106 protein-coding genes and 1 CRISPR repeat array (1 of these 107 running past the window's edge) are annotated in these 115,343 nt (G+C 56.1%); of the genes, 3 read left to right on the plus strand and 103 right to left on the minus strand.

Annotation, left to right across the window (positions count from 1 at the left end; all coding sequences use genetic code 11):
- Positions 1-216: 216 nt before the first annotated feature.
- The gene (locus Q8Q08_05250) at positions 217-852 is read right to left on the minus strand and encodes a glycosyltransferase family 9 protein (GenBank protein MDP2653421.1); all 636 of its coding nucleotides are present in this window, start codon (positions 850-852) and stop codon (positions 217-219) included.
- Here Q8Q08_05250 and Q8Q08_05255 point away from each other — a divergent pair.
- A complete protein-coding gene (locus Q8Q08_05255; protein MDP2653422.1) occupies positions 805-1,269 on the plus strand; it encodes a hypothetical protein in 465 nt (154 codons plus the stop codon). The genes Q8Q08_05250 and Q8Q08_05255 overlap by 48 nt on opposite strands.
- Positions 1,270-1,280: 11 nt before the next feature.
- On the opposite strand, the gene Q8Q08_05260 is transcribed toward Q8Q08_05255, so the two are convergent.
- From Q8Q08_05260 to Q8Q08_05330, 15 genes are all read right to left on the minus strand, one after another.
- Entirely contained in the window at positions 1,281-2,390 is a 1,110-nt protein-coding gene (locus tag Q8Q08_05260; protein ID MDP2653423.1) for a polysaccharide pyruvyl transferase family protein, read from the minus strand.
- Positions 2,391-2,615: 225 nt separating this feature from the next.
- Entirely contained in the window at positions 2,616-3,440 is an 825-nt protein-coding gene (locus Q8Q08_05265; GenBank protein ID MDP2653424.1) for a HEAT repeat domain-containing protein, read from the minus strand.
- Positions 3,441-3,493: 53 nt separating this feature from the next.
- The gene (locus Q8Q08_05270; GenBank protein ID MDP2653425.1) at positions 3,494-3,940 is read right to left on the minus strand and encodes a hypothetical protein; all 447 of its coding nucleotides are present in this window, start codon (positions 3,938-3,940) and stop codon (positions 3,494-3,496) included.
- Positions 3,941-3,965: 25 nt separating this feature from the next.
- Positions 3,966-4,484 (minus strand): hypothetical protein, encoded by a 519-nt coding sequence (locus tag Q8Q08_05275; GenBank protein MDP2653426.1) that lies wholly within the window; start codon positions 4,482-4,484, stop codon positions 3,966-3,968.
- 16 nt (positions 4,485-4,500) lie between these two features.
- Complete coding sequence (locus Q8Q08_05280; protein ID MDP2653427.1) at positions 4,501-5,487, minus strand: hypothetical protein; 987 nt, start codon at positions 5,485-5,487, stop codon at positions 4,501-4,503.
- A gap of 401 nt (positions 5,488-5,888) precedes the next feature.
- Complete coding sequence (locus Q8Q08_05285; protein ID MDP2653428.1) at positions 5,889-6,359, minus strand: hypothetical protein; 471 nt, start codon at positions 6,357-6,359, stop codon at positions 5,889-5,891.
- Between the two features lie 303 nt (positions 6,360-6,662).
- Positions 6,663-8,798, minus strand: a complete 2,136-nt coding sequence (locus tag Q8Q08_05290) for a fused MFS/spermidine synthase (protein ID MDP2653429.1) — start codon at positions 8,796-8,798, stop codon at positions 6,663-6,665.
- Between the two features lie 45 nt (positions 8,799-8,843).
- Positions 8,844-12,446 (minus strand): UvrD-helicase domain-containing protein, encoded by a 3,603-nt coding sequence (locus tag Q8Q08_05295; protein ID MDP2653430.1) that lies wholly within the window; start codon positions 12,444-12,446, stop codon positions 8,844-8,846.
- A 358-nt stretch (positions 12,447-12,804) separates the two neighbouring features.
- Positions 12,805-13,131 (minus strand): DUF559 domain-containing protein, encoded by a 327-nt coding sequence (locus Q8Q08_05300; GenBank protein ID MDP2653431.1) that lies wholly within the window; start codon positions 13,129-13,131, stop codon positions 12,805-12,807.
- Positions 13,132-13,497: 366 nt separating this feature from the next.
- Positions 13,498-15,066 carry a hypothetical protein gene (locus tag Q8Q08_05305; GenBank protein MDP2653432.1) on the minus strand — a complete coding sequence of 523 codons (1,569 nt, stop codon included), beginning with the start codon at positions 15,064-15,066 and terminating at the stop codon, positions 13,498-13,500.
- Position 15,067: 1 nt separating this feature from the next.
- Positions 15,068-15,616: a hypothetical protein gene (locus Q8Q08_05310; GenBank protein ID MDP2653433.1), complete on the minus strand. Its 549-nt coding sequence runs from the start codon at positions 15,614-15,616 to the stop codon at positions 15,068-15,070.
- Positions 15,617-15,623: 7 nt separating this feature from the next.
- Positions 15,624-16,835 (minus strand): M48 family metalloprotease, encoded by a 1,212-nt coding sequence (locus tag Q8Q08_05315; GenBank protein ID MDP2653434.1) that lies wholly within the window; start codon positions 16,833-16,835, stop codon positions 15,624-15,626.
- On the minus strand, positions 16,799-17,524 hold the full coding sequence (locus Q8Q08_05320; protein ID MDP2653435.1) for a hypothetical protein: 726 nt from the start codon (positions 17,522-17,524) through the stop codon (positions 16,799-16,801). The genes Q8Q08_05315 and Q8Q08_05320 overlap by 37 nt, the downstream gene beginning before the upstream one ends.
- Before the next feature lie 13 nt (positions 17,525-17,537).
- Positions 17,538-18,239: a hypothetical protein gene (locus tag Q8Q08_05325; protein MDP2653436.1), complete on the minus strand. Its 702-nt coding sequence runs from the start codon at positions 18,237-18,239 to the stop codon at positions 17,538-17,540.
- Positions 18,240-18,249: 10 nt separating this feature from the next.
- Positions 18,250-18,489, minus strand: a complete 240-nt coding sequence (locus Q8Q08_05330) for a hypothetical protein (protein ID MDP2653437.1) — start codon at positions 18,487-18,489, stop codon at positions 18,250-18,252.
- A 195-nt stretch (positions 18,490-18,684) separates the two neighbouring features.
- Between Q8Q08_05330 and Q8Q08_05335 the strand changes: the two genes are divergently transcribed.
- Positions 18,685-19,278: a hypothetical protein gene (locus tag Q8Q08_05335; protein MDP2653438.1), complete on the plus strand. Its 594-nt coding sequence runs from the start codon at positions 18,685-18,687 to the stop codon at positions 19,276-19,278.
- A 333-nt stretch (positions 19,279-19,611) separates the two neighbouring features.
- Here Q8Q08_05335 and Q8Q08_05340 read toward each other — a convergent pair whose 3' ends face one another.
- The 18 genes from Q8Q08_05340 to Q8Q08_05425 form a co-directional block, all read right to left on the minus strand.
- Positions 19,612-20,511: an archaemetzincin gene (locus tag Q8Q08_05340; protein ID MDP2653439.1), complete on the minus strand. Its 900-nt coding sequence runs from the start codon at positions 20,509-20,511 to the stop codon at positions 19,612-19,614.
- Positions 20,508-22,106, minus strand: a complete 1,599-nt coding sequence (locus Q8Q08_05345) for a glycosyltransferase family 39 protein (protein ID MDP2653440.1) — start codon at positions 22,104-22,106, stop codon at positions 20,508-20,510. Before Q8Q08_05345 ends, Q8Q08_05340 begins: the two co-directional genes overlap by 4 nt.
- On the minus strand, positions 22,099-23,598 hold the full coding sequence (locus tag Q8Q08_05350) for a glycosyltransferase family 87 protein (protein ID MDP2653441.1): 1,500 nt from the start codon (positions 23,596-23,598) through the stop codon (positions 22,099-22,101). Before Q8Q08_05350 ends, Q8Q08_05345 begins: the two co-directional genes overlap by 8 nt.
- Positions 23,599-23,649: 51 nt before the next feature.
- Positions 23,650-24,912, minus strand: coding sequence for a tetratricopeptide repeat protein (locus tag Q8Q08_05355; GenBank protein ID MDP2653442.1), 1,263 nt, complete (start codon positions 24,910-24,912; stop codon positions 23,650-23,652).
- Between the two features lie 275 nt (positions 24,913-25,187).
- Positions 25,188-25,685: a response regulator gene (locus tag Q8Q08_05360; protein MDP2653443.1), complete on the minus strand. Its 498-nt coding sequence runs from the start codon at positions 25,683-25,685 to the stop codon at positions 25,188-25,190.
- A 96-nt stretch (positions 25,686-25,781) separates the two neighbouring features.
- Positions 25,782-27,239, minus strand: a complete 1,458-nt coding sequence (locus Q8Q08_05365; GenBank protein MDP2653444.1) for a mercuric reductase — start codon at positions 27,237-27,239, stop codon at positions 25,782-25,784.
- Between the two features lie 6 nt (positions 27,240-27,245).
- A complete protein-coding gene (locus tag Q8Q08_05370; GenBank protein MDP2653445.1) occupies positions 27,246-28,010 on the minus strand; it encodes a DapH/DapD/GlmU-related protein in 765 nt (254 codons plus the stop codon).
- A gap of 168 nt (positions 28,011-28,178) precedes the next feature.
- On the minus strand, positions 28,179-30,158 hold the full coding sequence (locus tag Q8Q08_05375; protein ID MDP2653446.1) for an aminotransferase class V-fold PLP-dependent enzyme: 1,980 nt from the start codon (positions 30,156-30,158) through the stop codon (positions 28,179-28,181).
- On the minus strand, positions 30,158-30,778 hold the full coding sequence (locus Q8Q08_05380; protein MDP2653447.1) for a hypothetical protein: 621 nt from the start codon (positions 30,776-30,778) through the stop codon (positions 30,158-30,160). Before Q8Q08_05380 ends, Q8Q08_05375 begins: the two co-directional genes overlap by 1 nt.
- A gap of 90 nt (positions 30,779-30,868) precedes the next feature.
- On the minus strand, positions 30,869-31,672 hold the full coding sequence (locus Q8Q08_05385) for a class I SAM-dependent methyltransferase family protein (protein ID MDP2653448.1): 804 nt from the start codon (positions 31,670-31,672) through the stop codon (positions 30,869-30,871).
- 15 nt (positions 31,673-31,687) lie between these two features.
- Positions 31,688-32,416 carry a lysophospholipid acyltransferase family protein gene (locus Q8Q08_05390; protein ID MDP2653449.1) on the minus strand — a complete coding sequence of 243 codons (729 nt, stop codon included), beginning with the start codon at positions 32,414-32,416 and terminating at the stop codon, positions 31,688-31,690.
- Entirely contained in the window at positions 32,413-33,363 is a 951-nt protein-coding gene (locus tag Q8Q08_05395) for a phosphatidate cytidylyltransferase (GenBank protein MDP2653450.1), read from the minus strand. Before Q8Q08_05395 ends, Q8Q08_05390 begins: the two co-directional genes overlap by 4 nt.
- A gap of 15 nt (positions 33,364-33,378) precedes the next feature.
- Positions 33,379-34,143, minus strand: coding sequence for an alpha/beta hydrolase (locus tag Q8Q08_05400; GenBank protein MDP2653451.1), 765 nt, complete (start codon positions 34,141-34,143; stop codon positions 33,379-33,381).
- A 12-nt stretch (positions 34,144-34,155) separates the two neighbouring features.
- Entirely contained in the window at positions 34,156-34,680 is a 525-nt protein-coding gene (locus Q8Q08_05405; GenBank protein ID MDP2653452.1) for a GDYXXLXY domain-containing protein, read from the minus strand.
- An 8-nt stretch (positions 34,681-34,688) separates the two neighbouring features.
- Positions 34,689-35,897, minus strand: coding sequence for a DUF2157 domain-containing protein (locus tag Q8Q08_05410; protein MDP2653453.1), 1,209 nt, complete (start codon positions 35,895-35,897; stop codon positions 34,689-34,691).
- An 18-nt stretch (positions 35,898-35,915) separates the two neighbouring features.
- The gene (locus Q8Q08_05415; GenBank protein MDP2653454.1) at positions 35,916-39,308 is read right to left on the minus strand and encodes an acyl-[ACP]--phospholipid O-acyltransferase; all 3,393 of its coding nucleotides are present in this window, start codon (positions 39,306-39,308) and stop codon (positions 35,916-35,918) included.
- A gap of 81 nt (positions 39,309-39,389) precedes the next feature.
- On the minus strand, positions 39,390-39,878 hold the full coding sequence (locus Q8Q08_05420) for a MarR family transcriptional regulator (GenBank protein ID MDP2653455.1): 489 nt from the start codon (positions 39,876-39,878) through the stop codon (positions 39,390-39,392).
- Between the two features lie 71 nt (positions 39,879-39,949).
- Positions 39,950-40,474, minus strand: a complete 525-nt coding sequence (locus Q8Q08_05425; protein MDP2653456.1) for an RNA methyltransferase — start codon at positions 40,472-40,474, stop codon at positions 39,950-39,952.
- 99 nt (positions 40,475-40,573) lie between these two features.
- On the opposite strand from Q8Q08_05425, the gene Q8Q08_05430 reads away from it, so the two are divergent.
- A complete protein-coding gene (locus Q8Q08_05430) occupies positions 40,574-42,271 on the plus strand; it encodes a tetratricopeptide repeat protein (protein MDP2653457.1) in 1,698 nt (565 codons plus the stop codon).
- Positions 42,272-42,349: 78 nt separating this feature from the next.
- Here Q8Q08_05430 and gap read toward each other — a convergent pair whose 3' ends face one another.
- The 69 genes from gap to Q8Q08_05775 all read right to left on the minus strand — a co-directional run.
- Positions 42,350-43,351 (minus strand): type I glyceraldehyde-3-phosphate dehydrogenase, encoded by a 1,002-nt coding sequence (gap, locus tag Q8Q08_05435; protein ID MDP2653458.1) that lies wholly within the window; start codon positions 43,349-43,351, stop codon positions 42,350-42,352.
- A gap of 113 nt (positions 43,352-43,464) precedes the next feature.
- A complete protein-coding gene (gene fmt, locus Q8Q08_05440; protein MDP2653459.1) occupies positions 43,465-44,394 on the minus strand; it encodes a methionyl-tRNA formyltransferase in 930 nt (309 codons plus the stop codon).
- Positions 44,395-44,411: 17 nt separating this feature from the next.
- Positions 44,412-46,259 carry a primosomal protein N' gene (gene priA, locus Q8Q08_05445; GenBank protein MDP2653460.1) on the minus strand — a complete coding sequence of 616 codons (1,848 nt, stop codon included), beginning with the start codon at positions 46,257-46,259 and terminating at the stop codon, positions 44,412-44,414.
- A gap of 143 nt (positions 46,260-46,402) precedes the next feature.
- Positions 46,403-47,503 (minus strand): glycosyltransferase, encoded by a 1,101-nt coding sequence (locus Q8Q08_05450; GenBank protein ID MDP2653461.1) that lies wholly within the window; start codon positions 47,501-47,503, stop codon positions 46,403-46,405.
- Positions 47,504-47,526: 23 nt separating this feature from the next.
- Positions 47,527-48,117: an HAD-IIIA family hydrolase gene (locus tag Q8Q08_05455; GenBank protein ID MDP2653462.1), complete on the minus strand. Its 591-nt coding sequence runs from the start codon at positions 48,115-48,117 to the stop codon at positions 47,527-47,529.
- Positions 48,114-48,896, minus strand: coding sequence for a glycosyltransferase family 2 protein (locus tag Q8Q08_05460; protein MDP2653463.1), 783 nt, complete (start codon positions 48,894-48,896; stop codon positions 48,114-48,116). Before Q8Q08_05460 ends, Q8Q08_05455 begins: the two co-directional genes overlap by 4 nt.
- A gap of 339 nt (positions 48,897-49,235) precedes the next feature.
- Complete coding sequence (locus tag Q8Q08_05465) at positions 49,236-50,348, minus strand: DegT/DnrJ/EryC1/StrS family aminotransferase (protein MDP2653464.1); 1,113 nt, start codon at positions 50,346-50,348, stop codon at positions 49,236-49,238.
- A 115-nt stretch (positions 50,349-50,463) separates the two neighbouring features.
- The gene (gene waaF / locus Q8Q08_05470; GenBank protein ID MDP2653465.1) at positions 50,464-51,552 is read right to left on the minus strand and encodes a lipopolysaccharide heptosyltransferase II; all 1,089 of its coding nucleotides are present in this window, start codon (positions 51,550-51,552) and stop codon (positions 50,464-50,466) included.
- Between the two features lie 9 nt (positions 51,553-51,561).
- Entirely contained in the window at positions 51,562-52,632 is a 1,071-nt protein-coding gene (locus Q8Q08_05475; protein ID MDP2653466.1) for a mannose-1-phosphate guanylyltransferase, read from the minus strand.
- Between the two features lie 83 nt (positions 52,633-52,715).
- Positions 52,716-53,003: a hypothetical protein gene (locus tag Q8Q08_05480; GenBank protein MDP2653467.1), complete on the minus strand. Its 288-nt coding sequence runs from the start codon at positions 53,001-53,003 to the stop codon at positions 52,716-52,718.
- Positions 52,990-54,153, minus strand: coding sequence for a hypothetical protein (locus tag Q8Q08_05485; GenBank protein MDP2653468.1), 1,164 nt, complete (start codon positions 54,151-54,153; stop codon positions 52,990-52,992). The genes Q8Q08_05480 and Q8Q08_05485 overlap by 14 nt, the downstream gene beginning before the upstream one ends.
- Before the next feature lie 126 nt (positions 54,154-54,279).
- Entirely contained in the window at positions 54,280-54,486 is a 207-nt protein-coding gene (locus Q8Q08_05490; protein ID MDP2653469.1) for a hypothetical protein, read from the minus strand.
- 72 nt (positions 54,487-54,558) lie between these two features.
- Complete coding sequence (locus Q8Q08_05495; GenBank protein ID MDP2653470.1) at positions 54,559-54,753, minus strand: hypothetical protein; 195 nt, start codon at positions 54,751-54,753, stop codon at positions 54,559-54,561.
- Positions 54,754-54,830: 77 nt separating this feature from the next.
- Positions 54,831-55,118, minus strand: coding sequence for a hypothetical protein (locus Q8Q08_05500; protein ID MDP2653471.1), 288 nt, complete (start codon positions 55,116-55,118; stop codon positions 54,831-54,833).
- Between the two features lie 19 nt (positions 55,119-55,137).
- Positions 55,138-55,989 carry a hypothetical protein gene (locus Q8Q08_05505; protein MDP2653472.1) on the minus strand — a complete coding sequence of 284 codons (852 nt, stop codon included), beginning with the start codon at positions 55,987-55,989 and terminating at the stop codon, positions 55,138-55,140.
- Complete coding sequence (locus tag Q8Q08_05510) at positions 55,986-56,375, minus strand: multidrug resistance protein (GenBank protein ID MDP2653473.1); 390 nt, start codon at positions 56,373-56,375, stop codon at positions 55,986-55,988. The genes Q8Q08_05505 and Q8Q08_05510 overlap by 4 nt, the downstream gene beginning before the upstream one ends.
- 62 nt (positions 56,376-56,437) lie before the next feature.
- The gene (locus Q8Q08_05515) at positions 56,438-57,232 is read right to left on the minus strand and encodes a glycosyltransferase (GenBank protein ID MDP2653474.1); all 795 of its coding nucleotides are present in this window, start codon (positions 57,230-57,232) and stop codon (positions 56,438-56,440) included.
- Positions 57,229-57,846 carry a methyltransferase domain-containing protein gene (locus Q8Q08_05520; GenBank protein MDP2653475.1) on the minus strand — a complete coding sequence of 206 codons (618 nt, stop codon included), beginning with the start codon at positions 57,844-57,846 and terminating at the stop codon, positions 57,229-57,231. The genes Q8Q08_05515 and Q8Q08_05520 overlap by 4 nt, the downstream gene beginning before the upstream one ends.
- Positions 57,833-58,708, minus strand: coding sequence for a DUF2334 domain-containing protein (locus Q8Q08_05525; protein ID MDP2653476.1), 876 nt, complete (start codon positions 58,706-58,708; stop codon positions 57,833-57,835). The genes Q8Q08_05520 and Q8Q08_05525 overlap by 14 nt, the downstream gene beginning before the upstream one ends.
- Complete coding sequence (locus tag Q8Q08_05530; GenBank protein MDP2653477.1) at positions 58,671-58,910, minus strand: hypothetical protein; 240 nt, start codon at positions 58,908-58,910, stop codon at positions 58,671-58,673. The genes Q8Q08_05525 and Q8Q08_05530 overlap by 38 nt, the downstream gene beginning before the upstream one ends.
- Positions 58,911-58,937: 27 nt before the next feature.
- On the minus strand, positions 58,938-59,768 hold the full coding sequence (locus Q8Q08_05535) for a hypothetical protein (GenBank protein ID MDP2653478.1): 831 nt from the start codon (positions 59,766-59,768) through the stop codon (positions 58,938-58,940).
- Entirely contained in the window at positions 59,768-61,150 is a 1,383-nt protein-coding gene (locus Q8Q08_05540) for a hypothetical protein (protein ID MDP2653479.1), read from the minus strand. The genes Q8Q08_05535 and Q8Q08_05540 overlap by 1 nt, the downstream gene beginning before the upstream one ends.
- Positions 61,147-62,025: an ABC transporter ATP-binding protein gene (locus tag Q8Q08_05545; protein ID MDP2653480.1), complete on the minus strand. Its 879-nt coding sequence runs from the start codon at positions 62,023-62,025 to the stop codon at positions 61,147-61,149. The genes Q8Q08_05540 and Q8Q08_05545 overlap by 4 nt, the downstream gene beginning before the upstream one ends.
- Complete coding sequence (locus Q8Q08_05550) at positions 62,018-62,422, minus strand: GntR family transcriptional regulator (protein MDP2653481.1); 405 nt, start codon at positions 62,420-62,422, stop codon at positions 62,018-62,020. The genes Q8Q08_05545 and Q8Q08_05550 overlap by 8 nt, the downstream gene beginning before the upstream one ends.
- Positions 62,423-62,563: 141 nt before the next feature.
- On the minus strand, positions 62,564-63,061 hold the full coding sequence (locus Q8Q08_05555; GenBank protein MDP2653482.1) for a peptidylprolyl isomerase: 498 nt from the start codon (positions 63,059-63,061) through the stop codon (positions 62,564-62,566).
- 281 nt (positions 63,062-63,342) lie between these two features.
- Positions 63,343-65,169, minus strand: coding sequence for a glycoside hydrolase family 15 protein (locus Q8Q08_05560; protein ID MDP2653483.1), 1,827 nt, complete (start codon positions 65,167-65,169; stop codon positions 63,343-63,345).
- Complete coding sequence (gene otsB, locus Q8Q08_05565; protein ID MDP2653484.1) at positions 65,166-65,945, minus strand: trehalose-phosphatase; 780 nt, start codon at positions 65,943-65,945, stop codon at positions 65,166-65,168. The genes Q8Q08_05560 and otsB overlap by 4 nt, the downstream gene beginning before the upstream one ends.
- A 211-nt stretch (positions 65,946-66,156) precedes the next feature.
- Positions 66,157-67,635, minus strand: a complete 1,479-nt coding sequence (locus tag Q8Q08_05570) for a trehalose-6-phosphate synthase (GenBank protein MDP2653485.1) — start codon at positions 67,633-67,635, stop codon at positions 66,157-66,159.
- 289 nt (positions 67,636-67,924) lie between these two features.
- A CRISPR array of direct repeats spans positions 67,925-69,152; the repeat unit is 36 nt; unit sequence CCGCCTCAAGCTGTTGGAAATCGCTGCGGAGTGAAT.
- A 269-nt stretch (positions 69,153-69,421) separates the two neighbouring features.
- Entirely contained in the window at positions 69,422-69,712 is a 291-nt protein-coding gene (gene cas2, locus Q8Q08_05575; protein ID MDP2653486.1) for a CRISPR-associated endonuclease Cas2, read from the minus strand.
- 3 nt (positions 69,713-69,715) lie between these two features.
- Positions 69,716-71,413 carry a CRISPR-associated endonuclease Cas1 gene (gene cas1, locus Q8Q08_05580; GenBank protein ID MDP2653487.1) on the minus strand — a complete coding sequence of 566 codons (1,698 nt, stop codon included), beginning with the start codon at positions 71,411-71,413 and terminating at the stop codon, positions 69,716-69,718.
- 9 nt (positions 71,414-71,422) lie between these two features.
- Positions 71,423-76,198: a type V CRISPR-associated protein Cas12b gene (gene cas12b / locus Q8Q08_05585; GenBank protein MDP2653488.1), complete on the minus strand. Its 4,776-nt coding sequence runs from the start codon at positions 76,196-76,198 to the stop codon at positions 71,423-71,425.
- Positions 76,182-76,367, minus strand: a complete 186-nt coding sequence (locus Q8Q08_05590; GenBank protein ID MDP2653489.1) for a hypothetical protein — start codon at positions 76,365-76,367, stop codon at positions 76,182-76,184. Before Q8Q08_05590 ends, cas12b begins: the two co-directional genes overlap by 17 nt.
- Complete coding sequence (locus Q8Q08_05595; protein ID MDP2653490.1) at positions 76,364-76,711, minus strand: hypothetical protein; 348 nt, start codon at positions 76,709-76,711, stop codon at positions 76,364-76,366. The genes Q8Q08_05590 and Q8Q08_05595 overlap by 4 nt, the downstream gene beginning before the upstream one ends.
- A gap of 163 nt (positions 76,712-76,874) precedes the next feature.
- Entirely contained in the window at positions 76,875-78,032 is a 1,158-nt protein-coding gene (locus Q8Q08_05600) for an AAA family ATPase (GenBank protein ID MDP2653491.1), read from the minus strand.
- Between the two features lie 99 nt (positions 78,033-78,131).
- Positions 78,132-79,733: an AAA family ATPase gene (locus Q8Q08_05605; protein MDP2653492.1), complete on the minus strand. Its 1,602-nt coding sequence runs from the start codon at positions 79,731-79,733 to the stop codon at positions 78,132-78,134.
- 220 nt (positions 79,734-79,953) lie between these two features.
- Positions 79,954-80,763 carry a nucleotidyl transferase AbiEii/AbiGii toxin family protein gene (locus Q8Q08_05610; protein MDP2653493.1) on the minus strand — a complete coding sequence of 270 codons (810 nt, stop codon included), beginning with the start codon at positions 80,761-80,763 and terminating at the stop codon, positions 79,954-79,956.
- Positions 80,760-81,398 carry a hypothetical protein gene (locus Q8Q08_05615; GenBank protein ID MDP2653494.1) on the minus strand — a complete coding sequence of 213 codons (639 nt, stop codon included), beginning with the start codon at positions 81,396-81,398 and terminating at the stop codon, positions 80,760-80,762. Before Q8Q08_05615 ends, Q8Q08_05610 begins: the two co-directional genes overlap by 4 nt.
- 105 nt (positions 81,399-81,503) lie before the next feature.
- Complete coding sequence (locus tag Q8Q08_05620) at positions 81,504-82,553, minus strand: DUF1016 N-terminal domain-containing protein (GenBank protein ID MDP2653495.1); 1,050 nt, start codon at positions 82,551-82,553, stop codon at positions 81,504-81,506.
- A 494-nt stretch (positions 82,554-83,047) separates the two neighbouring features.
- Positions 83,048-83,341 (minus strand): type II toxin-antitoxin system RelE/ParE family toxin, encoded by a 294-nt coding sequence (locus tag Q8Q08_05625; GenBank protein MDP2653496.1) that lies wholly within the window; start codon positions 83,339-83,341, stop codon positions 83,048-83,050.
- A 7-nt stretch (positions 83,342-83,348) separates the two neighbouring features.
- Positions 83,349-83,630 (minus strand): type II toxin-antitoxin system Phd/YefM family antitoxin, encoded by a 282-nt coding sequence (locus tag Q8Q08_05630; protein ID MDP2653497.1) that lies wholly within the window; start codon positions 83,628-83,630, stop codon positions 83,349-83,351.
- Between the two features lie 109 nt (positions 83,631-83,739).
- Positions 83,740-84,582, minus strand: coding sequence for a glycosyltransferase (locus Q8Q08_05635; GenBank protein MDP2653498.1), 843 nt, complete (start codon positions 84,580-84,582; stop codon positions 83,740-83,742).
- Positions 84,579-85,694: a glycosyltransferase family 1 protein gene (locus Q8Q08_05640; protein MDP2653499.1), complete on the minus strand. Its 1,116-nt coding sequence runs from the start codon at positions 85,692-85,694 to the stop codon at positions 84,579-84,581. The genes Q8Q08_05635 and Q8Q08_05640 overlap by 4 nt, the downstream gene beginning before the upstream one ends.
- Before the next feature lie 157 nt (positions 85,695-85,851).
- Positions 85,852-87,015, minus strand: coding sequence for a DegT/DnrJ/EryC1/StrS family aminotransferase (locus tag Q8Q08_05645; GenBank protein MDP2653500.1), 1,164 nt, complete (start codon positions 87,013-87,015; stop codon positions 85,852-85,854).
- Positions 87,012-87,770, minus strand: coding sequence for a nucleotidyltransferase family protein (locus Q8Q08_05650; GenBank protein MDP2653501.1), 759 nt, complete (start codon positions 87,768-87,770; stop codon positions 87,012-87,014). The genes Q8Q08_05645 and Q8Q08_05650 overlap by 4 nt, the downstream gene beginning before the upstream one ends.
- 114 nt (positions 87,771-87,884) lie before the next feature.
- Positions 87,885-88,880, minus strand: a complete 996-nt coding sequence (locus Q8Q08_05655; GenBank protein ID MDP2653502.1) for a kinase — start codon at positions 88,878-88,880, stop codon at positions 87,885-87,887.
- Positions 88,877-90,388 (minus strand): cobalamin-dependent protein, encoded by a 1,512-nt coding sequence (locus Q8Q08_05660; GenBank protein ID MDP2653503.1) that lies wholly within the window; start codon positions 90,386-90,388, stop codon positions 88,877-88,879. The genes Q8Q08_05655 and Q8Q08_05660 overlap by 4 nt, the downstream gene beginning before the upstream one ends.
- A gap of 89 nt (positions 90,389-90,477) precedes the next feature.
- Positions 90,478-91,410, minus strand: a complete 933-nt coding sequence (locus Q8Q08_05665; GenBank protein MDP2653504.1) for an NAD(P)-dependent oxidoreductase — start codon at positions 91,408-91,410, stop codon at positions 90,478-90,480.
- A 50-nt stretch (positions 91,411-91,460) separates the two neighbouring features.
- A complete protein-coding gene (locus Q8Q08_05670) occupies positions 91,461-92,405 on the minus strand; it encodes a GDP-L-fucose synthase (GenBank protein ID MDP2653505.1) in 945 nt (314 codons plus the stop codon).
- 93 nt (positions 92,406-92,498) lie between these two features.
- On the minus strand, positions 92,499-93,035 hold the full coding sequence (locus Q8Q08_05675; protein ID MDP2653506.1) for a hypothetical protein: 537 nt from the start codon (positions 93,033-93,035) through the stop codon (positions 92,499-92,501).
- 172 nt (positions 93,036-93,207) lie between these two features.
- A complete protein-coding gene (locus tag Q8Q08_05680) occupies positions 93,208-93,840 on the minus strand; it encodes a thiamine pyrophosphate-dependent enzyme (protein MDP2653507.1) in 633 nt (210 codons plus the stop codon).
- Between the two features lie 40 nt (positions 93,841-93,880).
- Positions 93,881-94,855 (minus strand): SDR family oxidoreductase, encoded by a 975-nt coding sequence (locus tag Q8Q08_05685; protein ID MDP2653508.1) that lies wholly within the window; start codon positions 94,853-94,855, stop codon positions 93,881-93,883.
- A 26-nt stretch (positions 94,856-94,881) separates the two neighbouring features.
- Positions 94,882-96,183, minus strand: coding sequence for a nucleotide sugar dehydrogenase (locus Q8Q08_05690; GenBank protein ID MDP2653509.1), 1,302 nt, complete (start codon positions 96,181-96,183; stop codon positions 94,882-94,884).
- Between the two features lie 172 nt (positions 96,184-96,355).
- Positions 96,356-97,669 carry a UDP-glucose/GDP-mannose dehydrogenase family protein gene (locus Q8Q08_05695; protein ID MDP2653510.1) on the minus strand — a complete coding sequence of 438 codons (1,314 nt, stop codon included), beginning with the start codon at positions 97,667-97,669 and terminating at the stop codon, positions 96,356-96,358.
- 33 nt (positions 97,670-97,702) lie between these two features.
- Positions 97,703-99,814 carry an LPS assembly protein LptD gene (lptD, locus tag Q8Q08_05700; protein MDP2653511.1) on the minus strand — a complete coding sequence of 704 codons (2,112 nt, stop codon included), beginning with the start codon at positions 99,812-99,814 and terminating at the stop codon, positions 97,703-97,705.
- An 81-nt stretch (positions 99,815-99,895) separates the two neighbouring features.
- Positions 99,896-100,825, minus strand: a complete 930-nt coding sequence (locus Q8Q08_05705) for an ROK family protein (GenBank protein ID MDP2653512.1) — start codon at positions 100,823-100,825, stop codon at positions 99,896-99,898.
- A gap of 260 nt (positions 100,826-101,085) precedes the next feature.
- Positions 101,086-102,117: a GGDEF domain-containing protein gene (locus tag Q8Q08_05710; GenBank protein ID MDP2653513.1), complete on the minus strand. Its 1,032-nt coding sequence runs from the start codon at positions 102,115-102,117 to the stop codon at positions 101,086-101,088.
- 32 nt (positions 102,118-102,149) lie between these two features.
- Positions 102,150-103,445: a sensor domain-containing diguanylate cyclase gene (locus tag Q8Q08_05715; protein ID MDP2653514.1), complete on the minus strand. Its 1,296-nt coding sequence runs from the start codon at positions 103,443-103,445 to the stop codon at positions 102,150-102,152.
- Positions 103,414-104,517, minus strand: a complete 1,104-nt coding sequence (gene ugpC / locus Q8Q08_05720; protein MDP2653515.1) for a sn-glycerol-3-phosphate ABC transporter ATP-binding protein UgpC — start codon at positions 104,515-104,517, stop codon at positions 103,414-103,416. Before ugpC ends, Q8Q08_05715 begins: the two co-directional genes overlap by 32 nt.
- 250 nt (positions 104,518-104,767) lie before the next feature.
- A complete protein-coding gene (gene accD, locus Q8Q08_05725) occupies positions 104,768-105,619 on the minus strand; it encodes an acetyl-CoA carboxylase, carboxyltransferase subunit beta (protein ID MDP2653516.1) in 852 nt (283 codons plus the stop codon).
- A 26-nt stretch (positions 105,620-105,645) separates the two neighbouring features.
- On the minus strand, positions 105,646-106,911 hold the full coding sequence (locus Q8Q08_05730) for a DUF1015 domain-containing protein (GenBank protein MDP2653517.1): 1,266 nt from the start codon (positions 106,909-106,911) through the stop codon (positions 105,646-105,648).
- Between the two features lie 342 nt (positions 106,912-107,253).
- Positions 107,254-107,514, minus strand: coding sequence for a zinc ribbon domain-containing protein (locus Q8Q08_05735; protein MDP2653518.1), 261 nt, complete (start codon positions 107,512-107,514; stop codon positions 107,254-107,256).
- 57 nt (positions 107,515-107,571) lie between these two features.
- A complete protein-coding gene (gene dnaJ / locus Q8Q08_05740) occupies positions 107,572-108,732 on the minus strand; it encodes a molecular chaperone DnaJ (GenBank protein MDP2653519.1) in 1,161 nt (386 codons plus the stop codon).
- Between the two features lie 229 nt (positions 108,733-108,961).
- The gene (gene dnaK, locus Q8Q08_05745; protein MDP2653520.1) at positions 108,962-110,920 is read right to left on the minus strand and encodes a molecular chaperone DnaK; all 1,959 of its coding nucleotides are present in this window, start codon (positions 110,918-110,920) and stop codon (positions 108,962-108,964) included.
- A gap of 40 nt (positions 110,921-110,960) precedes the next feature.
- Complete coding sequence (locus Q8Q08_05750; protein MDP2653521.1) at positions 110,961-111,548, minus strand: nucleotide exchange factor GrpE; 588 nt, start codon at positions 111,546-111,548, stop codon at positions 110,961-110,963.
- A 26-nt stretch (positions 111,549-111,574) separates the two neighbouring features.
- Positions 111,575-112,315 carry a hypothetical protein gene (locus Q8Q08_05755; protein ID MDP2653522.1) on the minus strand — a complete coding sequence of 247 codons (741 nt, stop codon included), beginning with the start codon at positions 112,313-112,315 and terminating at the stop codon, positions 111,575-111,577.
- A 151-nt stretch (positions 112,316-112,466) separates the two neighbouring features.
- A complete protein-coding gene (locus tag Q8Q08_05760) occupies positions 112,467-112,913 on the minus strand; it encodes a hypothetical protein (protein MDP2653523.1) in 447 nt (148 codons plus the stop codon).
- 191 nt (positions 112,914-113,104) lie between these two features.
- Positions 113,105-114,088 (minus strand): aldo/keto reductase, encoded by a 984-nt coding sequence (locus Q8Q08_05765; protein MDP2653524.1) that lies wholly within the window; start codon positions 114,086-114,088, stop codon positions 113,105-113,107.
- Between the two features lie 15 nt (positions 114,089-114,103).
- A complete protein-coding gene (locus Q8Q08_05770; GenBank protein MDP2653525.1) occupies positions 114,104-114,733 on the minus strand; it encodes a DUF502 domain-containing protein in 630 nt (209 codons plus the stop codon).
- Positions 114,730-115,343 carry the 3' portion of a hypothetical protein gene (locus Q8Q08_05775; GenBank protein ID MDP2653526.1) on the minus strand. 82 nt of this gene lie beyond the right edge of the window, so 614 of the gene's 696 nt are visible here — the last part of the coding sequence; its start codon lies off the right edge, out of view; its stop codon occupies positions 114,730-114,732. Before Q8Q08_05775 ends, Q8Q08_05770 begins: the two co-directional genes overlap by 4 nt.

Below are 115,343 nucleotides of genomic sequence, written 5' to 3' on the forward strand. Positions count from 1 at the left end.
CAGTCGGAAGTATTCAAATTCCTGGAAATATTTTATAACAGGCAACGAATCCATCAGTCCTTGAACTATATTACGCCAGAGATGGCTGAGACCACGGCTGTCCTTTAATTAACCCGTCCGTTAAATCGGGGGTATCTCACAGGGCTTGATTATCCAAATGATATCTTGTGTGCCCGAGATTCCAGAAACCGCGCAAATAAAATCCTCAAAGAATCGTCACAAAATTTTTTGCACTTCTTTCAAAACATCCTCACAATCGATATCCTGAATGCACTTTATGCTGGAATAACGGCACCGCCAATTACAGCCATAACAATCCATCTGCTTGTGGACGATCCGGTTTTTTGACAGATCGCCATACGGATAAAAACGCCCAAAATGCCCGCCTCCCATAATACAAACGTTGGGGGTCCCGACTGCCGCGGCAATATGAATCGCCGCGGTATCCGTGGAAACCAACAATTTGGAATGGGCAATGACTTTGGCCAGCACCCTTAGATTCAGGCTGCCGGTCAGGTCAATGACCTGATTTCTTGATCGCAATCGCGCAAAGATGGCATCATTCACTTTCTTGTCACGAGGACCCCCCAATAACACGACCTTCGTCAGAGGATATCCACAAAAAAACCCCTCAAAAAATTTTAACCAATTATCCGTTCCCCAATGTTTGGCACGAAAGCCGGACCCCGGGAACACACAAATATAATTCCCGCGGCTCAATCCATTCTTTTGTAAAATCTTATCGCAATCCGCCTGGTCGGAATTTGTAAACCAGAACTTCGTGGTGAGGCTGCCCGTCCTCAAATGGCCGCCCAAATGGTTAATAAATTCGGCATTTCTGTCTATCTCCATGAGCGGCCGGGGATCGGAAGAGATGATCCGGTTAAAATACTTATTCCTGCCCATCCGCTCAGAAAGAGGATCATTCGCCCCATCCCCGTCAAAAGCAACCTTTTCCTTCGCCCTGACCCAACGCGCGACTGTATCGACAATTTCATTGCGGGAGTAAACCGGGCAGAGCAAAATGTCATAATTGCGAAAAAACAGCATAAGCCGGACCATGATCCGGTGGAAAAAGTATTTTTTCCTCAAGATATTTTTCGCATCGACATACATCTTCCTGTCAATGGCAGGTATCGCCTCGACCATATCTTTCAAACCGGAAAGGCACAAAATATCTATCTTGGCGCAGGGGAATACTCGCCGATACTCATCCAGGACAGCCGTGAAAATGATAAAATCGCCTATGCCGTCGGGACGGGCAATTAAAATCCTTTTTATCATGATCGCAAGCTTTCACGCAATATTGCGCGATAGGAACCAGCCGCTCTTTCTCTGACGGTCCTCATGGCTTCAGAAAAAGGGCCTTGCTCGTTCAATACCGAATCGACAGCCGATTTGGCATCGATTTTCGCAACTTCAGACACAGGGACAGCAGGGATCCCAATTAAGCTGGCCATTTGAATCCTTGTATCATTGCCGACAACAAAGGACTTCCGGCCAAAACTTGCCAGCATCATCGCGCCATGCACACGATTTAGAAATCCACCCGCGCCCTTAGAATACATTTCGATATAATCCCGGTGATCGCGCGAATAAAAAAGCTCCTGACGGGGGATGCCGATATCCCGGGCCTCCCGGATTTCCTGCAAATTATGGCAAATAAATTTAACAGGGTATATCTTCTTGGCAATGCGATACACCTCTAAAACTTTCCGGATCCAGACGTCAGCGTCAAATCCCGGGTCCCACGCGTAATGTCCCGTTAATTTCATGTAGTTGATCAGAAAAAACTCGGGCGGCTTTGGCTCCACAGAGAATAAATCCCTGGCAAAAATTGATGCGCAGGGAAGCAGTTCGTTCTTTAATCCAAGCCCGTCCAGAATTTCTTTAGCGAGGGCATCCCGGACGGTCGTAACGCGGCAAAAACGGTGAATATCCCTGATAAAACTTGTCAATTTCTCGTGTTTCAGAATTGATGATAGCTTTTCCTGCAATGAGAAACATGATCCCGCCGCCAAATTAAGAACGGGCTTTTCCTTATAAAATTGGGCAACCCGATCATGCCAGAACGGCTTAACCCATTCGGCCATGGAGCTGTCATGAGAATTTGAGATCCAATAGACAGGCGCACCGGCCTGGATGACAATATCTGCCTTAAAAATACGATTAAAATATCTCTCCACATGGCCTTTTCTTGAAATCTTCCAAATCCTTCGGAGCCCCCTGAACTTTAAAAGGCCGGGGACAGGTCTTAACGGCTCATGTTTATGAATCAGGATCTGATGAAATTCGCCGACAACGTCTTTTAATAAATAGACAAGCCCCTCCCGGATGAAATCGTCCCCAACGTTATGGTTAACTGTTGTCAAAAAAACTATATTTTTCATATGTTTTGATAATCCCGGGGACACGACTTCATTCGCGCTCTCTCCCCTGTCCCCCCATCTTCCCTCAACGGTCTTGCGCGCCCTGCCCGAATCCCTTCCAAAACTCATTAGAAAGCCACAATTACACCGCGCCGAGAACGCAGGACGGCAAAAGCCCGAGAACAATGCCCCAGAAAATATCGCTTCCCTTTGCTTTCACCCTCAATCCGAACGCCTTTCCCCGGCCTAATCCCAAAATTCAATGGTCGACTGCTCATCTTGTAATTTTAAACGCTCCTCCCGATCAAGACACATGCTGTTCTCGTCCGCGTCCGGCGGCGGGGGGCCGGGACGGAGCTTAATTTTCAGCCATCCTTGCGCGCGGGGGTCGGTTTCTTTCTTTTCATGATTCAGCAAAGCGCCGTATGCTTTTGAGTGCGCATACTGACTCAATGCGGTCATGGCTTGCATGCGCATAGCCGGGATCTCGTCGCCCAGCGCCCCGATGAGCAGATCGATGGCGCGGGGGTCGCAGATCCCGCCCAAAGCGGCCGCGGCCATGAGCCGCATGGAAACTTTCGGATTTTTTAAGGCCTTTTCCAAAAGCTCAAAAACAGCCGGGGAATCACTGAGGCCCAGGATCTCGCCCGCTTCTGCAAAACTCAGACATTCCCCCGGGGGATAAAAAAGCACGGCCCCGTTCTCGGTCAAGGGAACGTCGTTCTGTTCGAATTCGATCTCTTTGATCAAGGGTTCGATCGCCGGCTCGCCGATGTTGACCAACGCCTTAACGGCAGCGTCCGAAACCAGGATGATCCGGCTCCCGGTATAACCGTTCCGGTCGCACAAAAGGTCAATGAGATAGGGGACAGCCGCCCCGGCCTTCTTTTTCCCCAAAGCGCCCGCGGCAACCATCCTGTCCTCAAAATTCTTTGAATACAACTGTTTAATCAGCTCTCTGGTCTCAGGGGCCGGGTCCGGGGGGATGGATTCCATCGGAATGCCGGGCTGGGCCAGGACAGGGCCGCAGGCAAAAACGAGAAAAGCGACAACACAGATCAGTTTATTCATTCAATTCTCCTCTGATATACACGGGTCTGACATTTTCTGAAACCCTGGTCCACTCAATCCGACACGCCCCCCGGCCCGATGTCCGGCGCGGACTGGTCTACCTCCCACCACTGCCCCAGCTCGACGCGCGTCTGGGCAGGAGAATACGGGATCGCCTTGATCGAGACGACAAAGTAATACCTTTTGCCCAGCTCTAACTTTTCCGCGTTGTCCGTAAAAACCAGGAGCTCGGTGTCAGACAGGTCGCTGTAGTTTCTGCGGATGACGTTGTTTTCGGAAATGATGATGTTGGACTCCATGCACGGCTTGCATTGGTCTGGAGGCGGACAGGGCGGGCACTGGTATTGGAACACCACATAACCTTCGGTCGTGTAGGTGCTGCCGGCAGAGGTCCGGGGGATCTCCTGGATGGAATAATACCCCGGCATCGGCAAATCTTCCGCCTGCGCGCTAATCGCCAGCCCCAGGCCCAGAATGCCAAAAAGGATCTTCTTGATCATGGAGCGCCTCCTCCTTGCCCGGCTCTCACTCCTGAAGCCGATACGCTTTGCGGCCGCCGCCCGCGGCCCCTTCCTCCAACGGAAAGACTTTCTTCAACAGCGCCAGATACGGATAATCACCGTCGTAGACCATCCATTCCTGGCCGTAACGGATGTGCTGATATACGCTGGTGCGGTCCAGGAGCCACACGCCGTTTTCCCGGTACAGGAAGACCGGCCCGAGAGTTTTCTGGCCGGGATAATAGATGACGGCGTATTTGCCCTCCTGATACGTCTTGAAAGGCCGGTCAAAGCTTTGCGCGGTTGACTTGTGCGTCTCGCTGAAGGAATTCTTCGCGGCCATCTTCCGCCATGCCGGGTCAAAAATGTCCAGGTCATAACAGTAGGCGCCCTGCTTCATCATGTCGAGCTCCAGCCGGTACGTCTGCTCGGGCGTGCTCTGGGGGTGGTATGTCTTGATGAACTCGTCGCAGGCCGTTTGCGCCGGGGCATTCAGGGGCGTCAACAGCCACAGGACAACGGTGCCGCAAAGAATTTTTTTCATAGCCCGTCCTTCCTAATTAAAACTTGCCCATGGCGCGCTGGCTGTTGAGCCAAGCCTTGGTCTTCATGACGAAATCGCGCTTCCAAACGTCTTCATCCACGGCGTCCTCCAGCAGCTCCAGCTGGCGGAGCGCTTCCGCATATTTCCCGGCAAAATAATCGATCTTGGCCGACCAGTTCAGCGCCCGCACGGATTGCGAATATTCCTTCAGGATCGCGTCCACAATGCCGCGCATTTCTTCGTAAATTTCCGGGCGCTGGTAATAATCCTGCTTTTTCCCGTCCGTGGCCGATTTCCGGCGCGACGCCATTTCATCATGCGCTTCCAGCAAAAGAAAACCGAACGCCGGGTTGCCATCGCCCTTTCGATAAGCGCTCCGGGCGAACTCAAACATCTCCTCGTTGCTTCCGCCCCACTTCTCCATCTTGGATTGAAGCATCACATAGTAACTTCCATAATGGTCCTTATCCAGCTTCACGGCTTCGTTGAAACTTTTTTCCAGGTTCTCATAATCCCCGAGCCCCAAATCAACCGCCATCAGGGCCACCCATGGCTCCGCGGACTGCGGGTTTAAGCCCGCGGCCTCAGAAAGGTCTTTTTTGGCCAGCGCCAGGCGTTCCTTGAAAACAGGCCAGGCCTCCGGCAGGACCTTGTCGGCGAAAGTCGTCCCCCGGTCTGCCCAGGCAAAGTCCTTGTAAAAACGCCCCCGGATGAGAAAAGGAAGATAAAGATGGGAGCTCTGTCCGCACCAAGTGTTCAGCGCGGGCAATGACGCGTCGGGATCCAGGGCCAAATCCTTGCTGATCTCCCTGATCGTCTGGTAAAAAACGTAGTTGCCGTCGGCGTTCTTCAATTTTGAATTTTCCAGCTCAGTCAGCTGACGCTCAGCTTCGAAGAAATTCTTTGACTGGATCAAACTCACGTAAGTCTGGGACGTTTCCGCAGAACCGCTCACCATGAAAAACATCAGAAAAAGAACGCCCTTCATCGCAAGTGAAAACATCCTCGCTCCTCCTTTCGTTGACACCTAATTCGATACACCCCCCGGCCCGATGTCCGGCATGGGCTGGCATTCTTCCCACCACTTGCCTGCCTCGACGCGGATGCCCGGGCCTCCCGACTTCGGGTGGCTCGTGACAGTGAAGTAATATTTTTTGCCAAGCTCGAACTTGTCTGCTTCGTCCGTGTAAACAATGAGCTCGGCGGGAAATCTCCTATATGGTATAAAACCCCGGCATCGGCAGGTCGTCGGCCTGCGCTGTAGACATCAGGCCGAAAATAAACAGACTGAAAAGGAATTTTTTGAGCATCACCTCAAGCCCTCCTTGACCACCATGGCTGTCTCCTTTTGTCCCATGACCCCTGTCACCGAATAGCATTTTTCTGACCGTTATCGGGGGATTGCTATTTGAGATTAAGTTTCTGCTCAATTGCGGTTAGAACCTGATTTTCCACTGCTCCGCTGGATTGGGCAACGACCCAAGACTTTGAAAGGTTGCTTTCATAGGCCTCATAATGCGAATTGATTGTTACAATTGTCGTTCCTGGTTCCCCGTCAATCGCAATAATTTGCATACTCATGCGCAAACCTTCCCAAGTAGCCAGAAATCCGCGCGGAGGATATATATATTGCTCCATGCCACGATTATTGAAGCCAACGGGCATTTGGACCATTTGGGTCGATATGAGGCCGCTATCTTTTTCAATAACTTGGATGGGATAATGCTGCGCAATTTCTGCTACAAGCAAAGGCCAAATCTTATCTTTAGGGGCTGCGATTGTAGCTGATGTCCGTTGAGCGACTATCTTCTCTGCTATCGGGACGGTTACACAACCTATCACTAATGGTAAAAGCATAAGGAATATTTTTTTCATAGCGCCCCTCTTCGTAACCAATCCAGACAAATTCTAAAAATCCTCCGCCCCCACCTAACCTCCTCCACCCCCACCTTGGGATGGAGTTCTTTGAGGATATTCATGTATCCTCTCACCTGCTTCTGGTATTTGCCTTCGGTATCCGGGACACGCACACAATTTCAAGATTCGGCAGTGCCCCCCGGAACTCCGCGGAATAATCCTGTTTTAGCACCCGGTGGCAGAAAAGGCAACCTTTTCGAAACCGCCGGAAGAATACGGGATACCATCCGGTGGACCAGGGACCCGCCGCACGTCCACCGGCTAAAACTTGATATACGGAACAATATTGGAATATCCGTCCATCCAGGGGCGCACGTTCTTCACCCGCCCGGTATCCACATCCTGCCAGCCCAGATCGTTCACCAGAATATGATGTTTCTGCGCGTCCCAGGTCATAGCAAACCAGGATGACTCCATCACAAGGTTAGCGTCGTCCGGCGGATTTTCCTGGTACGCGACAAAGGCCTTGAGCTCCAGCGCGTTACGGCCCAGGACCGGATCCAGCCGCAGATACCGGTTGGTGAAATGAAAAAGAAGCAGTCCGTCCTCTTTGAGACATTGCCGGTATTTGGCAATCGCCTCCGTGGTCAAAAGGTGAATGGGGACGGCATCACCGCCGAAGGCGTCCACAATGAACAGGTCGTATTTTCCTGACGGGATCTGGTCCAGGGACAGGCGGGCATCCCCCCAGTAATATGCGATCTTCCCCCGGCTGTTCTTGAGATACGTGAAATATTTTTGCGCGGTGGCGTAGACGTCCGGGTCCAGCTCCAAAAAATCAAAGGCCATTCCCTCTTTGGCATAGGCCGCCAAAGCGCCCGCCCCCAGCCCGATAATCCCCACGTTGTGAAATTGAAACCGGCCGGACTGCATGACCTGCCCGATCGGGGTGGAATAATGGAAATACGCCAACGGCTCCTGCTGGCGCGCCGGGTCGAGGAATTGCGCCCCATGAACGGTCTGCCCGTGGACGAAATAACGCGCGCGCCTGTCCTCCACGATCTTCATGATGCCGTAATAGTTGCGGTGGCGGTAAATGACGTTGCTCTGCATCAGGTCCACGCGGAACAAGGGAACCAGGTAAAGGGCGGCGAGAAGCACGCAATAAACCACCCGCGGTTTTTCTTTCAACTGCCGCCAAACCGCATACAGGATGACGGCGGTCAGGAGCGCCCCGGCAACCCGGGGGCAATTTTGCACCATAAAAACCCACATCACCGCCAGCAGGCGCAAGTAAAAGTCTCTGTCGCCGGCCAATCTCGGATCAGCCGTCAGAGCCAACGACAAAATGCAAAAGGCCAGCAAAAGCTCGATCAGCCCCGATGACAGCAAAGGGACAACCCAACTGACGGCAATCCCCCCCAGAAAGCTTCCCAGAGAGATGATCGCGTAAAAATAGGTCAGGCCGCGGCTGTCCCTGGGGCGGCTCTGATAAAGCTCATGCTGGCAGTACATGCAGACCACAAACAGGAGTCCGCAATACAGAAGAAGCCCCCACACGGACAGGGACGTGATCGCGCCGGCTTCCGTGAGCAGGTGCAACACAACCCCGAGCCCGACCCACAGCCAAATTTGGTTTTTGATCCACGCGGGGCACAGCGATGGCTCACGGAAAGTCAGGATAAACGCCGCCAGATAAATGGCCAGCGGCACGACCCACAACAACGGGACCGGCGCGATTTCGTTGGTGATGACATTCGTCACCCCCAGGAACATCACGACCCCGGCGGCGCTCAACAACAGCCAGCGGAAAACGACGGACCGGGCTATTGCGGGCCGGGAACGGTCCGCGCTTTGCTTTTGTTCAGGCATCAGCCGCAGGAAGGCCGCAAGCGCAGCCGCCCCCGCGATCAAAATAAAATATCCCCAGCGCCATATCCGGATCTGCTGTGTCAAATCGAAATGCGACTCGAAAAAAAGCGGATACGAAACGAGCGCCCCCAGAGAGCCGAGGTTGGACCACGCGTACAAAAAATAGGGCTGTTCCCTTTGCGGGAGCGAGGACACGGTCACCCATTTTTGCAAAGTCACGCTGACCGTGGACAGGATAAAGAAAACCGGGCCGATGCTGATGAGCAGATGAAAAAAAATATCCAGGACAGGGGGAATGTGCCGGCTGACGGTTACGGCTGGCAGGGGCTGGCCGGGGAATCCCAACAACGGCAGTAAAAAAAGAAGTATATAGACATGCCGGTAGCGCCGAATGCCCGCTTGTTCCAGAATGAAATGGGAGTACAGATATCCCGCCAGGAGCGCCCCCTGGAAGAAAACGACGCACGCCCCCCAAACAAAGTAACTCCCGCCGAAGGAGGGAAGAAATACTTTGGCAATAATCAGCTCAATCTGGAACAAAAGGAAGGCCGCGAGGAAGACGACCCCGCTGAGAACCCAAATCATAAACACCACACCAGTTGATGAGGATACGAAATTTTCCCGCTTCTCCTAAAAGATCGCCTTCTCCCCAACTTCCTCCACTCCCACTTTCTCCATATAAACTAAAAACCCCTTCACCCCCACCTTGGGATGGAGTTCTTTGAGGATATTCATGTATCCTCTCACCTGTTCCTGGTATTTGCCTTCGACGTCCGGGCTTGGTTTGTAGTCCACGACCCAGACCTCCTTCTCTTTTATAATGAGCCGGTCCAGGCGCTTGGTGTGGCCGAGGGCGTTGACGACGTCCACTTCGGTCTGGACCTCGCCGTCTTCGACGCGCATAAAGGACGCAAGCTGGGGAGCGGTGACCAGCTTCTCGACAATGGCCAGATGGTCTTTGAGGTTGTCGAGGCCGGGGTAGAACAAAGCGGCTTCTTTGAGGGCCTGGTCGAGGAACCGTTGGATGCTGCCCCCCTCCCGATCCCTCCCCACCGGGGGGAGGGAAGATGAGGCATGGCTTTCCATGGGAGGAATTGATGGTGATGCCTTGATGCCCCCTCCCTGGCCCTCCCCACGTGGGGGAGGGGTTGATGGAGAAGCTAAATTGCCCACAAAAGAGAGCATGAAGTGGATCACCGACCCCCGGAGTTTCTGCTTGCGGTTTTTCAGGTTGTCAAAAGGGGCAAATTCATCTTTGAGATAGTCGATCCAGTCGTGATGGTCGGACGACGGCAGGCGGAGGATGTTGTCTTCCGGCGTTTCCTTCTTGGGAGGGTATTTGAGTTTGTCGCCAAATTCGTAAAGGATTAGCCCCCCTCCCTGGCCCTCCCCACCAAGGGGAGGGGTTGTTTGAGATGACTTGATGCCCCCTCCCTCGCCCTCCCCACCAGGGGGAGGGAAAGAATTTGCATGACTCTCCCCACCAAGGGAAGAATTGAGAGATCCCTCAGACGAAAACTCCCCTCCCCTTGTGGGAGGGGCTGGGGGAGGGGTTGTTTGTGATGCCTTGATGCCCCCTCCCTGACCCTCCCCACGTGGGGGGAGGGATTGATTGGAAGATTCTGGATGGGGGAACAAGAAACGCGCCGGGTTGTGGTGCTGGCCGACTTTGTTGGACAGGAAAACATAAAGCTCATACTGCGGCCGGGTCAGGGCCACGTAAATATTGTTCAGCTCCGAAAGAAAATTCTTTTTGTATTCGCGGGCGTAGATGGCGTAGAGCTCATCGGAGTAATTGTAATATTTGGACTTGAGCCGCAGGAGACGGACAGAGTCCGCTTCTTTCTGCAGGACGTAGGACTGCTGGTTGTCCCCGGCCCCTTCGCCGACCTGGACGTTCATGCCCAGAAACGGCAGGATCACGACCGGGAACTCGAGCCCTTTGGATTTGTGGACGGTGAGGACCTTGACGGCTTCGGTGTCGGTGACGTGGACAAACAGATCGTCGCCTTCCAGCTCATCGAAATATTCCAGGAACGACGCGATGTCGCTGTGGTCCTCTTCCTCGCGCTTGATCAATTCCAGAAAACGCATGAGGAAGCCCTGGTATTCAGGGAAATTTTTGAGCAGTTGGAAGCGGTTGTAGATGCTGACCGTCATTTCATACATCGGATACAGCCCGACGTTCTTGAAAAATTCCTCGAACAGCCCCTGCCATTGTTCGGGATACTGCTCGCGGAAGGCCATGTAGATATAAAAATCTTTTTCGCCTTTGATGCGGGGGCGGATGGAGAAGAGGAAGTCGTGCATATTCTGGGGACACGTACCCGTCCCTTTGGGGGATGGGAACATGTCCCCATTGGCCTTGCGGAAGCTTTCGCCCAGCAGAAACTGGGCAAAGGACAGGTTGTCGATCGGGGAATTGAGGAATTTCAGCAGAGAAACGATCTCCTGGATGACCGGGTTCTCCCGGACATTGGAGGTGCGCTCGGATTCGACAAAGATGTTCTCCGCAAGAAGCCAGCCGGTGACACGCTCGACTTCCTTATTATTGCGCGTGAGGATGGCGATGTCGGACAGGGTGAAGCGCCGGCTCAGGTCCTTGATGAGCGGGACGATCCGCTCTCGCAGGGCCTCGTCGCGCTCGTCTTTTTTGTCGACGTCCAGGTGCTCGACCTTGACGTAACCGCCGGTGTTCTCGTTCTTGCAGGTCTGGAGGGAATTGCCGAAGGCCTGTTCCACCACAGTCAGGTCTTCTTCGCTGAAAACCACCTGGCCCTTCTTCTTTTTCTCAGCCTCGAACGCTTCTTTGCGGCTGATGAAACCCCGCAGGTTTTCGGCGGAAAAGACCGCGTTGTTGAACTCCACGACCTCCTTCTGACTGCGCCAGTTCTTGGTCAGAGTCTCAAGCTGAACGTTGTAATCCTTTAACCCGGTGCGGATCTCGTCAAACAGCTCGACATCCCCGCCGCGAAAATCGTAGATGGCCTGCTTCTTGTCGCCCACGTAAAAAAGCGACCCGCCGGAAGCCAGGGCTTCGGACGCCATGGGCTCGATGTTTTTCCACTGGAGCCGGCTGGTGTCCTGGAACTCGTCCAGCAGGTAATGGCGGAAGCGCGTGGCCAGCCGGTAATACAACTCGCCCACAGAGATATCGCCTTGCTTGAACAGCTGGCTGGCCTTGCGGTTGAGCTCTTCCAGAAAAAGCACGTCTTCTTTGGTGGCAATCGTTTCAAATGCGGCCAGGGCCTGCTGAAAAATGTGGACATAGGGGTTGAACAGGGAAAACGCCTCGTCTTCGCAGATGCGCTTGAGGTCTTTGCGGATCTTGTCCCAGGCCTTGTGAAGGCGGTCCGGGGCTTTGCCGCCTTTCTTGACCGGCAGGTCTTCTCTCTCAAAATACGAGGACAGGGTATCGATGTCGAAACTCGTGTCATGGGTCTTGACGAAATTGTCCAAACTGTTGATGAACCTTTTGTCAATGTTGTCCCCGTCCAGTTCACTGTGCAGGTTTTTGATGTTTTTCAGCACCGTGTGCCTGAGCTTGATGAGCTCGGCCGAACCCACAGGGCTGTCCCGGTAGTCCAGCCCGTAATGGTTGAACTGGGTGAACAGGGCCTTGAGAATGGCAAGCATGTCCTCTTTGGGGAACCAGCCCGAGCGGTTCTCCAGATAGAGGTAATTGTGCAGAAATTCCTGGAATATCCCCCTCAGGGACTTGTCGGAGCCGGCGTTGTCGATAAGTTCGTCCAGGGCGTGCTCAAGGTATTCCTGGGAATTGGTGCGGATGCGAAAGCCGGCTGTCAGCCCAGTCTTGAAGGCACAGCCCAGCAGGAGTGTTTTGATGAAACTGTCGATGGTCTGGACCTGAAAAAAGTTGAACTGGCGGATGATCTGTTCCATGATCACAAACGATTTGCGGCCGGCTTCCTCGGGGCTGATGCCGATGGGCGCGAGGATATCGTCCAGCTCGCCGGCGGGAAGGTCGCCCAAAGCGATCTTTTTGAGGAAGCTTAAAATGCGGCCCTTCATCTCCATCGCCGCCTTGTTGGTGAAGGTGATGGCGAGGATGGAGCGGATCAGGGGCTGTTGGTCTTTGATGGACGGGCTTAAGAGGAGCTGAACGTAACGTTTGGCGAGGGTGTAGGTTTTGCCGGAGCCGGCCGAGGCCTCAACGACGCGGACTTCAGGGAACTCAAATACTGCGGTTTCAGTGGCTTTTGCGCGAGCCATAAGCCAGTATTATACTCCAATCCAGTTGGAAGGTTGCACCATTTTTTCCCCTCCCCCTACCCCCTCCCACAAGGGGAGGGGGGGGAATGCTAACATTATAATTCCTTCCTAATAATTTCCCCTCCAATCAAGTTTTCCCCATTCAAGTCTTCCCCATTCAGCCATCCCTTTAACCCCTCCCCCCATCAAGTCTTTCCTTTAACCCCTCCCCCTCGCGGGGAGGGGCCAGGGGCGGGGGGCCATCAAGATTATTCAATTTTCCCCTCCCCCTCTGTGGGGAGGGGTTGGGGTGGGGGCCATCAAGATTATTCCTTTCTTCCCTCCCCCGCCGTGGGGAGGGCCAGGGAGGGGGGCATCATCACAAACATTCCTTAATCCTCTGCAACACCCCATCCATATTTTTCAGTACATCATTATTCCAAAACCTTAAAACCTGAAAACCCTGTTGCTTCAGCCACTCGTCACGCAAATGATCACTCTGACTCTGCCGATGTTGTCCACCATCGACTTCAATAACCAATTTCTTCTCAAAGCACGCAAAATCCACGATATAGTGACCAATAACGGCCTGTCTGCGAAATTTGGCATCAGAAATCTTATAACGGAGAAGACGCCAAAGATACTTTTCAGCTTCTGTCGGCTCTTTTCTCAACTTCCTTGCAAACGGTGTTAATGTTTTCTTCATACCCCTCCCCCTACCCCCTCCCACAAGGGGAGGGGGGAATGCTAACATTATGATCCCCTTCTAATAATTCCCTCCCCAATCAAGTCTTCCCCATTCAAGTCTTCCCCATTCAAGTCTTCCCCATTCAAGTCTTCCCCATTCAGCCATCCCTTTAACCCCTCCCCCCATCAAGTCTTTCCTTTAACCCCTCCCCCCATCAAGTCTTTCCTTTAACCCCTCCCCCTCGTGGGGAGGGGCCAGGGGCGGGGGGCCATCAAGATTATTCAATTTTCCCCTCCCCCTCTGTGGGGAGGGGTTGGGGTGGGGGCCATCAAGATTATTCCTTTCTTCCCTCCCTCTCCGTGGGGGAAGGATTGGGAGAGGGTATCATGGCTTACGGACGTAAATCTGGATCGTGCCGGGATAAGAGGTGTAGCGATACTGCGGGTCCAGCTGATAATAGCGGTCCAGGAATTTCTTCAATCGGGGATATCTGGAGATCGGGTGTGCCTGATACCGGAAATCGGCAACCGGGGTCACGTCAATGATCATGGCCGGCCTGCTCTGCTCCAGCTCGGCTATGAACGTGGTCCACCAAACTGCGGGCAGATCCACCTGCCCTGTCGTGAATGCCCCGTTAGCGTCCATTTTATACGTCAGCCCGGTCAGAAAATTGCAGTCCACAAAACGGGTCGCGGGGCGGCGGCCGGAATGCAGATACAATTCAGGGTAATTGCCCCAAACAAAAATGGAATCGTCTTTGGACGTGCGGTCCTTCACATATGCGCTCAGACTCGGCGCGGAAGGGTCCAAGGGACAGACTTCCCGGTAATAACGTAAAAAAGTTCCTGCGACAGACAGGAGCAGGCTGACCAACGCAAAGGAATAAAAAATGGCCCGCAATCCCGGCCATTGACTTTCAACACGCCGCAGGCCGTAAGCCGCCAGCAAAACCGCCGCCGGCAGGGTCTGGAGGAAATAGTGCTCAAACCCCCGGGCGCTCAGCGAAGCCCCGGCCAGGCCGAAAAAGAACCAGAGGCACAACAGAAGACAAAAATCCCGCCGGGGAAGACCGCTGTTTTCCGGCGCGGAACGCAGGCCGCACAGGGCCCAGAGCAGTCCCGCCGTTCCAAAGATGACCAGCAAATACTTGTTTTGATAAAAACCCCAGAGATGCGGTCCGAAAACGCGGGAGCGTTCCCCCCATCCCAGTTCCGGGATATAATGGCGGTTGTTGTAGGTCCAGACATAATATAAATAGTCTTCCCACGCGCCGTTGGCATAAAAATAAAACGACGCCAGAAGAAGAATGGAGAAAAATCCGGCGGACAACAGGAGGACGCAAAAAAATCCGCTCTTCAGGCCTTGCTTCCGCATGACCGTATACAAAAAGACATAGGCCGCCGCCGCGCCGAAATCAAAAACGCCGACCTGTTTCGAAAGGGCGGCAAGCCCGAAGAAAATTCCGCACAGGACCAGGCGGAACGGCCGCTCCTCCCTCCCCCAGACTACCAACCCGATCATGCCCAGGATGGAGAACAAGATCAGGAACCACTCCGTGTGCACGGCCCACATGTCCGTGGGCGGGCCGGCCCACGAAAACACCGCGAAAAAAAACGCGGCCCACAACCCCAGCCGCCTGTCCCCGCCCCAGGCGCCTAAAAGACAGATCAAAATCGTCTGCGCGGCCACGGTCAGGGCGAGCATAACATAGACCGCCGGCATATTGTCACGGCCGAACAGCGCGAAGGCGGCCGCGTAGGCGTAATAGACCAGCGGGGAACGGTTGTTCAGCGCGCCCTGGTAGGGCATTTTTCCGTCGAGGATGTCGTGGGCGATCAGGGCGGAGAACGCCTCGTCCATGTTGTAGGTCCTGTTCTGGATAAAGGGAAGGCGGAGGGCGAAAACGATGACGAGGATGCCGGCCAGCGCGAGAACGGTTTTGTTTTTTAGCATATCAGAGGAGCCGGAAGGACTGGATAAAGCGTTCGAACGCCGGCAGGTCCCGGCCGTAATAGTGCTGGGCCGCGCCCGTGAAACGGATCCGGTAGACCCAGTCTTTGTGGATAAACCCGCAGTGGATGCCCTTGACCTTCAGGCCGGAGACCGTCTCATAGGAAAACGCCAGACGGAAACCGTCCTGCCCGCCGACGGTGACGGGCGCGTTCTCCAGGACCGCGAACTTGCCGATGCCGCCGTTGGACTTGAAATTGTCGATCTCGGCGTCCGCGAGGTCCACCGGGAGCATGTCCTGCCGGAATTTCTTCTTGGTGAATTCGAGGTCGTCCTTGAACTTCATCTTCTGGACCGCGATCTCGTTGAGAACGACCCCGTCGCGCGTCATCAGAAAATCCTGGCCCATGGTGTAGCGCATCCATCCGTCCGGCAGGACGGCCGCGAAACCGCGCGGCTTGTCCTCAAATTCCTTGCCGGTGGTCATCACCCACGGCGCGCATCCGGCCAGCAAAGCCAGCAACGCGGCGATCCCGAAAATCCGTTTTTTCATTGTTCTCTCACGGTTTGTTTAAAATCTGCTCGATATACACCCTGTCCTCGGCCTGGGGCAATGCGTCCAGGTATTTCCTGAAATAAACTTTGGCTTCGTCCTTATTGCCGTCCTGCAAAAGCGTCCTGGCCTTGCCCTTGAGCGCGGGCGCGAAATGCGGGTCCTTGATTAAGGCCTGGTCGAATCCCTCAACGGCTTTGGGGTAATCGTCCGTCTTGTCCCGGAGTTTCTTTCCCTTCGGGGCGTCCTGCCGCTGGCGGAAGGTCTCGCCGCGGTAATGATATCCTTCCGGGGCCTCGGGATAAAGCCTCACGAATTTGTCGGCGTTGCGCTCCGCGGTCTTGAACATCCCGCGCTCCAGGCAGAGGGTGATATCGTCAAGCAAAAGCGCGCGGGTCAGCCGGTTGAACTCGTCTTCCCCGGTCCGCCCTTCGGCGGCGGCCCCGCCGCTTTTCATGATCAGCGACTCAAAATTCCTGATCCGCTCGATGATGCGCGGGTGCGACGAGAAAAAAAACGGCTCCTTGATGTCTTCGGCCTTGATGAAATCCCGCAGGTGCTCAAAAAGTTTGACGGTCTCGCGCACGTTGTAACCGGCGGCCTTGACCCGGTCGAAGCCCATCTCGTCCGCTTCAAACTCCAGGTCCTGCGAATACCCGCTGACCGACGACACCAAGCTCAACTGCGCCACCATCAGCCCCAGGTTGCCGCCGGCGATGGCCAGGGGCGCGGCCATGGCGCTCCAGAACGCCGCGGTATTCGTGACCGACCGGAACTGTTTCAGGGCGTGGCGGCTGATGACGTGCGTCATTTCATGCGCCAGCAGAGTCGCGACCTGCGCCTCGTTATCGGCCGCAGCCAGGATGCCGGTGCAGATGTAAATACCACCGTTAGGCATGGCAAAGGCGTTCAGGGACGGGTCACGGATGAGCTTCACCCGGACCTGAAAATCCGTGTTTTTCAAATCGTCCGGCAAAAGTTCTCCGGCCAGGCCGTTGAGATAGGCGCCCAGTTCCTCATCCGGATACACGTAGCCGCGGTCATCCAGCATTTCAGAGGCCTCGTCCGCGCGCTTCATGAGCCGGCGCTCGTCGTCCTCGACCGCGTAACCCTGCTGTCCGACCGACGGGACGTTCACCGTCGCGCATCCGGACAGCCAGGCCGCGGCCGCGAAGCCGCGCGCTATTTTTTGCCAGCAAGAAAATCTCTTGTAAGCCATTCGATCAGACTGTCCAGGTGTTTTGGTTCGCGGAAACTGTACTGAGCGTCCCCCGGCGTCACTTTGAACCAGAGGACATCCCCGGTTTTCCCGTCCACCAGCCCCAGGCACATGAAACTCGGTGTCTGCATCATGTATCCGGTCAGCAGCACGTTCCAGACCGCCAGGACCTTGCGGCCGGCCGTGGATTCGTAGTCGAACCCGTAAATAAAAACCATCGCGTCGGCCCCGGCGACCCGGGCCAGGTCCTGGATTTCCGGGCCGAGCGTATAATCGAAATTTTTGGCCTTGTGGCTGAAACCGTTGACGTTGGTGTCGCTGGAGAACGCGTGCATCAGCGCGCTCTGGGCCACGGCCTCGTAAAGCGCCCGGTTTTCGGTCCAGAGGGACTTGTGGTCTTTTTTGAGCCCGTCCTCGGGAATAAACTTGATCTCAAACCCGTAACGGGAGCCGAGATGCTTTTTCAAATTCGTTTGGATGTCGGCCTTGGCCTTGTCCGACCATTCGTCCATCTGTTCCTGGACCCCGCCGGCGGTCAGCTTGTAAACTTTCACGTCCGCGGGCATGACGGCGATGGTCTTGACCCCGGCGACGGCCGCGTCGAACTGCGGGGACTTGCGGAGCGTGGAGGCGCATCCGGACAAGGCGCCCCAGGACACAACCAGCAAGAAAAGGATGATTTTTTTCATGGGCTTGGCGGGGCTACCGGGTATACCTCGGGATCTCTCTTCGCAGCGGTGTTGTCGCGAGCGAGACCGATCTCAGTACCTTTTTGAACGTGATCTCATCCCTGGACTGTTCCGTGCCCGCGGCCCTCAGCATGAGGACGAATATATACTCGTCCGACTCCGTCACATAGATCGCGTGCAGATTCTCAAAGTTCAGATAAAAGCTCCCCGTGGCCCAGGTCCGGCCGTTGATCTCGACGTTGCCGGGGTATTCCCGCATCGTGAACTTGGCGTTATTAATGGTCTCATAATTGTAACGGAGCTGAGGCAGGATCCCCTGCTGGAGATAGGACAGAGGCGTTCTCCCGTAAGGGTTGCCCAGCGTGACCTGAAACACGATGACCGAACTTTCCAGGGTCTTTTTGAGCGGCTTTTTGTACGTCACCGTCATGCGGTCAGGGGAGACTTCCGGCTTCCATCCCCTCGGGCCGACAACGGTAAACCCGACCTGCTTGTTGTCGAGCCGCGGGCCCTGGTGCTTGACGATAACGGCGCCGCTGATCAAGACCGCGAAAACCAGAAAAACCCCGATGATGTGCTGGTTGTCCCCGATACGGGGGATCACGAACTCAAGATAACCGACGAATTCCCGCCAGACGCGGCTCTGCAGGAACGCCTGCCCATAGGACTCAAGCTTGTTGAGGACCTTTTGAAAGTCGTCTGGCTTTTCTTCCATCAAGGAGGCCCTATCTTTTCTGCAGAAAGAATTGATAAACCCCGGCCGCGATCACGAACACGACCAGAAAAAGCCCCATCAACCGCGTGTTGCGGATCTCTTTTTCCATGGATATGGGTTCAATTCTCCAGTTGATCAGCTCGTAGAACCGCTTTTGAATGGCAAACACCTGCAAGGGGCGGGAGAAAATAAAGATCCCCAGCAGGAGTGCCGGGACAGCGATCAAGATGAACAGGGCCTCAATCAGCATAAAGGACGCGGGACACAGGGTTCAACCAAAAGACAAAAAGTTTATATATTGTGATATTACAGTGGTTTTGATGCTCTGTCAATTTACGGGACAATATTCCGCTCGGGACATCCGGTTTCGAACGGAACAAACCGCCTGGGCCGGTGTTCAATAGGCCAAGCAGTTCAACAACGAGCCTTTTGAAAGGAGCTTCACATGAAGACAGTCTTGATCCAACTCGTCATCCTCGCCCTCACCGCGGTCCCCGCTCTGGCAGGCCCCGGGGGCAAGGAGTCCCGGCAGGGACAAAAAGAGGAATTCAAAGCCCACCGGGAACAGCAAAGATCCGAGAACCAGGCCTTTCGCCAGAGCATCCAGGACCTCTCCCCCCAGGAAAGAGCCAAAGCCATCGCAGACCACCGCAGCACGCAATACCAGGAAAACAAAACCTTCCGCGGTCAAAAGTACCAGGAACACAAGGCCCGACTTCAGGAAAAACTCGCCGGCAACGAAAAGCTCACCGACGCCCAAAGACAGGACATCCTGAATCATTACGAACAGCAATATCAGGAAAACACGAGTTTCCGCGACCAGCAGCACCAGGAGAACATGAGTTTTCTCAACAGCATCGCCGGCAACTCCGGCCTCACGCCGGAACAGATCAAAGATCAGATGAGGGCCCACTTCCAGGCCCAGAGGCAGGAGAATCAAACATACCGCAAACAACAGCGGGAAGAAAACAAATCACGCCGCGGACAGATGCGCTCGGAATTCAAAAACCGTAACCAGAACAGCGAACCCCAGCTTTAACGGCTGGCTGTATTCAGGCGCCCTCTCGGTATCCCCTCCCCCATGAGGAAACCTCTTCCTCATTCCCCTCCCCCTCGTGGAAAGGGAACGGGAGAGGGGGCACCCTCCCCTAACCCCTCCCATCAAGGGAGGGGAATAAATTATTTCTCCCTCGCGATATATATCCCTTATTCTCCCCCTGGCGGACAGAGTAACTCAACTTCTCCCTTCCCCATGAAGAAACCTCTTCCTCATTCCCCTCCCCCATGAGGAAATCTCTTCCTCATTCCCCTCCCCCTCGTGGGGAGGGAACGGGAGGGGGAAATCTTTTCGTTGATACCGAACTCATACCATTCATTGACCGCGAAGGGCCTCCAGGGACTTCAGAAAAAACGCCCTCTCCTCTTCCAACCCGAACTCCCCGCTGATCTCCGCAAGCTGCTGATACCGCTTCGCCGGATCGAACCCGATCGACCAGGCCAATTTTTTCAGGCAGACCGGGCACAGCCACAACGGGCGCCGGTCGCTCTCTTTCCGGTGGTTGCTCCCGTTCATGTTGCACTCGTGATAAACGCAGTGGTAAAGCCCGAACATGTGGCCGATCTCGTGCGTCCCGGTCTTCAGGGTGCGGCGCAGGCACTGGCGGTAAGCCGCCCGGCCTTTGCGGGGATCGCCGTTGCGGTAAATGGACCAGACCCCCACCCGGCCCTCGAGCGATGCCTGCCCGAACACAAAATTCCAGCCCTCGCCGGGCCAGAGGTCAGACGACGTGAACGCGATGAAACAGAACGCGTCTTTCGGCAGACGGGGCTTGAGCACGTCTTCGATCACGTAGGGGCTCAGGACCTGACGGTCGCCGGTCACCGGATGGATACGCCGGGCCTCGGCGGGAATGGACGACAACGGGACCGGGTCGACGAATTTGACCGGCATCTGAAAATAAGCTTCCATATAGCGGGCGGTCTGCCGGATGATGGCTTCCTGGGTGTCGTTGAAATCTCCCATGAGCGTGACATAGATCGTCCGGCGCGTCTTGTCCGGGCGGGCCGGATTGGACGCCGCATATTCTTCAAACGTCTGTCCCGGTTCGGAATGAACGGCGAGCCAGTCGGAAGAACCGGGTTTTGTCTTGGCGGCGTGGAGGCCGCGCAATTTTTCATAGAGGACCGTGGCCCCGTCCCCATCCGCCGCGAGCGCCCGGGAAGGACCCGTCACCAAAAACAAGAAAACCAAGGCCCGGCAAAGGGTTGTCATGGGAGCGCCCCGGGAACGCGCCTGTAAAGCCGGACAGCGTTCTCGATCGAGTTGTAATAAAACTCCGGGTCCAATTCATACCGCCCTCTGACAAAATCTGCCAGAGGCGGGTATTTGCTCATCGGATATTTTCCGTAACTCCGGAACTGCGCCGGGCTGGTGTCCAGGATGTAAGCCGGCTGGTCCCTTTCCAACTCACGGAGAAATATTTTCCAGGCCCCGGGCATGATCGCGTAGGCGGTGTCTTTGTCCGGCTGGATGTTCGCCCAGGGCATCATCCCTGTCAGAAAGTTGCTGATCGTGAACCGTGTCGCGGGACGCCGGTCGGAAAGGACGTAAATTTCGGGATGAAACCCCCAGACATAAATGGCCTGGGAGGGCAAAGTTTTTTGCTTGATATAATTGGCCACGGACTTCAATTCGCGGTCCCCTTGATGGTAATCCCTCAGATACACGCCCCAGGTCGCGGCCAGAGAATAAACGATCCCCGCGGACACGAGGGCGATCATCAGGGCGGGCCAGGCCAAGGATAGGCGTTTCCCCCGCGATGCGAAAAATGCCCTTCCGCTCTCCATCAATCCGTCCAGCCCCAAGGCGGAAAGAAGCACGGCCTGGGGAAGAAGCTGGATGAAATAATACTGGAATCCGCGGCCGGTGTATCCGGCGGCGACGAACGACCCCAGGAACCAGACGCCGAGCATCACGCCGGAGAGAGGCGCCTCCCTTTTTTTCGCGGCCCGGCCGCCCAACACCGTCCGGAGACCCAACAGCGTTAAAAATCCCAACAGCGGTTTCAGGTAGAAAAATATAAAAGTATGCACAGGCATCCAGAGACACCGCTGCAGGACGGTGAACTCGTTGACATAGAAACGGGCATTGTATTCAAAGGCGCACATCCAAAATTCCTGGAACGCGCCGCGCATCCAGAAATAGGAAAAACATGCAAAAACAGGGACAGCGAACCCCGAACCGAACAGGACGGCGTCACGGCCGCGTTCTTTCCAGCTCCGGCCAACAGGCGGCCCCAGCAATAACAGCGCCCCCAACGCCGCGGCGTCAAACACGGCCACTTGTTTGCACAGGAAGGCCAAACCGAAAGAAATGCCTGAGAAAAAAAACCACCCCGGGCGTTTTTCCCGAGCAGACTTCAACAGCAGCCCCCACCCGGCCATAGAAAATAAAATCAATGACCATTCTGTATGCGCCGCCCACATATCTGTGGGAGTGCCTGCCCAGGAAAAGACGGCAAAAAACAGAGCGGCGAGCAGGCCCACGCGCTCCCGGAAGGCGTACCGGCCCAGGATGTAAATCACCAGACATTCCAGCGCGATCAAAAGGGCCAGGGCCACATGAACGGCCCCCATGTTGTTTTTTCCCGCGAGCAGAAAAATCATGGCATAACCGTAATGGGCCAAAGGCAGCTGCTGGTCGACAACGTCCCGGTACGGGACCCCGCCGTCCACGATGACGTCGGCGATCAAGGCGATCGTGGCCTCGTCCTCATTGAAAAAATCCCTCTGAAGGGCGGTCATGCGCGTGGCCAGGGCAACCACCAAAATACCGCCGAGGATCAGCAAAGATTTTCGACTAAGCATGCCTGGCTCCGAAAGCTGGTGAAGGCGCGCGGGACAGCAGGCTCGACAATATCCCGGCGAGCCCCGCGAACAGCAACAGTTCTCCGGCCACGCACTTTTGATAAAAAAGTGGGAATCCCCGCTCGGCCATCCAGCGGAATCCCGCGTCAGGCACGCCGATCAGGACCAGAGCCGATATCGTCACCCAAAATGAAAACCGCAGGCCGGGGGACATTGTTCCCGGCTCATCATGCAGTTTCAGAAGGATCAAGGCCGCGGGCAGCATCCAGATCAAATTGGCCGACCAGGTCCGCACGCCGCTCACCAGGACCACGACAAAAACGGCGTGCCAGTAAATAAAATCCTGCAACGGCGTCAATGTCCTGCCGCGAGGAGGGATCCAAAACCTTCCCAAAAGCCCGATGATCAGAAAAACCGATAGGAACGCCAGCGCCAGAAAGAACGTCCCCTGCTTGGCCAATCCGACCCTGCCCAGGCCTTGATAAATCCGGTGAGCCCAGTCCAGGGTCCCTAAGGGCCGGACCAGCGTGGCATTGTTGATGGGGTTGTCATAAAACAGCTGATAGACGCGGTACTGTTTCATAGTCATCCCCTGGGGAATCCGGTATTTCCACAGGAACAGCTGTTTGTCCTGAAAAGGAATACGCAATTCTTTCGGGCCGTGTTCTCCGGCGATCCAGGAGATGCGCGGCAGCTGGTTTTTCCAATAATCGATCGTCAACGGCCCATTGATGGTGAAACAAATCAAAAATATCCCCAGGCTCCCGGCCACAAAGCCCCGCAGTGTGGCCCACTTCCCCCGAAGCAGAAGGAATGGGACGATGAAGGCGCCCTGCAGTTTGATGAACATGGCGATCGCGAAATAAAGGCCGGCCAGATAGGGGCGGGGCGATGTCCGCGACATGGCGCGGATCGCCAGGATGTTGAACAACATTGTCAGGATGTTCACCTGCCCCACTTCCAGCTCCATCAAAAAAGGAGCAAACAGCATGACAAACGTCGCCAGCCCCATCCAGCGCAAAGGGGTCATCTTCAGCCCAAGATAACGGACCGAAAGCCACAGGGACAGCGTGACGCAGAGGACAACCACCGGCATCCACATTGTTTTTACGGCGGCGTAAGGCCAAACCGCCAGCAATTGGAAAAAATTGGCGATGATCGGCGGGTAGAGAAAGCGGGAATGCTGGAATTCGGCGAAGCCGTCCCAGACGGGCGGATTGTGCCAGAGGTGTGTTTTGTAAGGCGACAGCCCGTGCCAGAGAGATTCGCCGGCCGTGTAATAGCAGGCGATGTCCATCTGGAGGACGTTCTCCGCGCAATACATCATAAAGCTGACGGTTCTCGCCAGCCCTAAGACAAAAGCCAGGATGAGGACGAACCGGCCGGCCTTCTCAACCCCGGGGCCGCCGGCTTTTCTCATCTGAAGGACGAGCCCTAGGACAAAAAGCCCGATGAGCCCGTGAAGATCGATCTGCATGAAAAAAGTCTGCATGGCAAAGGTGTCCATCGGCCGAACAATCCGGCGATCGCAGGACGCCGCCCGTTACTTGATGAGCATGAGCAGCGTCTCGGCAAGATCGGGATCAAGCTGTTTGAGCACGGCGTACTGCTTGCGCGCGGAGAGAAAATCATTGACGGCCGTATAAACAAAACCGAGCTGGTAGTGCGCCTTGGCGTCGTCTTCGTCCAGCCGGACCGCGTCCTTGAAGGCCCGGATCGCGTCCTTGGGCCGGTTCACCCGGATACAGGCCAGCCCGAGATGAAAATGGAACTCGGCCACGTCGGGGTTGAGCCGGACGGCCTTCCTGAACGCTTCGCAGGCCTCAGGGTATTGCTCGGTTTTCGTGAGATAGATCAGGCCCATCTGATAAAAGGCGTATTCATCATTGGGATTGATGCCCACGGCCTTGGACAGCGTCCGGACCGCCTCGGGATAACGGCCGACGGAATAATAGGCGTTGCCCAGGTAGCGGTACACGTCGGGGTCGTTGTATTTGACCTTGCTCACTTTTTCAAAGGCCTCAATGGCCTCCTGGTGGCTGCCCCCCTGCTGGTAGGCCTGGCCGAGTCTCGTGTAGGCCTCACTATGAAACGGATCGATGCGGATGGTTTCCTTGAAGGCCCGGACCGCCTCCGGGATCCTTTTCTGCTTCAGGTAAATGTTCCCCAGGTGGAAGTGCACATGGGCGTCGTGGGGATTGACGCTCAGGGCCTTTTCCAGGGCCTGGACAGCGTCGGGATAACGCTCCAGGCGGCTGTAGGCCAGCCCGAGATTGTAATAATTCCCCGCGTTGATCTTCGACGGCAGGGGCACGCGGAGCTTGCGCAAAAGCAGTGTCACGATGTCCGGCCGGGGGCCGATCTTGAACTGCTCCCTCACCTCGGGGATCGTCAAAAAACCGATGTAGGTGATGGCCGCGACGAGATTGAAATACAGCTTGAAAAAATAATCGAGGAATTCGTGCTGGCCGTACCGGGACACGACCATGTATCCCAAGACGACGTTATGGATGATGTCGAGCACGATGAAGACCATGCGGGCGGACTTGTTGATCTTCAGAAGGCCGAAGGCGCAGATCCCGATCAGAGACATCCAGGCGAAATGGGCCGGCCAAAGCTGGCTGAAGGTCATGTCAAACAGGTCCCGGGGAAAGACCGAGGCGATGGACAAAAGCGTGACGGCCAGTTCGGGGACCGTCACCTCGAGGGAGGGCAGGGCATAACGCGCCACCAGCAGGAAAAAATTGCTGAAGATCAGCGCCCACGCGATCAGGCGGATGCCCGATATATTTTTCCGTTTATCCATGCCTGCTCCCCGCTTCCCCCGGGCCCCGCCTGCCGAGAACCACAAACGCGCTCCCCATGTCAAACGGCGCGGCTTCCGGACGAAGACCTTTATGATACAGGAAAATCCCGCCGGAATTAACAAGAAAAAAAGATACCTCGATCGCGCGGCCCCGGGGCGGAAGGATTCCGATCATCATGAAATGCGGCAGGGGTATGATACATCCTGAAAGGCCTTCAGGATAAACCCGGCAGGGAGCCCCTTCAGGGCAGGCCGGAGGACAAAAAACAGCGGCCTTAGGCGGATTCTTCCTGCGAGTCCTCGGCCTTGTAGCACTTGGCCATGACGTCGCGGATGACTTGCAGTAGGATATCCTTGGTGAACGGTTTTGAGATGTAGTCAACGACGCCGTAACCCTCAGCCAGGACCTCGGCGCTCTTGCCTTCAGGCAGTTGGCCGCGGTCTTTGGCGAGAGGGTTGTTGGGCTGCCACTTGAACTCTTGCTTCTTCTTGTCGAAGATCATCTCGCCCTTCCCGCTGACCACGATGATGGGGAGTTTTTTGAAGGCATCATCTTTTTTAATGGCGGCGATGATGTCCGTGCCCTTGCGTTTCGGCATGACGATGTCCAAAAGGAGCAGGTGGGGGGAAACCTGGCGGACCAGGTTTTCGGCCTGGAGAGGGTCCGTTGAGGTCGTGACGGCGAACTCGCCCGTCCCCTCCAGGAGCTCTTTGACCATGAAGCACAGATCCGGTTCGTCATCGATGTAGACAATTTTTTTCTGCTCTGCCATCGGAGTCTCCTTGTTGTTGAATGATTTCCGCGGCCCTGCCGCTATCCCATAGTATACCTGTTCCTGCGGGTATTTTGCAAAACCCAAAAAAAATTTTTAATCCTCCCACCCGGAGGCCTTTCCCTGAAGCCCGAAGGCCGCTTTCAGGACCCGTCTGGCCAAGTCGTTGAAAAGTTTCGGCGCCAGCCAGTCCCCGCTTGCGCGTTTGTTGATTTCGGAAAGGGTCGGATAAGCGTGAATGGCCTGGGCCAGGGTGGAAAGCCCCACCCGGCCGTTAAGCGCCGCCACCCATTCGTGGATCAGCTCCCCGGCGCGCGGGCCGACGATCTGGACGCCCAGCACGCGGTCGCCTTTTCCGATGAGGATTTTCATAAAACCTTCTGCCGCTCCCTCGGCCAGGGCGCGGTCGTTGTCCTTGAACTCTTCACGCTGAATCTTGAAATCCAGCCCGGCTTCGCGGGCGCGTTTTTCATTGTGGCCGATGGACGCCACCTCCGGGTCAAGATACGTGCACCACGGGACCTTGGAGTAGTCGGCCTTCACCGGCAGCCGCATGATAGCGTTCACCATCGCGGTCCCGCCCTCGTAACCGGCCACGTGCGTGAACGGATACGACCCGTTCACGTCTCCAATCGCGTAAATGTGTTTCGCGGACGTGCGCAGGCGGCCGTCCACCGGGATCCCTTTCGAATCGCAAACAACACCGGCTTTTCCCAGATCCAGCCCTTCAGTGTTGGGCCTGCGGACGACAGCCACCAGGAGGGCTTCTGAATGAAGGTCCTCCTCCCAGCCGGCGCTTTCAACGGCCAGCAAAACGCCTCCATCCTTTTTCGCCGCGCGGACCGCCCGCGCCTTGGTCAAAATACGGACGCCTTCGCTCTTCAAAATCTTTTCCACCAGCGCGGCAACGTCCTCATCCTCGCGGGGCAGGACCTGGTCCGCGGCTTCGACCACGGTCACCCGCGAGCCCAGACGGGAAAAGGCCTGCGCCATCTCCAGGCCGATCGGCCCGCCCCCGAGCACGGTCATGGACGGCGGAAGACGCTCCAGCGAGAAAATGTCTTTATTTGTGAGATACGGGACGCTGTCCAGCCCCGGGACCGGAGGAACGGACGGGGACGAACCGGTGGCGATGAAAAAATTCCGGGCGGTGATCTTTTCCCCAGCGAGCTCAATTGTATGAGGATCGAAAAACCGGACGGGGCCGAAGCGGGTATCGACGTTGTATTTCCGCTTGAGCCATTCCGGGGAGTCGTGAAGCTGAATGGCGCTGATGATCCCGCGGATCCGTTCCCGGACCCGCGAAAAATCCACCGGCGGCACGGACATCTCCGGCAGGCCGTAACGCGCGGCGTTTCTGATCTCGGAGTAAACGGACGCGGATTTGATGAGGGACTTCGAAGGGACACAGCCGAAGTGCAGGCAGTCGCCGCCGAGCGTTTTTTCTTTTTCGACCAAAAGCACCTTGGCCCCAAGCCGCCCGGCGCCGGTCGAAGCGGTCAGGCCCGCGGCCCCGCCGCCGATCACGATCAGATCATAGTCGAATTTCGCCATGCGATTTTAAGTCCCTGTTGCAACCGGCGGGTCTGAGGGGCCGTCGTCCTTGGGGGGACGCTCATGCCGGCGCATGACCTGGGCCGGGATGCCGAACCAGATCTCCCTGCGGCCGACCTTGGTGTCTTTGAGAAGAACGGCGCTGGCGCCGATGATCGCCCCGTCCTCGATCTCACAGCCCGGCATGATGGTGGAATGCGACCCGATGGTCACGTTGCGCCCGATGCGGACTTTCTTCAGCTTGAGGAGGCCGCGTTCGACAATGTGCCCGAGAATGATCGCGCCGCCGCCGACAACCGTGTTACTGCCGATCTCGATCAGGGTCGCGTCGTAAACATGCCGGGAATTGAACTGGACGTTCTTACCCAGCTTGGCGCCGAGCAGCCGGAACAGCAGATTCGCGAACGGGGTGAGCAGGATGAAATCAATGAACGTGAAATTGATCATCAGGTACAGCGAGCTGACAAACGCCCACTTCATGGCCTCGAACGAGAATATCGGATGATTCCCTTCCTTAAGCCGGATGTTCAGGACGGAGCGAAAAAGCCCGACAAGAATGATCAGGGTGAACCCGAACAGGAAATACCCCATGGCCAAAGACGCGCCGAGGAGAAACAGGCGGGGCAGCATCTCCATGCTTCCGGTCCACGCCCACACCTTGAAAAACAGGGCCAGCCCCGGCACCAGGGCCGCGCCGAAGAAGGCGGAGCCCATGACATACATCGTCAGCGTGAACAGCACTTGCGTGAGAACCGTCAGGAGATATTTCATGTCGCCTCCTCAATGAGTCCCACTTGCTTCGTTTTGCGAAGCAAACAGGACGAGATGAATAAATTTTGACATACCCCCCGGCATGATTTGCGTCAGCAAATCAGAACTGCGGGGCCTGCGGTTCGCACATGAATTTACGTTCGCTTCGCTCCGTAAAATCAGTGCTCATTAACTCCAGGTTTTCAATATTTTTTTCTCAATAAAATCAGGAAAGAGCGCGTTGACCGCCAGTTTAAGCCTCACGCCCAACGGCGCGGCCGTCAAACGGCCGGCGGCCAGGGCTTCCATGGCCCGGCGAGCCACAACGTCCGCAGACACGGTTTTCTCACCCGGGCCGGACATCCGGTAATAGGCCATGGCTTTCCGCCCCAGGCGGTTGTGCGTGGCGGATTCCATGTGCGGCGGAAGAAACGTCGTCACCGTGACGCCCCGGCCTTTCACTTCCCGCCCCAGGGATTCGCTCCACGCCCACAGCGCGCCTTTGCCGGCGGAATAACCGGAGAACAGCGGCAGGGCGCATCTCGCGCCGGAGGTGACGATATTCAGAATAGCACCGTTCCCCCTCTCCAGCATCAACGGGATGATCTTTCTGGTGACGGCGGCCGGAGCGAAAAAATTCACCTCAAAGGCCTGTCGCAACCGCGTGAGATCGCTCTCCGCGAACGCGTCCGCGTCGCCCATGGCGGCGTTGTTGACCAACACATCGCAATCCAAAAGCGCCTGATGTTCATTCAGCCAGCGCTCCACCTGCGGCGGGCTGGCCAAATCCACCGCATTCACGTCCACCGCCACCTGAAAATCCCTGACGAGCCTCTCCCGCAAGGCCTCAAGCCGCTGTTGATCGCGCCCAACGAGGATCAAGGAACAGCCCTGCTTCGCCAGTTCCAGCGCGATGGCCTCTCCCAATCCGCGGCTCGCGCCGGTCACCAGGGCCCGGCGCCATTTGGGCGCCGGCGAACCGGCCTCCTCCCCACCCCGCGGCTGGACGGCCGGGGACGACGTGGCCACTCCTGTTTTACCGCGCAGTTCCCGCAAAACAGATAAAAGGCCACTGATCTCTTCGTTTGATGTGACGGCGTGCGGCGAAATCCGCAGGCGCTGGTTGCGCAGAGTGACATAAATTTTTTTGTTCGTGAATTCCCGGTGCAGGGTTTCCTGTTCCCCGGCGTCCCGGACCTCCACGGTCACGATGCCGGAATTCGCCGGGTTCCTTGATGCCAGCCGTCTAAAATCCAGCGCATCTAATTCCGAACAAAGCCGCGCCTGATGCCCGGCAATCCTCGCATAGATACTTTTCCATCCGGCGGCGGTCAATGTCCTCACACTTTCCGACAATCCCGCGACAGCCGCGATGTCCGGAAGCCCGGGCTCGAAACGCCGCGCGCCGTCTACGAACTCCAACCGCTGGCCGGAAAAATCGCCGGCATCGCGGGAGCTCGCCCACCCCACGAGAGGGACATGCAAACGCGGCAGAAGATCGGTCTTGATATAAAGGAACCCGCTCCCCACCGGCCCCAGCAGCCACTTCTGCCCTCCGCAGGCGAGAAAATCACATCCCCACGCCTTCACGCTGACCGGGACCGCGCCGACCGCCTGGATCGCGTCCACAGCGACCAGGATATTTTTAGCATGACAAAGCCGGACGATCTCTGCGACATCATGGCTCCGTCCGTCCGCGTACGACACCGCGGACAACGCCACCAGACGCACGCCGGAAAGGTCCATGCCTTGCAAGGCCTGCAAAAGGTCTCGTTCCTCCCGGCAAGGGACCGGTTCCGCGCAAACGCCTTTATCCTGAAGATTTTCCCAGACAAAACGGTTGGAGGGAAATTCGTCGGCAGGATAAAGCACCCGGTCGCCCGCCTGCCACGGTACAGACGCCGCAATGATGGACAGCGCGGTGGATGTATTGGGAACAAACGTGATCTCTTCCGGGACGGCAAAGATCAGATCCGCGATCTCCCGACGGGAGGATTCCAGCAAGGCCAGCCAGTCATTGAAATGGCGCGGCATGGGTTCCAGGCCCTGGCGGATGACCGCGGTCATCCGGTCCGCGCTGGGTTGTAACAGCGGCGCCGTGGCCGCGTAGTTTAAAAACGAACACCCGCGCAGGCCGGGCAAATCATTTCGAAGGTCTTCAATGGTCATCAGGCTGAACGGGCCGTTTTCAGGTGCCTTCGCAGACGGAGGAAAACCGTGATCGCCCCGCCGCCGATGCACCAATAGAAAAAGACCGCGATGAAATTGACCTGCCAGCCATTCACCGCGGAAAAATACTGCAACAGGGAAAGCAGGATGAGCGCGGCCAGCCGGTCGGTCTGCCCCACAGGTCCGACACTCTGCCCCGGTTTCTTGGCCGTGAACCCGACCAGGCCCGCGAACGTCGTGAGCCAGGCCAGGGCCAGCGCGAGGGAACGGATCTCCAGCGGAATCTCGGGGTGCGCGAAAACCAGGGCCAGCATATACATCGCGTCGCAAAATTCCGGGGCGATCCTGTTGACGATCTCCCCTTCGGCAGACCCTTTCTTGTAATGCTCGGCCATGAGCCCGTCGAGCGTGCCCAGGTACATCCGCAGAAAAGTCAGCCCGATCCCCGCCCAATACAGCGCCGGCGCGCCCGGCGCCCCGTAATACGCGGCCGCGACCGCCAGTCCCACCGGCAGCATCAGCCAGCTCACCGTGTTGGGCTCCACATTCTTCACCAAAGGCAATACGCCGGAAATCAGTTTCCTGACCGGGTACTTCATGTTGTAAAGACCGATGTCCATAAAGGGGTTCTCCCTTCCATTTATCCCTCCCACCAAGGGAGGGGAATCAAAAACTTGCTCCTGACGTCTATTCAAAAAACATAAATACAATCACTTCTTCCTTGCCTTGATAGCCGTGTAATATCCGTTTTGGTCCGCCAGCAAATGCTCGATGATAAATCCGGTTTCCTCCAGCCACTTGCAGATCAGCGACGGCGGACGCATGGCCATGCGCAACGGATTGTTGTTGAAATCAGTGAAAACTTCCTGCGTGAATTCCAGGTTGGGATGCGCGGCCTGATTGGTCATGACAAAATATCCGCCGGGATCCAGGACGTCGTGCACGATCCGGATGGACTCCTTGACCTTTTCATCCTCGTTGAACCAGTCGTAAAACCCGGAGGACACCATGAGGTTCGGACGCGGCTGGACCGCCTGGAGCGCGGCACGGTCATAGGCGTCACCCTGCTCAAACACGACATTGTTCAAGCCGGCCTGTTTGGCCGCCTCGCGCCCTTCGTCCGCCCACCGGCCGTCGAAATCCCGGCAGCGCGCGGTGATGTCCGCCTCTCCCGCCTGGGCCATGACCGCGAGAACATACGCGCCAGGACCGGAGGCGATGTCCAAAAGAGAAATGGGCCGTTTCTGCTGGCGCAGGTCGTCAACGGACTGCGTCATCAGCTGCTCCAGATGGCGGCGCCGGATCCGGATCGCTTCCCAGCCGACGTGGTTCAGGAACGCGCGGTCCAGCGCCTTGCCGATCCCCCAACGTCCCGACGGCTTGTTCTTGTAAATATAATCCAGCATCTTGCCCGAGGTCAGACCGTACTGGTAACACATCCGGATCCCGTCGCTGGTTTGCCCCACGGTTTTCATAAAGATCCGGGCCAACGGATAAATCAGTTTTAAGGCCATAGGATGACGCCCTCCTTAAGCATTTTTGACGCCGCCCGCCAGATCGCGGACCGCGTTTTCCAGTTGTTGCGCGACGTTCAAAAACCCTTCTTTATCTCTCGCGGCCGCCTTAAAGCTCATAGGCTGCCCGATGATCACCCGCACGCGCCGGGGCCTGGGGAATTTACATCCTTTGGGCCAGGCCCGGAATGCGCCGTCAATGTAGGCCGGTAAAACCAGCCGGTCGGTGCCGGCGGTCAGGATCCCGATTCCGGCCTTAAACGTCTGGATCTCCCCTGTCAATGACCGGGTGCCTTCGGGGAACATGATCAGCACGTTTTCCGCCACGTCCAGAACGTCCGCGCAGAGTTCCAGGCTTTCCCTTTTCTTTTCAAGCCGGTCGAACGGCAGGGCGTTGACAAATATCGCCGAGCAAAAACTCCGGAAGAATGACGAAAAAAAATAATCCCGCGCCGCGACGGAAAACGTCCGGTGGATGCGCGGAAGCGGAACAGCAGCCGCCAGGCACACCGCGTCCAGATGACTGGAGTGGTTGGCCACCAGGACATAGCTGGCGCTCGCAGGAAGATTTTCCCGGCCGACAACAGTGAGCCGAAGATACGTTTTTAAAAACGCTCGGAAACAGCAGGTCCAGGACGTGCGCAGGATCGAATGGGTCATGTCCCGCTCGCGGGGAAAGACCGTCAATTTCTCGGCAATGCTCTGCTGAATGTCGGGAGACGGGTCATAATCCCAGGGTTTCACGGGAGGCCTCCCGGAAATTTCACGTAATGTGTGACCATGTGAAAAAACAGCGGTGAGACGAAGATCAGGCTGTCCACCCGGTCCAGCAGGCCGCCGTGCCCGGGGATCAGCGCGCCCATGTCCTTGATGCCGATATCACGCTTGACAAAACTGATCACCAGATCGCCGATGGTCCCGCCGACCCAGAGGATCACGACGCTCAGCACCAGAAGGAACGGCGTGAAATCCGGCAGCCAATGCCGCACGCCCCAAACATACAGGCAGACCGCGGCCAGCGACCCCAGCGCCCCGCCCACCGTTTTCTTCGGGCTGATGTTCGAGATCAGCGGCGTGCGGCCGAACATTTTGCCGAACGTGTAGGCCGAGGCGTCGTTCCATTCCGTGCCGATCACCAAAAACAGAATATACGCGATCCCGTGCGGATGCCCCTTGAGAAAGGCCAGGTGAGACGGAAACCAGCCGAAGTAAACCAGGGCCATGATGCTCAACCCCACCTTCTGGATCATCCCCTGGTAATCGTTGCGGAGCGCCGGGATCATCATGATCACCGCAACGGAATACACCGGCATGGCCATGAATAACCCGTACCAGCCCACCAGGGCCGAAAAATAAAAACCGGCCACGCCGCCGTACACCGCCGCCATGAAGCCCCAGTCTTTGTAGAGCCCGGTGGCCCGGGCGAATTCCTTGACGCTGACAATGGACAAGAGGCACAGCGCGACAACGAAGATCTCCCGCGCCGCTCCCACCGTCAGAAAAATGACCGGTGCCATGACAAACCACGGGCTGAACGAAACCCACACCTTGCGGCCGGGCTCGCGGGTCCTGGAAAAACAGCGCATGACGGAAAGAACAACTGCGAAGACAAGGAGCAGAGCAACGACGAGTTTGGCGTAAGGCAGGAAATACGGATCGGACCAACCGGGAAAAATCTTGCCCATTGTCATTCTCCGGCAGAAGGGTTATTGCTGGGGAACGTCTTTCAATGTCATTGTAAACCAATTCTCCAACGCGCGCATGATTTCTGCTTTGTTTTTGCGCATCAAATATTCCGCGTGCGGCCCGCCCTGGATCAGAACTAATTCCTTGCGGCTCTTGGTCTGGCGGTGCAATTCTTCCGAATGCCACGGCTTGATGACCCAATCGTTGGTCCCGTGGACATACAGCACCGGGGCCTTGATCTGCGGGACCAGCGCCAGCGGGCTGTCTTTTTTCATCCAGAACGGGCCCGGCCTCACGCCCTTGCCCAGCTTGCCCTCGCCCACCGCGTTATAAAAAATATCGTTCTCCATGTCCAGTTCCCAGAACCGGTAATCAATCTTGCCGAAATCCGTCGGCCCGCTGACCGCCGCCAGGCTGTCCATCAAATCCGTTTTCGCGGCCACGATCAAACTCGTCGCCGCGCCCAGAGAGAAACCGACCACCCCGACTTTGGGATAATGCCCGCGCGCGTATTTCAGAACCGCCTCTAGGTCCATGTATTCCTTCGATGTCCAGTAAAACAATCCCTCGCTCTTCCCGTGCCCCCGGAAGTCCATGATGATCACGTCGTAACTCCGCCCCAGCTCCCGGCCCAGGTCTTTCAAAAGCACCGCGTCCTTGCCGTTGAAAAACCCGTGGGCAATGACGATCACGCCGTCCCCGTGCCCGTAATGATAATGGTCATAATGGATCCGATTCTTGTCTGCCGTCAAAACCGTTCCCGACTCACAACGTTGCTCTGACATGACCAACTCCTCTCAAAACCGGATCGCCTGCCCGTCCACCAGCAGCGCCTTGATCGCGGCGCGGCCGGAGCGGTCAACGGAAGCCACGACATCCAAATTTTTCCCGCGATGTCGTTCAATCTCCCGTCCCTTGCCTTCCGGGACAAAATAACTTTCAATACCGTATTCAACCAAAAGCTGATTGTCGCGCGCGCTCTTGAGGGTCCCCTGGATGAATAATCCTTCCGCGGGCGGCTTAAGGAACAATCCTCCCGCCTTTCCCCGGCCGTTCTCCATGTCCAAAGCCACATAAACCTTTTTCCCGACCGCGTCATTGAGGCTCTCGTAAACAGAACGCACGGAATTCAAATCGATGGCGCTGATCTCATACCGGAGGATCACATAATCCCCCCGGAAGAGGTCCCGAGGATCCACCGGGACGGTCTTCAGCAGGACCTCCTGTCCGGATCGCAATACCGATTCCTTGGACAAAATGAACCCGGCCAGCATCACCGCCCAAAAGACCCCGATCGCAATAAAAATCCTCTGTCTATTCATGGCTCACCTCACTCTGTCTTGGAAAACTTTTGCCCCAGTTCCCGGCGTTTGCGTTCCAGGGAAATCCCGCCGAAGACCAGGATTAGCCCTCCGACCATAAAAAACAGCGACCTCGGCAGCAGGCTCCAGAAGAAATCGAAATACTTCACAAGGATGAAAAATCCGCCCCATCCCATCCCGATGTTGACCAGGGTCATATCTTCCCTGCGGTATCCCACGACCAGGACCGTCAGCGTCAGCCCGGCCATGATGAGGTTGAACAGCAGGGTATAGATGCTCACAGTGGACGGGAAAAAGAAGAACAAAAACGCGATCCCGATCAGCCCCAGCCCGATCCCGTTCTCTAACATGTCGGTGTCGGATTTGACCGGCCGGAAGAACAGGCTCCCGACCGTGCACAGAAGCGACGCGATGGCAAACAGGACAAACCCGGCGGTAAACTGGGTCGAGATCTTCCATCCCTCGGCAGTGCTATGATAATACCCGTAGGATGCCGGCTGGCGGGAGAACCATTCAAATGTCAGCAGGAACAATGACACCATCACGGTCTTGATGGCGATCAGCCGGTAGGTCCGGGCCACCCCCTTCAACTCCTTCCACAAATAGTGGATCCCCCCGACGTTGAACAGCAGGATCCCGATCACAAGATACAGCGCCGGGAAAAGGTTGAAATCGCGGCTTGCAATATAAAAATCCGCGTTGCGGAAGATGTAAAACCCGATCCAGGCCAGAAACAAAAGGGCCGACAGCGCCGCGATGGGGATCGAATAAAATCCATAGACCATCGGCAGGACCCCGGCCAGCCAGATCAAAAGCAAAGAATGGTTATTGGCGTTGATGTTGTAAATCTGCGCGATCAGAAAAACGCTCGCCCCAAAGAGCAGGGCGCCCAGAAAGATGAGCGAATCGCCCACCTTGGGCAGGTTTTTCTTCTCATATTTCAGGACGTATCCCGCGTAATACGCGCCAAAGGTGCTGGCCAGCAACAACAGGACTTTGCCCAGGCTGGAGATCGACTGCCAGTTGGCCGAGATAAAAAGGATCGCGCCGATCCCCAGAAGGAGAGAGCCGATCGTGGAAATCGTCACGATCAGCTTGCTGGACGTCTCCTCCTTGCGGTTCGCCGTCACGTCCTCCGACATCTTCCGGGCCTGGTCCGGACTGATCGTCCCTTCGTCCACCCACTTCTTGATGAGCTTGTCATTGATCTTGTTCATGCCGGTATCCTCCATTCGCTATTTCCCCTGTGTCAATTCCGCCGCCCTTTTCTTGACCGACGACAGATCGGTCTTCCCGCTGCCCAATAACGGAATGGCCTCGATCTTGAAAAACATCTCCTTGCCCGGGACCCACAGCTTCGGCAGATCGGTCTGCTGGAGCGCACCGGCCAGCTGTTCGACATCAATGTCGCCTTTATAAAGGACCACGAGCTTCTCACCCTTTTTCTCGTCCGGCACCGACGTCACGACCGCGACCTGTTCTGTCGCGTTCAGCGCCGCGTGGATGCTCTCCTCCACCTTGATGTGGGGGACCATCTCCCCGCCGATCTTGCTGAACCGGCTCAACCGGTCGGTGATGGTGATGAACCCGTCCTCGTCCATGGTCGCGATGTCGCCGGTGCAATACCAGCCGTCCCGGATGACTTTGGACGTGTCCTCGGGGCGGTTCAAATATCCCTGCATGACGTTGGGGCCTTTGACATGCAAAACGCCCTTCTGCTCCACCCCGACCGGCTGAAGGGTTTCCTGATCGAGGATACGCACCGCGATCCCCGGAAGCGGCAGCCCGATCCGCCCCGGCTTGTGCGCCTTCTGGACCAGATTGACAGCCGGGTCCACAAAGTCCGGCAGGTTGATGGACACGATCGGCGAAAGCTCGGTGCAACCATAACCCTCCATCGGCAGAACGCCGAACTTTTCCTGGAACGCCTGGGCGATTTTTTCCTTGAGCTTCTCCGCGCCCACGACCACCACGCGCAGGGACTTGAACTGCTCCGGCGTACAGCGGAGGATGTACATGTTCAGGAATGTCGGCGTGCTCATCATGATCGTGGCCTTGTGCTGTTCCGCCAGCTTGCCGACGGTCTTGGCGTCCAGCGGGTTGAAATGATACACGGCGCCGATCCCGCAGACCAGCGGGAACCACAGCGTGGCGGTGAACCCGAACGAATGGAAAAACGGCAGGACACCCAGGATCACATCGTCGTCCTTGGTGTGGAAGACCTCATAAAGCCCTTCCAGGTTGGAGGTGATGTTGGCGTGCGTCAACAGCACGCCCTTGGGCGTGCCGGTGCTGCCGCTGGTGAACATGATCGTGGCCAGGCTGTCGATCGTCCAGCCGTTGCGTGGCCCGAAAATCAACCGGCGGGACAGGAATTTCGGGAACGCGAAAAATTTCACAGCCGCGGCCAGTTTTTCAACGGGTTGAACCGATTTGACAATGTCCTCGATCAAGACCGTTTTGCAGGAGAACGACAGGCCGGTTTTCTCCAGGAACGTCTTCGAAGTGATGACCGTCTTCATCCGGCACTGCTCGACGATGGACGCCAGAGCGTCTTTGGATGTGGTGTAGTTCAAGTTGACCGGGACTTTTTTAGCGATAGCCACGGCCAGGTTCGCCAACGCGCCACCCACCGACGGCGGCAGAAGAATTCCGATCTTCTCTTCGCCCGCCTGGTTTTTTTTGATCCGCCGGGCCAGGGCCACAGCTGAGATCATGGTCAACGCGTAATTCATCCTCTGCCCGGCCGAATCCGCGATGCAAAACTGGAACGGATGCCGCCTGGCCTCGCGCCAGAACGCCACCGGCAAAGGGATCCTGTCCGCCAGCCGGTAACGGAACGCTTCGGCGCCCAGCTCCAAAACACGGTTGCGCACTTCAAAAGCATCGGCATCCGACGGCAACGGCGGACCGTACGAAACCGTGACCGGATAGGGAAGGATTTTGGGCATTTTGTGAATGAACTTCCCGCCCTCAAAGCTGAAGATACTTCCCCAGATGCGGTCCAGATGGACGGGAATGATCGGACAGCCCGTCCCTTTGATGATGTGCTCCAGCCCTTTGTTGAATTTCAGGATATTGCCGGTCCGGGTGATCTGCCCTTCGGCAAAAATGCAGACCAATTCCCCGTTTTTGATGATTTCCCGCGCCCGCTGGAGCGAACGGACGATCTCTTTGGGGTTGTCATCGTGCGATATGGGAATCGCCCGGATGAGCTTGTACAACGGATGCAAAGGTTTGGATTCATACACGTGCCGCCCCATCACGAAACGGATCGGCCGCTGGATGGTCACAATGAGCATCAGCCAATCCACCAGGGAAACATGATTGCAGACCAAGAGCGCCCCTCCCTTGTCCGGGACATGCTGCGGGTTGACCGCCTTGATCTTATAAACCGTATGGGCCAGCAGCCAGACGAGGAAACGGACAAAAGCGTAAGGCAATAGGGACGTGATATAAACAACGCCGGCGAGCGTGATCGCCCCGGTCACCACAAAGATCTGCGCCGCGTTCAGCCCGAGGACCTTGCTCAACAGATACAGCAGCGCGGAACCCAGCAAAAGTCCGACGAAGCAAAGGAAATTGTTCGTGCCCAGCACCTGCCCCCGTTGCTGGTGCGGGCTTTTCTGCTGGATCAGGGCGTTCAGAGGGACGATGTAAAAACCGCAAAACGTTCCCAGAAGAAAAAGGCAGACGACCACTGCGGGGAAGGAATGGTAGGCCCCGCCCAAGGAAAAACAAAACACCGACAGCCCCGCCGCGCCTAAGGGAACAAGCCCCAGCTCGATCTTCCGGTCGGACAATTTCCCCGCCGCCACGCTGCCCAAACCGATGCCGATCGCCAGGCAGGCCATCAGCGCGCCTGTTTCAAAGTAACCGGTGCCCATCAGCTGACGGGTATAGACCAGGATATTCAAGTGAAACAGCCCAGCCAGGACGTTGAAATACGCCAGTCCGATCATCGACAGAAAAATCGCGCGGTCCTTGCGGATCCACTTCAGGTTCGCCCAGATCTCTCCCAGAAAATTCCATTTCCACGGCCGCTGAGACCGCACCGGCTCCACCGACGGGATGAACAGGCTCGCCCCCAGACCCAGAACGGCAATGGCCAAAAAACAGTAGGCGGCCAGATGGAAATTCGGGGCGATGAGTTTCATCAAAGGGCCGCCCAGGGCTTCGCCCAGGATGATGGCGACCCAGGTCCAGAGCACGAGCATGCCATTGCCTTCCGACAGCCGGCGCGGCTCCAGGATCTCGGGCAGGATCCCGTATTTCGACGGGCTGAAGACCGCGCTCTGCGCCCCTTTACAGAACAAGACCACGAACATCAACCCGACATCCTGCCGCAAAAACGCGATCAGGGCCATGGTCATGACGACCAGCTCAAAGGCCCGGACAACAACGATGATGGTTTTCTTGCTGAACCGGTCCGCCAGATAACCGGCGTAGGTGGAAAAAAGCAGGAACGGCAGGACGAATACAACGCTGCTGGCGGAAAGGTAGGCGGTGCTGAGGTAATCCACGGCGATGACCGACACCACAAATTTGAAAATGTTGTCGTTGAACGCGCCGAAGAATTGCGTGACGAGCAGGGCGGTGAAGCCCCTCTGGGCCGATCGCTGGTTCATGCCGTTCTCCCTTCCGCGGAGTCCCGCGGGCGTTCAGCCCGGGGGGTTGCCGGGGCCTCTCCCCCGACGAATTGAAATGCCTTAAACATGGCCCGCCCTCTCATCCGCAAGCCGCACGATCCATTCCCGCAGAAGTTTGGCTGTTTGGGATTGCTTGCCGGCCTGCATTTTCGAACCGAGCTCATGCAAAATTTTCAGATAACCCGGCCAAACCTGATCCAACAATTTCTCTCCTTTGGCAGTTGTCCTGACGATCTTCACGCGGCGGTCGCCTTCCAGGGCGGAACGCGTGACCAGAGCCTCGTCTTCCAGTTTATCCAGGAGCTTTGTCATATTGGCGGGAGAAACGATGAGGTGCTTGCTGATGTCCACCTGGCTGATGCCACGGCCGTCCCGCTGATGCTCGACCGTCATCAGGACGTTGAATTTGGCCGCGGACAGGCCGAACGGCCCCAGATACTCTTCGATCCGGGCGTTCAGCAGATTATAGAGAAGGGCGATGCTGTACACAGCTTCCTCGTGGGGCTGGCTTTTTGCGATGTCGATGCCGAAAGATTTGAAGTAATCCATAGTCTGTTCATCCTCACCAGATAGTTTACCTGTTAACTATCAACTTGTCAAGCATCTGATGAAAAAAAACTTTACCCCGCTCTCAGCGCGTTCCGGATGTGATAAGCCACCACCCCGAACGCCACCCCGACATTGAGCGAATTCTTGACCCCCGCCATTTCGATCTCAACCGCGGCATCGCACGGCTTCGCCAATTCCTCGGCAACACCCTCGACCTCGTTGCCCAGAACCAGGCAGACCGGCGGCCTGAAGTCAAACCTCTGATACGGCACGCTTCCCTCCATCTGTTCGAGAAGGACGATCTGATAGTTCCGCTGCCGCAACTCACGGATCACCCCGGCCGCATCCTTCCGGTATTCCCATGGGACCCTGTCCTGGGCGCCCAGGGCGGTTTTCGCGATGTCCGACTGGGGCGGAGCGCCCGTGATCCCGCACAGCCAGATCTTCCCCACCCCCGCGCCGTCCGCGGTGCGAAAAATCGAGCCGACGTTGTAAAGGCTCCGGATATTGTTCAGGAGCACGTCAAACGCCAGCCGCGGCTGGGCAGCCAGGCTGTTTTGGCGGTGCACGATTTCCTTGTGGGTCAATTTACGCACGGTAGGCCTTTGTATAATTTAAGTAATGAATGTTCCCTTTATTCCGGTATTTTGAGAAAATAATAGCATAAGGACGTCTTTTCGCCACTCCTTTTCATCATGACAGACTTGTCCCGCAAAACATTCTCCGCCCGTCTGCGCCTCATGGCCGCCCCGCTTTTGCTCCTGGGGCTGTGCCTCGCCGCCTACGGCAACAGCCTGCACAACGGCTTCATGATGGACGACCAGGGCCTGCTTGTCAACAACCCGGCCATCCACGACCCCGGATTTTTCCAAATGAATTTCCTGTTTCAAGACGCCCGGGTCCCCGGCGGGGAATACGCTTATTTCCGGCCCCTGCCGCATTGGTTATACACGGTCACCTGGTCCGCGTTCGGCAGCGATGTGTTTTATTATCATGCGATCAATCTTCTCCTCTTTTACCTCTGCTGCTGCGCCCTTTATGATTTTGTGCGGATTTTATTCGGCGATGTCCGGCTGGCGCTCCTCACCGCCGTTATCTTCTGCCTTCACCCGGTCAACGGGCTTCTGGTGAATTACATCACCGCCATCGGATTCTCGGCAATGATCCTCGCCATGCTCCTGGGAATGCTGGCCCATTTGAAGGCGCCGCTGTGGGGCATTCCCGTGTCTCTTCTGTGTTTCCTGGCCGCCCTCTTGTGCCATGAGACCGCAGTCATGTTCCCTGTTTACCTGGCCGCTGTCCTGTATTTCTCAAAACAGCACTCTCTCAAGTCCATTTTTCTGCGGCTCATTCCGTCCGGGGTCCTTCTCCTGGCCTATCTGATCTTTCGCATGCAGTATGCCAGCCTGGAGACAAGCGTGCTCGGGAATATTGGCAAATTCGGCATCTCGGTGATGGGGTACGTCACCATGCTGGCCGACCAGATCGCCTTCTACCTGGGGAACATCTTTCTTCTGAAGGACATCGTGCTCATCCGCGCCGCCCCGTTCTCTCCGCATCCCGTTTTTCCCATCGCCGTCCTGCTCATGCTGGCCGCTGTTCTCGCGGGATTGCTGGCCCGGTTCCGCCGGCGCGACCCTAAGGCCTTTGCCGCCGCGTGGATTCTGGCAGGCCTGTGCCCTGTCGCGCTCGCCGTGTTTTCGCGGCCGTCGCTGGGCTTTATCATCCAGCCGCACTGGCTCTTTTTCCCGACGATCGGCCTTTTCATCCTCGCGTCAAACTTCCTGCTGACCGCTCAAGCCCGCCTGGGCCCAAAACCCTGGCTCGCTGCCGTGATCGCCATCGCGGGGATCCTGCTTTTGTCCACGCGCCAATACAACCGGCTCTGGGGCAATGAAAAGGCCTATTGCCAATACATGCTCAAACTGTCCCCGCAGATGGACCTTCCGCATTTCTGGCTCGCGCACGCGTATCTGAACGAAAGAAATTATCCGCAAGCGCGCGAACATTTTCTGCGGTCCCTCCTGGGGACGCCGAGAGACTGGGAGGTTTACGGGAATCTGGGCGTGATCGAATTTGAGCAGCAGAATTATGACCGGGCCATGGCTTATTTCGACAAGGCGGTGGAACTCAACCCGGTTGGCGCGGACAGTTATTACAACATCGGGCTGATTTACAAAATGCGCGGCAACCCGACGGGAGCAGAGACTTTTCTCAAAAAATCGTTGGAATTGAATTACTATCTGTCCGAAGCCAGGATGACCCTGGCCCAAATTTACATAGACTCCGGAAGGGCGGACGAAGCAGCAAACCTGCTATCGGAAAATCTCAAGATCAACCCGGATGACCGGGGCAGCCGCTTGATGCTGCGGTATCTAGGCAACAGTCCTTAAACCTTCTATAAGCGCATAAACAAAAAGGGAGCCATGAAATTCATGGCTCCCTTCTTTATTTTCAAGAATGACCTGTGCTTATTTCACGGTGTCCATGTAAACGATCAGGTCGATCAACTTGCAGGAATAACCCCATTCGTTGTCATACCAGGACACGACCTTGACAAAGTTATCGTTCAAGGCGATGCCGGCGTTGGCGTCGAAGATGGACGTCCGGGAATCCCCGATGAAGTCCGAAGAGACCACGTTGTCTTCGGTGTAACCGAGAATGCCCTTCAATTCGCCTTCTGAAGCCTCTTTCATCGCCTGCTTGATCTCGTCCCACTTGGCCGGTTTGGCCAGGCGGCAGGTCAGGTCCACGACGGAAACGTCGGCCACAGGCACGCGTAACGACATGCCGGTGATCTTCCCGTTCAGGTCCGGGATGACTTTGCCCACGGCCTTGGCCGCGCCCGTCGAGGACGGGATGATGTTCTGGAAGGCCCCGCGGCCGCCGCGCCAGTCCTTTTTGGACGGGCCGTCGACCGTTTTCTGGGTGGCGGTGACAGCGTGGCAGGTCGTCATCAAGCCTTCGATAATGCCCCAGCGGTCATGCAAAACCTTGGTGACCGGAGCCAGACAGTTCGTGGTGCAGGACGCGTTGGAAACGACATCCATGTCTTTCTTATAAGTCTTCTGATTGACGCCCATGACGAACATGGGGGCGTCCTTGGACGGAGCGGAAATGACGACCTTCCTGGCGCCCGCCGTCAAATGGCCTTTGGCCTTCTCGATCTCGGTGAACAGCCCGGTGGATTCGATCACGTAATCCGCCCCGACAGCGCTCCATTTGAGGTTGGCCGGCTCTTTTTCAGCCGTCACGCGAACCGTTTTGCCGTTGACAATCAAATTCCCGTCCTTAACGGCAACCGTGCCCTTGAAGGCCCCCTGGGTGGAATCATACTTGAGCATGTAAGCCAAGTAATCCGGCTCGAAAAGGTCGTTGATGCCCACCACTTCGACGTCTTTGCTGCTCAACGCCGCGCGAAACGCCAGGCGCCCGATGCGGCCGAACCCGTTGATACCGATTTTTGCAGCCATTGTTTGCCTCCTCCTAAAATGATGATATGTTCAGGATTTATTTAAGGATTTATGCAAATGCGTGATTTAGAATTGCAGGATTATAGCACAAAACCGGAATCCTGCAAACCAAATTAAAAGCGGGAACCGGCCGCGATCCGGTGGCCGGCGGCGAAACTGCGGGCATCCATGGGTTTGCCGGATTCGGGTTGGACAGCTGTGACAAGCAGGTTTCCCTGGCCGGTGGCGACCAGCAGGCCTTCGGGAGAAACGGCGATGACCTCTCCAGGAGGCTTTCCTCCGGCAGAGACGGCCGGGAGACGGGACTCCAAAACCTTTACGATCTTCCCTCCCCAGGACATGTAAGCGGCCGGCCAGGGTAAAAGGCCGCGGACCAAATTGTGGATCTGAACAGCGGGTTTGTCCCACCGGATCAGGCCGAGCTCTTTGGTGAGCTTGGGAGCCAGCGTCACGGCATGGCTGTCCTGGACCGTGAGGGTGTAATTGTTGTCCTCGATATCTTTGATGGTGCCCACAAGCAGTTTCTTCCCGGCCTCGATCATCCCGGCCCTCAATGTCTGCGAAGTGTCCCGGGCGCCGATGCTGATCCGGGCCTGGGCGAAGATGTCGCCGCCGTCCATAGCCGCGTTCATCTTAATAATGGTCACCCCGGTTTCCGTCTCGCCGTTGATGACCGCCCAGTTGATGGGCGCGGCCCCGCGGTATTTGGGCAACAGCGAGCCATGGACATTGATCGCGCAGACATAGGGGACTTGCAGGAGCTCTGCCGGCAGGATGCGGCCGTAAGCGATCACGACAAAAAGGTCGCAGTTGAACTCTTTCATGGCCCGTAAAAAGGCCTGGTCTTTGATGTTCTCCGGCTGAAAAACGGGAAGCTTGTTGCGGACGGCGAATTCCTTGACCGGCGACGGGGTCACCTGAAGCCCCCGCCCCCTCGGCTTGTCCGGCGACGTGACGCAGGCCAGGATCTCGTGCCCGCCGGCCTTCAGGGCCTCCATGTGCGCTGTCGCGAAATCATCGCTGCCGAAAAAAATGATTTTCATCGGTGTTCAACCCTTTGTTAGGGATCCACGTTCAACGTCAGGACGACCCCGCTTTTTTTCCGGAACTTACGCAGGAGCGGCTTGACATGAACCCACAGCCCCGGGACAGACTTGCCCTTCACCATTATAGTAAAACGGTACTTGCCGCGCAATTTCGGCGTGAGATCCGGCTGCGGCTCTGAAATTTCCATGCCTTTCGGTTTTTCCGCAAACAACTTTTCATAAACCGCCTGGGCCTGGCCCCCGACAGACGCCTCGCTTCCCCCCCGAAGCGACACGGCCAGGATATGCCAGTACGGCGGAAGCCCCAGTTCCTTCCGGAATCCCAGTTCCTTCCTGTAAAAGCCGGCAAAGTCCCACTTGCGGACGGCCGTCAGGCAGTAATTCTTCGCGTCGTACGTCTGGATGAGCAGTTGTTTACGGGCCTGCTGCCGCAAACGGACCAGAAGGGAAAAAACCCGCTGGGCCGACCGGAAGTCCACGCGGCTCAACTCCGTGTCAACGGCCAGGACCCCAACCAGCGACGGAGAGAGCTTGTCCAGATACTTCATCACGGCCTGGGTCGCCACGATGATGTCCGCGCTTTCCGGCAGGGCCTTGGTCTCGCGGTCATACCGGGCGACTTTGGCCTGCGGGTAAAGGCGCGCCACTTCGCTCTCGATCTTCTCGACCCCGGACCCGGTGTAACGCAAATACTGGCTGCGGCATCCCGGGCAGATCCTGGGCATCTCCACGGCCTTTTCGCAGCGCGGACACACCAGATTTTTTAGCGCGTACATGTACGTGAGGTGCGCGTCGCAGCGTTCGCACTTGACTTCAAACCCACACTGGCCGCAGCGGGTCATGGTGCTGAATCCACGCCGGTTAAAGAACAAAACCGTCCGGCCCTTGGCTTCCAGCGTTTTCCGGATGCTGTCCTGGAGAGGATACGACAAAAAGGCCTTGCCCCGGAACTTGTCGTACGTCTGGTCAACGATGACGATTTCATTCCCGCAGGGCTGCTCCAGAATCTCGCGGCCGGCCGGCGTCTTGCCGGCCTCATGCCAGGCCTCCGCCGACGGGGCCGAGCTCGCGTAAATCACGTCGGCGCCTTCGATCTTCGACCGCATCCGGGCGACATCCCGCACGTGATAAAACGGCGACTGCTCCTGTTTATAGGCCGCGTTCTCCTCGTCCGTGACGATGATCAGCCCCAGGGGCGTGACCGGCGCGAACACGGCCGAACGCGTGCCGACCACGATCCGGGCCCGCGATTCTTTGGCCGCCCGCCAATGCTCCCATTCCTCCCCGGCGGAAAGTTCTTTGTCCAGGATGCAGATTTCGCCCCATCCCTTGTCCTTGAGCCGGGAGCAAACCCCGTCGATCAAAGAGACTTCCGGCACAAGGACCAGGACACCCATGCCTTTGTCCAGGGTCCGGCCGATTTTTTCCAAAAGAGCCGGCCACCGCTTGTCGGGGCTTTGGTCCAGCACAAGCGTTGTCCGCGCGGGATCGGGAACCGGGAAGGTTTGGGCGACCGGCAAGGTCATGTCCACCGGTTTCTTCCGGCGGAGGACTTCGGGGACCGCCGCGTGGATCGCCTCTCCCCAGGAGCAGCCGTAATAATCGGCGAAACTCCGGGTCAGCCGCAGGGTGCGGCCGTCGAGGGCGGGCACGGGATCCAGGACCGCGGCCAGCGGCTTGACGCGTGGGAACGAACACCGGGCCGTCGTGCCGACCACGAATCCGACGGTCTGCCGGGGGCCGAAGGACACGGCCACGCGGTGGCCCGGCTTTACCGCGCCGCGCAAGGACTCCGGGATTAAATAATCGAACGGCCCTTCCACAGGAAGGCCGACCACAACCTGGGCGAATGTGTCATTCATGGGGACTGCCTTAAATTCTATGATTAGAGAAGTCCCGGCTTCCTTCGCATATCAACAGGGAAGCCGGGATTCGGATGTGCGATGCGGTCTTATCCCGCCGAGAGAACGCTCCTGCCTTCAGATGGGATTCCGCCCCGCGGACTTCAGCCCGCGGGACTTCGCGTGAGGAGAGCGACGATGTCCCGCGCCGCCGACGGACGGGCCAGTACTTTTGTCCTCTCCTTGGCGGCGCGCAGTTCCTGGGGGGACGAACTCAACTGCTCGATCCAGCGTTTGATGTCCTGGACCGACTGCCCTTCCAGCCCGATACCGTGCTCACGCAGGACCCTGATGTTGTTGGTCTCCTGGCCGGGGATGGCATTGAAAAAGATCATGGGAAGGCCCGTGACCAACGCTTCGGAAATGGACAATCCTCCCGGTTTGGTCACCATCACGTCCGAGACAGCCATGAGCTCATCCATATTGTTAACCAAACCGAAAATTTTCACAAGCCCTTTTTCCTGGGCCTTGAGCCGTTCATACAAAACCTTGTTGTGCCCGCAGACCACCAGGGCCTGGATCCCCTGCAGGGACCTGATGATCTCCTCGATGGGGCCGATGCCGAACGAACCCGTGGCCAGCAGAACGGTTGAGAGGTTCTCGATCAGGCCGAATTTGCGTTTAAGCGCGCCCACGTCTCTGGGCGCCGAAAATTTTCCAGCCGTCGGGATCCCGGTCACCACGACCTTGTCCTCAGGCACGCCCAGGCCGATGATCTTGGCCTTGGTCCAGTCGCTCGCCACCGCGTAGGCGTCAATCCCTTTCGCGAGCCAGATCCGGTGGACGTCGAAATCCGTCACCACCGAAACGATCCGGGAGCGGACCAGGCCGCGGCGCTTCAGGCGGCAGGCCACCTCGTTGGAAAAAAAATGCGTGGAAACAATGGCGTCGAATTGTCCCTGTTGAAGAAATCTCTCGAGCCGCCCGGCGTTGAAATGATTGACAACCGCCCTCCCGGCGTTGACGAAGGGCATCAGCCAGGGATGGTCGGACATCCCGAACATCAGGCTCCACGCCCAGGGCGCGTGCGTGACCAGGTACGTGTAACTTCCGCTGTAAAAATCCTTGTAACCGGGACGGGTGTGGTCCAGGAGATCGACGAGGGAGGGCTGAAATTCCGCCGAGCCCTGGAGGGCTTCGTGGACGGCTTCCGCGGCCTTCTTGTGGCCGGCGCCGGCCGTGGCGTAAATGACCAGAATCTTCATGGCAGAGGTCTCGGCGGGCCTGGTTAGGCGGCGGACTTTTTCCGGGCCGGTTTGCGGTCGAGCTGGCCGGCAATGATGTCTGAGGCTTCCAGCAGGTCCCGGGCGATGAAATCCGGCCTGACGCGCCAGGTCCGGAGGTTGCGCTGATCCTCTTTGCGGCCCGAGCGGACAAAGATCGTGGTGCACCCGGCGTTATGGCCGGCCAGGATATCCACTTTGGTATCGCCGACGAAGAACGCCTTTTGGGCGGAACGGAGAGACTTGCTCATCAGCCCCATGGCCTTGCGGATCGATCCGATCCTGGGCTTGCGGCAGTCGCAGTTCTGATCGGACCGGTGGGTGCAGTAATATACTTTTTTGATCCGGCCTCCGGCCTTGCGCACGTCCCGCAGCATATTTTCGGTGATCCGGCGGAGCTTGTTCAGGCTGTACACGCCCTTGCCCACCCCGGCCTGGTTGGAGACGACAAAGATCATGAACCCCGCATCTGTCAGCCGCCGCAGCGCCTTGAGCGCCCCGGGGATGAAACGGAAGTCCTTGACTTTGGTGACGTAATTACCGTTGCCGGGGAATTCGTTGATGACCCCGTCTCTGTCCAGGAATACGACTTTCATTTTGAATGATCCACGTCCTGACCTGTGGCCTGCCTTTTCATTTCCCAATACTTGGCGTAACTGACGACCTGGTATAATCCGGCAAAAAGAGCGACCATAAAACCGACCAGCCCGTCCTTCATCCCGCGCTTGCCGATATAGGAGCGGAAAAACCGGTCCACGCTGCGGCGCATGATCCGGCCGCGTGTCATGTTCAGTCCCGTCCGGATCCATTTCTTGGCCTCCCAGGTGCTCTGGCGGTTGAGGCTGGCGAGGAAATGCTCGAAATCGGGATATCCCTTATGGATGATGTCTTTGGTCAAGCTCCCAGTTTTCCCGTCGACAATCGCGCAGGGGTGGACCTCGGCTTCTTCGTAACGGAAAAGATTTTTCTGAAAAAGGCGGATCTTGCTGGCCGGATACCAGCCGGCATAGCGGACCCAGTACGTACCGATGTAATTGCGTAACGGGATCGCGAACGCCGCGCAACCGGCGGTGGGGATGGCCTCGTTGATCTCCCGCTGCAATTCGGGGGTCACCCGCTCATCGGCATCGAGGCTCAGCACCCAGTCGTTCTTGGCCTGGGCATACGCCCAGTTGCGGTGCCGGCCCTCGTTCTCCATCTTGCGATGAAAGATCCGGTCGGTGAATTTCCGGGCCAGTTCGACGGTGCGGTCGGCGCTCTCGTCATCGACCACGATGAGCTCATCGGCCCACCCGGCGACGCTGGCGAGGCAGTCCTCGATGTTGTCCTCTTCATTTTTGGTGATGACGACAACGCTGATCAGCAGTTTATTCATGACAAAGGGGTTACCTGTCCACGATTCGCGACTGATGGACCCCGGCTGCCCCAACCGCTGGACGGGGCAAAACGCCGGGATAAATGGTTTGGCCTCTCTGGACCAAACCTCCCTGAAAGCCATCGATGGGTTCGTTCAGCAAACTTACGTCGTCCCTGCGGGACTCCGCAAGTTTAGAGCTCATTTAGTATACTGGAAGGGATTAGAATGAAGCAACGCAAATAGTGAATATTTTAAGAATGCGCCGGGGCAGGAGGACTCTGGAAGGGAAATCGGCAAAATGCAAAACCCCCGGCCGGGGATTCCCGCCGGGGGCTTTGCAAAAAACAAAGAAGATCCCTACGATCGTCCTCCGCAAACGTCTTTCAGGCACTGGCAGACATATTCGATCTGCGCCCTGGACATATGCGGGAACATGGGCAGAGACAGGATCTCGCCGCACACGGCCTCGGCGACGGGGAAATCGCCGTTCTTGTGGCCGAGCTCCTTGTAGGCCTCCTGGAGATGCAGCGGAATCGGATAGTGGATCAGGACCCCGATGTTCTTCTTCTTCAATTCTTCGAGGACCTTGTCGCGGTTCTTGACGCGGATGGCGAATGTCTGAAAAACATGCGTCCGGTCCTTCTGGATGACCGGGGCCTGGACGCCTTGGATGTCCTTGAGGAGCCCGCCGTAATACGCGGCGTTGTCATTGCGCATGCGGTTCCACTCATCCAGACGTTTGAGCTTGGCGGACAGGACGACGGCCTGGACGGTGTCGAGGCGGGAATTATGGCCTTTGATCAGATGCTCATAGCGCCCCTTGCGGCCGTAGTCGCGCAGCATCAGGGCGTTCTCATTGATCGTTTTGTCTTTGGTCACGATCATCCCGCCGTCGCCGAACGCGCCGAGGCTCTTGGTGGGATAAAAACTGAAGCAGGCCGCGTCCCCCAGAGACCCGACCTTTCGGCCCTTGTACGTCGCCCCGTGCGCCTGGGCCGCGTCCTCGAGGACCTGAATTTTCCCGGCCTTCGCGATTGCGTTGACGGCATCCATCTCCGCGGGCTGACCGTAGATATGGACAGGGATGATGACCTTGGTCTTCGGGGTAATGGCTTTTGCGAGTTTCTGCGGATCGAGGTTATAGGTCTTTTCCTCGATATCCACGAACACCGGCTTGGCTCCCGTGTAGGAAACGCACAGGGCCGTCGCGATGAATGTGAACGTCGGGAGGATCACTTCGTCCCCGGGGCCGATCTTCATGGCCGCCAGAGCGAGGTACAGCGCGTCCGTGCCGGAGTTGACGCCGACGCCGTATTCGCTCTCGCAATACCTGGCGAACTGGGCCTCAAAATCCTTTTCTTCCTGGCCGAGGATGAAATTCCCCTTTTCAAAAACACTTTTCAAGCCGGTGTCGATCTCGTCCTTGATCACCCGGTATTGCTCGCTGAAATCAATGAACTGAACGTCCATAAAAAATCCCGCCTTTCTGAATAGGAAATATCGTGAATTTTTTGATTCTACACGAGGAGGAATAAAAATGCAACGGGAATTCCCCGCTTCAACCTCGCAGGTTAAAGAGCTCAACCTACGAGGTTAGCGCCTCCCGGACCTTGGCGAACACACCCTCCACGTCCAGCCTGGACAGGCAGCTGACGTGAGAACATTCCGCGCGGCGGAACTGGCGGTAACACGGCCGGCAGGCGATGTCTTTGACCGCGACCGCGTGCCGCTCCCGGGGATACGGGCCGTACACCCGATCGTCCACCGGGCCGAAAATCGAGACCGTCTTCACGCCGCTGGCCACCGCGATATGGACCGGCCCGCCATCGTTGGCCACGACCAGGGAACACCGCTTGAACATCGCCGCGCACTGGCTCACGGTGGTGCGGCCGCAGGCCATGACAGCCGGCTGGCCGCTCGCGCGGGCCACGTCTCGGCAAAGCTCCTCTTCCCTTTGCTCGCCGAAGAAAATGATTTGGGACCCCGTCTCGCGGACGACCCGCTCCGTGAGGCTGGCAAATTTTTCCGCCGGCCAGCGTTTGTAAGCGGCTTCCCTGCCCCAGCTGGCCCCGCCGCCGGGGACGATCCCGATGACGTTTTTTTTACGGTTGATCCCGCTGGACCGGAAAAAATTCTCCGCCCATTGCTCGTCCTCGGGCTTCAGAAAAAGTTCCAGCCCTGAAGCGCGGACGTTCATCCCCGTTGTCCGCAGCAAATCCAGATAATATTCGGCGACCGGCCGGCCCTCGTAACCGCTCAAGGGGACGCGGTGCGTCAAAAAACGGCTTCGACCCTTGTAATCATACCCGGCCCGGATGGGAATGCCGGCCAGCCAGGACAAAAAATTCATCGAAGAGTTGAGCGACAGGTCGAAGACAACCTCAAAACGCTCCTTGCGGATCTCCGAGAGGAACTCCCTCGCCCTGCCGATCAAAAGCCGTTTGGATTCGTGGGACAGCCGGGCGAACTCGTCGCGGTCATAAATGAAAACCCGGTTGACCGCGGGATGATTCTGCAGAATTTCCGCGGTGCGGCGGTTGGCCACGTAACCGATCAAGGCCTCAGGGATATTATTTTTGATGTTGCGGATGAGGGGCGTGGTGAACAGAACGTCGCCGATCCCGTAAGGATTGATGATCAAAAACCGTTTTTTTTGCAGGATGGGGTGCGGCATTCCGGACCTTCAGGGATGGCGCAGGAATTCTTTACGCTTTTTCTTCTGGAGAACGGAAACGACCTCTCGCACGTCCTGGGAGCGGTCCTTGCGGCAGACCAAAAGGGCGTCGGGGGTATCCACAATGATGATGTTCTCCAGTCCCACGGCCGCGACCAGACGTTTCCCGCCGAAGACAAGAGAATTTTTGCAATCGACCTCCACGACATCCCCGCGCAGGACATTGTTCCGGGCATCTTTCGTGAGGACTTCGGCCAGGGATTCCCAGCTGCCCAGGTCCGACCAGCCGATGTCCTGGGCCGGGACCGTGGCCACATTTCCGGATTTTTCCAGAATACCGTAATCAATGGAAATGCCCGCGAGCCCCTTCCAGGCCCGCCGGACCTGCGCGTCGGACTTGCCGAATATCCCGGCATGGATTTTCGGGAGACTTTTTTCGAATTCGTCCAAAATCACGGAGCATTTCCAGATGAACATCCCGCTGTTCCACAAATACCGCCCTGTCCTGACGAACTTCTTGGCAACGTCCAAGGACGGTTTTTCCGTGAACTTCTCGACACGCCAGACGGTTTTACCCGCTGACCGTGCCGGCGTGATTTTCAAATATCCATAGCCGGTCTCCGGCCGGGTCGGGACAATGCCCAGGGTGACCAGGTAGCCCCGGCGGGCCAGGTCCGCGGCCTTGCGCAACTGCCGCAGAAATGCCCGGGGATGGAGGATCAGATGATCGGACGGCAGGACCGCCATGACCGCGTTGGGATCGCGGCGGTGGACCCGGCTGGCAGCCCAGCAGATGGCCGGGGCCGTGTTCTTGCCCTCGGGTTCCAGCAGGATGTTGGCGGACGGAAGCTTGAATTCCCTCGCCTGTTCGCGGATCTCCGCGGCATGGTCCTTGTTGGTGACGATCAAAATCTGGGGGCCTTTAACGAGCGGATGGATACGGGCCAGGGTTTCCTGAAAAAGGGACCTGCGGCCGGTGATCTTCAGGAATTGCTTGGGCAGGAGCTTGCGGCTCATGGGCCAAAACCGCGTGCCGGACCCGCCGGCCAGGATAACGGCATAAAAATTAGGCAAAGGCATGATTCCCCCTGTATCGACCTCGGAGGTTGGAATGCGAATCGACTTTGTGATGATTATACTTTACTTTTGGGAGGGAAGCCAGTTCAACGTGAGGAAACCGAGGCCCGGCGGAACATCCTGAAAATGACCGGCGCGCCGATCTTCCAGATCCGCTCGGCCAGCCACAGAACCGCCAGGGCGGGAACAACCGAAAAACAGAACAAACGGTATAAGATCAACCCGCTAATCACCGCCAGGGAAACCATGTCCTGGGGGTCAACCCCTTTGAAAAAAATATCCGTGTTTTGAACCCACAGTGTCAGAATGCCGTAAATCGCCACGCTGCGGGTGCAAAATCGCCACAGATTATTTTTCCGTTTATTCGTGTTCATCAGGGCCTTTCCAGAGGGGACGCCACGACCGGGCCGTCTTCATGGCGAGGATAATCGCGTCCCCCACAATCGGCGCCGCCGCATAACGCCGTTGACCGTCCCGCGTCATGGTCGTGCCGGCCAGCTCGATGGAGCGGAGCAGGTCATTGCGCAGACCGACATCTTTTTCCCGTATGGCACCGGCGATGGTAAAGGCCGTCGCGGTCGCTCCAATCCCCCCAACGACAGGCCCGGTATCTCTGTCCCCGGCAAAGGAATGCCCGGAGGGATATTCCCGGACAAAGGCAAAACCGCCGGCTCTCTTAAGAAGAAACTTTCTGATCTTCAAAAACTGCTCGCGGGCATAGGGTTCATCGACCAAAGCCAGATAAAAAGAGTTCCAGCCATTGTTCGAACCCCGGGACGCCTGCAAGGGACGGCCGGTCAACGTGTCGATTTGAAACGTCACAAGGCCGTAAGGCCCGACTTCGAGGCCCCGGGTTTCCGACACCCATTCTTCGATCAAATTCTCATACCGGGGAGAAGACACCATGTCCGCGATCCGCAGGGACGCGGCGGCCACCGTGTTATCCGGCGGATAATTTTGTCCCGGATATGTTTCCACGTGGCGGTGGGGATATTTTTTCATCCGCCGGGCAATGGCCGCGCTGATTTTGCCATGGAGGTCCGCGAACCGGCCGTCAGGACTCAACAGCGCGTAACAGCCCAACATCAAATTCAAATGGCCGTAATAACCGATATGACCGTCCTCACCGGCCAGGACTGTTTCCTCAAGAGGACTCTCGCCCCACGCCGCTTCATCAAACAAGAAGACGTCGCGGGTCAGGCAAATCCCGATCCAGCGGGCAATGGCTTGCGCGGATTCCTCCGCCGTCTCCGGCGCCATCATGGCGATGTTGGTCAAAGCCGCCGCAGCCATGGAATACGTTCCCAGCGTCCATTCGCCGGTGAATTCAATATTCTTGCTGACGAAGAAATCTGCGGACGTCGGCCGGTTGTCCAGCTTTGACAGCAAAAAGCTTCTTCGCAAGAGGATATCCCGGCTGACAGCATCACCCTTAAAATCTCTCTCCGGAAGGCCGCAAAAAAATCTCAAGAAAAGAGAAGCCAGCACAGCGACGAAAACGGTTTTCAATAGCTTGATCTTCATCAAAGCCGCATCCTCAATAATAAAATCCGAGCAGCGCCCAAAAGACAGGGGCTGACATCCTTTTTAAAAAACGTTAACCGAGTCCCCCTCTCCTCCGCCCGGGCGGAGGTGATTGGGACAAGACGCTTACTCCGTTTTAAGGAGCGCGACATACCCCAGCAGACCGCCGGTGATCATGACGGCGCCTGCGATGAAGTAAATTCCCGCCGTGGTGATCAACGACAGGTCCGTTGTCAGCGCGAACGGCAGGCAGAGGACCGACCCCACCCCGCCGACGGCCACACAGACAACCGCCAGCGTCCTGCAGAACTGTTTGATGGCATCCGGTGTCATAACACTCACCTCCTTTCCTTAATGCCTTGTCCAGAAAAAACGGCACACCGCCTTTCCCTGTTTTCACTTCCGTTATGCAACTTCAGCGGTGCTGACATTGATATAGGTCAGCGATGCCAGGCCCGCGCCGAACAAGACCGCCCCAGACAAAAACGGAGCGCCCATGACGCCGGCCTCCGCGATCGGCCCGACCAGAAGATACGGCAGACAGTAGAACATCCCCGCCGCTCCGACGGCGATCGTGCATATCGCGATAATTCGGCACACATGGGTTTTGTGTAATACGCTGTTATTCATCATCTCTTCCCTCCTTTCATAGACTTCACAATCTGCTTTTTCTCAAATCAACAGGCCCCAACTCTTTGACGCGCAGATTTCCGGGACGCAACAACCCTGAGGAGGATTCTACAGACCAGAAACCATATCAGGGCGATTAAAAGAACAGCCGGCCAGGCAAACGGGCTCAGCAGCCCCCTGTCGATCCAGTCGATCACGGTGCATTCATACGGCTCGCCGAAATGGTTCACGCAGGTTCCGAAAAAGACAATCCCGTTTTTGGGGACCCACCAGGACAACTGAACCGCCGCGACCGTCGCCACGGTCAGAATCATGGTCAAAAAGAGTGCCGGCATACGTCCCTCCAAAGTTTTTCTATTCCCCGGCCAGTCTCGCGCCGGCCGGCAGAGACCAGTCCCTGCCGGACAGAGCACATGTTTTTTCTTCCAACAGGCGCAGCACAGCCGACCGTGTTTCGATCCATTGCGCATACCTCATCTTGGCCTGGGCCGCGTAAACAACGGTCCGGCCGTAGTTCAGATCCATCAATGAATAACGGACCTGCTCCCACAGGGCCGGAGTCTGATAAACGCCGCCGGCAAGGTCAAATAATTCTTTCAGCCTGCCTGCCGGAAGATACCTGGCCGCCGACATCACAAACGCACGGATATCATCAGCCTGTCTTTGCAACGACGATAAATTCGAAATATGGACGGTCTCAAAATCCACCCAACAGGCGGCCCGATCCGACGGCAGACAGACCACATTCGAGACAATGGCATCTCCATGGCTGAACGGCGCGCCTTCCCCCGCGAGGTCATGAAGCCGGGCCAGCGCCTGCAGCGCATCCTTCAGCGCCTCTCTTTTGGCGTCCCAGGGAATGACAGGAGATCCCAGAAGGTCAGCCAAATCGATCCCGTCCTTCATCGGTAAAATAAGCTGTCCCTGCTTGTCCCGCCGGACATCCTCCCCATACAGACGGTAATGGATCAGCTCTTCCCTCTTCGCCCATTCTGCGCCAGTAAGGATTCTGAACGGAACCCCCCATATCCGGTATATCCCGTTGCCGGCAGCGATCATCAGGCGGCTGTGCCAACAACGGGTCTTGATACGGCACCTCCGCGAGCCGTCCATCAACACGCGAGAGCGGTTGACCGGCAACCCGGCAATCATGGCCGCAGGCCAGGAAACGGACAGATCTTTCCAAATTTGATTTAATCGGTTCATGTTTGCCCCATCTCCAGGTAGCGCGCGTACAACGTGATGGCAACCCCCGCGCAAATCACGATGATGCCGAGGACGCGCAATCCCGACAAAGGTTCACGCAGCAAAATCCAGGCAGCCGTCGGGATCAAAACATAATTCAAACTGGTCAGCCCATAAGCGAGGGACAGGGGCGTATCCTTCAGGACCAAAATCCACGCCGCCGTAGAAACGGCCCAGGCCGCCAACCCCGCCAGGATCCACCCGTTTGTCAGGGCAGACACCCACCACGAAAAATTACCTCCAGGCCCCGGGCCGGCTTCCGCCAGCCCCCGGGCGCCCGTACGAAGCAATACCTGTCCTGCCACGGAACAGAAAATGAAAACACCCATCAAACAAAATGTCCTCATGAGATCTCCCTTCAATCATTACACTGAACCATCCCAGGAAAGTCCCAACTACCACTGTGACTTTATCCCAGATGAGTTGCGGACTCCTTCAGCAAGGGATGGCGAATGTCATCGGAATAATTCCTTCTTCCCTGGACAAAGAGAACAGCCCAGACGTATTTAAAAAATGTCCGCAGATAACCGAACCGTCTCAATTCCATCCGACGGCTGGAGGAAAGGGCTGTCAGGCGTCGGTCATAGACAAAGTCTTTCGGATACCGGCGGTAAAAACCCGCCAGGATCGGCCATTCTTCGCCGATCGTGACGTCTTCGTCGAAGGGGCCGAATTCGTCAAAGACACGCCGGGTGCAGAACATGAAGGCGGGCATGGCCTTGGCCCTCGGCAAAGGCAGTCGCCGGACATAATCCCAGAACGTCCACCAAAACCACGCGTGCAGGCCACCTTCCAGGGAGGCCAAACGTGTGATCCCCGCAACATAGGGTCGGTCGCCGCAGAGCCGGATGATCCGGGATAAGGCATCCCTGGGGACCAGCGTATCGGCGTCCACAAAACACAGGATTTCCCCGCAAGCATTGCGGGCGCCTTCGTTGCGGGCGCAGGGAGTTTTCAGCCGCAAACAGGACATCAGCCGCACGCCGTAACGCTGGGCATACCGGTGGACCTCCCGGGCAGTATTGTCAACGCTCATGTTATCGACGACGATCACTTCGACCGGCGTGTCATCCAGATGAACATCGCCCCGCATCCCACCGGCCAGAAATTCCACCGCGACCAGGACAGCATCCAGGGTCATCGCGATCAAAGCCTCTTCATTGCGCGCCGGGATGATCACCGATATTTTCTTAAAGTTTTTCACGCCGCTCTCCTCAGGACATACAAATCCCTGCTCACGCCCGTCAAAGACGGGCAAGGGATAAAATGTTCCACCCAGAATCCGGCCTGCACCGAAAACTCCTTGCAGGCCTGCCGGGTCAACATCCGCCGCGGGACCATGGAATCGGAGCATTCCCGGTTCACCATCCGCGCGGCCTTCATGAGCCGCAGGGCGAAGGACCCGAACGCCCAGGTGCGGCACCGCAAGAATATTCTCCCCAGCCCGGTCTCATATCCGGACTGCATCATGATCACAGGCCCTGTAGTCACGCGGCTGATCTCCCGCAATAACGCGACCGGCTGCCGGGCAAACTGAAGGACGAACAGGACCAGCGCGGCGTCAAAGCTCTTGTCGGCAAACGGAAGCCGCTCGCCGTCAAAAATCACCGGCCCGGCTGTTTTCGTGCTCATATTCACCACGTCCGTTTCCACGGGAATCAAACGGGTTTTCCGGGCGAGCGTCCAGGCCATATGACCGGTGGCGGAACCGACATCCAGGACACGGCCCGACGCCGGCAGATAGGCGTGAAACTTTTCCCACAATTGCCGGGCGCGCCGCTCCAGAATCCTGTCTCCCATTTCTTTAAGCCAATCCATATGTAGCCGCCTGTGGTATCTTGGTATGCCCCGTCTCCGTCCCGCAACTTTCGTGCGGGACTGCGCCGGGGGCATCCGTCTTCGGCATGGGTGCGGTGGAATCCGGCGTAGTCGAAATGCATTTGTCCTGGCACAGCCCGACTTTTCCGGCGAAGACGGATGCCATCTCCTCAAAAGTCACAGGCCGGTATCCTTGCTTCAAAAAATTCCGAATCATCCCCAGCCCCTTCCTGACAAAACCCCGTTTCAGATCATTAGGATGAAACACAATCGTTGGAATGCCGTGGGGCCGCCATTGTGACAACACTTTGCCAACGATGGTCCCCATAAAGCCCAAAGCACCAAAGCGGTCGCACTCCCAGGACCAGGTGTTCAGGGGACGCGCGCCTTTCTTCACATACTCCACGGCTGTATAACCGACTTTGTACTCAAACCCGTGGCGCGCAAGGATCTCGCGGGTGAGCGTTCCGCTCTGCCAAGCCGGAGGCACAAACCCCCGGGCCTTTCGGCTAAAACATCTCTCCAGAATCTTCTGCCCATCACGCAGCCGCTCCTGAACTTGTCCCTTATCCAGCGCCGACATCTCGTCCGCGCCTCCGGTCAGGAAATACACCGCCCCCTGATGGCGCTGATTTTTGTGGGAATACCCGTGCAGAATGATTTCACCCGAATGACGCTCGATCCGGCGGACAAAATGCGGATAGGATACCAAAGGAAAACCGTGGTGCCAGTCCGGAACCACGGCCGAAACGATCTTTTTCCCTATGAGCGCATAAACCCTGCGGTATATTTCGCAGACAGCCCCCTCATGCAACGGCGCAATATCATGCAGACACACGATAAGAATTTTTTCTTGCCCCATCGGTCAACCCTGTCCCTTTCAGAAGTTCTCGCAACCTTTTGATTTCTCCGCGCTGGATCCGGGCCTGGATCAGAAGCGCCAGCGTGAACAGCGGCCAGAGAATGCAGAAAATCCAGACGTTGACGGTCTTATACGTCATCCTTGTCAATTCCGCCGCCTCAAGGAGGATCCCAACGCAAACATCAAAAATGCTCTCCATCATTCGATGTCTCCTTATTGGAAATAAAAATTACAGGCAAATCATCCACAAATCCCGGGTTGGATCGCTCCTCTCGGTCATACTCTCCCCACCCAGACCGCATCTCGCATCTTTCACCACTCCGCCTTCACCGTCAACTTCCTCTACTGTGCACGCAAACCGCCGATCATGTCCTTGAACGTCTAACACAAAAGTTGTGACACAGCCGTTCAGGGAACATACCCGGGCATAAACCGGGTCCTCGGCTAAAGCGGCTTTCAGCCCCTGTCCCGCGGATCGCTGAACACCCTCATTCTGGAGGACACACCTGACCGCGTCCTCGTAGTCAGCGCCGTATCTTTTCAGGGCCCAAGAATGCCTCGCGACAATGGAGCCATTGGCCGGGAATCCAGAGATGAGATGACGTTCCGCGAAAAAAGACAATGGCAACAGGAAAAAGATAAAGCCTGCCGTCGCCCAATAAGCACGGGGCCTCGGGGGAGGAAGGCCCCTCTTCAACTGAACCGCGCAGATGATACCAAGAATGGAAAAAGCATGGCCGCACAGATCATAATACGCCATGCCGATGAAATGGAAGAATTTCACGGTCAAAGCTGCCGCAAGAAATCCGAGAGGCCAAAAGATCAGCCCTAAAAAAACGATCCATATCGGAACAATTTCTTTGTCTTTTCGGGACATACTCCAGATGGCCGCGGCCGCACAATAAAGACCCAAACCATACGCCAAATGAGGAATCAAAAAGCCCCAACCGGCCCATCCCCCCAAAGAGGCATCGATAACATTTTGAAAAGGCCAAGAGATAATTTCCCTCAATAATTTAGCAATCATGAAAATAACAAGGGGCAATAAGATATTGTTCATCAAAACTCTCCTCCCTTCCACCGATCATAACCCAACTTTTGAAACCATGTCGCGCCGATCAACCAGACGATAGCGTGAATCACCATATCATCCGCGGCCAGGTGCGGCACCAGCATGAATTCCACCTGGGTCAGGGCGCACGAGAATAACCCGTTGAAAATGACCTTTTTCGGCGACGTCAACGCCGCCATATAAACGATCCACTGCAGGGAGAAAAATCCAAAACCGCCGGCCAGCAAAAGGAATGCCCATAATTTCCAGGCGGTCAACAGGTCCGGCGAAAGGATCTTCGCCGGAAGAAGGGCAAAATAAACGGCGAATAAAAGCCAGTAACAGGCAAAATCCATGGACAACAGCGCTCCCCTCTCCAGAAGGAACCTTGTTTTCCGGACCGGCTTGAGCAGATCATACCCAAGATACGCGGCCTGTTTATACCGCCCGCAGACCGCGATCAGGACCGGCGCGATGGAATACAGCAGAAAATTGGTATAAGGGCTCTTGTAAAATTTGTGCAAACCCGAAAAGTGCTCGATGAATTGCAGGTACAGCGGAGTCGTCAGGGCCAGGAGGACCAGAACAATCTTGACCTCTTCCCGCTCGATCCGGTCCCAGTGCAACATCCTGGACAAGAATCCCGCTCCGGCCGGATACGCGGGAAGGGCCGCCGGCCTTGATTTGATGCCGCAACGCTCCGCAACAGATTCCACCCATCCGGTCAACACCTGCGTCAGCCTCATCTGATTGCGGATCAGGTCTTTTTGCGGCCACGCCATCAAGAAGGGGTACTCGAAACTGTCTTCCTTGATCCGGAGCAACCGCTGAACGATGAGTGCCGCCAGCAGGAAACTCGAACCGCCCATCACGATCCGGGTCATTTCTGAAATTCCCAGGAACGCGATCACCTGCGAGGTCTGCCCGGCGACCACCAACAGCGCGAAATACGCCATAAAAAGGATGCCCGCGATGGACAGATACCCGAGATAAATGATCAGCAATGAAACAAACAGGCAGGTCATATAAATCCCGGCGAATTCCTGCGGCGTGATCTGAAAGTTGGGCACAAGCCCGCTGCGGCAGATCGACAGGATCCCGATAAAAACCGCGTAAACCATGACGGCGGCCAGCATGTGCGACGGCCGGTGCCGCGGCATCAGCGAGGCGCGGTGATTCGCGAATTGTCTTTTGATCAGCACCCCGAACACAAACGCCAGCCAGGTGATCATGACGAACATCAGCGTCCACATGTCCTCGGCAACGTCCCAAATCCCGAACCGGAGCGAAGTCTTAGCGATGAAGTCTCCCGCGACAAGAATCCCGGCCAACAGCATAAACACCGGGTGCCGGAGATAGATCAGCAGGATTTGCGCGATGCGTTTGCTCATCGGTTCAGCTCCAGAAAAATCTCTTCCAGATTCAGGTCCTCCACCCGGACCTCGGCCTTCCAGGCGTTCTCGAAATACCCCTTTGTCCCGGGGCTGAAATCCCGGACGCACAGGATCGCTTCGTTGCCGCTGGCCTCATAATGCAAAAGCCCGTTGATCTTCAGTTCCTTGGGCACAGGCCCGGCCGCGCGCACGCGCAGGCGTTTGACCTCGTCTTTGAGCTCGTCCAGCCCTCCGCAAAAGTCGATCTGCCCGCTTTTCAGCAAGGCCACGCGGTCGGCCACGCGCTCCAGGTCCGATGTGATGTGCGTTGAGAAGAAAACCGTGCATTCCCGGTTGGACACAATCTCCAGGATGGTTTTTAAAAACTGCCTGCGGGCCGCCGGATCCAAACTGGCCACCGGCTCATCAAACACCAGGAGCTCCGGCTCATGCCCCAGCGATAATATGATCGAAAGTTTCTGCGCTTCCCCCTCGGAGAGAAGCCCGACCTTCTGCCGGGGATCCAGTTCCCATTCGCGGACCAGCCGGTCCACCAGGCCGCGGTTCCAGCGCGGGTAAAACGACCCCGTGTATTCCAAAAGCTGCCCGACCTTGAACCAGGGATAAACCCGGTCCGACTGCGGCACGTAACCGAGCTGTTCCTTGGTTTTCTCCTGAAAATCCCGGGGGTTATCGTCAAGCACCCGGATTTGACCGGCCTGCGTATTGAGAAGGCCCAGGACGCATTTGATCAGCGTTGTTTTCCCGGCCCCGTTTTTCCCAAGCAGGCCGAAGACCGATCCCCTGGGCACAGTCAGCGTCAGGTCCTTGAGCACGTCCTTGGCCCCGTAACGTTTATTGACGTTGCGGATATCAATGACCGCATTATCCATTTTTTTTCTCCTTCCAAAGGTCCTTGAGCAACTCCAGCACCCGTTGAGGGCTCAGCGACAGCTGTTCGGCCCTGGCCATGACTTCTCTTAATAAGGGAACGATCTGGTCCTCCCGGTTTTCGACATTCTTTTTGGGAACAAGGGATATCTTGACCCGCATCCCCTGCCCGCGCACGAATTCCAGCACGCCTTCTTTCTCTAATAAAGAATAGGCCTTGGACACGGTCATGGGATTGATTTCCAGTTCAGCGGCGACCTGGCGGACAGACGGGAGGAACGCCCCCGGGGTCAGGCGGCCGGCCGCCGCATGGGTCTTCACCTGATCGGTGATCTGGCGGTAAATCGGGACACCTGATGTGGCAAGGATTTGAAAATAATATCGAGGGCTGGCGCTCATATTCCTGTCTCTGTGGAATGGTTGGCGTTCATGTGTATTACAATAATAATACACAAATACACCAATGTCAAGGCGTGAAAAAATAAAAACCCCGTTTTCAACCTCGGAGGTTGAAAACGGGGCAAAGGCTAAGAAACTTTTTTACCGGATCGCAACGACGGTGATGTCAAAAACCAGCTGTTTTCCGGCCATCGGGTGATTGAAATCAAGCACAACCGTGTCGCCCTTGATTTCCTGGACTATCGCCGGGACTTGCTGGCCTTCTTTTGTCTGGAGGGGGACCACCATTCCCTTTTCGATCGTGACATTGGCCGGAAACAAGGATTTCGGGGCTTCCTGGATCGCCTCGGGGTTCGGCTGGCCGTAGGCTTCGTCGGCCGGGACCGTGACGGTCTTCTTGTCCCCAACCTTCAAACCCGTGAGCCGCTTTTCCAGGCCCGGGATGATGCTGCCGCCGCCATGGACATATTCCATGGGCTCCTTGCCTTCGGACGTGTCCACCACCTCTCCGTCAACCCTGACGGTATAATCGAGTTGGACCGTTTTACCGTTTTCGATCACAACGTCTCCCGCCTGGGCAGCGGCTGAAAAACCTGCTAAAAATCCGGCCACCGCGAGACTCCGAACGAACCGTTTCATACACCCTCCTGTTTTAGATGAACGACTGTTTTCCCAACGGGCGCTTCGCAGCGGCTCCTGCCTTTTTCAAGAAAATGCCGCAAGACGAGTTCTTCTCCGCCTTGCGGCAAGTTATCCCTGATCTGAATGGCGCGACCCGATATCTCTTTTGTATGATGATCCTGTCAAGGGACCTCGCTTCGCTCGGCCACTTGGCCGTGGCATGACCACGGCCAAGTACTGCATCAAGCCACGGGCAAAGCCCGTGGCATCTGATTTGTCAAATAAATCCTGCCGGGACCTTATAATGACCTCCGCCCGTTCTCCCCGCGGAAAACGTCGCTCCAGTTGTAATCGGTCTCGAGCAGAAAAACGGTCTGGATCAGGGCCAGGTGCGAATACCCTTGAGGAAAGTTGCCGGTCAAACGGCCGGTGGCGATTTCGATGTCTTCGGAAAAAAGCTTGTGGGGGTTGGCGAATTTAAGAAGATTCTCGAACATCTCCCGGGCCTTTTGCTCCTGTCCGGTCAGGCACAACGCGTTGATCAGCCAGAATGTGCAGACGACAAAGGCGTTCTCGGGGAGACCGAAGTCGTCCTCGGCCGTGTAGCGCAGGACGAGATTGTTTCGGACCAGGTGCTTGCATGTCTGCTCCACCGTGCTCACGATCATCGGATCTGTCCTGTCCAAAAAACCGTAATGCAACATGAGCAAATTGGCGGCGTCCAGGTCATCCGAACCGTAGGACATGGTGAAGGCCTTGACCTTGGGATTCCAGCCATGCGCCAGGATGTCCTGTTTGATCTTGGCCGCCATCTTCAGGCAGCGCTCGGCGTAATCCGTCTTGCCGACATGCTTCGCGATCCTGGCCGCACGGTCCATGGCCACCCAGTTCATCAATTTGGAATGGACATGATGCTTGGCCTCCCCGCGTTTTTCCCAGATGCCGCTGTCCGGCTCCTGCCAGGTTTCCAGGACATCATTGACCAGGGCCCGCACCACGGTCCAGAGTTCTTCGTCAAAATAGATCTCCCCGCGGTGGCGCAGAAGCACAAAATAACTGTAAATGGTCTCGATCAACTCGCCGTAAAGATCGTTTTGCCGCTGCCGGTAGGCGTCGTTGCCGACCCGCACCGGCCGGGAAGACTCATACCCCTTGAGATGGTCGAGCGTTCTCTCAACGAGCTCTTTCTCCCCGTTGATGCCGTACACGGCGGAGATGTTGTCGTGCTTGAGCAGCATCCGGTTGAGGATGAACTGAATATAGCGGGACGACGAACGGGCGTGCCCGATCCGGGCGTAGAGGTCGATGATCATGGACGCGTCGCGGATCCAGCAATACCGGTAGTCCCAATTGCGTTCCTTGCCGATGATCTCGGGGAGCGACGTGGTCGGAGCGGCAATGACCGCGCCGGTCCTCTGGAACATCAGAAGCTTCAGCGTAACGGCGGCCCGGATCACCCAGTCTTTGTACGTCTCCGGCACTTTGGTCTTGTGGGCCCAACCCAGCCAATAGGACTTGGTTTTTTCATACTCCACGTAAACCCTTTCGATGTTCACCGGCTCCAGCTTTTCATGATAGGACAACAGCAAATAATACGACACCCCGGCTTTCAGCTCAATCGGCCGTCCGTCAATAACGCGCGGCTTGTCCAAGTCGGTGTAAAGATAAAAGCTGTTGTACTCTCCGCCCTGGGACGTGAGCTTGACATAGTCTTTGTAAATGACGGGGTTGGCGCCTCCCAGGGCATAATTCGGCATAGGTTTGAGGTCAATGATAATCCGGGGCGAGCCGGAAACCACATGGATGTCACGCTGGACCTCCGACGGGCAGAAGTACTCATCGCGGCCCGTGACGAAACGCGGCATGTAATCCCTCACCTCAAAAACACCATGTCCGGTTTTAAACGTCGTCTTGAGGATAGGGGTATAGGAAATGTACTCCTGGCTGACCTCCAGGACGTCCTCGGCGGAAATCCTGAAATGGCCCCCCTTTTCGTCGTCCAGAAGACGCGCGAACAGAGACGAGGAATCGAAGAACGGCAGGCACAGCCAGTCGATGCTGCAGTCCGGCCCGATCAGGGCCGCGCTGGTGCAATTGCCGATGATGCCGTAGTCGTAGTTTTTCATGAGTCGGTCAGTTTCTTCAGAGTTTTCAAAACCTCGGCCGGGGAGCGCAGGTAATAGACTGCCGCGGTTCTGCGCGCTCCGGGAGACCCGACAAAGACCGTGATCCCTTTGCCTTTCAAGGCGCGGAAGGCGTCTTCATCTGTTAGGTCATCCCCGATATAAATCGGAAGAACCGGACTCTTCCCTTTCCGTAACCTGGACAAAAACCAGAGGGCGATCCGTCCCTTGTTCCAGCTCACCGGAGGCCGCACCTCATAAACTTTTTTGCCGCTCTTCAGGACGACCCGGCCAAGCCGCACATGCGGGGACACGGCCTTCCGGAACCTTTCCCGCATCCGGCGAAGGTCAGCGGACTTGACCAGCCGGTAGTGAAAACTCAGAGAATAAATTTTGTTTTCGATGATGATGCCCGGGATGTCGCTGCGGATACCGTTCAAACGCCGCAGGATGTCCAGCAACGCCGCTGACACGCGTTTGGGCAAGGGATACGAAAACCGCAGCCCCGGCCCCCGGAGCTCCAACCCATGATTGCCCGCGCATGTCACGCTGTCAAGCCCGACTTTTTTCCGCACGTCCTTCAAAGACCGGCCGCTGACAACCGCCACGCTCACACCCGGTTCCCGCGCCAGCCGGCGCAACACATTCCTGGTCCGGGCCGGTGTCCGGGCCTGCGCAGGCGTGGGCGCGATCGGCACGAGGGTCCCGTCGTAATCCAGGAAGACCACAATCCTTTTCCCGGCCAGCCCCGGCCGGAGCGAATCCCAGGCTTTCAGCAAATGCCTCAATGCCACGGTTCCCTCAATTTTCTTATCCCTGCTCCGTAGACGTTCGCTCGCAAGCTCGCTCACCTCCGCAGGGTTAATTCGCCCAACAAACTTATGTCGCCTATGGCTCCATAAGTCAGCACCTGCTTTCCATAACATCAGGAGGAAGCTGGTGCTGTGCTTGCTCCATCTTGGATTCAAGGGAAGCAAGCACAGGGGCTCATTATTCCTTGAACTCGAATTTCAGCAGTTCCGAAATAATTTTCCCGGCCCAGCGGTAAATGTTGGCCGTGCGGATCGTCTCGCGCATTTTGCCCATCCGCCGCGCCCGGTCCTCTTCGGACAACGTCAGGGCCTTGTAAATCCCCTCGCAGAATTCCTCGCGGTCATACGGGTTGACCAGGACGGCGTCCGTCAATTCCCGCGCGGCCCCGGTGAACTGGCTCAGGACCAGCATCCCCCCCTCGTCCGTCCGGCTGGCCACGTATTCCTTGGCGACCAGGTTCATCCCGTCATGCAGGGAGGCCACCAGCGCGGCGTCGCTGATGCGATAAAGGGCCAGCAGCTTGGGCAGAGAAAAATGGTCCCGCACAAAAATCACCGGGCGCCAGCTGTCCGTTGAATATTTCCAGTTTACATCCTCAACCATCGCGTTGATCTGGTCGTTCAGGTCCTTGTACGGCTGCGTGTGCAAACGGCTGATCACGCCGATCTGCAGAAAGACGAGCTTTCCCCGCAGGTCGGGGTAACGCTCCAGCAAACGGTCCACGGCCAGGATCTTTTCCGGGATCCCTTTGGTGTAATCGATGCGGTCCAGGCCGATCAGGACTTTTTTGCCGGCCAAGTCATAATCGCCGCGCAGGGACTCTTCCAGGGCCTTGACCTCCGCCGATCCGGCCCTCTGGGCGATCCCCTCGAAATCCACGCTGATCGGATACGGGCGGATCAGGGTCTCGTGCCCGGAACGCACGACGGAAAACCGCTCCCGGTCGATCTTGCTTTCCATCTCGCGGTCGATGACGTCGAGAAAATTGTGGCAGTGGTAACGGATATGAAAGCCGATCAGATCATTGGCCAGAAGCCCGTTGAGGAGCTCCTCCCGTTGCGGGCAGATACGGAAGATCTCATAGCTCGGCCAGGGGACATGCCAAAAATGGGCGGTGATGAGCTGCTTGGGAGCCATCTCCTTCAGGTATTGGGGAAGAAGACAGAGATGATAATCCTGGATCCAGACAAAGGCCTTTCGGCCCCCGATCTCCTCGATGACCGCCTTGGCGAATTTCCGGTTGACGCTTTTGTAATATTCCCAGTCCTCCTGCCGGAAGAGGGGCCTCTGGAAGGCCAGGTGGCACAGCGGCCAGAGGACATTGTTGGAATAACCGTGATAATACCCAAGCTCTTCCTCTTTGGTAAGCCAGATTCTCCGGAGAGTGTACGAAGGGTCGTGGGGGGGAACGGTGATTTCCCCGTTGGGCCCCGAGACGGAGCGGTCGGCGTCCCCGCTGCCGAAAGCCACCCAGGTCCCGCGGCAGGCCTGCATGATCGGGTCCAGCGCGCTGATGACCCCGCCGACCCCGCGCTGGCATTCCACCTTGCCTTTTTTATGGACATGCACGTAGGGCTGGCGGTTGGAGACGGCGATGAAGAGATAATCGCCGAGCTTGTCCTGGATGAAATTTTGAAGGTCCGTCTTTGTCCACATCTCCGTTGCCTCCCGGTGTGTCCTGAACTCCCTAACACCATATCCATTCAGGGGAATAATGTCAAGGGTTTCTCTTGGGAGGCGGAGAGAGAGAGCAAAAACCACCGGCCGGACGGCCTTAGCGCCGGTTCAACCGATACGAATCTTGTCCCTGCGGGGTTTTTTTGAGTGGAGATTAATAAACAAAACGAGGCTCGGATTCTCGATCCCCTGACTCCCACTTCTGGGAAGGGGTCACATCCAGTAAAATAATATCACTATCTAATTTCTCGCACCAATGGTGCAAGTTTTTCCTCAAGCTGTTGGAAATCGCTGCGGAGTGAATGCGGCTTATTTGTGGGGAAGCTATTGGATCTGCGACCGCCTCAAGCTGTTGGAAATCGCTGCGGAGTGAATCTCAATTCTTTGAGGTCTGCGAAAGGTGGGACTGGCCGCCTCAAGCTGTTGGAAATCGCTGCGGAGTGAATAGAGGTTCAACTCGTTCTTATGTTCAGCCCCGCACCGCCTCAAGCTGTTGGAAATCGCTGCGGAGTGAATTCAGCGTCCCTTTGGAATAACAGCTCGCCTCCATCCGCCTCAAGCTGTTGGAAATCGCTGCGGAGTGAATCCTGGCCAACAAATATATAAGAGAAAACCCCATGCCGCCTCAAGCTGTTGGAAATCGCTGCGGAGTGAATCATTAGATTGACAGAGCGCACGAATGACGGGGTCCGCCTCAAGCTGTTGGAAATCGCTGCGGAGTGAATGCAAGGGAAGGTGGCGTTAACTAAGCATTGGGGGCCGCCTCAAGCTGTTGGAAATCGCTGCGGAGTGAATATTTCCTTGCGTTCAGACTTTAGCCTCAATTCCTCCGCCTCAAGCTGTTGGAAATCGCTGCGGAGTGAATATAGTTCCAATGACGGCCTGGGTTCCATGTGTTCCCGCCTCAAGCTGTTGGAAATCGCTGCGGAGTGAATCAGTTGCTGCCCCAACGCCGATCGGGTCAACGATCCGCCTCAAGCTGTTGGAAATCGCTGCGGAGTGAATGGGCATGTCGGGAAGCAGGACGGAAAGCGTTGCGCCGCCTCAAGCTGTTGGAAATCGCTGCGGAGTGAATTTACCGAGAACGTCTTGCCGTGGTAAAACCGGCACCGCCTCAAGCTGTTGGAAATCGCTGCGGAGTGAATATCCGCCCACTGACGGAATCCGGTTTGCTGACACCGCCTCAAGCTGTTGGAAATCGCTGCGGAGTGAATTTCTGGATAAAAATTTCCTTGGAATCGTCCAGGTACCGCCTCAAGCTGTTGGAAATCGCTGCGGAGTGAATTCCCCGGACATCTTCATCTCTTTCATCAGAGAACTCCGCCTCAAGCTGTTGGAAATCGCTGCGGAGTGAATGGTCAAACTGTTCGCTAACTGGCCCACCCCTTCCCGCCTCAAGCTGTTGGAAATCGCTGCGGAGTGAATAAAATGAATCCAATCATTACGCCGGAAGCGAGAAGCCGCCTCAAGCTGTTGGAAATCGCTGCGGAGTGAATCGCGACCTTCGTATCACGCGGGTTACAAGGCACTTGAGTGGCGTCCAACGAGCGCCTCATCCAAAAACTTAACTCTATTGATGCCGATACAAACATCATAATTCTAAAGCGATTTATACCAACGTAATGCGAATTGCGAGCGCTCTAACGTCGCTCCGCGATCATCTCCGCACTCGCGATTTCAAAGAGCCTGCAATCCCAATGGCGGAAGGATTGTGGTCGGTGCCCGTAGGCAATCTCAAATTAGCAGAAAACCCGAATCGATGCAATCAAATAATGGTGACACGCGTCCGCCCCACATACGGCAGCCCCAACGCTTCAATAATCAAACTGGCTTCCGACGATTCGCTACCCAAGGAAACAAACAAGACCTGATCCTCATCATTTTGCAGGATATCGGAAAGTTCCGCCTTTAGCTCGGCCAACCGCAGTTTATCCAAGGGGCACTCGAAAACAGACAACTGTAAACGACTGCCATACCCTTCAAGCGTTTTGGCCACACGATACAAACGCTTGGGATGGGAAATATCATAACAAACCAGGAATCTCGTTCGCCTCATAGGTCATCGTGTTGTAAATCCGACATACCCCCCCGCCTCCCCCCTCACAAACCGCCACATCTGCCTTGCCTGGACTTCCAGCATGCGCCGATAGGTCATCTTGTACCCAAACTGTGGATGGGAAACTTCAGTGTCCATTCTCCGGCTATAGGACTCCCAAAAAGCCCGCCGCCCGCGATCATTCAAGAAGACACCGGACGCACTCATAACAAAATCATCCCCTGTTACTTCTCCCCGATTTACTAAGCTAACAGCCACGCTATCTACGATAAGCGGCCGAAATTCTTCCATGAGGTCCAAGGCCAATGCCGGACGGCCATAACGCGGCTGATGCATGACACCTAAAAACGGATCCAAACCAACGGTGTGACAAATCCCCGTCAACTCCTTGCATAACATGCTGTAACCCAACGAAAGAATCGCGTTAACCGGATCGCGCGGCGGACGGCGGTTGCGGGACGAAAAATCAAAGGTCAATTTTTCATCCGCTTTGAACATCCGGCCAAAATGCTCAAAATAAAGCGCCGCCGCCATTCCTTCAAGTCCCAAAAGCCCCTCCACATTCTCGGCCTCTGCCGCCTTATCTCTCAACTCCCCTATTTGATCCAGTACGCGCTGCGGCGGTTCGCTGTTACGCATTAACATGACCCGCTGATTATGAATTTTTGCGCGAATCATTTCACGGGCCATCTTGAGACAAACAACGGGCTGTTCAAACAAACGATACTGCCCCCGCCGCGCATCCACGCCCGAGGCGGGGAGACCCCGTAAAAGCCCAAGAAAGCGTCCGGACGGCGCGAAAAATGAAACGTCAACGTCATGCTCAAGAAAATCCTGCGCCGCCTGTGCCGTCACTTGCACCGCTCCGTAAAGATAAACAGCCCGCACTTGACGAGACGGTAATTTGCGGATAACTTCTTCCTTCACGCTCACAATGATTTGCCCTCCTCGCAATCCGACCTGTGCGCCGGGCGTTTGGACCACAAGGACCTCTCCCTCATCATTCTCCGGACGCGGGGCCCTCTTGATATCAACTGATTCTTCTCTCGAAACTTGCCAAAACCCGGATTCCCCTGGCAAACAAATAGGATACGCGGAACAATACAAACAGCGCGGATCGTCTTTTAATGGCGGTGGGCATTGGCCGCTCGCTGCCACGGCTTTTGCTTCGAGGATCTTCGCGCGGCACTCCTGCATTCGTTCCTCTGAAATATCTACCGGAACGCGACGTTTTTCCGCAGCATAATAGACAAACGCTTCTTTAACCTGAATTCCGTGCTCGCGCAGCAACATCGCCTGGGCAATCACCTGCATGGCATCAGGTTCCTTGGCGACCCGCTCGCCTTGCTCATCACGTCGCGCCGACCCCTTTTTGTAGTCCACCAAAATAGCGCCTTCGGAACCGCCTTCGATAATGTCAACCATGCCGACAAGCCCAAGCGTCTCGCTCTCCAACCGCAGCGAGCGAATACTTGATCCTTCCGGCAACTCAAGCTCCTTCACATTCTCCAAGCGCGACGGTTTATCGACATTGCGGTGGACGCGGGAACCCTCCACCGTGTCGGCGTTTTCCTGAAAAATATTCTCGACCCATTGGTAATAAAACAAACGGGGACAGTAGAGGAAATTGTGGAGACGACGGATAGGAAGCGGGGGTTGGGATTCAAGGTTGGATTGGGTTGGTAAAGGGACGTCGCTCATAAACGAAAGCTAAACATTCCATTCACATGGTGGTTCAATTCCTAAATTGCGAAGGCGTTCTGCATTGATTTTTTTAATGCGTGTCCAGCAATCCTGCTTAACCCGTGTCCAGAAGACTTTGCCTTGTGCTGCCCCAACACTGTCACTGTCACCGGCAGCAACTTTTCGGCCATCGGTGGCAAGTGGCAGTTGATATCGGTCTTTGCCGTCAATTGGCACAGACAGATTATTCCCAAATCGCACTGCCGCATATAAATATGGAGACTTTACGCTTTCCAATTCCTCATCATCACCGCTGTCATCTTCTGCGCTGACAATCTCCTTTTCTTTGACCTTCTTTGTTGTAGGTGGTTCAACAACTTGAACTATGCGGTCTTTGGCCTTGGATGCTGCTTCACTAAAGCTTCCGCGCCGATTTTTGATTTCCAGTTGACCGTCAGTTTTTGCCTCCGTACGGAACACAGAAAAAATATCCACACGATCAGGATGCGCGACTGAACGTATTCCGATGTTTACCGCCGCACCGATGTCCGCATTTTCCTGCAATCCTTCTTTGATAGGATCATGAGAAATAACCGGCAGGAAAGCTGGACCACTGTCCATTGGCAGAACAAGCGTCGCTTTTGAATTATCCGAAAGATTCAGCTTCCCCGCTGCCAGCAAAATCATTTTGGCGCGATCTGTTGGCTGCCGCTTGCCGTCCTTATCAGCTTTTCCGACCGTTTCTTGCTTCCATTTTTTCCACGGATATTCGTTATCAAATCCTTTTGCGACTTGCGCACACCGGATGCCCGGCACGCCAGTACGTGAGCAGAATCGCGATGAAAACCGGGCGTCTACGGTGATGATTTGTATACCGAATACTTGCGCCATGTCTTGCAACTTACCGATGATGGCGCGATGACTCCATTCCATCAATTGACTGTTTTCATAGCGCGAGCGATCTTGGCTCGTTCGGTAACGACTCAAATCTTCCAAGACCACTGCCGCCACACGCGACTTCTTCTGCTTATAGCGCCCGTGAAGGTCGCGCTCTGATTTCAGTTCCCACTTTGATTTTCCGTCAATCGTCACCTCAGCAGGATTCATCAGTTCCAAGCCCAAAGCTTCGGCCAGAATCATGTGAGCCGTTTGATTCACACGCTGCTTGCGTAGTTCGTTAATCTTATCGAGAAACGCCTGTGCTGGTTCGTGAACCCTATCGCCAAGTCGGACTGGTGATGGCTCTAATCCATGGTTGTCCTCTGTGTAAAATCGCCGCTCGAGTTTTGCAAGGCTTTGGCAGCATTGCCGGAAGTCCTGCATCAGGGAGATGCGCTTCATGTTCAAACCACGCATTCCGTGGATGAATCGTTTCGGCTCAATGCTATTGTCATCGCGCTCAAGGAATGACTGTGTAATTTGTCCATCTTGAGTAATGGTGCAGTTGTTCCACTTCCATTTCTTGTCTTGCAGCGGCCAAACAAAGCGCGCTACCTCCGCAATCAGGCTACGCTCGCCAGCAAAAACTCTCATGATGTTTTGCAATTCAGCTTCTGCTGTCTTAGCAAGAGCGTCCCAATTCCATTCACCAGCCCTGTCCGATTGCAATTCCTGTTTCAATTTTACCCAAGCCGTCTTTTGCGCATCCTTTAGTCTTTTGGATTGCTTTTTCTCTTCGCTCGTGCGACCGCCTTTGACCTTGAGAAAGAGCGGATACGTTTCTCCACTGTGCTCGTAAGCCAGCTTTGACCAAAGGTTATCGGGTGCAAGTTTCAGCCTCAATTCACGCATAAAATTATCTTCGTCTTCCTCCAGTTTGTCATCTTTGGACACGAATGCAAGAAAGGCGATGACGTTGAATCGTTGCTCGCCGCGAAACGATTTGAGTTCATCGCCGTCCAGAACTTTATATTCGTGACCTACCTTCTTTTTCGCGCCATTGATTTGCCAGCGGAGTTTGAAGAGAAAACGAATCCGTCCAAGTCGCCGGCGCAAGCGATAGACGAGATGATTGCCCAAGTCTGGAAAAAATTTCAGTTCATCAGGTTCGTGGGGAATTGGCGGCCTTACCGTTGGTGAGAAAACCCGCCCGGCCAGATTTGTGAATTCCGCCTTTTCAGCATCCGAAGCAATACGTCCTCGGCTGCCGCATTTCTCCAGTTCCGGTTCGTTGCCAAATCCTTTATGTTTGTCCTTACGCCAAATTTTTGCGTCCTCGCCTTGCAAACGAAAAGTTCCAAAGTCGTAAGCGTCAAAAACGATCTCGTGCGCGTGACCAGCGGGTGAAATGGTTCGTTGGTTTGGACGGTCAACATCGCGTCCAACTTTCACTCGACCTCGACACCACGCCCCACTGTAACGAACACCCAAGTCCACAGACAGAATATCGAATGGTTCGAATTTTTCGGAACACCAGAGTTTCTTTGCACTGAATTTAGCGTCCGTATCTTCGATTCCATCGGCATTAACCAATGCGGCATCCGCTCCCTTTTTCTTTTCAGTCTTTGCGTCTATCGGCCAACGCAAATTCAGGCCGACCCATTTCCCGTTTTTCTTAACGATGCGGACGGACTTATCGCCCGGAATTTTTGCGATTTCATCAACGAGCTGCTTCTGCATCTCTCGTTCGAGCTTGAACGAGACCATAAAATGCCAGCAGCCCTGTTTGTCAACAGGCAGAAGGGAAGCTGACGAATCCAACGGCTTTCCTTTGTCCTTTTCCTTCCTTGGAAACTTTGGAGGTTTGCCAACAATCAATGGCGTCGCATATTCCGCTTCGACAGAATTGCCTCCAGCATTGGTTATCCGATCTCTTTTGAGTCGACGGTAGCTGAGTGTGAGCGGGTAAAGCGTATTACCATCCTTGTCTGTGAACGCTGGAGAGTCGGTGGGTTCGGCTGATTTCCGCTTTTTGGACGACGCAGCATTTGTTCGAACCAGCTTTACCGGCTTCCCGATGCCCTCACGGTCGAACAAGGCAATTATCGGCGTTGGCGTGACAGGAATGTTAAAATCCAGCGGACGGAAGCTGGTTTCATTGTGCCTGTTCTTCGTATTCGGCCATGTGAAAACGATTGGCTTGGGTTCGCCTGTTGTTTCCTCCCAGACTTTTTTCAGTTCCTCCTTCGCCTCACTGAAAAGCACCCACCACCGAACAAAGTTCCTGGGATGGTGTGACTGCTTATTGTCCCATTCCGACAGCCAGAGCGGATGATATTCTTCCTCACACAGGGTTTTGAAAAAAGCACCGCTGCCGAATCCACCCCCACTTTCTTCGCGAGATTTCTCGATGGCCGCCAACAATTCATCTTCATCAATCGGTTCGCCTTTTTTTGCGATTCGCAGAAAATCCTTCCGAAGGTCCGCCCAACCCCCGATGGTCGCGCGGCGCATTCCGTAGCCAATTGCCCCGCCAAGTTTATCCAGCAATTGACGCATCAAGAGCGGGCGTTGTGTGTCGCCTTCAATTCCGCATAGCTGCTTCGTTCTTCCTTTGTCGTCTTGCCACTGTCCCGTTCCGGTCAGGGCCTCGATCTTTGCACGGCGTTTGCGGATTTGTTCAACACGTTCGTCTGAACGAAGACGGTATTTGAACACTTCCTCGGTGGCACGTTTAAATGCGGACTTGTCAAATCCAGTCCATACCGCGCCGTCCCCAGATTTTGGGGAAAGTCCTAACAGATTGGTAAAAAAAGGAAAAACATAAGCGAATTCCGAACGAACCGCAGCCAAGGGGTCAGATGAATCAGTCTCTTTCCGCTTCTTGATATTTTCAAAAAGCTGTCGTCGGGTTTGGGGCGATGGAGAGAACTTGTAGCGTAAGCATAGCCAGTACGTCCCACTCGGTTTAGAACCGGAGGTAACGGCTGGGTAGTCAAATTGTGCCCGCCGCTTCTTATCTCGCGCAAACTCGCGAAGCGCAGCCACCTCTTCTTCAAATGTTACGGGGAGCAGGTCGGGATCAGATGGAGATGCGTATCGTGCCAACGCTGCTCCTATTGTCTTCAGGGGTTTCCTCCAGAATGATTCTGGACCGCCTGATTCCTGTACCCCGAATGATAAACCATAATCCTTGAGAGCATTTTCACTCGACAGCTCTTGGACTGGTGAGTTGAAGCAATATATCAGCTTCAGTTGTTTTGCATAAGCTGCATCATCGAAGTCCGGACTGAGTGTTGGTTCGACAACCGACTTTAATTCGGCAGCGACTTTCAACCAATAGGCGTTGTTCCGTGATTCGATTTCCTGTCCTCCTTGGGTTGACGCAGGGTTCGCTAGTCGCTGATACCAATTGCTGGCAAACTTTGCCATGTCAGCCAAAGAAGCCTTGGCGGTTTTTCCTTTGCCTTGTTTCTTGAACTGAACAGCCGCACCGGCGAGCTGCTGATAGATGCTTTTCAACGCAACGGTTTCATTGGCGAGCTTTTTTGCGGGAGTCTTGGCATAAACAAATTCCAAGAGTTTGTGCGTCGGATTTACTCCGAGGTCAGGTTGTTTGAGATAGGCTTTTCCTAAATGAGCCGCAATTTGATGCGTTGCTCCTCGCATCAAGTCACTGTGTAAATGCTCCCACATCCGGTTGATCGGCTCGTCGTCCTTGTCTCGTCCGTCTTTAACCAACCCGATGAGGCAAAGGATGTAGTAGCATACCGCATCTTGAAATAACTCGTGCGTTACTCTCAACGCCCGGCAGGTGTTTTCGTGATGAGGTTTAAAATCTTTCTTCGTCTTGCCCGCACCGCGCGTCTTGTGATTTCCTGCAGTTTCTTCAATCAAAACTTCATAACTACGATACAGTGCCATAGCCAGCCTCCAAATCGATATTCACCGCATCCTGAAACAACTCGTGGTGCTGCCAGAGGGCGGATTGCCAATCTTTCAACTCTTCCCAATCTTCAGGAGATTTACCTTTGGCGCCAACTTTAATTTTTTCAACCTTGGTAACTTTTCCCTGATAAATCCGGTTCATCATTTCTTTCCTTCTTTTTCTTTTAAAAAACCCTTATTTACTGAAGGCTCATCCCATATGTCCCGATAAGCGTGGACATAGGAAACCACCGCCTCCGGATCAATATCAAAATAATAACGGCAGAGTTTTTTATATAACACCAGGACCCCATCGTGGAAACAAAAATCGAGCATGCCATCAAGACATTTTTCAATACGCGCCGGATCACGGCTTCGCGTCCTCAGAATAGCTTCGACTTCCAGTGAATACTGGCGCTCAGCCGTGCGAGCAAGTCTTCGCGTGTCTTTGACCAGCTTACCTATACGTTTAACGATATCCTCCCTTTGCGATCCTGTTTTCCTTCTCATCCGTACCTGTTCCTTCGCCGCCCCGTATCCGACTTCGTGAACATCGCCGCGGGGCCAGCGATTTCCATGGATACTTTATACTCTTTCTGCATTTTCAACCTCCTTATCGCTCTCCCTGATCTCCAAAATCCTGTCCACCCGAAACACCCGGATGTCTTTGCGCTTAAATAATCTTTCCTCCCCACAAAAGCTCGAGGAAATTCTGCCAGGGGAGGATACGGATTTTCCCATAAAGCCGTTGCTGCTTTTCGTTAGAGACGAGAAGAGACTTTTTCGGAGAAAATTCATCGGTAAACGCAGCAAGGGAACGCAGGTCTTTGTTGTCCACCCGGCGAGCGCTTTTCACTTCCAGCGCCACCTCTGCTTTCCCCAGAACAAAATCCACCTCAAGGCCTGATTTCGTGCGCCAAAACCGGATTTCGAAATCGCGCTCCCGATAGGAACGATAGGCCAAAATTTCCATCAAGATAAAATGCTCGAAGGCCCTGCCGAACTCTTCTCCGCGCTCTTCCTTAAGAACGCGATTTGTCAGGAATCCCGCCACACCGACGTCAAATAAATAAAACTTGGCCGCCTGGCTGATAACCTGCCGGCTTTGCCGCCTGTTAAAAGGCTCAACCCTGGTCCCGAGAAACGTATCAACCAAAATTTGATAGTATTCCCGGACGGTCTTGTAATCGACGCCGCAGTCCCTGGCAATATTGGAATAATTAGTCAACTGGCCGTGAGAAAAAGCCATGGCCTCAAAAAACCTGGAAAAAGCCGGAATATTCCGGGTCAACCCCTCGGCAAAAATCTCCTCTTTCAAATAGTCCTGGACGTAGGCCTGAAGCGACTTTTGATAATCATCCCGCAAGTAATGGTCCGGAATTAATCCGTGGTTTAACGCCCGGAGCAAGTCAAATTCCTTAAGCTCCGCGGATACAAGGGGAAACATTTCATACCGCCATGCCCTTCCGCCCAGCAGATTGGCATGGCCGCGCTTTAATTTGCGGGCGCTTGAACCGCAGAGAATAAACCTTAGCCCCTCATTTTCTATCAGCCAATGGACTTCATCCAAAACTTGAGGCACCTTCTGGACTTCATCCAGAATGATGGGATGCTTCAAAGCAGGCCCTTTTTGCGCCAGAATTTGCTCTCTTAACAAGGCGGGATTCCTGGTCAAGGCGAGAAATAAATCCGTCCTTAAAAAATCGTAAACCGGACTTTGCGGGAATGCTTCTTTGAGATAGGTTGATTTTCCGGTCTTGCGGGCGCCCCATAAAAATGCGGACTGCTTTACCGGAAGGTTTATCGTTAAAATACGTCGAATGGCTGACATTGGATCATACTCCTGTTTAGTCTGACTTTTTAGAAGTATAGTCTATACATACCGTCTTGTCAATCAATTTGGCTCCCTGGTCATGCCCGGGCGTTTTCTTTAGCGTTTCAATGGTGAGGCGCTCTCCCTGATCTCCAAAATCCTGTCCAGCCGGAAGGCGCGGATGTCTTTGCGCTTGAAACAGTAGGCCTCCACGCCCAGGTAGGTCTTGCCGAGGTATTCCATTTCGCCCACGGCGCGCGGGCCGATGGTGCGGCGGGTCTTCTCATCACCGGCCTTTAAATAAACGATGTCGACGGCTTTTTCGTCTTCGATGGCCTGCTCGAGGATCTTCCGCTTCCGGTCGAGGGGATACAGCTCTTCGGCGCGCCGGTACTGATACCCTGTCATGAATTTCACAACGCGCCAGTCCATAAGAATATGCTTTTTGAGGATCGGCTTTTTCAGCACCAGACCTTCCAGGCTCGTGCAACGGCTTAACGCGACATACATCTGTCCGTGGGCAAAGGTCCCGCGGCCGATATCAACGATGATTCTGGAAAATGTCTTGCCCTGGCCTTTGTGGATGGTGACCGCCCAGCCGAGGCGCAAAGGGTATTGGGTAAAGGATCCGACTTCCTCGGAATCCAGTGTGCCGGTCTTTTCATTGTAAAAGAAGCGGAACATCTCCCAGGTGTAGGGGGAAACCTCCACCTCATCCCCATCGGTCAGCTCGACACGGATGATGTCCGGGTCTTCCGCATCCTTCTCAATAGCGATGATCTTGCCGAGACTGCCGTTGTTCCAGCGTCCCCCGGGATCGTTATTCAACAGCATCACCTGGGCGCCGGTCTTCAGGCACAGAATTTCTTGCGTGGGCAGACTTTTGAAGTCGAAGTCCCCTGTCATCCGGCCCTCATAGCGGGATGTCCGGCCCGGGAGCGCGTTCAGCCGCTGTTCATTGATCCGGTTGGCCAGGTCATTGGTGGTGGTCAGGTGGATATACAACTCGTCCGTGCCGGGCGTAAAATCGGGAATACACCGGCTGTTCAAAACCTTTAGGTGCTCTTCCGTCACGGAATTGTTGCGGACCGCGTTGAGCAGGCCGATAAAATCATCGTCTTTCTGCCGGTAGATCTTCTCCAGTTCGACAACCTCGGCCTGGAAATCCTCGAGCACTTTCGCGTCGAAGAAATACGGGCTCCGGTACATTGTTTTGCCGTTGCCGCCGCCGAACACGGCCCTTTCCGCCGCGCCCACCACCGGAGGGAGCTGATAAAGGTCGCCGATAAAAATCATCTGCACGCCGCCGAACGGGGCATCCGCGCAAGGTCCGCGCGATCTCAGAAAAGCGTCCACGCAATCCAAAAGGTCGGCCCGGACCATCGAAATCTCATCAATGATGATGGCCTCCAGCTTCTGATACATCATCTTCCTAGTTTTCCCAACGCGGATGGCACGCACTGCCACCGGAGTGATGTCGGGCTTGAAGCCGAAAAAGGAATGGATGGTCTGACCTTTGACGTTGACGGCGGCGACACCGGTCGGGGCCAGGACAGCGACGTTTTTGCGCGTATTGGCGCGAAAATATTGGAGCAGTGTGGATTTGCCGGTGCCGGCCTTCCCCGTTATGAAAAGATTCTGCTGGCCGTTCTCCATCAGGCCATACGCCCGGGCGAACTGCTCGTTGAAGTCCAAATTCTGCGGATGACGGGTTGTCATTGTTTCTGGACGCCTCTGTTGTTACTGTTCATTTTGCGGTCACACGAACGGCAGATCCTCGCTCCAATAGCAAATATTTATAGCTGATTGCGGTCTTACGCCAGGGTAATCTGCCCCTCGCGCGGCGCCGTGCTTAACGACGATCCCGGCCTTGACCAGCGGGGCAATCAATTGATTGACGCGCGGATTGTTCTCACCTTTATCCCCCTTCTGCGGCCTTTCACCGGCCGGTCTGGATCATCTTCAGCACATTCCCCTTCGTAAAGACGTTCATGTCGCCGGGGTTTTCGAGGAAATTCACGACGTCTTTGTGCACGGTTTTCCAGTCCGCTTTTTGAACGACACCGCTCAAATATTCCCGCCAGTCATCCTTGCCGGGGAGCTTTTTCGCGTAGCCGGTCTGCCTTAAGGCATTGTGGAGGAGTTTGAAGTTGGGGACAATCGCCGGGAAGCGGGACAAATACCAGGCGAGGTCGAAATAGTCCCTGCCCTTGGTGTATTTGCGGCTTAAAAGCGCGTGGATCTTCCCGGCCAACAGCGAGGACAGATCGTGGGACAAAAAGGCGATGGGAAAAAATTTGTTGACGATCCGGGTTGTCAGAACCGCCCCTGAGGGCGGCCGGCTGTCGATCTCGATTTTGATCGAGAACTTCTGTCCAGGGAGGGGTGAAAGCCCGGCCTCATGGAGCAGCCCGGCGAATTTGACAAAGGCTCCCTGGACCGTCCGCGTTTCCTTATAGACGACCTCGACCTCATAACCGGCCAGGACAAGCTCCCGTTTAATGGCACCCAGCAAATCCGCGAAGGCAAGGGCGGGCTTTTTGTGCAACGAGAAGTCCAGGTCTTCCGAAAAACGCGGCAGATCATATAAAAACCGCAGGGCGGTCCCACCGACAAAGGCCGCCGACTCAAAGACGCGGCGGTCGCCCATGATCCGCAACACATAGGCCTGCAAATATTCGCGCATGGCGTTGTATTTGGCGGCGGTGGACTTCTGCGACGCGGCCAGCTCCAGGCAATAATCTTTCACAGCCGTTTGGTCCCTTTCTTTTCCGTTTGAATGTATTCCCCGATCAACTGGACCGTTCTCGTTAAATTCTTCTTTTGAAAACGGCGGGCATACTCCGCCAACCGGCCCAGGGCGATGTTCTCCGCGTTTTGCAGACGCATTTCCCTCAAATAGTCCAAAGAGACCTTCGGGTGTCTTAAATAGAAAAAATCCAACAAGGCCTTTTCCGGCAGGGCCATAAAAACCGTCTGGCCGTCCATCGTCCGCGAGGCATACCCCCAGAACAGGGACGGCTTTACGTGCCGGTATTCATAACGGCCCGCCGGGGTATTGAAACTTTCGGTCCGCTTGGTCGTCACGGACGTGTAAACGGCCACGGCTTCCGGGATAAGGCCGTGAAATTCCAGGGCCTTTTCCAGGCTGACATAAGAAGGGCTTTTCAAAACGCCCGCCAGGTAAAGCTCGGAAGGGTTGACCTTCCGGTAGGGTTCGGCGAGCAGGTATAAGCTTCGCTTGAGTTGAATCAACCGACCGGCCCTGACCCAGCGGCTGATCTGGACCTTCAAGGACGACGAGTTCCTTTCTTCGGGCGGCAAGGCCCGCAGGTCGACGAGGGGAAGCCCCTGAACCCGCTTGAGGAAGGCATCAAATACCATAGCAATAACTTAACATATTTGTTAAATAATAGCAACGTAATATAAATGGCGTCCCGCCCTCCCTTGTTTCCAATAGTCACGGGGCACAAAACCACAAAAAGCGTCTCACACCCGAACAGCAAGCCCCTTTTCCAACAGCAGGTTGTTCAAGTAAACATCCGTCTCCGGATCGGGTTCGCCGTCTTTGGGGATAAAGACATCCGCCAGGTAGCGGTCGTATTTGTCGGAACGGGAGCTGCGCACAATGATGAGCTGGGCCTCTTTCAGATGCGAACGGGCGAAGCTGCGGGCCTCGTCTCCCTCCGGCGTGCCGACTTCGGGGCAATCGAGATCGCGCAGGCGCAGGACCTGCCGCGTCCAGACATTGAACCCCAAATCCAGCCGGACCTTGAGCGTGTCGCCATCCACGACCTTTTCCACATACGCGGCGTAGGTGAAAAGGTCCTTGACGGTCCGGTCGGTTTTGTAAAATTTATAGCCGTCCTCCCGGGGACGGGATTCGACGATCTGGTTCTTGGCGAAGCCCGTCAACAGACGCGGCTCGACCTCAAAATAGTTGCCGAAGCCCAGGTCCACCAGCAAGCCGGAATCGCCGCTCGCCGCAAGATTCGGACGTTCGACAAGCTTATAGGTATACAGCGTGCCGCGCAGAGGGACAAGCGGCTTGCGGTTGACGGAAGACCCGGCAGGGCTTGCCGCGCTCTGTGTTCCACCCTGCAGTCTCTCCTCTTTGAGACGGACGGCAAGTTCATCAACCGACCAGCCCTTTTGAAACACAGCCTTTTCCAGACGCAGACGTTTTTTATCGTCAGGAATGGCAATCAAAGTCCGGTAATGGCTCCAGGAGAAAAGTGGCCACGTGGCCACTTTTCTCGGGTCGGGGTATTTCTGAACGAATTTGACGCAACGGTGCAGGACCGTATCACTCACCCCCAGGTCCTGAGCCAGACGCTTGACGGTTTCCTGCCCGCGCCGGGCACGCTCGTATTTCAAAATGTGCGCGTGGATCAGTCGGCCCGCCTCCCAATACGTGCGCACTCGCTCCTGCTCGATGCGCTGTTGGCCCTCAACCAGGGTTTTCTTGACTTTAAGGACCAGCGCCGCATACGCGTCGGACGATGATGATTTAATGGTGCTGGATCCCCGCACGGTCATGCGATACAAGCTCCTTCCCCCGCATGATTTGCTGACGCAAATCAAAACTGCGGGGCCTGCGGTCCGCCCGCCAAACTTACGTTCGCCTATGGCCCCGTAAGTTTGGGGCTCATTAATAATAAAAGCCGGTTCTTTCGAACCGGCTTTCCTGATCTCTAATTTTTTCGAAGATGACACCTTGAGACAACATACCCACTCCCTTCAACAAAAAACCTTCACGACGCATTTCCGGCTCGTGAAGGTTTTGATTGTTTTACTGACCTTTCTAAACTGATATCAACAGTAGTAGTCAGTATCTCGACGTTTGCTTTCTTAAAAACCTTAAAATCAGTTGAACAAACGTCAATAAAGTGGCGGATTTATCCCTTCAAACTGCACCACGACGATCGCTGAACTTTTTTAGTTATAACTCCATGGGAGATTTTTGTCAAGCTTCTCAATTAGGCCCGATTCTCTCCTTCTGCCGCCGCCAGGTCTCGCCCGACAGAAACGATCTAAAGTTTTTTCAATCGCGCGAACAGCTCCTGATAGACCTTGTCGTCTCTGCGGATGCCGACTTTGATCACAAAGACAAGGACTTCATTCTTGACGATTTTGTAAATCACGCGATAATCACCGACTCGGAGACGATGATAGCGCCTGAATTCCCCGGTCAACGGTTTGCCGTATTCTTCGGGAGACGCCGTCAACTTTTTGTGGATTGTGGCGAGGATTGTTTTTTGATCGACCGGCGGGATGGTTTTGAAATCCTGCTCCAAAACCAGGCGATGGATTCGAACTTGCCACATCGGGAAATTAGACCTTGATTTTTTTAATGACTTCCTGAATGTCCAGATAATCCGAAGACTTGGCCCCGGCCTCGCGTTCCTTGGCCAGATACCCGAGCGCAAAATCTTCAAGCAACTCCAGGGTCGCCTCCATCTGATTGTATTTTTCCATATCCAGAAGGACGGCAACCGGTTTATTTCGGCGCCCGATCAAGACTTTGTGCTTTTTGGCCTCGGCCAAAATTTGATCAATGTGGGTTCTTAATTCTGAGACCCCCACCAGGGTGGTATCTTCTCGAACGGTAATCATCGCTTTCTCCTCCTCTCGCAGGAGCTCTGGAACAAGGATAGCATTAGCATGATGAATTGTCAAATGTATTGCGCATTGGAATGTCAATCTAACATGCAACTTGAGGAGGCTATTCTATTTTTCCCTTCTCCCTCTTCCAAGTCTTCATGCGGAGATTAAGGATGTGACCGGGATGCCACCAGTAGCGCCGGCAGATGCCGGCATAGTCTTCCCGGCTTAAAGCGTGGACGGCGACGCGGGCTTTCATCACGGCGGGGTGAGAGCCGAAATACGGCGGGAAGCGGTTCAGATCGCCGTAGGAATACTCCCCTTCGCGCTCCTCGGCTTTCAGGGACGTGAACCCGATCTGCTCGGCGTTCACGCGGCGCCGGGTCATGACGTCTCCGGAATGGACCCAGCCGTAATGATACAGCAGGCACCCGGTATTGCGGCGGCGCAGGTCCTGCCCGTCCTTGCGGCCGAACCCCCAGGCGTCGCCGATGGATTCGATCCGGCCGTTGTTGCGGACGATACGGTCCTGCTTCTGATACCAGCCGTGGTCGACCCGGTAACGGTAGTAACTCCCGTAAAAATGCAGCCAGGAAAAACGCAGGGCGTCCGTTTGTTCATCCGTGAGATGCTTTTCCATGACACGGTGGAGCCGCGGCAGGTCGTCCTCATGGATGACCTCATCGGACTGCAGATAAAACGCCCAGTCTCCGGCGCATTCCTTGAGGGCGATGTTGGTCTGCCGGGAGAGGACAGTTTTCCCCTCGGAGAAATCCCATTTCGTCTGGATGACGCGGACCTTGGGGTCGCGCAGGGACCGGATCAGCCCCAGCGTGTCGTCTTCGGATTCCCCGACGTTGACGATGAACTCGTCGCAGACCGGGAGGATGGAACGGATGGATTCCAGGGCGGGGTAGTTATACTTGACGGCGTTGCGGACGATGGTGAAGCCGCTCACCTTCATAGCGTTTTGTAAACCTCTTCATAAACCCCCAGGGTTTCCTGGGCGGTTTTCAGAAAAGAAAAATCCTGCGCGCGATGCAGGCCTTTGTCTTTAAGCGACTTTCTCAATTTGTCGTCCTGGAGGACCTGATGGATCGCTTCGGCGATCTCGACCGGGAATTCGGGGTTCACCGTCAACGCGGCGTCCTTGGCGATCTCGGGGCAGGAGGACACGTTGGAGGTCACGACCGCCGCCCCGCAGCAAAACGCCTCCACAATGGGAAAACCGAACCCTTCATAAAAGGACGGGAACACAAAAACATCGGAGAGATTGTAAAAATAGCGCAGGGCCTCATCGGAAACATACCCCAAAAAAATCACCTGGTTGCGCAGGTTCAACTGCTTGAGGACGTCGCTGATGATCTCCTGCATCCAGCCTTTCATCCCGATGACCACGAGCTTGCCGGGGTATTTGTGCTTCTGTTTGAGCTGGGCGAAGGCGCGCAGGAGGTTCTGGAGGTTCTTGCGCGGCTCGATCGTGCCGACGAACAGGACGAACGGGCCCGTGATCCCCTTGCGCCGGATATACCCCTCGGCCTTCCGCCGTTCATGGTCGCCGACCGGATAGAATATTTTCTTGTCCACGCCCTGATACACCAGCGCGACCCTGGACAGGTCCACCGGGAAATACCGGCACAGGTCGTTGATCGTGTTCTGCGAACAGCAGATGATCTTGTCGGCCCGCTCCACGATCTGGTGCAGCTGTTTGTCGGTCGTCTCAATGGTCTGCGGGGTGTGTCCCTGGGGATGCGCCTTGTAAACAAGGTCGTGGACGGTCACGATGACCTTGGCATCATGGATATGGAAAAAATCCGGGCTGGGGGAATGGTAAAGGTCGGCCGTCTTCAGGGTCTGGTCGAGGCCGTGGTTGAGCCAGTCGATCTTGACGGAAAAATTCTTGGCGTTGATCCGCGGGGCCCGGCGCTTGAAGTCGAAATAGCTCTTGCGCACGTAGAGCCAGTATTCGTTGGCCTGGTCGATTTCGCTCAGCGTCTTGACGAGGTTATAGGCATAGCGCCCGATACCGGCGTAATGCGTGGTGAGGAAGGAACGGCAGTTGATGGCGACGCGCATGGAGATTCAGATCCCTTCGCGGTTTCAGGGACAATTTCATAACCTTCTTTTCCTGCGTCCGGCATGATGAAAGCTTCGGGCTGCGCCTGCAGGCAGGAAACTCGCCGGGACACAGCCCCCTCTCATGAACAGCAAAACAAATGGTTATGAAGCCATTTTAAAGACGCTTGGATTTCAGGAATTCCGCCACAGATTCGACGACCCAGTCCAGCTGCGGGATCTCGATGTCCTGGTGGATGCCGATGTGGAACCCGTGGTCCCCGCAGTATTCCGCCTCCGGAAAATCTCCGAGCTTGTGCCCCAGAAATGCGTAACTCGGGCATTGCGTCGGCATGGAATAAAACAGATTGCGGGAATCCACGCCCTTGGCGTCCAGAAAATTCACGATCTCGTCCTTGGTGAAACCGGCGTTCTCCCGAAGAATGACCGAAAACGCGTGCGGGCCGATTTTCTCCCCGGCGTCCTCCCGGATCGTGATGAAAAAACGTTCGAATTTCCTGAATTTTTCGATAAGGTACAATAAATTCCGGCGGCGGCGCTCCAGTATCTCCGAGAAAATCCTGATGTTCCCCAGCCCCACGGCGGCTTCGATCTCGTTCATCTTGGCGGAGAAGCCGATCCGGCGAAACTCGAATTTATTCACGATCCCGTGGTTGCGCAAAGACCGGACAATGTCCGCCATGCGGCTGTCGTTGGTAATCACCATGCCGCCCTCGATCGTGGTGACGATGTGCGCGGCGTAGAGACTGAAAGCGGCCAGGTGGCCGATGCTCCCGACCAGCCGGCCCTTATATTCGGCGCCGTGGGCCTCGGCCGCGTCCTCAATGACGTACAGCTTGTGCGTCTTGGCGATCGCCATGATCCGGTCCATCTCCGCCGGCTTTCCCATCAGGTGCACCGGCATGATGCCGCGTGTCTTTTCTGTGATCACCTGCTCGATCTTATCCACATCGATGTTCAATGTCTCGCGCTTGACGTCCACAAAAACCGGTTTGAACCCGGCCTGGAAGACCGCGTTTCCGGTGGCGATGAAGGACAGGGCCGGGACAATGATCTCGTCCCCCCGCCGGGCGCCGTAATCATACAGGACGGCCAGCGACAGGGCGTCGGCGTCGGTGCCGCTGCTCACGGCCACGGCCTCTTTGACGCCGAACAATTTGGCGAACTGGCGCTCAAATTCCTCAACGTATTTGCCCCGCGTCACCAGCTTGGTCGTAATGGCCTGGTCGATCAGCTTGCGGGCCTCCTCGGTGATGGACACCGTCCCGAACGGGACTTTGTATTTCGTCTTGGCTTCGACACTCAAAGGCTTCTGGTTCATGCGGCCTTCCTCTTGGCTAAAAGCTTCTGCGCCTCCTGGTAACGTTCGGGGGTCCCGATGTCCAGGAAGCGGTCCTCCATGATGTATCCCAAGAAATTCCACCCGATCAGGCCGGGGAAAAGATCATACTCCAGAGAAAAAACGTTCTTGCGTGGCATCCGGTCGAAGATCACTTTGTCAAAACAGTAGACCCCGGCGTTCACATATCCCGTTTTGAATTTCGCGGCAAGTCCGGAAAGGTCCTCTCGCGTCTTCTCCAGAAACCCGGCCACGCGCTTTGAACGGTCCAGCAGGACGGAACCGAAATCCCCGCGGTTTTCCGTTTCCGCCACCACCACCGATCCCAGGGCCTTTTCATCCCGATGAAATTTCACAAAAACTTTGTAATCCAGCGGGCAGAAACAGTCGCCGTTCACGATGAGGAACGGATCGCTCTTGACGAACCGCCGGGCGTTCTTGACCGCGCCCCCCGTGCCCAAGGGCGCCTCTTCCCGGGAAAATACAATTTCAAGCCCAAGATCTTGCGTGCGGTAATATTCCTCGATCACGTCGGCCTTAAAGCCGGTGCACAAAATCACACGGCGAAAACCCTGATCCCGCAAATATTTTAAAAGGATATTTAAGAACGGCTCTTCTTTGATCGCGGCCATGGCCTTGGGGCTTTCGCCGGTCACGGATCTAAGCCGCTTGCCGAGCCCGCCGCAGAGGATCAGGACGTCGATGGATTTAAGGTCGGTCACTGTCGTAAGGCTCATGAGCCCCGGCTGCTTTAACCGCCGAAAATCGCTCCGCGATTTCGGCAAAGCAAAACGCCGGGGTTAATTCGCGCAACAACTTGCGTTCACTGCGTTCCGCAAGTTGTGCGCTCATTAAACTTTCCCGCTGTTCGGCTGGTAGAAGATGATCTGGCTGCCGAGGTTCTCGAACTTGAACGGGATCATCAAAAGATTGCGCAATTTCTGACGGATGGCTTTCTGCTTTTCCGGCGGGGCAAAGACGAGGACAAAGCCGCCGCCCCCGGCGCCCAGGAGTTTGCCGCCGATGGCCCCGGCCCGCCGCGCGGTTTCATAGATCTGGTCGATGTGCGGGTTGGAGATCTTGGTGGACAGCGACCTTTTCAGCTGCCAGCTCTCGTGCAGGAGCTTGCCGAAACGGGTCACATCGTTGCCGTTGAGGATATTGACCGCTTCCAGGGCCATCTGGTGCATGGCCTTGAGCTCATTTTGTTTTTTCGGGATATTCCTGATCTGTTCCGCGGCCACCTCGGACGCCGTTCGTGAAAAACCTGAAAAGAACATCATCAGGTGCCGCTCCAGGTCCCGGCTCTTGTCCTGGCTGAACGTCACCTTGCGGACCTGCAGATGGGTGCGGCCGCCGAACTCGATAAAATTGAACCCGCCGTAAGCGGCCAGGGTCTGATCCTGGCAGCCGACATTCTCCTTGCACATTTTCTGCTCGATGTGGATCGCCTCGTTCGCCAGCTGTTCTTTGGTGGTCATGATGCCCTTGAGGGCGTAAAGGCTGTTCAACAGCCCGACGGTAAACGACGAACTCGACCCCAGCCCCGTGCGCGCGGGGAGATCGCCGTCGTGATGGATCTCCAGCCCCTGCTTGATGCCGAGGAACCGGATGACCTCGCGCACGGCCGGGTGGTCGATCTCATTGACCTTTTGCACATGCTCCATTTTGGAATAGATGATGCGCGACTTGTGGTCGAAAAACGGCGGCAGATAACGGCAGGTGATGTAGCAATATTTGTCGATGGTGGTGGCGAGGACCGCGCCCGGGTGTTTTTCAAACCATCCGGGATAATCTGTCCCTCCTCCGAAAAACGACACGCGAAACGGGGTTCGGCTGATGATCATGGGACCGGTTGCTCCTCTAAAAGTTTCCGTTTGAGTTTGATCTGCGTGGATCGAAGGGTCTCGTCCGCCGCGACCTGCCCGAACTTGCGCTTGAGAAGGTCGAGGAATTTCGGGTTGGTGTGATACGCCAGCCACGCCTTGTCGCGGAAACCCAGGACCTGACTGGCCGACAGGCGCTTCGTCGGCAGCGGCTGGGTGTGATAGGAATGCTGGGAAAATCCGGCGTAGGTCTCGGGCAGTTTCCATCCTTCCTTTATGGCGATGCCGTGCAAGGGGCTCCCCGGATAGGCCATGGCCGAATAGAAATTCGCCATCTCGGTGCAGAGCTCCAGGGACAGGTCCAGGGTCTGCTGCATGCTGTCATAATCGTCTTCCGGAAGGCCGAAGATGTAATTGGCCGCGACGTTGATCCCGTGGTCGCGGATCTTTTTGACGATGCCGCGGATGTCCACGTCCTCAAAACGGCCCTTGGTCACGTCTTTGCGGACCCGGGTGTTGCCGCTCTCGATGCCGAGGGCGAGGTAATTCACCCCGGCCTTTTTCAGGGTCTCCAGGTAGGGCTCTTTGACCGTGTCCACCCGGGAATAGCACCAGATGTTGAATTTATGTCCGCGCTGGATGATGAGCTCGCAAAGCTTCATGAAATGGTTGGCGTTGAGGACAAAAAGTTCGTCGGCGATCTTGATGTTGGTGATCCCCATCTCGGCGAAGGTGTCGAAATCGCGGATGATGAATTCGGGGTCCCAGTACCGGAAGACCGCGCTGCCGTCGGAGTATTCGTTGTCCTGGCGGTTGATGATGTTGATCATGCAGAACGAACACTTCATCGGGCAGCCCAGACTGGTATAAAGCGCGGCGAACGGCTGCCGCTGGCTGTTGTTGGGAAGGGCGTGCCAGAGGGCCGTGCGGTAATTCTTCATCGGCAAAAGATCCCACGCCACGCCCGGCAGGTCGCTCGGCAGATCCGGCTTGGCCACGATCGGCGACGGGGGATTGAGGATGACCCCGCCGTCCTGACGGTATCCCAGGCCCAGGACCTTGTCCAGGCGGCTCGCCAGGTCCGTCTGCAAAAGGGTGGAGATCGTGTAAACGCCCTCGTTCTGACAGACAAAATCCACGCAGGCATGGCGCTCCAGAACCTCGCGCGGCAGGGCGGCGATGTGGCCTCCGACAAACAAAATCTTGATTTCGGGATTGAGCCGCTTGACCGCTTCCGCAAGGGGAACCGCGCCCTCCATATTCTGGGAACTGGCCGACGGCTGCTGGCCGTAAACGACAAAGCAGACCACGCGCGGGTTGCGCTCCTTGATCATGGACGCGGCCTGGTCATCTTCGAGATGCAGGGCTTCGCAGTCCAAGAGGTCCACGCTGAATCCCTTGATGCGGCAATGGTTCGCCAGCATCCCCGCCCAGATCGGCGGCTCGATGGCGGAAAAATCCTTGCTCAGATCCTGATAGATCTTATGGGCCGCGTTGGGATGAAGGAATAAGATGTCGAGTTGTTTCATAGTTCTAAGTCACACGTCACAGGGTCACACGTCACAGGTCACAAATTGGGGTCTTAAACGTGTGCCTTGTGACGTGTGACCTGTGACTTCTATATGTTTGCATACTGATTCCGTTTAATAACCTGATATCCTTTAACCAATTCCTTGATCCCGGCGGACAGCGAGACATCCGGCTTGAACCCGGTCTTTTCGATCTTCTCGTTGCTGACGATATAATCGCGCTTGTCCGGGTCCTCGCCGATCTTGGACTCGACGAAATAAAACTCCGGGACGTGCTTTTTGATCTCCTGGCAAAGCTCCATTTTGCTCAAGTTGGCGTCGCTCAGGCCCACGTTGTAAGGTTCACCCTTCATCTTGTCAAAACGGTTAAGGGCGTGGATAAACGCCTTGGCCACGTCGCGGACATGGATGTAATTGCGCTTGAAATGGGGCTCGAACAGCACGACAAAACGGTCGTAAACCGCACGGTACGTGAAGTCGTTGACCAGGAGGTCCAGCCGCATCCGCGGGCTGACACCGAACGCCGTGGCGAGCCGGAGGGTGATGCCCCGGCCGGACGCCAGGATCGCGTTCTCCGCGTCCACTTTGAGCTTGCCGTAAAGCGAGATCGGGCGCAAGGGGGTTTTCTCCGTGCAGAACTTCCCCTTCTCCCCCACGCCGTAACCGCTGTTGGTCGTCGGGAAAATAATGACCTGTCCCTTGCCTGTCAATTCAATGATCATCTTCACCGCGTCCAGCAGGATCGTCTGGGCGCCGACCGGGTCCCTGGCGCAAAGCGGCGCTCCGGTCAGGCAGGCCAGGGGAAAAATCGCGTCGGTTTTTTTCAAAAACTTTTCCATCAGCCCTCTGTCCCGGGTGTCTCCCCGGACGATCGTCAATTTCTCATCATGACAACAATCCAGCAGCGAGGACTGGTTATACATAAAGTTGTCCAGGGCCACGACCTCGTGCCCCTCCTGCAAAAGCCGCGGCACCAGGACCGACCCCAGATACCCGGCTGCCCCTGTCACGAGAATCTTCATAACGGATTCCTTCCCTTTCCTGGCTTCGGGGACACACAAGGTCCCCGCTGTTACAATCGATAATCTTCGCTCACGCGGCGCTGATAACCTTCATAGGTCTTTGCGATCCCCGTGTTCAGGTCCGTTTTGACCGACCAGCCCAGCTTGGCCATCCGGCTGATGTCGAGAAGTTTGCGCTTCACACCGTCCGGCTTGGACCGGTCAAAAACGATCCGCCCCCGGAACCCCACGGCCTTCGCGACCATCTTGGCCAGTTCCCGGATGCTCACGTCATGGCCGCAGCCGACATTGATGATCTCATCGCTGTCATGGCTTTCCATCAGGAAAACCGCCGCCTCCACGAAATCTTCAACGTACAGGAATTCCCTCCGGGGACGGCCCGAACCCCAGATCACCACCTGGTTCTGCTTTTTCTGGACCGCCTCATGGAACTTGCCGATGAGCGCCCCCATCACGTGGGCCGTGGTCAAATCCGTGTCGCTCTGCGGGCCGTAAATGGTGGCAGGGACCAGGACGATCGCATTGAACCCATACTGTTTCCGGTAGGCCCGGCACATCGTCATCCCGGCGATCTTGGCCACGGCATAAGGCTCGCTGGTGGACTCCAGCGGCCCGGTGAACAGGCTGCTTTCCCGCATCGGCTGCCGGCACCTCTGGGGATAAACACAGGAACTGCTGATGAACAAGAGCTTCTTGACGCCGCTCTGATACGCCGAATGGATCACGTTGTTCTGGCAAACCAGGTTCTCGTAAATGAACTCGGCCGCGAGTTTCTGGTTGGCCTCAATGCCGCCCGAGCGCCACGATGACAAAAAGACGTAATCCGGCTTCTGTTCCTTGAAAAAATCCCGGACCTGGTAAAGATCAAGGACATTGAGATTGACCTGAGCGGAGGAAAAAATCTGCGTGTAGCCGTGATTCCAGCAATACGCCGCGAGGGACTTTTCGACGATATCGTTATGGCCGACAATGAGAATGCGCGATGATTTTTTCATAGAACCCGTGCGATGCCGCCCCCTGTCGTACCGCCGGTTTGAGAACCAGCCGGGGCTCCCGGGGTGATTTCCCGGGAAATTCGTCCCGAAGAATCATTTCTGGCTGTAATAATTCCCGTGCTCAATCAGAAGCGTCGCCTTGCTGTCCGGGCGTTCCAGCGCGTGCTTGTAGGCCGGGAAAACATCCTCCGGCTCGTTCAACTCGACGACTTCAATCCACCCGAACATCCGGCGGAAGGCCTCGGCATAATTTCCGACGTGCTGATGGCCCGGATGGACAGGGGAATCCGGCCCGACCGCGACGCGGATCAGGATCCTCGGCATAATTGTGTTGCCGCTGACGGCCGGCAGTTTGTCGATCATGTTGGCCATGTCCGCCGCGGCCAGCAACAAAAAATTTTGTCTCGGGTAAACCGAGATGGGCACGTAACCGGCCAGGGCCAGCCCAAGGGTAAACTGCATCTGAAAACTTTCATTGACCGGCATTTCCCACGCGCGGTCCTTCGGGAGGTCCCTCAGGGTCTGGAACATAAATGTGCCCGGGCACGCGGCTGTCTGCCCGATGAACAGCGTCTTGGGCTGCTGGGCCACCCATTCCATGGTGCGTTTGATTTCGTCAAAATATTTCATGCAAGTACACACGTTCTCACGGACACACGCACTCAAAAATCCTTGTGCTCCTGTGTCCTTGTGCTCGTGCGCTCCTTTTAATCCCAGCTGCCTCGCTAACGCTCGGCAAACCGCTGGGACTAATTCGCACATCCGGCTTGCGTCGATTACGGCTCCGCAAGTCGGGTGCTCATTAGAATTTAATCAATTTCCCCAATCCCGAATGGGGATAACCGTTGGTGTAACGGAAATAAATGATCTTCTTCTCAAATCTGGTGTCCTTGAACCACGGCTCCGGAGACCCCCAGGTTTCCCGCGTGGGGGTCATGACGCTCAGGTCGTTGTCACAGACAACAAACGTCACAGGCAGATCAAAATTGCAGGCGTATTTGACGGCCTCGTGAAAGATGCCGGTCTCGGCCGACATGTCCCCGCAAAAAAGGTAAACATGCCCCTTCTGGTTCTGCCGCTTGAGCGCCCAGGCCACGCCCGTGGCCGTGCCCATCAGGCTGCCGGCGATACCGGAGCAAAGCACTTTGTGCTCAGGAAAACACAGGGAGATGCTTTTCCCATCGAGGATGGCCTGCTTCACGGTCTCCCGAGGGACGCCCTTCAAAAGGGCCAGCTCATGGGAATCCCAGTACCCGAAGACATAGTCCTCCGGCCCGATCTTGTTGTCGCGGAAAATCTTGATCAGCTGGTCCTCGCGCCCGGCCCGCAGATGGACGGGGGCGCGGATGGCGCCGGTCGCAAAAATCTCGGCGATTTCCTTTTCAAAATTTTCCAGGTCTTCCTTGGTCAGCATCTCCGGGGCCTTTGTGGTCATGACGGAGTCATATTACCAAACTCAACGACGGATTCAACCTTTATTCGCAACATTTGCACGAAGAGCAGCAACCCAGCTTGGCATGAAACCAGGCCAGGGTTTCCTGCAGGCCGTCCTCCAGCCTGACCTTAGGCTGCCATTTGAGGGCCTTACGCGCCAGCGCACTGTCCGGCCGCCGCTGTTTGGGGTCGTCGGTCGGAAGCGGGCGGAAGACGATCTTGCTCCTGGCGCCGGAAATTTTCAGCACCAGTTTGGCAAACTCCAGGATCGTGAATTCCGAGGAATTCCCGAGATTGACCGGCCCCGTGATCCGGCCGCGCAACATGCGCGCGATCCCCTCCACCAGGTCGGAATAATAGCAAAAGGACCGGGTCTGCTTTCCGCTGCCGTAAACCGTCAACGGCTGGCCATGGAGGGCCTGGTCGATAAAGTTCGGCACGACACGGCCGTCCTTGAGCCGCATACGCGGGCCGTAGGTGTTGAAGATCCGGATGATCCGGATGTCCACCCCGTGGTACCGGTGATAGGCCATGGTCATGGCCTCGGCGAACCGTTTGGCCTCGTCATAAACGCCCCGGGGGCCGATCGGGTTGACATGCCCCCAATAGGTCTCTTTCTGCGGATGGACCTGGGGGTCCCCGTACACTTCCGACGTGGACGCCAGCAAGAAGCGGGACTTCTTCAGCTTGGCCAACCCCAGCGTATTGTGCGTGCCCAAAGACCCGACCTTCAGCGTCGGGATCGGATGGGTCAGGTAATCCACCGGGCTGGCCGGTGAGGCGAAATGCAGGATCGCGTCCACCGGGCCCGAGATATTGAATGGCTTTGAAACATCATGCCGGACGAATCTGAAATTTCTGTTGCGGCGGTGATGGCGGATATTGTCCTCGGAACCGGTGATCAGATTGTCCACGCAGATCACCTTGTTCCCTTCCGCCAGAAAACGGTCGCACAGATGGCTCCCTAAAAATCCGGCCCCGCCGGTGATCACAACGACTTTCCTGCGTTCAGCCATGACTCATCCTTCCTCAAAATGTTTATTTACAGTTTAAAGACCTTCTTGCTGATAACGCCTTTATACACGTTGCGAACGTCAAAAATCATCCGGGCCGACGACAACAGCAGTTTGTAATCCACCGCCGTGTGGTCCGTGGCGATAAAGACGCAATCATAGCGGGAAACGGTCGCGCGGGTCAGCGGCACCGAATCCTGATAAATCGTCCCGATGTGGAGATACGGAATGACCGGGTCATGATAGTCCACCCGGCATTTTTCCTTTTTCAGGATCTCTATCAGGGTCAGGGACGGCGACTTGCGCAGGTCCTTAACGTCCTTTTTATACGTGACACCCATCACCAAAATTCGCGCGCCGGCCAGCGCCTTGCCCCTGGCCTTCAGGAGTTCCCCGACGCGGCCGACGGCGTATTTCGGCATGTCGGCGTTTGTGTCGGCGGAAAGCTTGATGTATTTCGAGCTGAACCCGTACTGCTTGACCTTCCAGTAGAGGTAGAGCGGATCGTCCGGAATGCAATGCCCCCCGACGCCCAGCCCCGGATAGAACGGCATAAAGCCGAACGGCTTGGTCTTGGCCGCGTCGATCACTTCCCAGACATCGATCCCCAGCCGGTGGCACATGACCGCCACTTCGTTGATCCAGCCGATATTGATGATGCGGAAGGTGTTCTCCAGCAGTTTCGTCATCTCCGCGGCCTTGGCCGACGACACCAGATGCACCTTCTTAATGATCTTTTCGTAAAAAAGTTTTGCCGCCTGCCCCGAAGCCGGGGTCAATCCGCCGACCAGCTTGGGGATGCGGGTCACGTCATAACTTTTATTGCCCGGATCGATGCGTTCGGGAGAGAACGCCAGGAAGAAATCCCGCTCCGCCTTCATTCCGGATTTTTCCAGTTCCGGCTTGATGAGCTCTTCCGTTGTCCCCGGATACGTGGTGCTTTCCAGGACGATCAGGGTCCCCTTTTTCAAATATTTGGCGATGGTGCGGACGGAATCCACGATAAAAGACGGATCCGGCGTATATTTCCGCTTGAGCGGCGTCGGGACGCAGATCACGATGGCGTCCACCGACCTCAGGACCTCAAAATCCATCGTCGCCTCCAGCTTTCCGTTGGCAACGACCGCCGCGATCTCCCTGGAAGAAATGTCAAGGATGTAGCTTTTCTTAGCCCTGACTTTTTCGACGCGGTCGGCATCCTTGTCAAGGCCGTAAACCTTAAAACCGGCCTTGGCAAAATTCACCGCCAGCGGCAAGCCGACATACCCCAGGCCGATCACGGCCACGCGGGCTTTTTTGGTCTGGATTTTTTTCTTCAGGATATTCAGCATTCCGGTGTCCTTTCAAGAGTATATGCCCCGCTCAAGCGAGACGATGCCACGCCCAAGCCGAACGGAGAATTGGCCCCGGCTGCTTCACCGCCCCAGAGGGGCGAAGCAAGGCGGCCGGGGTTAGTTCGCCCTGCAAACTTACGTCGCTAACGCTCCGTAAGTTTGGGGCTCACTAAATCCCGCGCCCGATCCCGTAATATTCAAACCCGAGCTTGCGCATAGAATCCGGGTTGAGCATATTTCTCCCGTCAAAAATGACGGCCTGCCGCATTGTCCCGCGGATCTTCCCGAAATTCAAGGTTTTAAACTCCCCCCATTCCGTCAGGAACAACAGGCAGTCGCACCCCTTGGCCAGGGCATAGGCATCGGCGCAGAACGCCACGCCCTTAAGCATTTTTTTCGCGTTGGACATGCCCTGGGGATCATAGGCCTTGAGCCGGGCGCCTTCCCGATGCAGGGCGGCGATGATGTCCAGCGACGGGGCGTTGCGCATGTCGTCCGTGTTGGATTTGAAGGCCAGCCCCAGGATGCCGATCGTCTTGTCCTTGATGTTCCACAATTTGTCCTCGATCAGCCGGACAAACGAGGCCTTCTGGTCTTCATTGACGTTGCGGACCTCCTTGAGAAGGCCAAAATGGTAGCCGTTCTTCTCGCTCAAACGGATGAAGGCGTCCACGTCCTTAGGAAAACAGCTCCCGCCGTACCCGATACCGGCGTCCAGAAAACTGCGGCCGATGCGGCGGTCGAATCCCATGCCTTCGGCGACCTTCAAGACATCCGCGCCCACGCGGTCGCAGATCTGGGAGATCGAGTTGATGAAAGAAATCTTTGTGGCCAGAAACGAATTGGAGGCGTGTTTGATCATCTCGGCGGAGTTGATGTTGGTGACGACCACCGGCGCCTTGAGCGGCTTGTAGATCTCGCGCAGGAGCCGTTCCGCGCGCGGCGACTCGACGCCGATCACGACCCGGTCCGGCTTCATGAAATCCTGGATCGCCGATCCCTCCCGGAGGAATTCGGGGTTGGACGCCACGTCGAAACTCAGGCTGTTCTTGTTCCGGAATTTCTTGGGCAGATTGAGCTGGATGGTCCGTTCGATCCTTTTGCCCGTCTCCGCCGGCACCGTGGATTTTTCCACGATCAGCTTGTAAGAATCCATGTGCACCGCGACCTCGCGGGCGACGTTCTCGACATAGGTCAGGTCGGCCTCGCCGTTTTTCTTGGACGGGGTCCCCACAGCGATGAAGATCACCTCGCTCTTTTTCGCGGCCTCCGCGACCGAGACCGAGAACGACAATTTCCGCTTTTTGACCTGCTGGCGGAGAAGCTCCGGCAGGCCGGGCTCATAAATCGGGATGAGGCCCTTCTTCAGCTTCTTGATTTTCTCTGAGTCATTATCGACGCAGATCACCCGGTGGCCGATGGCCGAGAGGCAGACCCCCGTCACCAGGCCGACATATCCAGAACCGACGATTGCGATGTTCATATACATCCTTTCCTGATTGTTAAGACCGAGGGCTCAGTTCGTGCCCTGCGCGCCGGACTTCCGGCGGTTGAAGTTCGTCCCAAAATCGAATCCGAGGTCCGGGAAGGCCTTCAGGGTGAACACCACCCAGATCTCGGAGCCCTGCCCGCGGGTGTCGTTGAAATTGATCTCCATGGTCCAGTCATGCAGGTCCCGCTGGATGGCGTATTCCTGTTCCTTCCAGGTCCCCCGGTTCACGTCGACCCGCTCATAAATCTTGAGTTTCCACTTGGGGTTGATCTTGTATCCGAATTCCGTGGTGATCTGGTCATCGACATTGATGTTGAACCGTTTGCCGATCATCGCGTACCATTTGTCTTTCGGGTCCCTGAGCGCGAGATCAAAATTGGCGGTCTCCAGGTGTTCCTCAATCGTATCGTAAGTCGAATCCGCGTATAACGACAGCCACTGGTAGGGCGTCACGTCGATCTTGGACCGGATGTCGTTGAATCCGCCCTTGCCGGGGTCCTCCTTGAGGCGGAAATCCGTCTCCACCAGGATGCGGGCTAGGTCAACGCTCTTTTTGTCCCTCTTGGTCTGTAGTTTGTTCTCAAACCCGAACACGATGGTGTGCCCCCGCGTATAAGCGTCGATCCCGTCGTATTGGTCCAATTGGGACGCGGGGATCGTCGGGTCATGCTCGTACAGATAAGCGGCCGACGGAGTGAAGACATGGCGCAGGCGGTTGATGTCCAGCCCCCAGAGGTTGGTATGGGCTTCATAGATCCGGAAGAATTTGGTGCTCAAGTCCGCCCCGGTGTTGAACTGCCCGCGCAGGACATCATACTGGGACGGATCCTTCGTCTTGCTGTAATACGTCCCCCGCCCGCCCGCAAAAGGCGTGATCTCGAAAATGGAGAGTTTGAACGGATACGAAAGCCGCTGGTCGGTGTGCATGCGCATCGTCTCCTGGCGGATCTCGCTGGGGCTCGCGTCTTTCTTGGTCAGGTTGGAAAACAGGCTGGAGTTCCAGAAATAAAAACCGGTCGACCCCACCCGGATATTGGCCAGGTCGTATCCCACCTCCGGAAGCCGCTCGACCTTGGACTCGAAACGGTTGACGCGGGCGTCGGTGCGGAAGCTCAGCGTGCCGGCCTCGAGAGAACGCGTCAAGAGAAAATAGGTCTGCGGGTTGGCGTCGTCCTCATATTCGCGCTTAAAATAATCTTTCAAAAATTCGCTGTCGCTCAGCTTGTAATATTGCCAGATGGCGTTTGTCTTCTCATTGATGTCCCACTTGTGGCGCCATTCGCCGCGGAAACGTTCCCTCTCGACCGTCGGGAGGGTCCTCTCCTCAAAAAAATGCTTGGCGCCGACCAGGTCCCTCTCGTTCATATAATAGGTGCGGATGATGCCGCTTCCGTATTTCTGGGTCTTGTAATCCAGGTCGATGCCCGTCGCCAGGTCCTTGCGCTCGCGGTAATCGACATGGATCGTCCCCCGGACGTCGTCGGCCAGATAATACCGCCACTGCGTGAGCACAAACGCGCCCCAGTCCTTGTCGTACCCGGGCGTGAACATGAACCGCGGCTTTTCGTCCTTGAGGGACTGCGTATACTTGGGAATGAACAGGAACGGCGTCTTGCCGAAAAGAAGGCGCACGTTGCGTGCCTGGGCCTTGTCCCCGGGATAGACGTCCACCTTGCGAGATAACAAGCGGTAATGGGGCTTGTCGTGATCGCAGGTCGTCAGGGACGCGTTCTCCATCTGGAGGTGGTTCTCGCCGACCTTAGAGATCTTGCGCCCTGTGCCGTAAAACGGCGGGAACACGATCTTCGCGTCCTCGAAGTCGCCCTTCATAGTGTTGTAATCAAATCTCATCTTGTCGCCGGTCATCCGGCCGCCTTCGCGCAGGAGCGTCACGTTGCCGATGGCCGTGGCGATGTTGGTGCCCCGGTCGAACTCGATCCGGTCGGCGGTCAGGGTGACCTCCCCCTTAACGATGGACACGTTGCCCTCGGCCACGACCTTGTTCTGCTCGGTCATGAATTCCACCCGGTCGCCATTGATCTCGACGGCGCTGGCCTCCTGGAACGGGTCCTCGGCCGCAGCGAACGACGCCGGCAAAAGGACCGCCAGGGAGAACGCCAGGAAATGGATACGCATTTTAAAATCTTTTGTCATCTTAATCCCGATAAAACATAACGACCAGAACAATGACCAGCAACGCCGCCAGGGCCAGAAAAATCATCGTTCGCCCCCGCTCCTGACCAGGACCTGGGCGCCGAGAATCCCGGCGTCGTTGCCCAGGGAAGCCCGGACCACATCCACCATGGAGGCCTGGACGCGCATGGCCCTTTCCCGGAGGATCTCTTTCACAATCCGAAAAACAAACCCCGGGCAATTCGCCACACCGCCGCCGATCACGATACGGCGCGGATTCAAAAGATTGACCACGCCCACCAGCCCGTTCCCCAAATGCCCCGCGAAATCCTCCCAAAAAGCTATGGACCTGCGTTCGCCGGCCTTCGCCCTGCGGGTGATCTCTTCCAGCGTGATATTTTTGTTCCGAAAAATGACGGCGGCCTTTTTCAAAAGCGCCAGATTACCGACCGAGCGTTCAAAACAGCCGTACCCGCCGCAATTGCAGGCCGGTCCCGTTTCATTGAGCGGCATATGCCCGATCTCTCCGGCCACGAACCCCTCTCCCCGGTAAAGACGGCCATCAAGAATCAAACCGCCTCCCACCCCGGTCCCCAAAGTCATGCACAGCATGTTCCTGGTCCCTTTTCCGGCGCCGTACTGCCACTCGCCCAGGGTGATGAGATTGACATCGTTTTCAAGGAACACGGGCAGGCCGAGTTCATTCTGAATCATCCGTTTAAGCGGGACTTTTCTCCAGCCGGGGATATTGGGAAGAAAAATGACAAGCCCTTTGTCAAAATCCACCAGCCCTGGCAGGCCGATACCGATCCCGGCGATGTCCCTGAAGGACACCCCGGCCTGACCGGCCAAGGCACGCACTCCAGCCATGATCGCGGCAATCAAGCGGCTTTTGTGAGAGATGAAACTCTTTGTATTTAGTAGACTTCTGGCAATGATCCTTGCGGAAGGCCCGGCGATTCCCAGCTTTACGTTGGTCCCGCCCACATCGATGCCAATGACATATTTTTTCATGAACCTGAACCCGGCCCTGCGGCCGGCGGCCCTTTCCAGGCCATTGGAAATTTTCTTAAAATGAGGCGGCCTTTCCCGGGATCATTCAAAGTCTTCCCGCAGGACAGCCGCCCAAAATCTCATCTTCAGCCGATTATAAAAAGGAAAAGAATATTTATTATACTATTATTTGAATTGTGCTTCATTTTACCTGAAAAGATGCGGGGATTCAAGCTGAAACAAACCTATTTTAGGGAGGAATTCTGGGAGGGACGGCGGGGTCAGCGGGTGTCCGAATCATAAACTCCGAAGGTGCAAATCCTGTTTCGTCCAAGCTTTTTGGCTCTGTAAAGAGCCCAGTCGGCCTTATCCACCAGTTCCTGGCTCCACTTCCCGTCTTCCGGGGAAGCGGCGATGCCGATGCTCAATGTGACCTTGACGGCCGCGTCATAGACCAAGATCGTTTTGGACGCAACCGCGGACCGGATGCGTTCGGCCACAAAATGGGCGCCGTCCCGGGAAGTGTCCGGAAGGATCACGCAAAATTCCTCGCCGCCGTAACGGCCAACAAGGTCGATCTCGCGGATATTTTCCTTTATCAGGGAGGCGATGGCCCGCAGGACCTGGTCCCCGGTCAAATGGCCATGCTCGTCATTGATCCTTTTAAAGTAATCGACATCGATCATGAGGAAAGACACCGGGCTGGCGCGCAGGCTGGACCGCCGCAATTCTTCCTCAAACCGCTCCAGGATGTAGCGGCGAGTATGCGCCTCCGTCAAGCCGTCGGTCAGGGCCAGCCGCTCAATCTGCTGATACAAACGGATCCGGCGCAGGGCCAGCGCGAACTGATTCACCAGAACCGCGACCTTGTCCCGCCCCTCCCCGGAGATATCCTGGATCCAGAGATATCCCAAAAGCCGTTTCTCGCCCTTGAGCTCATAAAGCTCGCCGCGCCCGGAGCTTTTCAGCGCTTTGATTTCCTCGGAAAGGGGATCCAGGAGGCGGCATTCGCCAAATGACACGTAGTCCTCCAAATGCTGCTTGAGCACCCCCAGGGCGTCTTCTTCACTGAAATTCTTTGTGATCTCTTTGGTCATCGTGTATAAAGTGAATATTTCCGCCGCCTGCCGTTCAAGCCGCTTTTTCTCGGAGAGAATCCTATCTCGCTTGTCGGACCACTCCTGATAATCATGCCGGGCACGGCTCAACTCCTCCTCGGCCTGCCCCAGCATCCGATGGGCGGTCCGGCGGATCACCGCAAAGACGGCCGCCCCGTAAACCAAAGCCAAAAATATCATCAATGGATGCACCATGGTCATGTCCTGACAATCCCCGTAACCCCCGGCTAAGCGCCGGCGATCTGGTTTTTACCTTTCTTTTTGGCCCGGTACAAGGCCAGATCCGCCTGCTGGATCAAGTCCTCTTTGACCTGCGCGTCGTGAGGAAACGCCGCAACGCCCACGGATACCGTGATCCGGGTTTTCTCCCGGCGCAGGATGATGCTCTGGGCCTCGACCGTCCGGCGGAACTCCTCCGCCATGGCCATCGCCTTGTCCTTGGGGCAGTCCGGCAGGAGGACCGAAAATTCCTCCCCGCCGTAACGGCAGAGAATGTTTCCCGGCTCTTTGAAACGATCGGCGAGGATCAGGGCCACCGCCCTGAGGACAATGTCGCCGGCCGTGTGCCCAAGCCGATCGTTATATTTTTTGAAATCGTCGAGATCGATCATGAGAAACGACACGTCTTTTCTGAGCCGGAGACTGCGGCTGATTTCATGCGAAAGCCGCTCCAGAAGCTGGCGGCGCAGATACAGCCCCGTCAGGCCGTCCCGGATCGCCAGGTCTTCCACGCGTTCATAGAGCTGGGCGTTTTCCACGGCCACCGCGCCGATGTCGCCGATCGTCGACAAAAACCGCAGGTCGTCAGTGGCGAAAGAATTTTCCTGCGGGCTGTCGACGCGCAGGATGCCGACGGGTTTATCGGTGATGACCATCGGGGAACTGATCAGGGAACGGATCGGGTGGGCCTTGTCCTCCGGGATATTGTCGAGATCGAAACGGAAATCGGTCTTGACGTCCTCGATCAAAAGGGGCTTCATGTTCTTGACGATCCACTGGTCGTAGATGTCCCCCTGCTTGGCCATGATCGTGACGTGCCTGCCGCCGCGCAGCGAAGAGGCGATGGCGAGCTCCCCTTCCCGGGACCGGACAAGGTACAGGATAATGGTGCTGTCGTTCTGCCCGAAGAGCTCCCCGGCTTCCCCGGTCAGGGCCTTGGCCGTTTCCGGGATGGAAAGGCACATGCAGAGTTTCTCGGTCAACCCCTTCAACCGGTCGTAGTCGACGATCTTTTTCTGAAAAGACTCGATGGCGAGGCGTTCCTTTCCGATATCAGCCGTCAGAAGATTCAGCCGCTCGAGATAATCCTGCCGGTAAAGGCCGATCTCGGCGCGCTTGCGCGTCGACCGGTGCTCCTCGTAAAGCAGGGCCGCCAGATTGACGATGGTGATGCCGGCGATGACGGGGAAAAAAGAATTCCAGAAATATGTCGCGTAGACAAAGAAGGAGATCAGGGGAAAGACAAGAAGGGCGGCGGAAAAAGCGCGGGAGCTAAAGAATTGTTTTTTCGGTTTCTGTATCAAAGAAATGCACCTTGCTCATGTCAAACACCAGATCCATGTCGCGGTTGACAACCGGACGGTCATGAGCGCCCACGCGCGCGATAAAGGAGTGACGGCCTGTGTTCAGGTATAAGTATACCTCGGAACCCATGGGTTCCACAACTTCACAGGTGGCGGTCACCGTGTTATCGGGGGTCGCCTGGGAGACAAAGAGCTTGTCGTGGATATCCTCCGCCCGGATCCCTAAAATCACGTCCTTCCCTTCGTACGGCGCGACGGCGTTGTACATCTCTTCTATCAGTTTAACCTGGAATTTCCCCTCATCAAAATAATATTTCTTTTCCTTCTTGATGAGCCGCCCGTTCATGAAGCTCATGGGCGGCGAGCCGATGAAACTGGCCACAAACTTGTTGGCGGGTTTGTCGTAAATGGTGATCGGGTCGGCGCACTGCTGGACTTCGCCGTTATGCATGACCGCAATGCGGTCGCCCAGGGTCATGGCCTCGGTCTGGTCATGGGTGACATAAATGAACGTGGTCTGGAGCCGCAGGCGCAGCTTGTGGATCTCGGCGCGCATCTGGACGCGCATCTTGGCGTCGAGGTTGCTCAAAGGCTCGTCGAAAAGGAACACCAGCGGCTTGCGGACAATCGCGCGGCCCAGGGCCACGCGCTGCCGCTCCCCGCCGGAAAGTTGGCGCGGCTTGCGGTCGAGGTGCTTCTTGATCCCCAGGACTTCGGCGGCCTCGTTGACGCGGCGGACGATCTCGGTTTTCGGGTATTTGCGCAGCCGCAGGCCGAACGCCATATTTTCAAAAACCGTCATATGGGGATACAAGGCGTAATTCTGGAACACCATGGCGATGTTCCGGTCCTTGGCGGGAACGTCATTGACCAGCCGGTCGCCGATCCAGATTTTGCCCTCAGAGATGTCTTCGAGCCCGGCGATCATCCTCAATGTGGTGGATTTTCCGCAGCCCGAGGGGCCGACCAGGACGAGGAACTCGTGGCTCTCGATGCCGAGCGAAACGTTGTTGACGGCCCGGACACCGCTCTGGTAAACCTTGCTGACGTTTTTTAAACTGATCTGGGCCATAATCAAACAATAAGCTGTAAACTATCGTTCGAAGTTCGGGAAAACTCTTTTATTCGACATCCAACAAATCGCCTCCGTCCGCTACCCTGCCGTCTTTATCAATGGCCTCTCGGCCATATCCCTCGCTCAAAAAGACCTCGTCTTTTTCTAAAAGAGGATGAAAGCCTCGGTGTGCGCCTGCCTGCCGGCCGGCAGGGAACTCTCTCGGGGATATGGCCGAGAGGCCATCCCCGCGACATTGGACAACGGGTCAACCGCTATGATTCTGGGTATAATCAATGACCTGGAAGATGGCTTTCTTGAGGTCTTTACGGGCGGCGATCTTGTCAATCAGGCCGTGGGCGAGAAGGAATTCGGAACTCTGGAATCCTTCAGGGAGCTTCTGCCGGATCGTCTGCTCGATGACGCGCGGCCCCGTGAACCCGATCAGGGCTTTCGGCTCGGCGATGATCACGTCCCCCACCCCCGCGAACGACGCCATGATGCCGGCCATGGTCGGGTTGGTCAGAACGGAAATGTAAAGAAGCCCCGCGTCGTGATGACGCGCCAGCGCCGCGCAGGTCTTGGCCATCTGCATCAGGGAGAAAATGCCTTCGTACATCCTCGCCCCGCCGCCGGACCCCGAAACGATCACGACCGGCAGCTTGCCGGCCGTAGCTTTCTCGATCGCGCGGGTGATCTTTTCGCCGACCACCGATCCCATGGAGCCCATGATGAAACGGGAATCGGTCACCGCGATCACCGTCTCCTTGCCCAGGACCTGTCCCTGGCCGGTGATCACGGCGTCGACCAGCCCCGTCGCTTTCTGGTCGGCCTCCAGCTTTTCTTTGTAGGTCTTCGGCCCCTTAAATTCCAGCGGATCCAGGGAAACCATGAATTTGTCGTATTCTTCGAAGGTCCCTTCGTCGATCAAAAGGGCGACGCGCTCCGGGGCGGTCAAAGGCAGGTGATGCTGGCAATGCGGGCAGACGTTGAAGCTGTTCCTGATTTCCTTGGTGTAGGTCAAGGCGTCGCAGGACGGGCACTTGGACCAGATGCCCTCCGGGATGTCTTTCTTCTTGACCTTGACTAAGGTGTATTTGGGTTTCCCGAATAAAGCCATGCCTTGCACCTCAAGGAGATCGTCGGCTACTCCATCTTATGGACCGTGAGGCCGGACAGCACTTTGGGATAAAAGTAGGTTGTTTTGGGGGGCATGCGCTCGCCGTTGAGGGCGATGGCCTTGAGCTGCTGGATCTTGACGGGATTGAGGATAAAGCTGGCATCGGCTTTTTTGGCGTCCACCGTGCCGATGGCCTCGTTCAAATCCTTGGTATAAATGATATCTTCCGAGGCGACCCCCACCTTGTCCAAGATGAAATATTTCAGGATCGTGGCGTCCAGCCGGCGGTATTCGCGCGAACCTTCGGTCACATACTGGTCGATGAGGAGCTTGTTCTTGAGCCGCAGCAGGCGGCAGCCTTCCCGGGTATAAAAGCCGATGGCATGCTCGTTTTGCCCGGCCTTGGCCAGGAGGATCGCCAGGTCTTCTTTGGACTTGATTTTGTCCACCCTGAAAAACTCCTCCAGGAAATCCAGTTTTTTAGGAAGTTTTTTAATGATCCGGTGGATGGAAAAGATCTTCAAATCCTTGGAATCGATGTTGGTAAAATAAGTCATCACGAAATTGAACGGCTCCTGGCCGGTGGGCTTTTCGATCTTGGCGATCTTGCCCCGGCGGTATTCCTTGGCCACCTCATAGCGGTGATGACCGTCGGCGATGAAAAGGTGTTGTCCTTCCATGGTGTTCACGATGGGCTGGATCCGGACCGGATCATCCAGCCGCCAGATCATATGGCGGACGCCGTCTTCATCCATGACGTCAAACATCGGCTTGCTCGGCGCCAGATGTTTGATAAACGTCGTTTCCACGGTTTTCTCTCTGTCCGAGAAACAGACGAAAATGGGGCTGAGCTGCGAACGGACAGCCCGGGTCAGCCGGAGCCGGTCTTCCTTGGCGGCCATGTGGGTATTTTCGTGCGGGAGGATCTTGGAATCCTTGTCATCCTGGATCTTCATCAGGGCGATGAACCCCAGGCGGCTGTGCCGCTGCCCGGTCAACCGGTATTCCTGTTTATAAAAATACATGCCTGGTTTGGGGTCCTCCGACAAGATACCTTCAGCAAGCCACTCGTCAAACGACTTTTTCGCGCGGGTGTATTTGTTGTCATCCTTGTCGTCCGCGGCCTTTTCCTTGCCGAGATCCAGACGGATAAAATTATGAAGGCTGTTATTATAATACTCGTTCTGCTGCGCGGGAGAGATCACGTCATACGGCGGGCAGACGACTTTGGCAATATCCGGGATTTTCTCGGAATTATAATGGATGGCCTGAAAAGGACGGATTTCTGTCATGGCTATGTCGGGTATACCCCGGCTGCCCAATCGCTTGGCTGGGCAAATCACTGGGACCTGGGGCTCTGCAAGTCTGGATTTCAACCCCGCATCCCGCCTTCGGCGGGAACCTGCGGGGTTAATTCAGCCAGCCACTTACGTTCACTATCGTTCCGTAAGTGGCGGCTTCATTAAAAAAACACCCCCTCCCAGCCCGTTCTGCAGGCCTGCGGGGGGGCTTTAACATTGTGTCATAATACCAGAATTCGGGAGTCCTGAGAATGAAATTCTTGGAAATTTCACCCAAGGCTGAAAAGGCCTAAAAAGCCGGAAATTCCCAGGAATTTTCAGTTTCAGGATAGTTTAATGGCAGGAACAGCCGCCCCCGGACGGGTTGGAGCAGGCGGGTTTGCCGCTTTCTGTCTTGGGAGGAGCAGATTTTTTCTTATAATCCGTTTCATAAAAGCCGCTTCCCTTAAAAATGATCCCACCGCCAGTTCCGATCAGGCGGATCAGCGTCTTTTTCCCGCATTCGGGGCATTTCTGGAGTTTTTTGTCCGTCATGGACTGCAGAATTTCAAACCCGTGGCCGCAGGCCTCGCATTCATACTGATAAGTTGGCATAAGTCCCCTCCATAAACAGCTTTTTGTTCATGATTCTGAACCGGGAAGCCGCCCGGCTCATTTGAACACTTTCTTTATTTTCTCCGAAAAAGAATCCCCGGGCACCCCGGCACCGGCCGTCTCACCGCTGATCCGGGCATAGTCCTCAAGCAATCGCCGTTGCTCGGCGTTTACATGGGAAGGGACACTGATCATGACCCGGACATACTGATCTCCGGGCGATCCGGAATGGATATCCGGCATCCCCTTGCCCTTCAAACGGAAAATTTTTCCGCTCTGCGTCCCGGCCGGGACCTTCATGGAAACATCCCCGCTCAGGGTCGGGACAGAGACTTCCGCCCCCAACGCTGCCTTGACAAAACTGAGCGGCAGTTCCAAATAGAGATCTCTGTCCCGGCGCTCAAAAACCTCATGCGGTTTAACGGCGAGATAAAGATACAGGTCTCCGCGGCCCGAGGGGCCGTATTCGCCCTCGCCCTTAACCCTCAAGCGCGTGTCATTGTCGACCCCAGCGGGAATATTGACGTCGATCTTGCGCGTCACGCGGACAACGCCCTTGCCGCCGCATTTCGGGCAGTATTCCGTGATGACCTGGCCACGCCCCTGGCACTGCGGGCAGGTTTGGGCCATCCGGAAAAATCCGCTCGACATCACGACCTGGCCCTGGCCCTTGCACCGAGGACACGTTTTGACGTCCTGGCTGGATTTCGCGCCGGAACCCTTACAAGAGGAACACTCGTCGTGCCGGGGGACCTGGAGCGCCTTTTTCACGCCCTGGAAGGCCTCCTCCAAGGTGATGTCCGCTTCATACTGGATGTCCGCGCCCCGGCGGGCCCCCGAACGTCCGCCGCCGGATCCGCCGCCGAACACGTCAAAGAGGGAATCCCCGAACATCCTGCCGAAAAGATCGCCCAAGCCGGCCTCTTCAAAAATACTGCCGAAATCGGCGCCCTTGAAAATATCCTCGGCGGTGTAACGCTGGTCAATCCCCGCGTGGCCGTACTGATCGTACATCTTGCGCTTCTGCGGGTCCGACAAGACGCCGTAGGCCTCTGAAATTTCCTTAAATTTTTCTTCCGCCTCTTTTTTTTCGGCCTCGGGCACGCGGTCCGGATGGTGCTTCAGTGCCAAAGACCGGTAGGCCTTCTTGATCTGCGGAAGATCCGATTCACGCGGCACGCCCAAAATTTCGTAATAATCTTTTTTCATGGAGGCCAACGGGCTTTGGTTCGACTCACGCTCGCCATCCCGAGCGAGAGTCGAGGGACACCCGCGGTTCCTTTCTTCCCCGCCCCTGCGGGGCCGAATCCCGCCGGTTTCCCGTCCCCGGGCTTCAGCCCGGGGCGTTGACGGGAAGGCGGGATAAAAAATGGGGTTCAAGGAACAGGGTTTGGGGACTCACCATCCGCCTCAACCCCACCCGATTCCCTGAACCCCGATACCTTTTTTATTTTTTATCGTCGCTCGCCTTGAAATCAGCGTCGATAACATCATCCTTGTTATCACGGGATCCGCCCGGCTGCCCCTGCGGGCCCTGCGGGCCCTGCCGCGAATCGGCGTCCTGAGACTGGCCATCCTGGGACGAACTTCCGGCGCCCGCGCCGGCGCCCTGGGCCGCCTGCTGGGAGGCGGAGGCCTTGTAGATCTCCTCGGCGAGTTTGTGACTGACTTTCTGCAATGACTCCATCCCCTGCTTGATGCGGGCATGGTCCTTGCTCTTGACCGCCTCTTTGAGGTTGTTCAGCTCCGTCTCGATGTTCGATTTGTCACCGGCGGAAATCTTGTCGCCGTAATCCTTGACGGATTTCTCCGTGGAAAACACCAGGCCGTTCGCCTGATTGATCAACTCGGCCTCTTCACGGCGCTTCTTGTCCTCTTCCGCGTATTTTTCGGCTTCCTTGACCATTTTATCGATATCGGCATCCGACAATTTGTTGGGAGCCGTGATCTTGATCGACTGCTCCTTGCCGGTCCCCTTGTCCTTGGCGGAAACATGAACGATGCCGTTGGTGTCGATATCGAATGTGACCTCAACTTGCGGCAATCCGCGCGGGGCCGGAGGGATCCCCTCCAGGTTGAAACGGCCAAGCTCTGTGTTGCCGTCCGCCATGGACCGTTCGCCCTGCAGGACCCGGATGGTCACCGCCGACTGATTGTCCTCAGCGGTGGAAAACACCTGGCTCTTTTTCGTGGGGATGGTCGTGTTGCGCTCGATGAGCTTCGTGAACACACCGCCCAGCGTTTCGATGCCGAGAGACAGCGGCGTGACGTCCAAAAGCAGGACTTCCTTGGCTTCGCCTTTGATGATCCCGGCCTGGACCGCGGCGCCGAGCGCCACGCATTCCATCGGGTCGATCCCGCGCTCGATCTTCTTGCCGACCTCGCGCTCCACGAACTGCTGGACGATGGGCATGCGGGTCGGGCCGCCGACGAGGATCACGCGGTCGACGCTGACCTGCGATCCGAGCTTATCGGACGCGTCCTTCATCGCCTGGATGATAGGCCCCCGGCAGCGCTCGATGATGGGGGAAACCAGGTTTTCCAAAGTCGCGCGCTCCAGTTTCAAGTTCATATGCTTCGGCCCGGAGGCGTCGGCCGTGATGAACGGCAAATTGACCTCGGTGGTGACCGTGCTGGACAATTCGACCTTGGCCTTTTCCGCGGCTTCTCTCAGACGCTGAAAGGCCATCTTGTCGCTCTTAAGATCGATGCCGGATTCTTTCTTGAATTCCCCGGTGATGTGGTCGATCAGGACATTGTCCATGTCCGTCCCGCCCAGCAGGTTGTCGCCGCTGGTGGAGATGACCTCGAAGGTCGCGGCCTTGTTCTCGCTGTCCCAGCCCATTTCCAGGATGGTGACGTCGAGGGTCCCGCCGCCGAGGTCGAAGACCATGATCTTCTGTTCCTTGCCCGCCTTGTCAATGCCGTAGGCGAGGCACGCGGCCGTGGGCTCGTTGATGATGCGCAGGACCTTGAGCCCCGCGATCTCGCCCGCGTCCTTGGTGGCCTGGCGCTGATTGTCGTTGAAATACGCCGGCACCGTGATGACGGCCTCCTCGACTTTGTCGCCAAGGAATTTCTCGGCGTCCGCCTTGATCTTCTGCAGGATGAACGAGCTCACCTGCTGCGGAGAAAATTCTTTGTCAAACACCTTGAATTTGTGGGTGGTCCCCATCTTGCGTTTGGCCGCGTAGATGGTGCCTTCCGAATTGATCGGCGCCTGGCGGCGGGCCGGCTCCCCGACGAGCAGCTGGCCGTCTTTCGAAAAGGCGACGAAGGACGGGAAGGCCTTGCCCGACGCGACACCGGCGCCTTCCGCCGACGGAATGATGACCGGGCGGCCGCCTTCCATCACGGATGCCGCCGAATTGGATGTTCCCAGATCAATACCGATTGCTCTTGCCATAAGATTACCTCCTCAATGATCCGATCTCATAACGATCGATTTATGATGCTTTGTTAGATGGTTCCCCGGCAGTCGCCTGCCCGGGTTTCGCGACTTTCACCTTGGCCGTCCGGATGACCTTGTCGGCCAGAAAATATCCTTTTTGAAATTCTTCAATGACCGTGTCCTCGTTGTGCCCGGTGCTCTCCGCCATCATCAGGATTTCATGACAATGCGGATCGAACTTCTTGCCCACACAGTCCATGGAGCGCACGTCGTTGCGCTTGAGCAATTCGTGGATCCGGCCGACGACCATCTCGATCCCTTTCAAAAGGGACTGGGTGTCCTGCGGGACCGCCTTGGCCGCGGCCACGCTCCGCTCGAGATCATCCAGGATCCCAAGGAACTCCATGATGATGCCCTCGTGCGCGTAACGGATAAATTCAGCGCGGTCCCTGTCGTAACGCTTACGGGCGTTGTCGAAATCCGCGAAGAGACGGACGAATTTGTCCTTGTATTCCGCGGCATCGTTGACGAACTTCTGGTATTCCGCCTGCGTAATCTCGATCTTGGCCGGTTCCGGCGCCGTTTCCGCGGGCGAACCCTGATCAGCGGTTTTCGGTTTCGGATTTTCCATTGGCTCTGCCATATGCGATGTCATTCCTGGCCTTGAAATCAAAGGGCCCGGTTCAAATATTCCGTCAAATAATCCAGCGTCGAAACGACCCGCTGGTAATCCATGTGCGTCGGCCCCAGGACCGCGATCCGGCCGCTCGTTCCCGCAGGCAGCCTATACTGCGAAACGGCCAGGGAACAGCATTCCCCGATATTGGAACACGCCATCTCATGGCCGATATAAATCTGGATCCGTTTCTGAAGATGGCGGTTGATGACGCTCAACAGCCGCTCTTTCTCTTCAAGAGTGGAAAGGATTTCACGGATCTTCTGGATGTCCTGCATATCCGGGTATCCGACCACATAACTGGTCCCATGGAGAAAAACCTTGTCCGGGATCCCGTCCACCGAGATGATGCTGGTGTAGTGGGTGATGTCCGAAACCATCTGAGACGTTTTCTCAAGGACTTTCTCGAGGTCTTTCCGTCCCTGATCGTATTCCGTTTTGATCCGCGCCTGTTCGCCTTCCAAGAGCTTGATCTCGTTCATCAGGTTGTCCACATAATACCGGTAACCCATCTGGGTCGGCATGCGGCCGGCGGATGTGTGAGGATGGGTCAAATAGCCCTCTTCTTCCAGCTCAGCCAGAATATTCCGGACCGTGGCCGGACTCACGTCCAGAGGGTAGTCCTGGGCGATCAGCCCGGAACTGACAGGGCTCACCGTTTTGATATATTCATTGACAACAATGCCCAGGATGATGTCTTTTCGCGATTCGTAATCCGCTTTTTTTGTCCGCATGATCCTTCTCCGCGTTGTATATCTCCAATGAAATTATGGGTTTAGACGCGAATCGTATTTTTAGCAGTCAACAGCAAAGATTGCTAAGCCGATATTATAACAAAGAATCCCGCCTTGTCAATACTCAAAACAGGCGGGCATCTTACCGGCATTAATGAGACTTGGCGACGGGCGCACTTTGAAACATCGACTTCACATGCGGATTGGTCAGATACATGATGACGATCAACGGCCAAGTCATGTGCGTGATCAGCGCCACCAGGCTGGCTGTGGTCACCAGGCTGACGGAAACACCCAATTTCACCCCCAGCCACTCCATGGCGGTCGAAAAAAACGGCCCCAGGTCAAAGCACACCACATACACCGTCCAAAACAGATAGATGGCAAACAGGCGGACTGTCCAAAACCGGGCCAGCTCCTTAAAAAGAACCAAACCCAGGGCGCAAAAAACCACCCAGATGATACCTATCATCCCGATGCCCTCCAGGACCGTTGCTGGCATCCAGCCGCGCTCCCGCTGGAAAAAGACAAAGAACGGGAAAAGGGCTCCGACCATCCAGATGGCAATCGCCCAAACCACTCGCTTGTTGGAAATCATGCGTTGTCCTGTCTCTTCCCACCCAGCGGGGTTAATTCCTGCAGGTAGGCGCGCTTATCATTTACGTCGTCCCTGCGGGACTCCGTTTGCTCATTTATCCCTGCCGCTTTGCTTCGCAAAGCGAAACGCAGGGGTTAATTCGCGCTTATCATTTACGTCGTCCCTGCGGGACTCCGTAAATGATGCGCTCATTAATATTTCCCGCGGATATGGGCGGCCACTCTGTTCTCGTAAAATGTCCGGATATTCCCGCGCAAGTCCTCAGGCAGCGCCGGCAAAGCCGACGCGGAAACGTTTTCCACGATCTGTTCCGGCTTCGTCGCCCCGGGGATGACGACGCTCACGGCGTCAAAATCCAGGATCCAACGCATCGCCGCCTGGGCCATGCTCATTCCGGATGGCACGTAGGCCGCCAATTCGCGGCTCAACGCGATCCCCCGGTCCAACGGCAGGCCGGCGAATGTTTCGCCCACGTTGAACCGTTGGCCTTCCCTATTATAATGACGATGGTCTGTTTCGGCAAAGGTTGTTTGCGGCGTCAATCTCCCGGACAACAACCCCGACGCCAGCGGCAGGCGGACGATCAAGGCCGCGTGCTTTTCCTTCGCTTTTTCAAATAAAACATCAATGGGTTTCTGCCGGAAAATATTAAAAATGATCTGCAGGCTGGAGACACCATCCTGATCGAGGCCGAACAGCGCTTCGTCCATCGACTCGACGCTCAGTCCGAAATTCCGGACCTTGCCTTCTTTTTTTAAAATCTTCAGCCATTCGTAAAGCTCCGGTTTTTGGATGAACTCCGCCGGCAAGCAGTGCGTCTGGACCAAATCCAGGGCCTCGATCCCCAGCCGTTTCAGCGAAGCCTCCACATGCATGCGGAACGCATAAAGAGAGAAATTCTTCGGCCAACCCGGGTGCGGGAAACGCCCGATCTTGGTGGCCACAAAAATCCTCTCCGAGCATCCTTTGAGAAAACTCCCGATGCGCGTTTCGCTCAAGCCCTGCCCGTAAACATCGGCCGTATCAAAAAAATTCACGCCGCTGTCGACCGCCGACGCCAGGATCCTCTGCGCCATGGCGTCATCCACCGGCCCCCAGTCGCCGCCCAGCTGCCAGGTCCCCAGCCCGACTTCGGCAACGCTGAACCGCGCCGCGCCGAACTTTCGTTTTTTCATTCCCGCTCCGTCGTCCTAAGATTTCCCGGCCAGTTCCTCTTTCTTTCGCTTGTACGCCTCCCAAAGCCGGGAAGACCCGGTCCCGCAGCCGATGATGGACTGCATGGCCTCGTCTACCGGGACATCCACCGGGAAAACACAACTCCCCTTGATGTGATAAATAAAACCGCTGGTCGGCGTCGGGCCGATGGGGACAAACACCGTGCACGTGCCGTCCGGATGGCGGTCCGTGACGATCGCGGTGGTCAGGACTTCATCGCCGTGCAGCTGGACCAGGGCGACCTCGGAGAAAAGCTTGCGCTCGCCTCCCAGCAATTGCAGGATCGTGTCCTTGATCAATTTATACCCGGGCGCCACGCGCAAGATCCTGGTCTCGATCACTTGATAAAGGAACTTGCCCAGACGGGTCCGGACCACCACCCCGACCGCGAAACAAAACAGGGTGATGAGAAAAATCACGATCACATCCGCGACGATCGTTTTGACGTCATGCCTGGCAACCACAATGTCGGTCAACGGCTCGATGAGGCCCGTGACAAAATGAAAGATCCAGCTGAAAACGGCGGCGATGATGGCCACGGGAAGGATCACGATCAGCCCGCCCAGAAGAGAAGTCTTTAAAAATGCTTCCAGATTTTTCCTCATAGTTGCCCGCGCTCCTTTTTTAGGACGGCCAGTTTTTTGAGCCGCTCCACCGGTGCCGCCGCCCGTTCCAAATAATCCGCGATGACCGGCGGGCTGTGATACAACTCCGCCAGGCTTGGTTTCATCTCCGTCCGGGGATGAAACCCCATGATCACGGTCCCCTCCTTGATTTCAAGCGAACATACCGGGTGCCCCAAGGCATCCACGTTCTTGCAGGACACAAAGGCCTTGAGGACCTTCCCATCCTCCAGCAGCAGGCCGGCCAGGAGGGGATCATTGGTAAAAGCGCTGAACATTTTTAATTCCGGCGGCAAAACCAATTTCTCCGCCGCGTTTACCCAGGGGGTCTTCATGTCCGCGAAGGACTGGACGTCGGCGCGGATGGTGGTGCGCGGCTTTTCCGTTAACGACAGCGTCAACGTGGTGGGTGATGGCCCTTTCAAAAAAACCCGGTTCGCGACGTTCCCCGGGGCCCTGTCCACGATGTCTTCATAAACAAACTCGTTGCCGGCAAAATTGCATCGGATCCGGAAACTGTTCGGATACCCTTCCAGTGGCTCGAGCCGGGACTCGACATAATCCGCCAGGGCCTCCAGATACCGCCGGCGCT

The sequence above is a fragment of the Candidatus Omnitrophota bacterium genome (assembly GCA_030688425.1).
Lineage (GTDB): Bacteria > Omnitrophota > Gorgyraeia > Zapsychrales > JANLHA01 > JAUYIB01.

Coding starts and splice junctions, on each gene's coding strand:
- Q8Q08_05380 (MDP2653447.1), bottom strand. CDS start 30,778: ATGGACATCGGTCTTTACAACATGAAGTACCCGGTCAGGAAACTGATT.
- Q8Q08_05650 (MDP2653501.1), bottom strand. CDS start 87,770: ATGAGCCTTACGACAGTGACCGACCTTAAATCCATCGACGTCCTGATC.
- Q8Q08_05735 (MDP2653518.1), bottom strand. CDS start 107,514: ATGCCAACTTATCAGTATGAATGCGAGGCCTGCGGCCACGGGTTTGAA.
- Q8Q08_05355 (MDP2653442.1), bottom strand. CDS start 24,912: ATGGATAAACGGAAAAATATATCGGGCATCCGCCTGATCGCGTGGGCG.
- Q8Q08_05530 (MDP2653477.1), bottom strand. CDS start 58,910: ATGATGGAGAGCATTTTTGATGTTTGCGTTGGGATCCTCCTTGAGGCG.
- Q8Q08_05510 (MDP2653473.1), bottom strand. CDS start 56,375: ATGAGGACATTTTGTTTGATGGGTGTTTTCATTTTCTGTTCCGTGGCA.
- Q8Q08_05760 (MDP2653523.1), bottom strand. CDS start 112,913: ATGATTTCCAACAAGCGAGTGGTTTGGGCGATTGCCATCTGGATGGTC.
- Q8Q08_05570 (MDP2653485.1), bottom strand. CDS start 67,635: ATGTGGACAAAGACGGACCTTCAAAATTTCATCCAGGACAAGCTCGGC.
- Q8Q08_05265 (MDP2653424.1), bottom strand. CDS start 3,440: ATGAATAAACTGATCTGTGTTGTCGCTTTTCTCGTTTTTGCCTGCGGC.
- Q8Q08_05590 (MDP2653489.1), bottom strand. CDS start 76,367: ATGATGAACCGGATTTATCAGGGAAAAGTTACCAAGGTTGAAAAAATT.
- Q8Q08_05350 (MDP2653441.1), bottom strand. CDS start 23,598: ATGCAGACTTTTTTCATGCAGATCGATCTTCACGGGCTCATCGGGCTT.
- Q8Q08_05595 (MDP2653490.1), bottom strand. CDS start 76,711: ATGAGAAGGAAAACAGGATCGCAAAGGGAGGATATCGTTAAACGTATA.
- waaF (MDP2653465.1), bottom strand. CDS start 51,552: ATGCCGCACCCCATCCTGCAAAAAAAACGGTTTTTGATCATCAATCCT.
- Q8Q08_05360 (MDP2653443.1), bottom strand. CDS start 25,685: ATGGCAGAGCAGAAAAAAATTGTCTACATCGATGACGAACCGGATCTG.
- lptD (MDP2653511.1), bottom strand. CDS start 99,814: ATGCGTATCCATTTCCTGGCGTTCTCCCTGGCGGTCCTTTTGCCGGCG.
- priA (MDP2653460.1), bottom strand. CDS start 46,259: ATGAATGACACATTCGCCCAGGTTGTGGTCGGCCTTCCTGTGGAAGGG.
- Q8Q08_05250 (MDP2653421.1), bottom strand. CDS start 852: ATGGAGATAGACAGAAATGCCGAATTTATTAACCATTTGGGCGGCCAT.
- Q8Q08_05685 (MDP2653508.1), bottom strand. CDS start 94,855: ATGGCTGAACGCAGGAAAGTCGTTGTGATCACCGGCGGGGCCGGATTT.
- Q8Q08_05500 (MDP2653471.1), bottom strand. CDS start 55,118: ATGCCGGCACTCTTTTTGACCATGATTCTGACCGTGGCGACGGTCGCG.
- Q8Q08_05410 (MDP2653453.1), bottom strand. CDS start 35,897: ATGAACAAGATCAATGACAAGCTCATCAAGAAGTGGGTGGACGAAGGG.
- Q8Q08_05620 (MDP2653495.1), bottom strand. CDS start 82,553: ATGACCGTGCGGGGATCCAGCACCATTAAATCATCATCGTCCGACGCG.
- Q8Q08_05335 (MDP2653438.1), top strand. CDS start 18,685: ATGAAGACAGTCTTGATCCAACTCGTCATCCTCGCCCTCACCGCGGTC.
- cas12b (MDP2653488.1), bottom strand. CDS start 76,198: ATGGCACTGTATCGTAGTTATGAAGTTTTGATTGAAGAAACTGCAGGA.
- Q8Q08_05765 (MDP2653524.1), bottom strand. CDS start 114,088: ATGAAAAAACGAAAGTTCGGCGCGGCGCGGTTCAGCGTTGCCGAAGTC.
- Q8Q08_05705 (MDP2653512.1), bottom strand. CDS start 100,825: ATGAAAAAATATGTCATTGGCATCGATGTGGGCGGGACCAACGTAAAG.
- cas2 (MDP2653486.1), bottom strand. CDS start 69,712: ATGAGGCGAACGAGATTCCTGGTTTGTTATGATATTTCCCATCCCAAG.
- Q8Q08_05695 (MDP2653510.1), bottom strand. CDS start 97,669: ATGAACATCGCAATCGTCGGTTCTGGATATGTCGGCCTGGTGACGGGG.
- Q8Q08_05295 (MDP2653430.1), bottom strand. CDS start 12,446: ATGGCTCGCGCAAAAGCCACTGAAACCGCAGTATTTGAGTTCCCTGAA.
- Q8Q08_05490 (MDP2653469.1), bottom strand. CDS start 54,486: ATGACACCGGATGCCATCAAACAGTTCTGCAGGACGCTGGCGGTTGTC.
- Q8Q08_05430 (MDP2653457.1), top strand. CDS start 40,574: ATGACAGACTTGTCCCGCAAAACATTCTCCGCCCGTCTGCGCCTCATG.
- Q8Q08_05260 (MDP2653423.1), bottom strand. CDS start 2,390: ATGAAAAATATAGTTTTTTTGACAACAGTTAACCATAACGTTGGGGAC.
- Q8Q08_05690 (MDP2653509.1), bottom strand. CDS start 96,183: ATGCTGAATATCCTGAAGAAAAAAATCCAGACCAAAAAAGCCCGCGTG.
- Q8Q08_05375 (MDP2653446.1), bottom strand. CDS start 30,158: ATGACCATTGAAGACCTTCGAAATGATTTGCCCGGCCTGCGCGGGTGT.
- Q8Q08_05385 (MDP2653448.1), bottom strand. CDS start 31,672: ATGGCCTTAAAACTGATTTATCCGTTGGCCCGGATCTTTATGAAAACC.
- Q8Q08_05675 (MDP2653506.1), bottom strand. CDS start 93,035: ATGAAATATTTTGACGAAATCAAACGCACCATGGAATGGGTGGCCCAG.
- Q8Q08_05600 (MDP2653491.1), bottom strand. CDS start 78,032: ATGTCAGCCATTCGACGTATTTTAACGATAAACCTTCCGGTAAAGCAG.
- Q8Q08_05405 (MDP2653452.1), bottom strand. CDS start 34,680: ATGAATAGACAGAGGATTTTTATTGCGATCGGGGTCTTTTGGGCGGTG.
- Q8Q08_05655 (MDP2653502.1), bottom strand. CDS start 88,880: ATGATCATCAGCCGAACCCCGTTTCGCGTGTCGTTTTTCGGAGGAGGG.
- Q8Q08_05485 (MDP2653468.1), bottom strand. CDS start 54,153: ATGAAGATCAAGCTATTGAAAACCGTTTTCGTCGCTGTGCTGGCTTCT.
- Q8Q08_05395 (MDP2653450.1), bottom strand. CDS start 33,363: ATGACAATGGGCAAGATTTTTCCCGGTTGGTCCGATCCGTATTTCCTG.
- Q8Q08_05345 (MDP2653440.1), bottom strand. CDS start 22,106: ATGCTTAGTCGAAAATCTTTGCTGATCCTCGGCGGTATTTTGGTGGTT.
- Q8Q08_05325 (MDP2653436.1), bottom strand. CDS start 18,239: ATGGAAGAAAAGCCAGACGACTTTCAAAAGGTCCTCAACAAGCTTGAG.
- Q8Q08_05535 (MDP2653478.1), bottom strand. CDS start 59,768: ATGAACAATATCTTATTGCCCCTTGTTATTTTCATGATTGCTAAATTA.
- Q8Q08_05305 (MDP2653432.1), bottom strand. CDS start 15,066: ATGCTAAAAAACAAAACCGTTCTCGCGCTGGCCGGCATCCTCGTCATC.
- Q8Q08_05550 (MDP2653481.1), bottom strand. CDS start 62,422: ATGAGCGCCAGCCCTCGATATTATTTTCAAATCCTTGCCACATCAGGT.
- Q8Q08_05560 (MDP2653483.1), bottom strand. CDS start 65,169: ATGAAAAACTACGACTACGGCATCATCGGCAATTGCACCAGCGCGGCC.
- Q8Q08_05275 (MDP2653426.1), bottom strand. CDS start 4,484: ATGAAAAAAATTCTTTGCGGCACCGTTGTCCTGTGGCTGTTGACGCCC.
- cas1 (MDP2653487.1), bottom strand. CDS start 71,413: ATGAGCGACGTCCCTTTACCAACCCAATCCAACCTTGAATCCCAACCC.
- Q8Q08_05285 (MDP2653428.1), bottom strand. CDS start 6,359: ATGAAAAAAATATTCCTTATGCTTTTACCATTAGTGATAGGTTGTGTA.
- Q8Q08_05475 (MDP2653466.1), bottom strand. CDS start 52,632: ATGCCTTTGCCTAATTTTTATGCCGTTATCCTGGCCGGCGGGTCCGGC.
- Q8Q08_05645 (MDP2653500.1), bottom strand. CDS start 87,015: ATGAACCAGAAGCCTTTGAGTGTCGAAGCCAAGACGAAATACAAAGTC.
- Q8Q08_05415 (MDP2653454.1), bottom strand. CDS start 39,308: ATGAACCAGCGATCGGCCCAGAGGGGCTTCACCGCCCTGCTCGTCACG.
- Q8Q08_05640 (MDP2653499.1), bottom strand. CDS start 85,694: ATGCGCGTCGCCATCAACTGCCGTTCCTTCCTCACCACGCATTACGCC.
- Q8Q08_05635 (MDP2653498.1), bottom strand. CDS start 84,582: ATGAAGGTGAGCGGCTTCACCATCGTCCGCAACGCCGTCAAGTATAAC.
- Q8Q08_05710 (MDP2653513.1), bottom strand. CDS start 102,117: ATGGTGCATCCATTGATGATATTTTTGGCTTTGGTTTACGGGGCGGCC.
- Q8Q08_05540 (MDP2653479.1), bottom strand. CDS start 61,150: ATGAGCAAACGCATCGCGCAAATCCTGCTGATCTATCTCCGGCACCCG.
- Q8Q08_05320 (MDP2653435.1), bottom strand. CDS start 17,524: ATGAAAAAAATCATCCTTTTCTTGCTGGTTGTGTCCTGGGGCGCCTTG.
- gap (MDP2653458.1), bottom strand. CDS start 43,351: ATGGCTGCAAAAATCGGTATCAACGGGTTCGGCCGCATCGGGCGCCTG.
- Q8Q08_05420 (MDP2653455.1), bottom strand. CDS start 39,878: ATGGATTACTTCAAATCTTTCGGCATCGACATCGCAAAAAGCCAGCCC.
- Q8Q08_05290 (MDP2653429.1), bottom strand. CDS start 8,798: ATGATTTGGGTTCTCAGCGGGGTCGTCTTCCTCGCGGCCTTCCTTTTG.
- Q8Q08_05750 (MDP2653521.1), bottom strand. CDS start 111,548: ATGGCAGAGCCAATGGAAAATCCGAAACCGAAAACCGCTGATCAGGGT.
- Q8Q08_05270 (MDP2653425.1), bottom strand. CDS start 3,940: ATGATCAAGAAGATCCTTTTTGGCATTCTGGGCCTGGGGCTGGCGATT.
- Q8Q08_05310 (MDP2653433.1), bottom strand. CDS start 15,616: ATGAAAAAACGGATTTTCGGGATCGCCGCGTTGCTGGCTTTGCTGGCC.
- Q8Q08_05615 (MDP2653494.1), bottom strand. CDS start 81,398: ATGGTATTTGATGCCTTCCTCAAGCGGGTTCAGGGGCTTCCCCTCGTC.
- Q8Q08_05520 (MDP2653475.1), bottom strand. CDS start 57,846: ATGGATTGGCTTAAAGAAATGGGAGACAGGATTCTGGAGCGGCGCGCC.
- ugpC (MDP2653515.1), bottom strand. CDS start 104,517: ATGGCCCAGATCAGTTTAAAAAACGTCAGCAAGGTTTACCAGAGCGGT.
- fmt (MDP2653459.1), bottom strand. CDS start 44,394: ATGAAAATCATTTTTTTCGGCAGCGATGATTTCGCGACAGCGCACATG.
- Q8Q08_05505 (MDP2653472.1), bottom strand. CDS start 55,989: ATGAACCGATTAAATCAAATTTGGAAAGATCTGTCCGTTTCCTGGCCT.
- Q8Q08_05460 (MDP2653463.1), bottom strand. CDS start 48,896: ATGAATAAACTGCTGATCAGCGTTGTCGTCATCACCAAAAATGAAGAG.
- Q8Q08_05605 (MDP2653492.1), bottom strand. CDS start 79,733: ATGACAACCCGTCATCCGCAGAATTTGGACTTCAACGAGCAGTTCGCC.
- Q8Q08_05370 (MDP2653445.1), bottom strand. CDS start 28,010: ATGAAATATCTCCTGACGGTTCTCACGCAAGTGCTGTTCACGCTGACG.
- Q8Q08_05730 (MDP2653517.1), bottom strand. CDS start 106,911: ATGACAGAAATCCGTCCTTTTCAGGCCATCCATTATAATTCCGAGAAA.
- dnaK (MDP2653520.1), bottom strand. CDS start 110,920: ATGGCAAGAGCAATCGGTATTGATCTGGGAACATCCAATTCGGCGGCA.
- Q8Q08_05625 (MDP2653496.1), bottom strand. CDS start 83,341: ATGTGGCAAGTTCGAATCCATCGCCTGGTTTTGGAGCAGGATTTCAAA.
- Q8Q08_05660 (MDP2653503.1), bottom strand. CDS start 90,388: ATGAAACAACTCGACATCTTATTCCTTCATCCCAACGCGGCCCATAAG.
- Q8Q08_05365 (MDP2653444.1), bottom strand. CDS start 27,239: ATGGCGAAATTCGACTATGATCTGATCGTGATCGGCGGCGGGGCCGCG.
- Q8Q08_05465 (MDP2653464.1), bottom strand. CDS start 50,348: ATGGACGTTCAGTTCATTGATTTCAGCGAGCAATACCGGGTGATCAAG.
- Q8Q08_05450 (MDP2653461.1), bottom strand. CDS start 47,503: ATGAAGATTCTGGTCATTTACGCCACGGCCGGCGCCGGCCACAAGAAG.
- Q8Q08_05630 (MDP2653497.1), bottom strand. CDS start 83,630: ATGATTACCGTTCGAGAAGATACCACCCTGGTGGGGGTCTCAGAATTA.
- Q8Q08_05555 (MDP2653482.1), bottom strand. CDS start 63,061: ATGAAACGGTTCGTTCGGAGTCTCGCGGTGGCCGGATTTTTAGCAGGT.
- Q8Q08_05315 (MDP2653434.1), bottom strand. CDS start 16,835: ATGGCTTACAAGAGATTTTCTTGCTGGCAAAAAATAGCGCGCGGCTTC.
- Q8Q08_05770 (MDP2653525.1), bottom strand. CDS start 114,733: ATGAGGAAAAATCTGGAAGCATTTTTAAAGACTTCTCTTCTGGGCGGG.
- Q8Q08_05670 (MDP2653505.1), bottom strand. CDS start 92,405: ATGAAAAAATCATCGCGCATTCTCATTGTCGGCCATAACGATATCGTC.
- Q8Q08_05340 (MDP2653439.1), bottom strand. CDS start 20,511: ATGACAACCCTTTGCCGGGCCTTGGTTTTCTTGTTTTTGGTGACGGGT.
- Q8Q08_05755 (MDP2653522.1), bottom strand. CDS start 112,315: ATGCGGACAAAAAAAGCGGATTACGAATCGCGAAAAGACATCATCCTG.
- accD (MDP2653516.1), bottom strand. CDS start 105,619: ATGGCTTTATTCGGGAAACCCAAATACACCTTAGTCAAGGTCAAGAAG.
- Q8Q08_05480 (MDP2653467.1), bottom strand. CDS start 53,003: ATGAACACGAATAAACGGAAAAATAATCTGTGGCGATTTTGCACCCGC.
- Q8Q08_05680 (MDP2653507.1), bottom strand. CDS start 93,840: ATGACCACAAAGGCCCCGGAGATGCTGACCAAGGAAGACCTGGAAAAT.
- Q8Q08_05455 (MDP2653462.1), bottom strand. CDS start 48,117: ATGAAAGTCGTATTCCTGGACAGAGACGGGGTCATCAACGAATTCCCC.
- Q8Q08_05280 (MDP2653427.1), bottom strand. CDS start 5,487: ATGTTTTCACTTGCGATGAAGGGCGTTCTTTTTCTGATGTTTTTCATG.
- Q8Q08_05665 (MDP2653504.1), bottom strand. CDS start 91,410: ATGAAGATTCTCGTGACAGGGGCAGCCGGGTATCTGGGGTCGGTCCTG.
- Q8Q08_05525 (MDP2653476.1), bottom strand. CDS start 58,708: ATGGGGCAAGAAAAAATTCTTATCGTGTGTCTGCATGATATTGCGCCG.
- Q8Q08_05545 (MDP2653480.1), bottom strand. CDS start 62,025: ATGGATAATGCGGTCATTGATATCCGCAACGTCAATAAACGTTACGGG.
- Q8Q08_05400 (MDP2653451.1), bottom strand. CDS start 34,143: ATGTCAGAGCAACGTTGTGAGTCGGGAACGGTTTTGACGGCAGACAAG.
- Q8Q08_05255 (MDP2653422.1), top strand. CDS start 805: ATGGCCGCCCAAATGGTTAATAAATTCGGCATTTCTGTCTATCTCCAT.
- Q8Q08_05330 (MDP2653437.1), bottom strand. CDS start 18,489: ATGCTGATTGAGGCCCTGTTCATCTTGATCGCTGTCCCGGCACTCCTG.
- Q8Q08_05300 (MDP2653431.1), bottom strand. CDS start 13,131: ATGAAGAAAACATTAACACCGTTTGCAAGGAAGTTGAGAAAAGAGCCG.